This is a genomic window from Streptomyces goshikiensis, assembly GCF_014650555.1.
GTDB classification, from domain to species: domain Bacteria; phylum Actinomycetota; class Actinomycetes; order Streptomycetales; family Streptomycetaceae; genus Streptomyces; species Streptomyces goshikiensis.
This window is the reverse complement of the sequence record NZ_BMVE01000002.1, coordinates 798,698-914,040: the sequence shown is the minus strand read 5'-3', so window position 1 is coordinate 914,040 and position 115,343 is coordinate 798,698. Positions and strand designations below refer to the sequence as shown.

The window sequence follows — 115,343 nt, the reverse complement described above, 5'->3', positions numbered from 1 at the left end:
CAGCGCCTCCGGGAAGCCGTCGGCCGCCCTGACCCGGTCCAGCTCGGCCTGGGCGAAGCGCGCCGCCCCGCCGGGAGCCGGGGGTCCGGCGCGCACCATGCCGAGTTGTACGGCTCGGGCCAGTTCGGCCCGGCGCAGGCCGAGTTCACCGGCCGCCCGGACACCGCCGACCCATACCGGCGGCGCATCCCCTCCCGCATCCGTCTTCCGCGCGTCGAGCTTTCGTACCTCGGCCTTCATCACAGTCCTCCCCCGCGAGTGACGATCACTCTCTGCGAAGACCGTAACTCAGAGTGACGACAGCCCGCGAGGCCTGTGGATAACTCCGGAACGGGGGAGGTCAGCCCCCGGTGATCCGGCGCTCGGTGACGCCCAGGTGTTCCCCCACCCGGTTGACCAGCAGGGTCATCTCGTACCCGATCTGGCCGATGTCGGCCTCGGCGGCGCTCAGTACGCACAGACAGCTGCCCGCGCCCGCCGCCAGAACGAACAGCACGCCCTCGTCGAACTCGACCATGGTCTGCCGCACCTCACCGGCCCGGAAATGCCGCCCCGAGCCCTTCGCCAGGCTCTGCAACCCGGCGGCGACGGCCGCGAGGTGCTCCGCGTCCTCCCGCTCCAGCCCGGCGCTCGCGCCCGTCACCAGGCCGTCGTTGGACAGCACCACCGCATGCCGGACCTGCGGCACCCTGCGCGTCAGATCGTCCAGCAGCCAGTCAAGCTGCTTGTCCAGTGCCATTTTGAGCCCCTCCCCGTTGACCCGGCCCCCGTGGCCGCGCCCCGCCCCGCGTAGTCGTGCGGCCAGCCTTGCCCACCAGGCGGTTTCCGGCAAGGAGGATGTCCCCATGGCGAAGAAGATGACTCAAGAGGAATGGCGCGCCTTCGTGTCGCACGCCACCCGCACCGGAAAGCTCTCCACCGTCCGCGCGGACGGAAGCCCGCACATCGCACCCATCTGGTTCGTCCTGGACGGCGATTCGATCGTTTTCAACACCGGCAAGGACACCGTCAAGGGCCGCAATCTGGCCCGTGACGGCCGGGTCGCCCTGTGCGTGGACGACGACCGGCCGCCCTTCTCCTACGTGGTCCTCCAGGGCCGCGCCGAGATCAGCGAATACGCCGACGACGCCGACGAGATGGTCCGCTGGGCCACCCGGATCGCCGCCCGCTACATGGGCGAGGAGCGCGCCGAGGACTTCGGCCGCCGCAACGGCGTGCCCGGCGAACTCCTCGTCCGCGTCCGGGTCGACACGGTGATCGCCGTGGCGGGCGTGTCCGACTGACCGGCCGCCGCAGCGCTCCTCACACGGGGCCCGCCTGCGGTTCCACCGATTCGAGCAGCCGGGCGGTGTGCACCCGCCCGGCGTACTCGACCAGCCTGATCAGCACTTCCTTCCCCGAGTCCCGGTCCCGCGCGTCGCAGAGCACCACCGGAGTCCCCTGGTCCAGGTCCAGCGCCCGCGACACCTCGTGCGCCCCGTGATGCCGGGCCTCCGTGAAGCAGTTGACGGCCACCACGAAGGGGATCCGCCGGTGCTCGAAGTAGTCCACCGCCGGGAAACAGTCCTCCAGCCGCCGGGTGTCGGCGAGCACCACCGCGCCCAGCGCACCCTGCGACAGCTCGTCCCACATGAACCAGAAGCGGTCCTGCCCCGGCGTGCCGAACAGGTAGAGCGACAGCCCGGACCGGATGGTGATCCGCCCGAAGTCCATGGCCACGGTCGTGGTGGTCTTCTGGTCCACCCCCTCCGTGTCGTCGACCAGTTCGCCCGCCCGGCTGAGCGCCTCCTCCGTCCGCAGCGGCCGGATCTCACTGACCGAGCCGACCAGGGTGGTCTTCCCGACCCCGAAGCCGCCCGCCACCAGGATCTTCAGCGCGAGCGCAGCCAGCTCCTCGTCGTCCCCGTCCGCCCCGGCTCCGGTCCCGGCCACGGGTCCGTCCGTTCCGTTGTCGTGCAGTCCCATCACAGCGCTCGCAATCCTTCGATGACTTCCCGCAGAATCCGCTCGTCCGGCAGCTGCGCGGGCGGCACCGGGCGGCTGACCTTGACGTGCCCCGCCTCCAGCAGGTCCCCCAGCAGGACCCGCACCACCCCCACGGGCAGATCCGCCTCGGCGGCGAGTTCCGCCACCGACTGGGTTTCGGACCGGCACAGCCCGAGCAGCGCCCGGTGCTCCGGCCCCAGCGGCGACCCGGCCGCCCCGACGGCGCCTTCGCCGCCGTCGGGGTCCACGACCACCAGCGCGATCAGGTCGAACCGGACCCCGTGCGGCCCCGGTTTCGTGCGCCCGCCGGTCATGGCGTACGGGCGCACGAGCGGGCCCGCCTCGGCGTCGTACCACTGCCCCTCCATGTGCCGGACCGCCCCGCTCAACCGGCGGCCGGCGGACGCGCCGCGAACCGGGGCGGGGTGTACAGGTGCTCCCCGACCCGCTTGACCAGCCGGGCCATCTCGTAGGCGATCAGACCGATGTCCGCGCTGGCGGCGCTGAGCACGGCCAGGCAGGAGCCGTCCCCGGCGGCCGCGACGAAGAGGAACCCTTCGTCCATCTCCACCATGGTCTGGCGCACGCCCCCGGAGCGGAAATGCCGGCCCACGCCCTTCGCCAGGCTGTGGAAGCCGGAGGCCACGGCGGACAGGTGCTCGGCGTCCTCCCGGCTGAGCGCACTGGAAGCGCCCACGGCCAGCCCGTCGTTGGACAGGACCACGGCGTGCCGGACCTCGCGGACCCGGACCACCAGGTCGTCCAGCAGCCAGTCCAGCTCACCGGACCTGTGGGCTCCGTCGAGGTCGACGCTGTGGTGCTCGATCATCGCTGTTCTCCTTCGCTGCCTGCGTGGGGGGAGGTGTCCTGGGAACCGCGGGCCCAGCCGGCCCGGTAGGCGGTCAGCCGGTCGCGGGCCTGCTCCGGGCTGCGGCCCGACGGGTCCTCGGGTGCGCGCGAGCCGGCCGGCTCCTTGGGGGCGGGTGTCTCGCGCAGTTGCGGCACGAGGCTGGCCTGGCGTACGCGGCGCGGCAGTTCGGTGACGGGGGCGGCGCCGCCGCGCGGCCGGAGCGCGGCCACCGGGGCGGGACGCGGCTCCGGCGGCTCGGCTTTCCGGGCCGGGGCCGGGGCCGGGGCCTGAGCCGGAGCCTGGGCCGGGGCCTCGTCCTGGTCCGGCTCCGACGCAGGGGCCGACGCCGGGGCCCGGGACCCGCGCGCGTCCTCCCGTACGACGCTCACGGCGGGTGACCGCGACGCCTGGGGCCGCGACCGCGGTTCCTGCGGCGGCTGCGCCGTCGGCGGCGTGCGCGGCGGCTCCGCGGAACCGGCCGTGATCGCGCCCTGGAGGAGGGAGTTCGGCAGCAGGACCACGGCGGTGGTGCCGCCGTAGGGCGAGGTGCGCAGGTGCACCCGCACCCCGTGGCGGGCCGAGAGGCGGCTGACCACGAAGAGCCCGAGCCGGTCGCTGTCGAAGAGGTCGAGCGCCTCGGACTGTTCGATGCGGCGGTTGGCATCGCCCAGGGCTTCGCGGCCCATGCCCAGCCCGCGGTCCTCGACTTCCAGGACGTAGCCGGTGCCGACGGGTTCGCCGCTGACGCGGACCCTGGTGTGCGGCGGGGAGAACTGGGTGGCGTTCTCGATGAGCTCGGCGAGCAGATGGGTGAGGTCGGCGACGGCCGCGCCCGCCACGGCGGCCTCGGCGAGCTGGCGTACCTCGACGCGCGGATAGTCCTCGATCTCGGAGACGGCGGCCCGTACGACGTTGGTGAGCGGGATCGGCGTCCGCCAGGCGCGGCCCGGGGCGGCGCCCGAGAGGATGATCAGGCTCTCCGCGTGCCGGCGCATCCGGGTGGTGAGGTGGTCGAGGCGGAAGAGGTCACCGAGTTCGTTGGGGTCGTCGGTGCGCCGCTCCATCGAGTCGAGCAGGGTCAGCTGCTTGTGCACGAGGACCTGGCTGCGGCGGGCGAGGTTGACGAACACGCCGCTGACCCCGCTGGCGAGTTCGGCGCGTTCGACGGCGGCGCCGAGTGCGGCCCGGTGGACGGTGGCCAGGGCCTGTCCGACCTGGGTGACCTCGTCCTCGGCGGGCGGTCCGGGCGGGGTCTCGGCGTTGACGTCGATCTCCTCTCCCGCCCGCAGCCGTTCCATCGCGTCGGGGAGTTTGCGATGGGCGATCGACAGTGCGGTGTTGCGCAGCGAGACCAGCTCGACGACCAGCGTCCGGCCGATGCGGACGGAGATGACGAGCGAGGCGGCGACCGCGGCCAGGCCCAGCAGGACGGCGGCGCCGGCCGGGCTGAGCGCGCCTTCGGAGAAGGGGTCGGTGCGGTCGGCGGCCTCGGCGCGCGCGGCGGCGTCGATCTCGCGCATCGAGGCCGCGATGCCGGTGTACGCGGCGTCCCAGCCGGCCGGAGCGGTCGCCGACTCGCGCCCGGTGCCGGTGGCGAGGGCCCGGTCCTCGGCCCCGGTGAGGTCGGCGTAGGCGGCGCTCTTGGCGACGGACTCCCAGGTGTCGCGCTGGGCGGCGGGGAGGTCACCGCCGGCGGCGGCCGTCATGGCTCGGCGGGCCTCTATGGCGCCGGTCAGCCGGCGAAGCGTTTCGGCGTTGCGCGTGCCGGGGATGGCGAGCAGGGCGTCCTCGCGTGCGAGGAGCTCTCCGGCCCGGGCGAATTCCAGCAGGACCCGGGCGTCGGGGCCGAGTTCGGCGTGTTCGCCGCCGGAGAGGGCGCCGTCGACGGCGAAGGCGTCGTCGACGACCTTGCCGTACGCCTCGTAGGCGGCGGTGGGGCTGATCCGGCGGCCGGTGATGTCCTTGCGCACGGCTTCGAGGGCTTCGACGGCGGCGACGAGGGCGTCGAGGCGGACGACCACCTCGGTGGGGTAGTCGCCGGAGTCGGCCACGGTGTGGGCGTCGCCGAGGCGGAGCCGGTCGACGGCGCCGTCCGTGCGCCGGGCCTGCTGTTCGAGGGCGGCCTGGTCGGCGGCGGGATCGGCCAGCAGCCGGACGGCGGCCCGGCGTTCGGCCTGCAGCTCGGTGACGGCCTCGGCGACGGGGGTGCGGATCTCCCGGTCCACGCGCTGGACGCGGCTGAGGCGGGAGATGTCCTGGGCGGTGCTGACCGTGGCGAAGCCCCAGAGGGCGAGCAGCGAGACCACCGGGACCACGAGCAGCGAGAGGATCTTCGCGCGGACGGTACGCGGCCGCAGCCGGACCCCGCGCCGGGGTCTGAGGGTGCGGTCGGGGGCGGCGGGGGCACCGGCCGGGGCCGGGCGGGCGGCCTCGCGGTCGTCGGCAGGCTCCTCGGCAGGCGGCCCGGCGTGTGCCCGGCGGCCTCGCGCCGGGGGCGCGGGCGGCCGCGGCGCCGCTGCTTCCGGTTTCCTGCGGGGTGTGCGCATGGGCTCCTCGTTCCGGGGAGGTACGGCGGCTCGGCGGTACGTCGATGCGGCGGTGGGCGGGGGCGGGGGGCGGGGGCTACGGGAGGCGCGCGTGCTCTCGTACGGGCCCTCGTGCGGGCTTCGCTCAGTGCTGGGCGGCGGCGGCGCGCCCGCCCAGGTTCCGCACCGACGCCGAGGCGGCCAGTTCCTCGGCGGTCGGCGAGAGCGCGACGAAGGCGGAGGTGATGAACAGGTAGGACCCGAGCCCGACGGCGAGCGGGAAGATGAACTGCATCGCGGTGACCCCGGGCAGCGCGGCGTCCGAGGGGGTGACCCGGACGGCGACGGCCAGCATCCCGGTGTAGTGCATGCTCGTGACGGCGGCGCCCATGACGAGCGAGGCGACCGCGACGGCCACCGGGGCCTTGATGTTCAGGGCCGCCCAGAGCGCGGCGGTCGCCGCGACGACCGCGATGGCGACGGACAGCGCGACCATGAGCGGCTCGTACGAGACCTCGCCGTGCAGCCGCAGGGCCGCCATGCCGAGGTAGTGCATGCTGGCGACGCCCAGGCCGGTGGTCAGCCCGCCGAGGACGAGGGCGCGGCCGCGCCGCTTGCCGTAGCCGACGGCGAAGACACCGGCGCCGACGACGAGCACGGCGACGAGCAGGCTGAGGACGGTCAGCGGCACGTTGAAGTGGATCTCGGTACCGGTGACGCTGAAGCCGAGCATCGCCACGAAGTGCATCGTCCAGATGCCGGATCCGATGGCGGAGGCCGCGGTGATGAGCCAGTTGCGGCGGGCGGAGCCGGTCGCCGCGAGGGCGCGCACGGTGCAGCGCAGTCCGAGGGCGGCGCCTATGGATGCCATCACGTATGACAGCGCGGGTGTCAGCAAGCCGTAAGCGGCGTGGTCCAGGTGTCCCATGGCCACGGGACGGTAGTGGGGGTGAGGGCACGAACAAGGGGAGCATTTCGAAAGCAGCTGGAACTGCTGGAATATGACAGAGCTATGTTGATGTTCGATCACACCGCGTACCACCTTGCGCACGCAACGGAGCGGTGTACCGGTGGGGGATCATGTCCACATGAGCGAAGACCACACGCACGTACAGGATTTCTTCGGGACGCGCGCCGCCGGCTGGGACCTCAAGTTCCCGGACGACGAGCCGGCCTTCGCGACCGCCGTGGCCGAGTTCGGGCTGCGCCCCGGCGACCGGGTGCTCGACGCGGGCTGCGGGACCGGGCGCGCGCTGACCCCGCTGCGGGCGGCCGTGGGACCGGCCGGGACGGTGCTCGGCGCGGACCTCACCCCGCAGATGCTGGCCGCCGCTCGGCAGGCCGGGCGGGCTGCAGACGGCGCACTGCTGCTCACGGACGTGGCCCGGCTGCCGTTGCGCGACGCCGCACTGGACGCGGTCTTCGCCGCCGGGCTCATCGCGCACCTGCCGGATCCGGAGGCGAACCTGCGGGAACTGGCCCAGGTGGTGCGCCCGGGCGGCCGGCTGGCGCTGTTCCACCCGATCGGGCGCGCCGCGCTGGCGGCGCGCCACGGGCGCGAGCTGACCCCGGACGACCTGCGGGCCGAGCACAACCTGGGCCCGCTGCTGTCCGCTTCCGGGTGGGACATGACCTCGTACGCCGACGAGGACGAGCGCTTCCTGGCGCTCGCGGTGCGCCGCGCCTGAGCCGGTCGGCCGGACCGGCCGGGTCGGGTCGGGTCGGGTCGGGTCAGGACGGGGTCAGGTCGGGGGCTGGGCGTCCGCACCGGCCGGGCGGCGCGGGTGCGGCACCGGGCAGCCACCGCGGCCGGGGACCGGGAAGGTACCGAGCTCGCCGACGTCATAGCCGTCCGGGTAGCCCTTGACCTCCGGGTTCTGCCGCGCGTAGTGCGGGGTGGCGCGCGGGGGCAGCAGCCGTACCGCGCGGCCCCGGAGCCACAGGGCGCCGCGGAACAGACCCCGGACCCGAGGGTGCGGGCGCTCGTACCGGAGGGCGGCGAGCAGCGGCTCGTCGAAGAGCGACAGGCCGAGGGCCCGCACGGCGGGAGCGAGCGGGGCGGGGTACCAGGAGGCCATCAGTTCGAGGGTGGAATCGGCGACCTCGCGGCCCCCCTCGTCCCAGCCGAAGTGGGCCTTCTCGTAGCCGTCCAGGGTGGCCTCGAACTCCTCGTAGGTGTCCGGGACGTCCGTGATGCCCATGTGGCGGCCGAGGGTGGCGTAGTAGTTCGCGCAGGCCCGACGCTCGTGGTGGGTCAGCGGGCGCCAGCCGTAGGCGTCGAGCCACCGCGCCGGAACCACCACGAACGTGCACAGGACGTACCGCATGTCTTCGTTGCCGATGTCGTAGCTGCGGTGCATCTGGTTGACGCGGCGGATCGCGGTGCGGGCGGTGTCGCTGTCGAAGCCGTGCTCCAGGACGGCGTCGAGGAGCAGCACCGTGTCGTCGTAGCGCCGCTGCGCGCGGTCGGTGAACTCGGCGGTCTCGGCCAGCAGGCGGCCGATGGCGGGTACGGCGTAGGTCCGGAACAGGGCGAGCTCCTGGGCCCGGGCGAAGTCCCAGGGGAACTCGTAGGTGGCGGTGAGCCGGTGGATGGCGAGGAAGTCGTGGTCGGGATCGAGCCGGAGGATCTCCCTCAGCCGGTCGTAACGCTGCACCGGGTGTCCCTTTCTGTTGCGGGTCCTCAACTCTACGTGCAGGTAGTGGGCTTGGAATTCGACTCCCGCGGGCTCTCGACGCGGCGGTTACCCGCTGGTTAGGGTGCGCCGACGAGAGAGCGACCGGGAGGCTACGTGTCCGACGAGGGTGACGGCGGGTCCCTGTACGTGCTGACCGCCGTACTGATGACCCCCGCGCAGTTCCCCGGGGTACTGGGCGACGATTTCCCGGAGGCCTGCTCACTGCTGGGCGTGCCGGCGGCGCCTGAGGGGTACGGGCTGGTGCTCGGCCAGGACGAGGAGGGCGCGCGCTGGACGGTCGTGGTGGACGACGTCTCGCTCGTGGCCGCGGCCATCGCGTCCTGGGACTGCGGGATGGAGTACGACCTGTCGCCCGACGAGCGGACCATCGTGGTCTCGCTGGCGGGCTGGCCCCTGGACCTCACGGTCTCGACGACGGGGGTCCCGGAGCCGCACGATCCGGAACAGGGCGCGGACGGCACCGGCCGGGTGCCGCTGGCGCCGCCCTCGGCGGAGGCGTGGGGGCCGGTTCAGCGGCGGATGGGCGCGGACCAGATAGCCCGGGAGTGGGGCGACTGGCGCGAGCGGATCGCGACGGACGGCGGGGCGGCGGCAGCCGCGCACCCCGGGCTGGCGCGGGCGCTCAAGGAGGCCCTGGAGTACACGCGGAAGGCTCCGCCGCCCGGCCGGATACGCTCCTCGTTCGCGGGCGAGGACGCGCGGACGCTACGGGTGGACGGGCCGGGCTGGTCGCTGGTGGCCCGGACGGGTGACGCGGCGTTCCTGCTGCTCGACGAGGAGCCGAGCGAGGTGCTGACCGTCCCGCACGGGGCGACGGCGGACCTGCCGGAGCTGCTGGAACTGCTGGCCGCGCTGGACCGCGTCGCGGTACGGCCGGTCTGAGCACGGCCGGTCTGAGGTACGCGGGCTTGCATACGGGTTGGGACACGAGGGGGACATGATGCGGGTGGAGTCCGAAGCGGTGGCGGTGGTCGTGGGCGGCCGCGCGGAGGTCGCCGACGACGACTGGGGGCGGGAGACGGCGGTGATCCGGCTGGACGAGCGGCGGTTCGGGCCGGAGGCCCTGTTCGGCCTGGCGGACTTCTCGCACGTCGAGATCGTCTACCACTTCGACCGGGTCCCGGCGGAGAAGGTCGAGACGGGCGCGCGGCATCCCCGGGGCAACCCGGACTGGCCGCTGGTGGGCATCTTCGCCCAGCGCGGCAAGAACCGGCCGAACCGGCTGGGTGTCTCGCGCTGCCGGGTGCTGAAGGTGGACGGCCTGGACGTTCACGTGGAGGGCCTGGACGCGGTGGAGGGCACCCCGGTGCTCGACATCAAGCCGTACATGACGGAATTCGGGCCGCGCGGCGAGCTCCGCCAGCCGGAGTGGGCGACGACGCTGATGCGCGACTACTACTGACCCTCCCGAGCGCGGCGGTGCGCCGACGGGGCCGGCGACCGCCTGCGGAGCGGGTCAGACCCGGTCGAGCGGTATGTGCGGGGGCGGCGGCAGGGTCACGGCGATCGGGTCACCCGGGTGGACGGTGCCGCCCTGGCGGACCACACCCATGATTCCGGCCTTGCGGACGAGCCGGCCCTCCTCGTCCCGCAGCACGACCTGCTTGAGCAGCCCGTCCTGGAAGTGGTCGATCTGGAGACACGGGTTGCGCAGGCCGGTCACCTCCACCACCGCCTCCTCGCCGAGGCTCAGCAGCGTGCCGGCCGGCAGCGCGAGCAGGTCTATGCCCTCCGTGGTCACGTTCTCCCCGAGCTGCCCCGCCTCGACGCGGAAGCCGGCTCCGGCCACCTCGTCGAACAGCTCGCGGTGGATGAGGTGTATCTGGCGCAGGTTGGGCTGGGTCGGGTCCTGTGCGACGCGGGAGCGGTGCTTGACCGTCACTCCCGCATGCACGTCTCCCTCGACGCCGAGCCCGGCGAGCAGCCTGATGCTCTCGCGGTTGGGCTTGGTGAACGAGTACACGGCGTTGCTGCTGACAGCCGCGACTTGTGCGGTGCCCATAGGACGTCCCCCCACTGCCGCGTCAGCGGCCGATCTGCTTCTTTGACATGCCCCGGACCCGACGCCGCTGAGAGGAGTCCAGCAGCAGGTAGGCCGCTGTCGGCACCCCGATCAGGACCAGGAGCCCCGCCCAGAACCCGACCGCCCAGAACAACACGATGGCTGCCACGACTCCGGCAACCGCGACTTTTCCGCGTGTGGACATCTGCGGACACCTCCTGCTGCGTCGGCCACTACTCCCACAACGCGCCGTCTCGGCCGTGCGTTCCCGGCCATCCGGACGGGTCTCGCAGTGGCCGGTAAGGTTTCGGCGCGCTCTGGCCGGTGTACCGCTTGCCGGGATCCGCACCCCGCACGACGATGGGGGCGCTCCGGGTACCGCGGCGGCACGGGAGGGTGACATGGGCGATCCGTCGTTGGCGCTGCCGGGCGGGGCGGACCCGGCCGAGCGCACGCGCGAACTGCGACGGGCGCACGCGGCGTTCACCGGGGCCGGGCTGGTCGAGGCACCGGTCCGGGCGGTGATCGCGAAGTCCTGGCGGCGGAGTGCCCGGGCCCGGGTCAGCCCGGAGTGCGGGGCCCGGGTGGAGCGGGCGGAGCCTGAGCTGCGGGCGTACCGGGAGGAGCATCCGCTGGCCCGGGTGATGCCGGTGTTCCGCGAGCTGATCGGGGCGTTCGCCGCGAGCGGGGCCCATCTGCTGGCGGTGTGCGACGCCCGGGGCAGCCTGCTGTGGGTGGAGGGCGAACCGGCGACGCTGCGGCGCGCGGAGGGGCTCGGCTTCGTCCCGGGGGCGCGCTGGGCGGAGACGGCGATGGGAACCAACGCGCCCGGTACGGCGGTCGCGCTCGGGCAGCCCGTCCAGGTCTTCGGGGCGGAACACTTCAGCCGCCGGGTGCACCCCTGGACCTGCGCGGCGGCCCCGGTCCGCGATCCCCGGACCGGCGGGGTGCTCGGCGCGGTGGACATCACCGGCGGCGACGGGCTGGCCCACCCCCACTCGCTGGCGTTCGTCCAGGCGGTGGCGCGGGCGGCGGAGGCCCAGCTGGCCCTGCTGAGCCCGCCCCCGGCGGCGGCCCGCGACACCCTGACCGCGCTCGGCCGCGACGAGGCGCTGCTGGTGGCCGGGGGCCGGGAGATCACGCTCGGGCGGCGGCACAGCGAGATCATGGCGCTGCTGGCGCACCATCCGGAGGGCTTGTCGGGCGAGGAGCTGGCGCTCGCCCTGTACGAGGACGAGTCGGTGTGCCCGGTGACCTTGCGGGCGGAGATCTCGCGGCTGCGCGGGCTGCTCGGCCCGGAGCGGCTGCTCTCCCGGCCCTACCGGAGCGCCGCCCCGCTGGAGGCGGACTTCACCGCCGTGACCCGGCACCTGGCGGCGGGCGCCGTCTCGGCCGCGCTGGGCCGCTATCCGGGGCCGCTGCTGCCGGCCTCGACCGCGCCCGGGATCGTCCGGCTGCGGCGGCGGATAGAGGACCAGGCGCGGGCCGCCGTGATCGCCCGGGCGGACCCGGGGCTGCTGAGCGACTGGGTGTGCGGGCCCTGGGGCGCGGACGACCCGGAGGTGTGGCGGGCCCTGGCCGCGGCGCTCCCGCCGGAGGGGCGGCCGGCCGCGCTGGCCCGCGTACGCTCCCTGGACCTCGAACTCGGCGCGCCGCGTGCAACGTCCCCGCAACCTGCCCCCTCGTAGCCTCCTGGCGAGCGCTGTCCGACGGCGGCCGGCGCCCGGCGAGTGGAGGACTCATGGCCCGTTACGCCGCGCCCGGAACCGAGGGCTCGCTCATGTCGTACGCGTCCCGGTACGACCACTTCATCGGCGGTGAGTACGTCGGTCCCGCCCGGGGCGGGTACTTCGCGAACCCCTCCCCCGTCAACGGGCAGACCTTCACCGAGGTCGCTCGGGGCACGGCCGAGGACGTGGAACGGGCCCTGGACGCGGCGCACGCCGCCGCGCCCGCGTGGGGACGCACCCCGGTCGCCGAGCGGTCGTCGGTCCTCCTGCGGATCGCGGACCGGATGGAGCAGCACCTGGAGGCCCTCGCGGTCGCGGAGACCTGGGAGAACGGCAAGCCGGTCCGGGAGACCCTCGCCGCCGACATACCGCTCGCGATCGACCAGTTCCGCTACTTCGCGGGCGCGCTGCGGGCGCAGGAGGGTGCGCTCAGCCAGATCGACGACGACACGGTCGCCTACCACTTCCACGAGCCGCTGGGGGTGGTCGGCCAGATCATCCCGTGGAACTTCCCGATCCTGATGGCGGTGTGGAAGCTGGCGCCGGCGCTCGCGGCGGGCAACACGGTGGTGCTGAAGCCGGCGGAGCAGACGCCGGCGTCGGTGCACTACTGGCTGAGCCTGGTCGCGGACCTGCTGCCGCCGGGGGTGGTGAACATCGTCAACGGCTTCGGCGAGGAGGCCGGCAAGCCGCTGGCGTCCAGCCCGCGCGTGGCGAAGATCGCCTTCACCGGGGAGACCTCGACCGGGCGGCTGATCATGCAGTACGCGGCGGAGCACCTGAAGCCGGTCACCCTGGAGCTGGGCGGCAAGAGCCCGAACCTGTTCTTCGACGACATCTGGACGACCGACGACGAGCTGCGGGACAAGGCCCTGGAGGGCTTCACGATGTTCGCCCTCAATCAGGGCGAGGTGTGCACGAGCCCGTCGCGCGCCCTGATCGAGCGGGGCCGGTACGGGGACTTCCTCGACGCGGCGGTCGCGCGCACGGAACTGATCGTGCCGGGACACCCGCTGGACACGGACACGATGATCGGCGCGCAGGCGTCCGAGGAGCAGCTGCGGAAGGTCCTGTCGTACGTGGAGATCGGCCAGCGGGAGGGCGCGAAGATCCTGACGGGCGGCCAGAAGCAGGACCTGGGCGGCGAGCTGGCGGGCGGTTTCTACGTCCAGCCGACCATCTTCGAGGGCGACAACCGGATGCGGATCTTCCAGGAGGAGATCTTCGGCCCGGTGGTCTCGGTGACGTCGTTCCAGGACTTCGAGGACGCAGTCCGCATCGCCAACGACACGGCGTACGGCCTGGGCGCCGGCGTCTGGACCCGCGACATCAACACGGCCTACCGCGCGGGCCGCGCGATCCAGGCGGGCCGCGTCTGGACGAACTGCTACCACGCCTACCCGGCCCACGCCGCCTTCGGCGGCTACAAGCAGTCGGGGATCGGCCGCGAGACCCACAAGATGATGCTGGAGCACTACCAGCAGACGAAGAACCTCCTGGTCAGCTACTCCCCCAAGAGGCTCGGCTTCTTCTAGTGCCTGAAAGACGGCGCCCGGCCTGGGCTTTTGCCCGTCAGGCGCCGTCGGCGCGAAGACCGACCGCCAGCGTCAGTTCGAGGACCCGGTGTGGCGATGCGAGATCCGGATACAGCTCCCGCAGCTGCGACATCCGGTACCGGACGGTCTGAGGGTGGACGAACAGCGCCGCCGCCGCCTCGTCCCGCCTGCCCTGGTGCAGCAGCCACTCCCGCAACGTCTCCTCCAGTCGCCGTGCCGTCGCGACGGGCAGGGTCCGCAACGGTGCGAGGGCTCGGGCGCGCAGGTCTGCGAACGCGTCCACGTCAGCGCTCAGCACCAGCTCGGGCAGGTGGTCCTCGGTGTCGCGGATATCGGCGGAGAGGGAGCGCGCGCGTACGGCTCGTGCGTACGAGGCAGACGCACGGGTCCACGGCCGGGCCGGGCCGACCACGGCGGTGCGCTCGGCCAGCTGCCGCAAGAGATGTGACCGGTCGGCATCGGGGACGAGCAGCACACCGAGGGCGTCCGGCAGATCGTCGAGGACGAGGGTGCTCGGGTCGAGCGCGCGGTAGGCGGGCCGGGCCTGGGCGGCGGGCAGCAGGACGGCGGTCAGCGAAACCGGAGGCTGCCACCCGGCCCGTTGCACAGAGGCCAGCAGCACCTCCGGGCTCGCGCCGGCGAGGAGGTCGCGGGCCAGGTGTTCCAGGTGGCGCTCGTGGTCCCGGCCCCGGGCAGCCAGTTCGTCGGCGTGGCCCGCGGCGCTCGCGCCGGAGAGCTCGTCGATGTAGGCGAAGGTCAGCTCGGCGAACTTGGCGACCTCGGCGGCGGGCAGACCTGCGGGTACGGCGCCCGCTGCCAGGCATCGCCAGGCCACGCGGGCGCCGACGCGGTAGGCGCTGAGCAGGGCGTCCATCGACCGCCCGTCGCGCACCTCGCCGCGGCCCAGCTCGTAGGCCGCGTCACCGGCGTCGCCGCCCGTGGCGTTCCCGCTCGCGAGGTCCAGGTAGTGCCCCAGGGCAGTGCGGACGGCTCGGCGGATGGTGACGCCCATGCGCCCCGAGAGGGCGTTGGCGTAGGGAGGGACCTCGTCGATGATCGCCTGGACGACCTCGTCGGCGGTGCTCTTCAGCGTGGCCCGAAGTGCGGTGACCGTTGTCGGATCCAGGGCCAGTTCGGTGACCCTCCGGATTGGATGGCTCATGTTTTATTCCCTGGGAACAATTCAGCCGGGCAAATTTACGTCCTGCGGTCAGGACTTTACGCCCTGAGGCGCATCAAGCTGGGGTCATGACGAGTACAGCGCTCCGCAGTAGGGCGTGGAAACTGCTGGAGATGATCACGACGCCGCTGCTGCCGTCGGACTACCTCGACCTGGTCAGCCCGCTGCGTGCGGGCGCTGACCTGCGTGGGCGCATCGAGGCCGTGCACCCCGAGACGGGTGACGCCGCGACCATCGTGATCAGGCCGGGAAGGGGCTGGCGCGGTCACACGGCCGGTCAGTACGTGCGGATCGGGGTCGACGTCGACGGGAGGCGCCTGTGGCGCGCCTACTCCATCACCTCGCCGACGGACCGCAAGGACGGCCGCGTCACGATCACCGTGAAGGCGATCCCGGACGGCAAGGTCAGCAACCACCTGGTCCGCAGGGCGAAACCGGGCACGCTGGTCCAGCTCGACCAGCCGACCGGTGACTTCGTACTGCCGGAGGCCAAGCCCGCCAAGGTGCTCTACCTGACGGCCGGCAGCGGCATCACGCCCGTGATGGGCATGCTGCGTGACATCGAGTTCGACGACGTCGTCATGGTCCACAGCGCGCCACAGCCACAAGACGTGATCTTCCGCAACGAACTGCACGACCTGGTCGCGGAGAAGAAGCTGCGGCTCACCGAGGTGCACACCGACACGGACGGCGTGCTCGACATCGCCCGTCTCGACGAACTGGTACCCGACTGGGCCGAGCGCGAGACCTGGGCTTGCGGGCCCGCGGGCCTGCTCGACGCCGCCGAGGAGTTCTGGAGTGCACACGGCGTCGAAGAGCGCCTGCACACCGAACGCTTCCGCCCCGGCATCGTCGTCGCCGGTGACGGCGGCGAGGTCACCTTCAGCGCCACCCGCAGGACCGTCGACGCGGACGGCGCCACGCCGTTGCTGGACGTCGGCGAGGAGGCCGGCGTGCTCATGCCGTCCGGATGCCGTATGGGCATCTGCTTCGGCTGCGTCACGCCGCTCAAGGCGGGTGCCGTCCGCGACCTGCGCACCGGCGAGATCACCGAGGCCGAGCCGGGCGTCCTCATCCAGACCTGTGTGTCCGCCGCGGCGGGCCCCTGCGACATCGAACGGTAGGAGCACCTTGACCGCCATCGACCCCACCGCCCACCTGACCGCGGAGCAGATCGAGGAGCTCGGCCGCGAGCTGGACGCGATCCGCAATGAGGTGATTGCCAGCCGGGGCGAGAAGGACGCCGCCTACATCCGTAGGGTCATCTCGGCGCAGCGCAAGCTTGAGCTGGTCAGCAGGGGCGTGCTGCTGTTCTCGTTCTTCCCGCCCGCGTGGCTGCTCGGCACCGCCGGTCTGTCCGTGGCGAAGATCATGGACAACATGGAGATCGGTCACAACGTCCTGCACGGCCAGTGGGACTGGATGCGGGACCCGAAGATCCATTCCACCACCTGGGAGTGGGACCACGTCTCGCCGTCCGATCAGTGGAGGCATTCGCACAACGAGCTGCACCACACGTACACCAACGTGATCGGCAAGGACAACGACCTCGGCTACGGCATCATGCGCGTCGACGAGGACCAGAAGTGGCACCCGCTCCACCTCGGCCAGCCGCTGTGGAACTTCATCAACGCCTGCTTCTTCGAGTACGGCATCGCGGCGTACGACCTGGAGCTCGGCAGGAACCTGCACAAGCGCCGCCGCAAGAACCCGGAATTCCGCGCCCGGGCCAAGGCCGTGGGCCGCAAGATCCGCAAGCAGGTGCTCAAGGACTACGTGATCCACCCGCTGCTGTCGGGCCCGTCGTTCCTCACCACCCTCGCCGCCACGTTCACCGCGAACCTGGTCCGCAACGTCTGGTCCCACTCCGTGATCATGTGCGGGCACTTCCCCGAGGGCGTGCAGGTCTTCGAGCGCCGGTCGATCAAGGGCGAGACGCGCGGCCAGTGGTACCTGCGCCAGATGATGGGCTCGGCGAACATCAGCGGCAGCAGGGCCATGCACTTCATGACCGGCAACCTGTCGCACCAGATCGAGCACCACCTGTTCCCGGACCTGCCGAGCAACCGGTACGCCGAGGTCGCGGTGAAGGTGCGCGCGCTGTTCGAGAAGTACGAGCTGGAGTACGTCACCGGGCCGCTGCCCAAGCAGGTGTTCTCCGCGTGGCACAAGGTCTTCCGGCTCTCGCTGCCAAACAAGAAGCCCAAGGTCGATGCGCCGGACCGCGAGCAGGAGCTCGTCGCCGCCTGATTCCCGGTAGCGGTTCCGTTGGTGTCGGTAACCCGCCGGAAAATGGCGCCCGTTCCTGCTGGAGTGGAGATCACGCAACTCTGCATGTGATGTCCGACTCAGGACGGGGTTCATGTCCACAGCGACCACCTTTTCCGCCCGGTCCCCCGCACCGACGGACCGCTCGCCGTCCGTCTCCTGGCTGGCCGTCATTTCGGTGATGCTGGGGATCTTCTCCATCGTCACGACCGAGATCCTTCCGATCGGCCTTCTCACCTCGATCGGATCGAGTTTCACCGTTTCGGACGGAATGGCTGGTCTCATGATGACCATGCCAGGACTCCTCGCCGCGCTCTCGGCCCCCGTGGTCACGGTGGCCACTGGGCGTATCGACCGGCGGGTCATGCTGGGTGTGTTCATCCTGCTGCTGGCGCTGGCCAACTTCCTGGCCGCCGCCGCTTCGAGCTACTGGCTGGTCCTGATCTCCCGCGTCATGGTGGGCATCACCATCGGCGGATTCTGGTCCATCGGCGCCGGACTCGCCGGCCAGCTGGTTCCCGCGAAGTCCGTGGGCCGCGCGACCTCGGTGATCTTCTCCGCCGTACCGCTCGGCTCCGTACTCGGCGTGCCGCTGGGCACCTTCATCGGTGACATCGCAGGCTGGCGGACGGCGTTCCTCGTCATGGGCGGCTTCACGCTGGCCGTCCTCGTGCTGCTGCTCGTGGTCGTACCGCCCCTGCCTTCCGGCCAGGCGACGCGCCTCGACGTCCTCGGTGGCATGCTCCGGAGCGCCAACACCCGCTTCGCCCTGGTCATGACTTTCCTCGTGGTGCTCGCCCACTTCGGCACGTACACCTACGTCACCCCGTTCCTGGAGCAGGTGACCCATGTCAGTTCGGGTCTCGTCACGGTCTACCTGCTCATCTACGGAGCGGCCGGCATCGCCGGCAACTTCCTGGGCGGAGCCACGGTGGGACGCCACCCGCGGTCCACCTTCGCGGCGGCCGCCGCGCTGATCGGCGGCGCGACGCTCCTCCTCCCCGTCCTGGGGCACTCGGACGCCGGCGCGGTGACACTACTGGTCGTCTGGGGCGTCGCCTACGGCGCTGTCCCGGTCTGCTCCCAGACCTGGTTCTCCAAGGCCGCCCCGGACTCCCCCGAGGCGTCCTCGGTCCTCTTCACCGCCTCCTTCCAGGCCACGATCTCCATCGGAGCCTTCGTCGGAGGGGCTGTCCTCGACCGCTCCTCGCCCTCCGCAGTCATGGTCCTGGGCGGACTGGCAGCCGTCCTAACCGTCCTCGTGGCCTGGGCCCACCGGGCCGGAAGGCACGCGTGGCCCAAGGCCTCCTAGCCACACCGCGATCGGGGTGGGCGCCCGCCCCGGCGTGCCGGCCGTCGGAGTCGGAGTCGGTCCCGCGCCGATCGGTCTTCCCGGTCCGCAGCCAGCCAGCCGGCCGATCGTAGGAATCACCAGCTCACACCCGCGGAGTGGCCCCGGAACTGGTGGGACATCCACTCAACTTCCCCGGCGCGGCGGTGTTGACTGCGTCTGACTCTCCATCACACCACCGCAGGTCGACTCCTCCCGTCGGCGTGCCGCGACATCCCCAAGGGGCGGGTACGTTGAACACTTCCACACCACGCAGAGCCGGGCTCGTGCTCGGCTCAGCAGCCGCACTCGTAGCCGGGCTGTGTCTGGCCCCGGCCGCCCAGGCCGCACCGGATCCCACCGTCTCCTTCAGCGGGGCGACCACCGTCCCGCTGCCCGCCGGCTCCGGGAAGGGCACTGCCCCGGCGCTGGGCGACCTGAACGGCGACGGCAAGGCCGACCTCGTCACCCCGGTCAAGGGATCGAACACCCTGGTGGCCGCGCTCGGCGACGGCAAGGGCGGCTTCGGCCCCGGAGTCTCCTTCGGGCTCGACACGGGCACCTTCCCGACGGCGGTCGCACTCGCGGACCTCAACGGTGACGGACGGCTGGACGCGGTCGTCGCCGCGGCCCTGACCAAGCAGCCCACGCAGCACGGTACGGAAAGCATGGGCAGCATCGTCGAGCTGCTCGGCGACGGCAAGGGCGGCTTCGCCCCGGCCACTTCCTACTTCGCGCCGACGCTGGTCAACCCGTCGACGAACGCGATGTTCCCCGTGGACATCACGGTCGCCGACATGAACGGTGACGCCAAGCCCGACGTCCTGACGTCCAACAGCAACGGCGACAACGTCTCGGTGTGGACCAACGACGGCACCGGCGCGCTGGGCACCGCGAGCAACCACTACGTGGGTGGCGGCCGGCCCAGCAGCCACTCCGCCGCGCAGCTGCGCCCTTCCGGCTTGAAGACCGGGGACGTGAACGGCGACGGCAAGCCCGACGTGGTCACCGTGAACGCGGGTACGTCCGACATCTCCGTCCTCCTCGGTGACGGCAAGGGGCGTCTCGGCCCGGCCACCCGCTTCGCCGACGGCGCCTTCCTCGGCCGCGCCATCGCCCTCGGCGACGTGAGCGGCGACAACAGGCAAGACGTGGTCATCGCGCACACCGACCGGACGATCAGCGTCTTCCTCGGCGACGGCGCCGGATCCTTCGGTGCCCCGGTCACCCACCCGGTCGGCGGCAGCGCCCTTGAGGGCGTGGCCATCACCGACGTCAACACGGACGGCAAGCCGGACCTGGTCACCGACAACGGCCCCGACAACCAGCCCACCGTCCTCCTCGGCGACGGCACGGGCACCTTCCGCAACGCCAGCCCGCTCTACGAAGTGAAGGGCGGCGCGAACGGCTCGTACGCCGTCGCAGACCTGAACGGCGACGGCCGGCCCGACTTGGCGGCCTCCTCCGCTGCCGCGGGCGTTGCGGCGCAGGTGCTGCTGAACACCTCGAAGCCGAACCGCACGGCCCAGTCGATGTCGGTACAGGTCGCCAAGGCGCCCGGTGTCCTGTCGATGGAGGTGAACCTGCCGGCCGTCAACTTCGACAGGCTGGCACCCGGCACCGTCAGCACCGCGGCCGGACTCGGCACGTTCAAGTACACCAACACCCTCTCGACCAACGCCCCCTGGTCGGTGACCGTCGCCACCACCGACCTGGTCAGCGGCGCGGACACCATCGGGTGGAGCAACCTGAAGGTCACGACCGGCGGACACCTCAACGGGACGGGCGGCCAGTGGACGGGCATCGCCAAGCCCGGCCCGGGCGGCCACTTCCCCCAGGGCGCCAATCCGCAACCGGGCACCAGCCTCTCCCCGGCCGTGACGATGGCGACCGGCGACGGCGGCACCCGCGGTGCCTTCACCCACGACGGGTCGACGGCGCAGTGGAACATCCCCGCGGAGACGCTCCCCGGCTCCTACAGCGGCACCCTCCAGTACACGATCACCGGCTGATCCCATGAACAGCTGTCTGCGCGCCCGGGGCAGTGCCACCGCCACCCGCCGGGCACGGTTCCCCGCCCTGTGGAGCCTCCTCCTCACGGGCCTCGTGCTCGCCCTGGCGCCGGGCGCGCAGGCAGCGCCGGGCCCCGTACCATCGCCCGCCCCACCGGCATCCGCCGCGGGCGGGCCGTTCGGAGTGCAGGCCGGGCTCTACGGTCTGACGACGCTGACCGGCGGGCACTTCGGGTACGCGCTGAAGGCCGGCGCCCGGATCGAGGACTCCGCCGTCATCCACAACGAGAGCGACGAGGCCCGGACCTTCCACGTCTACGGGGCCGACGTCAGCAACGCGGCCGGCGGCGGCCTGGCCCCCGCGCAGGAAGGCCAGCGGATGCGCGCGGTCGGAGCCTGGCTGAAGCTGGACTCCGAGGCCACCGTCACCGTGCGGCCGAAGAGCAGCGCCACGGTCCGCTTCTCCCTCGCGGTCCCCGACGGCACCCCGCCGGGCAGCTACCTCGGCAGCCTGGTCACCGCGCTGCGCACCCCCGCGGTCAGCGGCCAGGTGAACACCGAAACCCGTATCGCCCGGCTGGTCCAGCTCACCGTCCCCGGCACCGCCGACCTCCAGGTCTCCCTCACAGAACTGGAGCACCGGCCCGCGGGCGGCGACGAGGAGTTCACCGTGACCGTACGCAACACGGGCAACGTCCTGTACACCTTCGCCGGAACGCTGAACGTCACCGGTGGCGGCTCGACGCGTACGGTCCCGCTCACCCCCACGGGGATCTACGTGATCCCCGGCGGCAGCGCCACCATCACCGGCCGCCTCGCCGGCCTCCCCGCTCTCGGCCGCCGCGCGGTCACCGCCTCGGTGACCGCCACCGTTCCCGGCGGCGCGGCGAAGACCGTGGAGAGCAACACGGTCCGGCTGTCCTGCTTCCCCTGGCTCGTCGCCGCTCTCACCGCCGGCGGCCTCCTCGCCCTGGGCCTTGTCCTCATCGTCACGCGCCAGCGGTGGCGTGCCTGGCTGCGGCGTCGCGCGCAGGAACGTACGGCGCTGCGCGCGCTCAAGCGCGAACTGCGGGCCACGCGCTGTCGGCCAGGCTGTGGCTCGGCGGGGGCGAGGTCGCTTCGGTCGAGCGGGCGTACTCGGTGGGGGTCTGGCCGTAACGCTTCTTGAAGGCTCGGGTGAAGTGACTGCCGTCCGCGAACTGCCAGTGCGCGGCGAGTTCCGAGATGGTCAGGCGCCCGGACGGGGCGACGAGGGCGAGCCGGGCCTCGTGCAGTCGGCGGTGGCGGATGTAGGTGGTCACCTGCTCACCCACCGCGGCGAACGCCCGGTGCAGCGTACGGACGGAGACGCTGAGTTCACGCGCAAGCATCGCCGGAGAGAGTTCGGGATCGGCGAGCCGACGGTTCGCGAGGTCCTTGGCCGCCTGGGTGAGGGCGGGCGCCAGCCGGGGTTCCACGTCGTCGAACCGGCCCTTCGCCACCGCCTTGGTCAGCTCGATCAGGGTGCCTTGGGCGGCTACCACACCGGCCGGGCCGAGGTCGGCCACGGTGGTGTGGATCATGTCCGTGAGGGCCGTCAGCAAGCGCATCTCGGCCGAGTCCGCCGGCCCGGTGACGACCCGGGTCCCGAGCAGGGGTTTGAGCTCGCTGGAGGGCAGGACGAGGAACTTCGCCGTGAGGTGCGCCGATGTCTCGAAGGCCGTCAGGCGCCCGAGGTGGCGGACGAGGAACTGCCCGGCCGACACGGTCTGGTCGCCGTGACCGGGCGGGCCGCCCAGGGTCCATGAGCCGCGCCGCACCACGTACATGGCGACCAGATCCTGATCTCCGCCCGGGACGTCGGCGGTCCGGGTCGCCGACGCGGCGTGAAGATCGGCGATCGCCGCGCCGTGCACCTTGGCCACGTTCCCCTTGACCCGGAAGTCACCGATCGTGTCCGGGCTGAAGGCCGGCAGCTGGAAGACGTCGTCGCCGACCTGCGTCTCCCACCCGCGCCGGAATGCGTCGAGTCCCCGCGGTGCGGAGCCCGGGGCGGTCGAGTCCACTTCGAACACCCCGCGCGCGCCGTCGGCCTCCGCGCCAGTACCGTGCATCCGGCTCCGATCCTCTCGTGCTCATCGTGCAACGCCGTCCTGCGGTGATCGTGTTCCGCAGGACGCCGCCATGACTCATGTGGACACCGTGCCAATCTTCCTATAGGTGAATCGCATTGCTGCGGTCGAGGGGCTGAGCTGATGCTTGTGATCTGTGAGACGAGCTGACCGGAAGGTCACCGGCCGGCGCTCGGTTCGCCGCGCGGGCCGATGGCGTCGGCCACGCCCAGGCAGGTGTTGGCCCGGAAGACACCGAGTTCGTAGTGCACGGACCCGGTGTCGACGGAGCGGACCGTGAGCGCGACCTCGTAGTCGCCCGGGTAGGTCACCTCACCGAGGTACTGGATCCGGTACGACCAGGGCGGCAGGTCCGGCACCGGGCCCCCGGCAGTCGTCCCGATCGAGTCCAGGGTGAATGCGGCCACGGCCTCGTCGTACCAGGTGGCCAGCGCGATGAAGTTGACGTGCTGGTTGGAGTCGACGTCACCGATCCGGGAACGCAGCGGGGCCCAGTACGAGTAGTGGGCCCGGTGCAGGCGCTCGGGGTGCGGACGGGGAGCGGCCGGTCCTCCCGCCACCTCTGTCTCCGGTAGCCGCATCCCGTCGAGATCGGCGATCAGCTCGTCTGGAAGCCGGAGCGGCCCGGAGTCGTCGGCCAGTACGACCGTCGCCTCGCCGCTGCCCACACGTCTGTCGCCGGCCATGACCTCCTGTCCGAAGGTGATGGAGGAGCGCCCGACCCGGCGAACGCCGGTGTGCACCCGCACGCGGGTACCGACCGGTCCGGCCGGAGCGAGCCGGCTGACCCGTTGACCGACGAGCAGCATCCGGAACGGGCCGAACTTCCCCTCGCCGACGAGGCGTTCGAAGCGGTGCAGCCGCAGCCGGATCCTGGCGTCCTCCAGCCAGCGGGCCATGCCGATCGTGCTCGCCAGGCCGTCTCGGCCGAGATCGGCCTGTCGCACCGGGACGTCGACCTGGACGCCGGCCTGGACGCCGGTCACCCGCGGCTCGCGCGGCTCGGCGGTCAGCGGGCGATCGAGATCGCGAAGGGGGCGAATCCGGTGGACCTCATGATGTGCGGTACGAACAGGATCGCGGCCTCCGTGGCGCGGGCGGTCCGGATCCCGCCGAGGTCCGTGATCCATTCCTTGTGCCAGCCGAGGTCGACGAGCAGTTCACGGACGGTCTGCTTGGCCAGCGGGTCCTCGCCGGAGAGGAAGGCGGTCGGCGTCTGGGCGAGCGTGGCCGGCGCGGTCATCACCGGGAAGAGCATGGTGTTGAGCGTCTTGACGACGTGCGTTTCGGGGAGTGCTTCCTGAAGCTGCTCGGCGAGGCTCGAACCGGGGTAGATCAGGTCGGCGGGCAGTCCGTCCGGTCCGTCGGTGGTGGCGTTGGAGACGTCGACGAGGATCTTGCCGTGCAGCTCTTCGCGCAGGGCGGCGAGACGTTCCAGGGAGCCTGCGCCCGGGGTGGCGTTGATGACGATCCGGGCCGTCCGGGCGGCGTCGGCGGCGGCCCCCGGCGCGCGGTCGACGACGGTCACCTCGTGCCCGGCCCGGGTGAGGGCGGCGGCCAGGTTGCCGCCGACGCGGCCGTTTCCGAGAACTGCGATCGTGGTCATGATGATGTGGTCCTTGCGTGGGTGCGGATGGAAATGTGGGGGGTGCAGGGCTCAGCGGGAGAGCGTGGCGACGGCCTCGGCGTGGACGCCGGGCGCGGCGGCCAGGAAGCTGTCGCTCTGCGGGGTCCAGGGGCGGCCCTCGGCGTCGGAGATCCGTCCGCCGGCCTCGGTGACGAGCAGCGCGCCGGGCAGCAGGTCCGCCCGGGCGCCGGCGAACTGCCAGAAGGCGTCGATCCGGCCCGCGGCCACGTTCGTCAGGTGCAGGGTCGCGGGTACGGAGGTGCGCACGACGAGCGCGTCGAAGAGCATCGCGGTGATCGAGGAGCCGACGCGCCGTACGACCGTCTCGTCCTCGTCCGGCCGGGCCTGGCTGGTGGCCACGATGCCCAGGCCGAGGTCCGCGGTGCCGGAGACGTGCAGCGGCCGGCCGTCGAGGTGGGCGCCGGCGCCGGTGAGCGCGGTGTAGGTCTCGCCGGTCAACGGCAGGTGGACCACGGTGAGCACCGGCTGGTTCTCCCGTACGAGGGTGGCGGTCACCGCCCACTCGGGCAGGGCGTGCAGGTGGTTGACGTTGCCTTCGGCCGGGTCCACGACCCACCACTCGCCGGGCGGCAGCGCCCCGCCGTCCAGCTCGTCCTCCACCCAACCGGCCTGCGGGCGAAGGCTCGTGAGGCGGGGGCGCAGGATGTCGAGGGCCGCGTCGTCGTTGACGGCGAGCGCCTGCATCAGCTCTTCGCGGGTCTCGTAGCGGACCACGTCGCCGAAGCGCTCGCGCAGCGCCGCACCGGCGGTGCGCACGGCGGCCGCGGTGTGGTCGAGCAGCTCGGCGTCGGAGGCGACGACGTCGGTGGTCTGAAGCGTTTCGGACATGGTGGTGCTCCTGTCTGAGGAGGGGTGGTGAGGCCGGTCGGGGCCGAACTGCGCGTTGCTTCCCGCGCTTTCGTCTCGAAGGTATAGAGGCCCACCATTAACTTCAAATGCATGTGAAGAACGGCAAGGATTACTCACATGCAATTGACTGGGGGGGAAGCGCCGTGGGCGCGGAAGACGGCTCAGCCGAGCAGTTCGGCGGCCCGTTCGGCGATGGCGTAGACGGTCGCGTTGGTGTTGGCCGAGGGGATGGACGGCATCACCGAGGCATCGGCGACCCGCAGTCCGGCGATCCCGTGTACGCGAAGGTTCGCAGGGTCGACGACGGCATCGGCGTCGGTTCCCATGCGGCAGGTGCCGGTGAAGTGGAAGTAGGGGCCGGTGGCCTTGCGGAGGAACTCGTCCACGGATTCGCCGCTCGCCCCCGAGCCCGGCACCGCTTCCTGCTTGCGCCAGTCGGCGAACGCGTCGGCCTCCCCGATGCGGCGTGCCACTGCCAGGCCCCTGCGCATGACCTCCAGGTCACGGTCGTCGCTCAGGTAGCCGGGGTCGACGACGGGAGCGGCGGCGGGATCGGCGTCCGCCAGGCGCACGGTGCCGCTGCTGTGCGGAGCCATCGCGGAGAAGGCGATGGAGTAGCCGCCCGCCGGCGGCGTGCCCCATGCCGACGGGAGCGGTGCGGCGACGACGTAGACCTGAAGGTCCGGCCGGGCCGCGGCGGGGTCGCTGTACAGCAGGCCCATCATTTCGGCCGGCGGGTTGGCGGGAACGAACGGTACGGGCCGGCTGGCCTCGTACACCACTCCCGCCATCGGGTGGTCCTGCAGATGGGAGCCCACTCCCGGCAGGTCGGCGACGACGCCGATGCCGTGCTCGCCGAGGTGTCGTGCCGGGCCGATCCCGGACAGCATCAGCAGGTGCGCGGAACCGATGGCCCCGGCGGTCAGTATGACCTCGGCGCTCCCGGCGGACAGGTGCTCGCCACCCACGGTGTACTCGACGCCGGTGCAGCGGCCCGCGGTGATGCGCAGCCGCTGCACGGTCGCCTCCGTGACGACGTCCAGGTTCGGCCGGTCCAGGAACGGACGGATGTAGGCGTCGGCCGCGCTCTGGCGGGCGCCGCCGGGCAGATTCATGTCGCTCCACCCGAACCCGGTCTCCAGCCCGCCGCCGATGTCATCGGCGCGTGCGAACCCGGCCTGCACCGCGGCGGCGACCCCCGCCGTGGCCAGCGGATGGGGTTCCGGAACCGGTGCGACCACGAGCGGGCCGTCCGTGCCCCGCAGGGAGGCATCACGGCTGAGAGCGCTCTCACTGCGGCGGAAAAAGGGCAGCAGATCGTCGAAACCCCAGCCCGGAGCGCCGAGTCCGGGCCATTCGTCGTATCCGGAGCGGTGCCCCCGCAGGTGGTAGAGGCCGTTGATGCTCGACGATCCGCCGAGCGCCCTTCCGCGCAGCACGTCGGCGGCCCTGCCCGTACCGGCCTGCACGGTCGAGGCGCCCAGCCAGAGGGATGACGGGTCGAACCCCAGGAACCCCCAGGGAGATGCCATCGCCCCGGTCGCGTCCCGGGCTCCCGCCTCCAGCAACAGCACCCTCGCGCCGGGGCGTTCCGAAAGCCGGGAGGCGATCACGCACCCCGCTGTCCCGGCTCCGACAACGACATGGTCATAAGGACTCTGGCCCATCATGTCTCCGCTTCCCACGGCAGCGCTGTCCGGCCACCGGGCTTCGTGAAAGGTTTCCCTTCTGCCGTCGAATCTTAGGAATGCGGGCACGGCCCGTACTTGTACCTCAGCGACGTCCGTTCGGAACCTCAGCGCCATACCGCGCGGGCCGCGGGAGGTGCGCCGCTCACTCTCCGAGGAGGCGGCGGGCTTCCGAGAGCAGGCGGCGGAGTTCGGTGCGCGAAGGGTCGTCGGGGGTGTCCGGGGCGTCCGGGGCCGGCCGGGGCTCGTGGGTGGTCAGGACGTGCAGGGCGACGGCGGCCTGACGGGCGAAGAGGCCCAGCAGGTCGAGCTCCGGCAGGCCGGACCGGGCCTGTGGGGACGGGTCGAGCACCTCCAGCACGCCGAGGACCCGGTCCCTGCGGATGAGCGGGGCGGCCATCAGCGCGTTCGGGACGTAGCCGGTGGACTCGGCGATGTCCCTGTCGAAGGAAGTGCTGTCGTGCAGGTCGTCGACCACCATCGGCTCCCCCGAGGCGGCGACCCACCCCGCGATCCCCCGGCCCGCCGGGAACCGCCGCCCCACCAGGAACTCTTGTCCCTGCCCGGAGACGGCCTCGAAGATGAGCTCGTCCGCCGTGGCGTCCAGGAGCATGATGGAGCTCGCCTGCGCGCCGAAGATGGCGCGCGCGGTGTCAACCACCGTCTGCAGGAGTTCCGCCACGGCCGGATCCGGCCGGGGTGCTGCGGACACGACAGGGGCGATCGTCTGAGCCATGGGGCTTCCCTTCCGGCGCCGGTCGCTACCGGCTTGCGTGGACACGGACGTTGGCTGCGGACAGGTACAGGGCGTTCTTCAGCTGGAACGGCGTCAGCCGGGGGCCGCTCGACAGGATCCGCGCGCACAGCCCCGCGATGAACGGGGTGGCGAAGCTGTTGCCGGAGCTGCGGATCGACGTACCGCCGAGCCAGGCCACCTGGACCCGCTGGCCGGGGGCGAAGAACTCCACCGGGGGCTCGGGGTTGTAGAGGTGCAGGTCCGGGTCGTCCTCCTGGTGGCTGCCGACCGAGATCACCGAGGAGAAGCGCCAGGGAAAGCTCTCCACGCGCGTGTTGTGCGCGGAGGCGACGATCACGGTCTGCTGGAAGTACGCCTCGTCGGCCAGTCGGCGCAACTCGTCCTCGAAGCGGTCGTGGGTGGTGGACAGGCTCAGGTTCACCACGTCGAACCGCTGGCGCACGGCCCACCGGATTCCTTCGAGCAGGACGTCCCCGCTGCCGGAGAACCGGTCGCCGAGCACCCGGATGCTGGACAGCTCGCATTCCGGCGCGGTGCGCCGGATGATCCCGGCGCAGGCGGTGCCGTGACCGCAGGCGTCCCCCTCCTCCGTCTCCTCGACGTGGACCCCGTCGCCGTCCTTGAAGACCCGCCACGACTGGGCGACCGGGCCGACCATGGGGTGGTCCCGTTCGATGCCGGAATCGACCACGCAGACGCGTACGCCGCGCCCGGTGCCTCCGAGGAGTCCCTTCTCGGGCAGGTCCGGCGGACCGTCGGCCTCCACGGGCACGTCCGCGGGGCCCCGCCCCCGCAGGCCCCAGGTGAGTGCGGGCGCCGGTTGCTGTGCGGTGGTCATCGTGGTGCTTCCTTTCCGGCTCCGGTGACTCGTACGACGGCGGGGCCGTGTCCGGGCGAGCGGCTGCGGCAGCGGGAGGCCACCGCCTCCGCCTGCCGTACGGCGGGGAGGTGGCCCTTCACGGCGAAGCGCCCCCGGGCGCGCGCCGCCGCCGCGGCCGCCTCGGCCGGGTGCCCCAGCGCGAGGGCGGTACGGGCGAGGTCGAGGGCGGCGATGCCCTGGACGACGGGCGAGTCGGTGCGGCCGGCGGTGGCGAGCGCCCTCGCGGCCAGCCGGGTGGCCGTCGCGGCCTGCCCCCGCGCGGCGGCGATCCGGGCGCGCAGGCCGTCGAGGTCCGCCGACTCGGCGCGCGGCCGGGCCGGCTGCGCCCCCTCCCCCTCCAGTTCGGCGAGGGTGTCGCGGGCGGTGCGCCAGTCGCCGAGGTCCAGCCGGATGCGGGCGGAGTCCAGCAGGGCGCTGCGCAGCAGCGCCGTGGCGCCCAGGTCCCGCGCGGCGGCGGCGGCCCGCTCCAGGCTCAGGAGCGCCTCCTCCCGGCGGCCGGTCAGGTCGGCGACGGTCGCGGTGAAGATCGGCAGGAAGGCGTCGGCCTCCGCGTAGCCGAGCCTCTTGGCGAGGTGCTCCGCCTCCGCCAGGCAGGCGAGGGCCCCGTCGTGGTCGTCGTGGAGGGCCAGCACCACCGCCAGCGGGCAGTTGAGCGTCAGCCGGACGGCCCGGCGGCCGGCCCCCTGGTCGGCCAGGAGCGCGCGGCAGCGGGCCACCGCGTACGCGACCGGCTGGGGGCCGCGCCAGAGCGAGACCCCCGTCGCTCCGAGGGCCGCGGCCCGCTCGGGCTCGGCGTCGGCGCGTACCGCGTGGTCCAGCGCGCGGGCGAGCAGTCGCTCGGCCGACCGGTGCCGGCCCTGTTCCTGGGCGCGCTGGGCGAGCCGCAGGCAGGCCCTGGCCTGGCCGAGGTCGTCGCCGGCCGCCGCGAAGAGCGACAGGGTGGCGCCGGCGGCCTCCGCCGGTGACTCGCCCGGCTCGTCAGCTCCCGCGGACCGGCCTACCGAGGCCAGGGCGAGGCGGGCGTGCGCGCTCTCCACCGCCTCCCCGCCGCCGGCCAGGGCCTCGGCGAGCACCTCTTCGAGCAGCGCCCTGCCTTCCGCGCCGCGCCCCAGGTCCAGCAGCGTCTGGCCGAGCCGCCGACGCGTCGCCGTGCTTCCCGGCTCGCCCGCCGCGTACCGGGCCGTGGCCCTGGCCAGTACGTCGGCCGCCCACACGGGGTCGGCGTGGGCCAGCGCCAGCCGCCCGGCCTCGGCGAGGGCGTCGGCGGCGCGCCGGCGCAGCCCGTCGGTGTGCGCGTCCTGGGCGCCCAGCTCGACCCGGTAGCGGTACGCCTGTTCCAGATGGCCCCCGACGGCCGCGCTGCCGCGCCGGCGGACCGAGTCCAGGCGGGCCGCCCGTTCGTGCTGGTCGGCCCGGTCCTGCTTGGACTGGCTGGCGTAGACGACCTCCTGGATCAGCCCTCCGGCGAAGCGGAACGCCCCGCCGTCCGGGCTGATCAGGCGGTGCCGGACCAGCCGGTGCAGCACGGGCAGGAGCTCGGACGCGGTCCATGCCGGCGCGGGAGGTGCGGCGAGCGCCGTCAGTTCGTCGGCGGTGAAGTCGCCGCCCAGGACGGATGCGAGGCCCAGGGCCTGGTGCTCGGCCGGGTCGAGCGCGTCGATCCGGGCGCCGATCAGGGCCTGGAGCGGGAGCGGGACGCTGTCCTCGTCGACGGGGATGCCCGCGACCAGCAACTGCTCCAGGTGCAGCGGGTTTCCGCCCACCCGTGCCAGGACCCGGGGGCCGAGCGGCTCCCCGTGCGCCGCGCCCCCGGTCAGCTCGGCCGCGAGGAGCTGTGCCTCGGCGTCGGAGAGCCCGCCGAGCGGCAGGATGCACGGGGCCAGCTCGGGCCGTACGTCGAACAGTTGGGGGCGGGTGAGGAGGACGATCAGGACGGCCGCGTCGGCGAGTGCCCGCAGCAGCCGGTCGAGGAAGTCGAAGAGCGGCTGCGCGGCCCAGTGGCAGTCGTCGATCACCAGCACCACGGGCTCCGCTTCGCAGAGCCCGGCGAGGACCTTGGCGAGCGCGGCGCAGGTGTCCGCCGGTGACGGGTGGGGCGTCCCGCTCAGGAGCAGGCCCTGGTGGAGCAGGTCCAGTTCGGGCGAGGGTACGGCCGCGCCGCCGTTCCTCAGGAGGTCGGCCACGGCGTCGGCGAGCGGTCCGAGGCTGGGCTGTTCGCCGCGGGCCCGGCAGCGCCCGACGCCGTGACGTGGGCCGCCCGCCGTGGCCGTGGCCCGGTGGAGCCACTCCCGTACGAGCCGGGTCTTGCCCTGGCCCGCCTCTCCCCCGATCACCATCCGTTCGGCCCGGCGGGTCCGCACCACACGGTCCAACGTCTCGCCGATCAGGGCGAGTTCGCCGGTCCGGCCGATGAACGCGAGGTCGAAGCGGCGCAGCGCCTCCGGTCCCTCCTCCTCGTCCAGGCCGAGCAGGCGGTGGGCGGCGACCCGGTCGCTCTTGCCCTTGAGCAGCAGCGGGCCGGTCTGCGTCGTGCGGACGCCCGGCCCGGCGGCCGCCAAGGTGTCCGGTCCGATGAGGATCTCCCCGGCGGCGGCGTTCTGTTCCAGGCGCGCGGCGACGTTGACCACCTCGCCGGAGACCATGGCCTGTCGCAGGAGCGCCGAACCGGTGACCGCCTGGCCGGTGTTGAGGCCGATGCGCATCTCCAGGCGTACGCCGACGCCCTGCTCCAGCCGGACGTTGAGCCCGGTCAGCGCCTCCCGCATGGCCAGGGCGGCGGCGACCGCCCGGCGGGCGTCGTCCTCCCGTACGGTCGGCACGCCGAAGACGGCCATCACGGCGTCCCCGATGAACTTCTCCACGGTGCCGCCCTGCTCCTCGATCCGCAGCCTCATCAGGTCGAACCAGCGGAGCGTCACCGAGCGCAGGGTCTCCGCGTCCAGCGCTCCGGAGAGCGCCGTGGAACCCACCAGGTCGCAGAAGAGGACGGTCACCACCTTGCGGCCGGTCGGCTTGGCCGTGACCGGCCCGGGGGCGCACGGGCTGCCGCAGAAGGGGCAGAACCGGGCGGCGGGCGGCAGTGCGCTCCGGCACGAGGTGCACGGCATGGATTCCTCCGGTGGACGCGGGACGGCGGGGCGGCCGGGGGTCAGAAGAGGGCGCCGCCCGCCACGTCGGCATGGGCCTGCACCTCGGGAGCCGCCGCGTCGAGCCGCCCCCTGATGTCGACGAGCAGGGCCAGTTCCTCCGGGGACAGCGCGCGCAGGACCTCGTACTGCTCCTCGCTGAGGGTGTCGAGTTCGAACCCCGCGGCGGCCAGCGCCTCCAGGGTGGGCTCGGAGGGGGAACCGCCGGACGAGGCGTCTTCGTACGGCGTGGTGTCCTCGGTCACGGGTGTCCTCCGGGGTCGGCGGCGAGGGAGAGGAAGAGCCGGGTGAGCAGGTTCGCCGTGTGCAGTGCGCTGACGGAGACGGCGGTCTGCCGGGCCGGGGCCGGGGCGAGTTCGTCGAGCACCCGGTGAAGTTCGTCGAGGTGGCCGCCGTCGAGCTCGGCGTGTTCCCTGACGGTGCGGAACGCGCCCTCAGGGAGCCCGGTGGCCTCGGCGAGGCGGTCGGCGAGCCGGGGCCCGGGGGCGTTGCCCTCCAGGACCGCCATGTACCCGAGCAGTGTGACGGGGTGCTCGTGCTCGATCCGGTAGTACTGCGCCCCGGCGAGTTCGACGACGACGGGGTGCGGCACTGCGGCCGGCCCGGCACCGGCGGCGGCGAGGTCTTCGAGCAGCCAGGTGTCGTGGTCGCGCTCTTCCTCGGCGTGGCGGGTGTAGTACGCGGCGAGGCTCAGCGCGCCCGGGTCGTCCAGCCCGGCGCACCGCTCGGCGGCCCGCTCCAGCAACGGCACCGAGGCCCTTACGAGCGGGTGCATGGCTGCCAGGTAGCGGAGGTACCGCCGGCGTAGCCCTTCCGGTCGCCACAGGGCCGCGGTCGCGGCCCTCAAGACGGTGGTGGTGGGCGTGAGCTTGGTCCTGAGCGCGAGGGACGCGGTGGCGGTCATCGGCCGCTCTTCCCGGCCGCGGGAACCGACTCGACCAGGTGCGCGTAGCGGGCGCAGCCCAGGCGGCTCACCAGGGCGGCGGGTCCGGCGGCGAGCTGCTGCTCCGCGCTGAGCCGGTCGAGGAGTTCGCCGACCCGGCCGCCGGCGTCGCGGGCCGCGCCCGCGAGGACCTCGGGGCGGTCGGCGAGTGCGTGACAGCCGCGGCAGTAGCCGGCCGGGGCGGGCGAGGTCCCGTAGCGGGCGTGCAGCCGCTGGGGGCCGACGGAGCGCAGCATCCGCAGCACCGGGGAGCCGAGGGAGCGCTCGCGGACGGCCGGCCAGTCGTCCTCGGCGATGTGTCCGAGCCGCAGGTGCGGGGGAACGGGGCGGCGGTCCACCGTCCACTGGTTGCAGCAGGCGGCCACGGTCCCGTCGAAGGCGACCACCGGCCAGGCCGCGAGGGTGCAGGGCGTCGCCCGGGAGCCGTCCGGTCCGGCCGGTGTCGCCGGGACGAGGCCCGCGGCGCGGCCGAGCGGCCGGACCTCGTTGACGAGCATGGGCACCCGGCCGGCGAAGACGCGGCGGATGTCCGCGACGGCGTCCGCCAGATACGGGTCGTCGGGCCCGGTACCGGTGAGGTGGACGCTGGCGGGGATCCCGGCGTCGAGGACGGCCCGGAGGGCGCGCAGCACATCGGCGCGTGGCACCTCGCGCTCGTGGTGGACGTCCAGGCTCGCCGAGAAGTGGTCGAGGGCCGTGATCGCTCGCATGATCCGGTCCGGTACGCGTCCGTCACGGGCGAAGAACATTCCGCTGAGCAGCGCCACGCGGGAGCCCGCGGCGCGGGCGAGACCGGCCAGGCGGGCCGCCAGTTCGGGCAGCAGCAGCGGTTCGCCGCCGGTCAGCATGACCACCTCGGGGCGGTCCTCCGCGCCGAACGAACCGATGAAGCGCAGCAGGTGTTCCGGGTCGGGCTCGCCGGAGACCGTCATGGAGGAGTTGGTGGAGCAGTGTGCGCAGCTCAGGGGGCAGCGGCGGGTGAGCGCCACCAGCAGGCCACCACAGGGCACCGGCCGCAGGCCTATGAGCTCAGCCAGCTCCACGTCTCCTCCTCTGTTGCTCGTGCCGCACGCCCGTGCCGCGCGCGGGTCATGGCCCGGATCGTGCCCGCGCGCGGCAGGCTTCCGGTTCACGAACGCCTGGTTGCCGGTTGATCCGCAGGTCGGCGCGGGTGGGCGCCGGGGCGCGGCGGGGCGTACGGAGGGATCCCGGGGGCGTACCGCGCCCGTGAGGTCGGCGTATACCGGCGCCGAACCGGTGGCCAGGCGGTCCCGTACCGGGTCTCCGTAACTTTCTTCTCAGCCGGCGCAGCGACGCCGTCAACCGAAGGAGAACGACATGCCCGAGAACACGAACCCCGAGACCGAGAACGAGGACATCGAGGTCGTCGCCCACCGCGAGGACGAGGAGGCCGAGGCCGGCTGCATCGTCAACAACTCCCACGAGATGTGACATCTCGTCATCGAGTCTGAGCACCGCGCGGGCCCCCGGCTCTCGGCAGATCCTGCCCTGAGCCGGGGGCCCGCGGCCACCCCGGCACCGGAACCGCCACACCGATGGAGCGGCACGTCATGAAGATCCTTCTCTGTCCGCTCAGCGACGGCGGCTACCTCTACCCGGCGATCGCGGCCGGCCGCGAACTACGGCGCCGGGGCCATGACGTCAGTGTGCTGGGCCGGTCCACCGCGGCGCCCGTCGCCGCCGGTGCCGGACTGCCGTTCGCGGCGGCCGAGGACTTCGGGGGCCACCGGGCCTTCTCCGCGACGTGGTGGGGGCCGACCGGAGCGGCACAGTACCGGGCGGTCGTACGCGCGGCCCGGGAGACGGGGGCCGACCTGCTGGTCACCTCCGTGCTCTGCAACGGCGCCCTGCTCGCCGCCGAGGCACTGGACATCCCGGTGGCGGTGGTCGGGCTCTCGGTGCACCTGTGGGACTACCGGTCCGGCGGCGACGACGAGCCGCACCTGGGCCGTACCCGGCAGAGCCGGACCCATGACTGCCTGCGGCTCCACGCCGACCTCCGGGAGCAGGCCGGTCTGGCGGGGCGCGCCTCCCGGTGGGGGGACGAGCCGCTGCTGGGCGACGCGTTGCTCCTGCGCGGGGATCCGGAGCTGGAGTATCCGGGTGCGCGGCTGCCCGAGCGGGTCCATCACGTGGGTCCGCTGTCCTGGGAACCGGCAGCCGACCCGGCGGAGGTCGAGGCGATAGGGGATCACCTGTCGCGGTCCGGCAAGCCCGTCGTCTACGTCCATCTCGGCCGCTTCTTCGAGGGCAGGAGCCTGTGGCCGCGGCTCAACGAGGCCTTCACCGGCGGCAGGTTCCAGGCGGTGGTCGAGCAGGGCCGCTCGACCGACCCGCGGCCCGCCCCGGACGCCGACATCCTGCTGGTCCGCAAACGATGGATGGGACCGCTCGTCGACCGCGCCGGCCTCGTGCTGAGCAGCGGCACCTCCGCACCCGTGCTGGCCGCGCTCCTGCGCGGCCGGCCCCTCGCACTTTCGCCCAACGGCTCGGAGCAGCCCCTGCTCGCCGGTGCCTGTATGCGGGCCGGCGTGGCCGTGCACTTCCCGAACAACCCGTCCGTGGAGGCTTCGCCGCTGCTGGAGTCCGCGTGGCGGGACGACGGTCTGCGGGCTCGCGCTCACGTCCTCGGCGGCAGGCTGGCCGCGATGGACGACGCGGTACGCGCGGCCGACGTCGTCGAGCGGGTGGCCGGGGCGTCCGCCGCTCCCCCGGCCAAGGCGTCCGTTTCCTCAAAGGAGAACCATGAGTACGCGATCAGTAGACCTCGATGAGGCCGTGACCGGCCTGTCGGTGGGCACGCGGCGGTGGATAGGGCTGCACGCCGCCTACCTCGACTCGCCGGCCGCACACGCCGAACTGCCGGTGACCCCGCGGGTGAAGGCCCTGCTGCAGCTCGCGATGCTCCGCCGCTACTGGGAGAAGTGCGCGCCCGCGGACCCCTCCCTGGCCGGCGTGACCGGGGTGGTCGAACACGTCTGGCAGCGTCCCGACTTCCCTCAGCTCCTCACCCTCGAAGTCAGGCACGCCCGGCAGTTCGAGCTCATGTACGCGGCGCTGGCACCGGCCGGGGCCGTCACCGACGCGCCCCGTGCCGTACTGGACCGGCTGGCGGCCGGCAGCTACCTGACGCCGGGCCGGAAGCCGCCGTTCCTGCATCTGGAGGCCAGGTTCTACGCCGACCTCGCGGGCGCCCCGCACGACTTCGCCCCGTACGAGGAGCTGTACGAGGCGAGTTCGCTCCCCCGCGCCGCCACGCTGCCCGTAGCCGACCTGGACGGCTGCCAGGTCGCGCACACCCTCCTCTACCTGAGTGACTTCGGCCTGCGCGATCCCGGCCTTCCCGAAGAGGAGCGGGCGCGGGCGCTGCGCGTGGTGGAACGGCTGACGGACCACTGCGTGGCCCTCGGCGACTGGGACGTCGTGGCCAAGCTGCTGCTCGCCCAGTACTGCCTGGGCGCGGATCCGCTGCGCACCCCCTCCGGGGCGGCCGGTCTGCGGATGCTCTGCGCGGCCCAGGCCTCTGACGGGGCGATCCCCGGGCGCTCCGCCAGCGAGCGGGTCCCGGCGGACGCCACACCCGTGGCGTACTTCCGGAAGTCCTACAAAGTGACCCTCGCCGTGGCGCTGATGACGCTCGTCGTCACCGGCGGCCGGACCGACGAGCTTGCCCTGACAGCGGCAACGGCCAAAAGGGAGGCCCTGTGAGCATCGACCAAGTGGTGAGTATCGGCCTGCCCGTGAACATCAGCCCGCCCCCGGGCTCGGGACCGGCGGTGACGGCCGCTGAGACCCGCGAGCCCCTCCCCTTCGGCGCCCGCCTCCTGAAGGGCGAGCGGAACTGGTGGTTCCTGGGCCCGGGCGGGGTGGCTCGTCTGCGCGACCGGCACGTCACCGCCGACGGGGGCCTGCGCCCCGACGCGGAACAGCGGCTGCACGAGAGCGGCATGTTCACCCCCGGCCGGATCAGCTCCTACTCGCTGACCGTCCTCACCAGCACCCACTGCAACCTGGGCTGCGGGTACTGCTTCCAGAACACCGCCCAGGACCAGGCGGGCGGCAGCCGGCCGCCCCGGATCGCCCAGACCCGCCTCACCTCGAAGACCATCACCGAGATACTCGGCTTCACCGAGCGGCAGATGTCCGAAGCCGGCCTGGACAAGCTCCGGATCCTGCTCTTCGGCGGGGAGCCCCTGCTCAACCCGCGCGGATGTCTCGAACTGCTGGAGCGGGCCGCGGGGATCGCGCCGACCTCCGCCTGGATGATCTCCAACGCCACGCTGCTCACCCCCTCCCTCGCCCGCCGGCTCGCCGACCTGGGGCTGACCTCCGTCCAGGTCACCTTCGACGGCGACCGCGCCGACCACGACCGGATCCGGGTCGGCCGGGCGGACGGCGGCGCCACCTTCGACAAGATCGTCGGCAACATGGCCAAGGCCTCCGAGGACACCGCGCTCCAGTGGACGCTGCGGGTGAACGTCTCCCAGGAGACCTTCCACGGCGTGGACGCCCTGATCGACCGGCTCGCCGGAGCGCTCGACCCCGCCCGGTGCACGCTGTACTTCGCCCGGATCGGCGACGTGGGGGTCGGCTACGCCAACAGCCTGCTGCACACGGGCGAACTCCCCGCCGCCTTCACCCGCTGGCAGCGCCGGGCGCTCGACCTCGGCTTCACCGTGGCCCGCCCCGGTGCCCGCAAGACCTGTGTCACCTGCGGTCACACCGACGGCCGCTACGGCGCGGTGGTCAGCGCGGACGGCACCCTGGCCAGCTGCTGGGAGACCGCGGGCAAGCCCGACTGGGAGGTCGGCACCGCCGCCGACGGCTACCGGCCGGGCGCGGAGACCCGCGACCGCTGGATCGCCTGCCAGGACCTCTACCGCTACGACGAGGACGCCCGGACCCTCGCGCGATTCCGCGACTCCGTCGACACGGCCCTGCTCGACTACCTGCACGAGACGGGGCGCCTGTAGTCATGTCCTCACCCCTGGAGCAGCTCTCCGCCGGCGCGCTCGGCTGGCTGGGCGGGAATCTGGACTTCTTCGACCCGTTCTCGGCGAACGTCCGGTCGGCGCCCCTCGCAAGGGCGAAGGCGGCGCTGGAACTGGCGCTGCTCTGCCACTGCGCGGACCGCCTGGCCGAGCCCCCGCAGGCGCTGGGCGAGGCCGGGGCCCTGGTACGGGGGCTCTGGCAGGACCCTGACCTCCCGCGGCTGTTCGCCGAGGTCCCGAAGTACACGTCCGGCTACGGGTTGATCTACGCCGCACTGGCCCCCGACGCGATCGACGACGCCCAGGTCCGCGCGGTGCTCGCGGGGCTCGACCCCGCCTTCCTCTCGCCGCGGGGGAAGTCCCCCTACCAGCGCGTCGAGGTCCGCCACTACGCGGACAAGGCCGGTGTCCGCCACACCATCGAGCCGTACACGGAGCTCCTGCCACACAGCCCGCTCGTCGCGTTCCGCGCCGCCGGGCCCGGGGAGGCCCCCTCGGGGGACGGCGCGCCGCTCACCCTCCCGCAGGCGTACGCCGTGACGCACACCGCCTTCTATCTCGGCGACTTCGGCCGGACCGCCCCCGGGCTGGGCGGGGACGCCCTGGCGCACGCCCGGGACCTGGTCGACCGCTTGCTGCGCCACAGCGTCGAGCACGACCTGTGGGACCTGGCCGCGGAGCTGGTCCTCACCCAGTTCATCCTGGGGAGCGAGCCGCTGGACACACCCTCGGGAGCCGCGGCCGTGGAGTGCCTGGTGCGGGCCCAGCGGCCCGACGGGGCGCTCCCCGGGCGGTCTGCGGCGAGCGCGGCGGACCCGTCGGCCTCCGGCGGGGAGTTCTTCCGGGCGGCGTACCACACGACCCTGGTCACCGCCCTCATGGCGCTGATCGTCGCGTCGCCGAGGCCGTCATGACGCCGCGGCTGACCCTGATCAACCGCGACTACACCCGGCTCTGGTTCGGCCAGGCCGTCTCGTCCGTCGGGGACGCCGTCTTCAGTACGACGCTGGTGCTGTGGGTGGCCACCGTGCTGGCGAAGGGCGAGTCGTGGGCGCCGTTGGCGGTCAGCGGCATCGTGATGGCTTCGGGCGTCGCCGTGCTGGTCATCGGTCCGCTCGCGGGCGTGTTCGTCGACCGCTGGGACAAGCGCGCCACGATGCTGCGCAGCGAGGTGCTCCGCGGCGTCCTGGTGGCCGTACTGACGGTCATCACCTTCCTGCCGGCCGGCGCCCTCCCGGCCGGTGTCTGGCTCGCCCTGATCTACGTGACCGTGCTCCTGCTCCACGCGGCCGGCCAGTTCTTCTCCCCGGCGCGCTTCGCGGTCCTCGCGGACCTGGTGACCGGGGATGCGGACCGCGCCAGGGCGGCGGGCATCGCGCAGGCGACCGGTGAGACGGCCTGGATCATCGGGCCGCCCCTCGCCGCGCCGCTGCTGTTCACCGTCGGACTGCAGTGGGCCCTGCTCTTCAACGGCCTTTCGTACGCGGTGTCGTACATCGCGATCCGTTCCATCGGCGCACGCGAGCTCGGCACCGGCTCCGCCCGGCCGGCCGCCGAGCGGGGGCCCGTCGAGCGGCAACAGGGCGCGCTGCGCAAGGAGTTCATGGACGGACTGCGCTTCTTCGCGGGCAGCCGGTTCCTGGTGGCGCTGCTCCTGCTCGCCGTCATAGGCCAGTTCGGGGCCGGGGCGCTGGGCACCCTCAACGTCTTCTTCGCCACCGACAACCTCCACGCGGACGCCCACCTCTACGGATACCTCGGCATGGCCATGGGCGCGGGCGGCATCACGGGAGCGCTGTGCGGGGGCCGGATGGTGCAGTGGCTCGGGGCGCGAAGGACCACCTGGATCGGCCTGCTGGTGAGCGGTGTGCTGCTGGTGGCCTACTCCCGGCAGACCGGCTTCCTGGGCGGTGTCGCCCTCCTCTTCGCGTTCGCCGTTCCGCTCACCATGCTGAACACCGCGATGTCACCGCTGCTGCTCGCGGCGGCGCCCCCGGACTACCGGGGCCGGGTGATGGCCGTGTTCTACCCGGTGACGAGGCTGGCGTCGATGCTGTCCGCGGCCCTGTCCGGCTGGCTCGCCGGATCCGTGCTGCGGGACGTCGGGGGCTCGCTCGGCGGGCTCCGGTTCGGCCCCGTCGACACGATCATCGCCGCGTCGGGACTGATCGTCCTCTTGGCCGGCGTCTTCGCGATGGCCGCCCTGCCCGACACGGGCGCCGGGAAGCCCGCCGCGAGAGCGGGCGAGGACACGGCCGCGCCGGCGGACCAGGCGGACCCGGCGGCGAAGGAGAGGCAGGACGCCGAGGTCGTGGCCCACCACGACGACGGGGAACTCTCCGCCCGCGCCACCGACCGGTCCGACGACCCCCGACCCACCGATGGATGAGGGAGCAAAGAGTGAGCCCGCAAACCCGCCGCTATCCGCACGCGGAGCGGCAGGACGTCGTCGAGGAAGCGCACGGTCTGCGCGTCCCCGACCCGTACCGCCCGCTGGAGGACGCCGAGTCCCCCGCGACGCTCCGCTGGAGCGCGGAGCAGCAGACGCTCTACGAGGCGGAGCGGGCGTCCTGGGCGGACCTGGAGCACTGGAAGGCGGAGGTGGCGGCGATCGACGCCGTGGACCGCGCCCGCTCGCCCGAGGTCCGCGGCGGCAGGGTCTTCTGGCTGCGGCAGGACGCCGGCCAGGAGCATCCGGTACTCATGGTGGCGGAGGCGGGAGCTGATCCGACCGGGCGGGTGCTGCTGGACCCCAGTGCCCTCGACCCGTCCGGACGCACCGTGCTCGACGCCTGGGAGCCCTCCGTGGAGGGCGATCTGCTGGCCTTCCAGGTGTCCCGGAACGGCACGGAGGACTCGCTGCTCCAGGTGCTCGACGTGGCCACCGGGAGGATCGTCGACGGGCCGGTGGACCGGGTGCGCAGGTCGTCGATCGGCTGGCTGCCCGGCGGTGAGGCGTTCTACTACGTCAGGAACCTCGACCCTTCGCCGCACCCCGGCGAGGGGCGCTACCACCGCCGGGTGTGCCTGCACCGGGTCGGCACGGACCCCGAGACGGACGCCCTGGTCTTCGGTGAGGGGCGGGACAAGACCCAGTTCTACAGCGTGTCCGTGACCGCGGACGGCCGCTGGCTCGGCGTCACGGCCACGCTCGGCACCGGCCGCGGCACCGATCTCTACCTGGCCGACCTGTCGGCGGGGCCGCTGGAGCGCCCGGAACTGCGGCCCGTCCAGGAGGGCATGGACGCCGCCACCCGCCTGTACGCGGTGCCCGGCACCGGTCCGCGGGACCTGGTGTGGCTGCGCACCGACCGCGACGCCGCTCGCGGACGCGTCGTCGCGTGCCGGCCGGCCGAACTGGCCCTGGGCCCCGCTGCCTGGCGCGAGGTGATCCCCGAACGGCCCGACGCGGTACTGACCCACCTCGTCGTGCTGTCGGGACCGGAGCTCAAACACCCGCTCGGCCTGGCCGCCTGGACCCGCGACACGGTGGCCGAGGTGACCGTGCACGACCTGGTCGAGGGACGGCAGGTCGCCACGGTCCCGCTGCCCGGCACCGGCGCGGTCGGCGACTTCTCGGCCGGGCCGCCCGGGGGTCACGAGGCCTACTTCGCCTACACCGACTTCGTCACTCCGCCCCGGATCCTGCGCTTCGACGCCCGGACGGGCCGCGCCTCGCGTTGGGAGCGCGACGCCCCGGACGCCCCGGGCGTCGGCGGCGCGGTCACCCGCCAGATCGCCTTCCCCTCGCGGGACGGTACGACGGTGCGCATGTTCGTGATCTCCCCCACCGGGCGTCCGGACGTGGCGCGCCCCGCGCTGCTGACCGGCTACGGCGGCTTCGGCCGGACGATGTCGCCGCGGTACCGCGCCCAGGTCCTCGCCTGGGTCAGGGCCGGCGGGGTGTTCGCCTGGGCGGGCCTGCGCGGGGGCGGCGAGGAGGGCGAGGCCTGGCACCGGGCGGGCAGCGGGAGGAACAAGCAGAACACCTTCGACGACTTCGCCGCGGCCGGGGACCACCTGATCGCCGAGGGCTGGACGGAACCGGGCCGCCTCGCGATCATGGGCGGCTCCAACGGCGGGCTGCTGGTGGGCGCCGCCCTCACCCAGCAGCCGGAGAAGTACGCCGCCGTGGTGTGCGTGGCGCCCCTGCTGGACATGGTCCGCTACGAACTGTCCGGCCTCGGGCCCAGCTGGACGCCCGAGTACGGCAGCGCTCAGGATCCCGCCCTGCTGCCGACGCTGCTCGGCTACTCCCCCTATCACCGGGTCACGCCCGGGACCGCCTACCCGGCGGTGCTGCTGGTCGCCGCGGACGGCGACACCCGGACCGATCCGCTGCACGCCCGCAAGATGTGCGCCGCGCTCCAGCACGCCTCTTCGGGTACCGGTCCGGTGCTGCTGCGGCTGGAGCGCGGGGTCGGCCACGGCGACCGTTCCGCGTCCCGCGCGGTGGCCCTGCAGGCCGAGTGCCTCGCCTTCCTGGCGGGGCAGGTGGGGCTCCCGCCCCCGGGACGTACCGCTCCGGCGTCCCCGTGACCCGCCGGTTCCGGCCGCCGACGGGGGGGCGGCCGGAACCGGCGCCTGAGCCCGGGCAGCGCTCGGCCTCAGGTCAGTACGGGGGTGGGGGTACCGAGCCCCGAGCCGCGCGCGTACAGGCGTATCAGGTGGGGCAGTTCGTACTGCGCCGCGTGAGCGGTGACCTCACCGCAGGGCGAAGTCACCATTCCGGCGTCGATGAGCGCCTCCACCACCCTCACGGCGCGCCGCTCGTCGCAGCCGAGGGCCTCGGCCGCCTCGGTCAGGCCGAAGGGCCCCTCCCCGGTGCCCGCGGCCAGCCGTCCCGCGTCCCGGCCCCACTCCTCGGGCAGCGCCTCCCAGCCGTGGGCCAGCCACCGCCGCACGGACACGTCCCCGGAGGTCAGTTCGTCCAGCGCCCCGGCGGGGTCGGTGAGCCGGTCCGCGAACTCCCGCAGCGGCACGTGGCGGAGCACCGCGAGCCGCATCCCGCTCACCCGGACCGCCAGCGGCGACCCGCCGCAGGCGCGCACGATGCGCAGTGCGGCCTCCCGGTCGGCCCGCACCCGTCCCTCGCCGACGAGCCCCGCGAGCAGTTGCACCGACTCTGCGGTGCCGAGCGGCGGTACGCAGACCCGGTCCACGGGCGCCAGACCGCCCAGCTGGCCGCGGGCGGTGAGCAGCACCCTGCCCAGCCCGCCGCACGGGAGCAGCGGCCGTACGGCGCTTTCGTCGGGCACGTCGTCCAGGATCACCAGTACGCGGTGCCGCGCCAGCCACTCCCGCCACGCCTCGGGCCCGGACAGCCCGGCCTGGCCGGTCCGTTCACCGAGCTCCGCGAGCACCGCCGGGAGCGAGCGGGTACGGCCGTCCGCGTCACGCAGGGACACGCAGAGCCGCCCGTCGGCGAACCGGTCCCCGAGCAGGTGGGCGGCCCGCACCGCCAGCGTGGTCTTCCCGGCCCCGGCGGGGCCCGACAGCAGCACGATGCGGCCGGCGCCCTCGTCCTCCAAGCGGTCGGTGAGGTAGCGCAGTTCCTCGCCGTGCCCGGTGAAGTCGGGGAGGTCGGGCGGCGGAGCGGCCGGCGGCCGGGCGGCGGCGCCCGTCCCGGCCCGGTCGTCACCCGCGAGGATCATCCGGTAGCGGGCCGCCATCGCGCCGCCCGGCTCCAGGCCCAGCTCCCGGGCGAGGAGCTGCCGGTAGTCGTCGTACGCCGCGAGGGCCTCGGCCTGCCGGCCGGAGCCGCTCAGCGCGCGCATCCAGGCGGACCGGAGCCGCTCCCGGAGCGGGTGCCGCTCCACCAGGTCCCGCAGCCCCTCGACCACGGCCGGCGCGCCGCCCAGCTCCAGCTCCGCCTCCGCCCAGCCCTCGTAGGCCGTGAGGTGGCGCAGCTCCAGCCGCTCGGCCTCCTCGGCCAGCCGGGGCGACAGCCGGAGGTCGTCTCCCAGCGGCGGTCCCTGCCACAAGTCGAGTGCCTGGCGCAGCAGTCGGGCGGCCGGGCGGGGCCCCTGCCCCTCGGCGGCCCGCACCAGGGAGCGGAACCGCAGGAGGTCGAGCTCGTCCTCCGCCACGCGCAGCATGTATCCGCCGCCCGTGTGGATGAGCCGCGGCCGGTCCAGCTCGTCGTCCGCGAGGAGCGCGCGCAGGGCGCTCACGTACACCTGGAGGTTCTTGCGGGCGGTGCGCGGGGGCTCCTCCTGCCAGACCGCGTCGGTCAGCACGTCGACGGAGACCGGGCTGTTGGCGGAGCCGAGCAGTGTGGCCAGCACGACCCGCTGCTTCAACGGGCCGAGGGGCAGGGCCCGGTCGTCCCGGTGGACCGCGAGCGGGCCGAGGACGCGGTACCTGAGCGGGCTGGGTGACGCTGCGGGCTTCGCGAACGGACGCGGCATCGAGCGAACCTCCGTAGGGTGACGGGGGAGTTGGCCGTACCCCTCGATGGTCCTCCGGCCCGTACCCGTCACACATCGGTGCCGGGCCCGCAGAGTCGCGCCGTCCGTGACCGCGTCATGGGGGACCGCACCCCCATAAAGGCGGGAGCGTCCCCCATCCCGGCCCGCCAGCCCGGCATGATCCGAACGACGGGCCCTAGGAATCCGCGGACTCCGCGGACAGGGCGCACAGCGCCGAGCGGTCCGCGGAGCCGGTCTTGGTCATCAGGCTCGCCATGTGCTTCTCCACCGTTCGGGGCGAGATGCACAGGCTCTGGGCGATCTGCTGGTTGCCGGGCCGCTGCGCGAGCAGCACGAACACCTCGTACTCGCGCGGCGTGACGCCCGCGGTCCGCAGGCCCGCGGGGATCCGCTCCCGGCCGCCCCGGCGCTGCGGGACGCTGACCCCCGCCTGCCGCAGCGCGGCGCGGCAGGCCCCGGCCACCGGCGACACTCCCGCCTCGTGGAAGTACTCCTCGGCGCTGCGCAGCCAGGCGACCGGCTCGCCCCAGGAGTCGGCGAGGGCCGCCTCGGCGGTCAGCCGCAGGGCGAGGTGCCATGCCTGCGGGAACACCGCCGCCGCACGGCCGGCCCGCTCCACGGCGCGCCGCGCGCCGTCCGGGTCGCCGTCCCGGCCGCGCAGCACCGCGTCCGCCATGCCGAGGAACATCCGGTTCCAGGCCAGCTGTCCGCCCGGCGAGGCCAGCGCCTCCCGGTGCGCCTCCCGGCCGCCGTCCTCGCCGTCGAGGATCCGCAAGAGGGGGCCGAGCCCGTAGCGGCCGCTGAGGTAGAAGAAGCTCGGGTGCTCCCGCTCCCACGCCAGCGCCGCGTCGAGCTCGGCCTTCGCCCGCTCCCGGTCCTCTCCCATCAGCGCGCCCACGGCCTGGCACAGTCCGCGCTGCAGGGGCACGAGCATGGACTCCTGGCCGCCCGCCCGGCGGAAGCGGAGCAGGGCGCGTTCCTGCTCGCGGGCCCGCCCCTGGTGGGCGGCGAGCGTGGCGTCGACGAGGAGCAGATAGCGGTGCGTCGACAGGTTCTGGAGGCGGGCGCTGGCCTCCACCGACCGCTCGACGATCCCCCGCGCCCGCTCCCATCGCCCGCCCAGCACGCTCTGCATGGCGAGCAGCCCGTCGACGGACTGGAGCAGGGCCAGCGAACCGAGTTCGTGAGCCGCCGTACGGGCGGTCTCCAGGCGGGTCGCCTCACCGGTCCGCATGAAGGCGTTGGTACCGAGCCGCACCAGCGCCTCGGCCCGGTACACCGCGAGCCGGTGCTCCTCGGCGACCGCCAGCATCCGTTCCAGGCAGGCGTCGGCCTCGTCGAACCCGCGCTCCCGGGACAGCATGGCCAGCAGCTGCCACGCCTGGCAGGCCACGACGGGCCGGCCGCGCTGCTCCGCGGTGAGCGCGGCGCGCCGGGCGGAACGTTCCGCCTCTTCCAGTCGCTCGCGGCCGTCCTCTCCGCCCCAGCCCACCGGACCGCGCCCCTCGCCCCGGCCGTCCTGCTCCGGCAGCAGCGCGAGATGGCCCTCGACCACCGCGAGCGCCGCCTCCTGCTCCGGGCGCGGGTCGGCCCCGAGCAGGGCGCGGGCCGCCCGGATCCGGCGGTGCGCCTGCGCCGGCTGCTCCGCCATGGTGGCGACCCATGCGACCTGCGTGTGCGCCTGGGCCCGTTCCTCGGCGGCACGCGACCCGGCGGGCGCCGGCGGAAGGTCGTCGAGCAGCGCGGCCGCCTCGTCGAGGCGCCCGCACTCGGCCTGGGCGATCGCCAGCTGCACCGTGACCTCGTCCCGGTCCTCGTCGGCCGCGAGCCCCCGGGCACGCTCCAGCAGCATGGCGGCCGAGCCCGAGGCACCGGCGTCCAGCATCTGCCGGCCGACCTCGGCGAACTGTCGCGACGCCGCCGCCTTGTCGCCCGCCGCCAGTCTCAGGGCGGCCACCAACTGCTTCTGGTCACCGCAGAGTTCGACGGCGGATTCCTCGATGGCCGAGGCCGCGCGCCGGGCCAGCGCGGCCTGCTCGGCGGGCGGCAGCGAGGCCCTGAGCGCGTCCGCCGTCAGGGCGTGACGGAAGGTGTAGTGGTCGTGGGCGGCCCCGTCCGGGGCGATGATCCCCACCTCGGAGGCCGTCCGGAGATGGGCGAACAGCGCCCGGTCGTCGAGTCCGGTCACCGCCCTGAGGGCCCCGACGGAGAACCGGCCGCCGAGCGTCGCCGCGACGAGCAGCAGTTCCCGCACCGGTTCGTCGAGCCGGGCCAGCCGGCGCGCCCAGCTGCGGACCGCGCCCGTCGGCACCGTCGCCTCGTCGTGCTCCGCGAGCTGCCACCCGCCCTCGGCCCGGCTCAGCCGTCCGGTGTCCAGCAGGTCGGCCAGGAGCACCTCCACCAGGTACGGGTTCCCGCCCGCCCACTGCGCCAGGTGCCGCCCCGCGGCCGGGGGCACCTCACCCGGTCCGACGTCCAGACAGGCGGCCGCCATGTCCCGTACGGCGGTCTCGTCCAGCGGCCCCAGCTCCCTGAGCGAGGCGGTGTTGCGCAGCTCGGCGGCGAGCGCGAGGTCCAGCGCCGGGCCGGGATCGGGCCGGAGCGTGCCGACCAGGAGGACCGGCAGCTCGGCCACGTTGTCGACGACGTATTCGACGACCGCGATCGTCTCGGTGTCGGAGTCGTGCAGGTCCTCCAGCAGGATCACGCAGCCCCGCTCGCGGCCGAGCACGGCCAGCAGCCGGAGCAGCGCCTCGGCCAGTTCGACCAGCGAGATCGCGTATCCGGGCGCCACCGCCTCGGCCCGCCATTCCGGCACGAGGCCGGCCAACGCGGGCCGGTAGGGCTGCAGTTCCGGGTCGTCCGGGGCACCCGCCGCCCGGAACCGCGAGGACAGCGCCTCGACCAGCGGCCGGAAGGGCACGACGAGCCCGGTGGACGTGGCTCGGCCGCGCAGCACCGGCATGTCCCGGTCGTACGCGCGCAGGGTGGACTCCCCGGCCAGCCGGGACTTGCCGATCCCCGCCTCGCCGACGAGGAACACCGCCCGTCCCGCACCCCTCGTGACGCTCTCCAGTGCCTCGTCCAGCAGCCGGATCTCGGCGTCCCGCCCCACGATGACCGACGACGTCGCTCGCATGCGCGCAGGTTACTTGATCTTTTTCGTGCGCGGCAGAGGGCCGGGGAACCCCCCGGCCTCCGCCCGATCCGTCCGGGGCGCATCCCTGTCACCTCGCGGCGCGACGTGCCCCTCCTCCCCCTCAGAACAGCGTGAGGGATCCGGTGGTCCACGGCGTGTCCACGGTGGCGGCGGCGTCGGAGTCGGCCGTTCGGAGCAGTCGGCTGCGCAGCCCCAGCATGCCGCTCGCCCCGAACGTCACCTCGCCCACCGGGTGGTCGTGGGCCGCGGTCTCCGCGCCGGCGCTGCTGTCGACGTATCTCACCGAGTCGTTGATCTGCGTGGTCATGGTCCGTCCTTCGTATGGGCAGGAGTGGAGGCCGTGCTGAGCCGTGCGGTGGTGCCGGTGGTTCGGTGTGTCGGGTCGTGCGGTCGTGCGGTCGTGAGGTCGTGAGGTCGTGAGGTCGGGGGCCGGGGGCTCCGTGCGGGAGCGCCTCGGACGGCGGCCGTGGGTGGTGCCGGACCGTCCCCTAGCAGGACGTCTGAAGGAGGAGCAGGGAGGGCACGCGCTCCGGGAACCCGGCCCGGAGGAGTCCGTGCCCGATCCCCGCCAGCCCGGTCAGCAGGCCGGGATGCGGGACCCCGTCCGGAGCGCCGCTGCGGGCACCGGTCTCCTCGACGGAGGCGAGAAGGGCTCCGGCCCGGCGGATCCAGTGCGGGCGTGCCTCCGGGACCGCGGTGTGGCCCAGGAGTTCGCACAGTCCGGCCTCGCCGTGGCAGAGGCTGTCGTCGGCGGCGGGCCTGTCCCGGCCCAGCTCTTCGACGGTCCTGCGGGACCAGGCCGCGAGGTACGGGTCCTCCAGGGCGCCCGGCGCGTCCAGCACCGCGAGGGCGATGCCGGCGTGCCCCCCGCACCAGGCCGAGGCCCTGGCCTCGTCCGCGGGCCCGTCGTCCGTAGGGGCTCCCCCGTGGCCCCCCGGACCCCGGCCGCCGTCCGGCTCCCCGTCCACGGCCGCCCGCAGCGCGGACAGGCCCGCGAGTCGATACCGCTCGCTGCCCTCGGCCGCCGCGCCCCCGGGCCCTGCGCTGGCCTCGGCCTCGGCGAACCGCAGCAGGGCCCATCCGAGACCGGCGGCCCCCGTAGTGAAGCCCCGGCCGCCGGCCGTGGGATCCACCGCGGTCAACCGGTCCGCGCAGGCCCGCGCGTCCCGCCAGGTCTCCTGCGCCTCGTCCCCGCCGCCGGCCCGGTGGGCGGCCAGCAGTGCGACGAGCCCGCCCGCGACGCCCGCGCCCACCCCGTACTCCCTCTCGGACAGGGCCGCCGCCCCCGCCAGCCGGTGCGCGGCGGACGCCCAAGAGCCGATCTCCGGATCGTCCAGCAGCCGTGCCGTCTCGGCGAGCGCGTACGCGATGCCGCCGAGGCCGGAGAAGGCCCCCGAGCCCACCGCACCGAGGTCCGCGGGCCGGGCGCGCAGCGCGTCGAGCAGCCCGGGCACCGGCGCCAGGGCCGTACGGGCCACCTCCGCGTAGTGTCCGGCCCCGGTGAGCGCCGCCAACTGGGCCAGGAACAGGGCCGGTCCGGTGTAACCGCCGGCCAGGTCGGCCGGCATCGGGCCGATCCGCCAGTAGCGGTCGTCCAGGAGCTCCAGACCGATCCAGTTGCTGCGCGGGCCTTCGCGGTAGGCGAGGGAGACCAGCCGGTCCCCGACGGACCGGGCCGCCGACAGCAGCCGCTCCGGCTCCGGGGCGCGCTCCGCCGTACGGGTGCGCCGGTCCCCGACGGGCCGGTGCGCGGGAGCGCGGGAGGCCGTCGCCATCGCGGCCCGTACGATCCACTCCTGGTCCTGGCGGTCGACCGCGTCCAGGGCGGCGAGCCTCGCGGCGACCCGGGCGATCCCGGAGAGGTCCGCGCGGCCGGCCAGTGGCCGCTCCGCCGCGCCCCACAGGTGGTCCCGGCCCGGACGGGCGGTGAACAGCGGTACGTCCCCCGCCCAGAGCTGGGCGATCTCCTCGTCCACCAGGTCGGGCGCGAGGACCGTCCCGAGCACGTCGGTCCGCAGGGTCTCCAGGACCCGCTGCCGCTCGCCCGCGTCCTTCAGCAGATCGGGGTGCGTCGACTCGTCGAGCAGCGTGCTGTACACCCAGGTGGGACGTACCACCACCCGCACCTCGTCCTCGGCGAACTCCTTCAACAGGGCCGTCTCGTGCAACAGTTCCTCTCTGGCCGCGCCGATCGCCTTGTACCCGGCGCGGAATCCGGCGCAGAGCGCCTCGATGTGGGCCGCCGGCTCGATGGGCCCGCCGTCGGCGAGGCGTGGCCGGTTGGCGGACTCGCCGAACCTTCCGGCCCTGCGCACCAGGCGCATCCGGTCGGTGCCGGCGTCGGCCCAGTCCGCCCGGACGACGGGCGACACCGCTTCGCGGCCGCCGCCGACCGCGGACACGTCCAGGGCGCTGTGGTCGCCCACCAGCAGTTGGGGCAGCAATCCGACGCGGTACACCGAGTCGTGGAGCGCTCCGGCGGCGGGGTCCTCCGTGGCGGTGCCCGTCAGCGGCGGGTGGAACAGGGTCTCCACGTCGATCAGCACCGGGTCGGCGCCGACGGCGATCAGGTTCTCGTGGTGCAGGTCGGTCCCGTCGATCAGGTGCAGCAGCGCCAGCAGCGCGCCCTGGCGGCGGTAGAACGTCTCGATCTCCGTTGCGGAGGCGCAGGGGGCCGCGCCGACGAACTCCACCCACCCGTAGTCGCCCCGGTCGAGCAGCCGCAGCGTACGGAGGTGCACGGAGTCGGGCAGCTCGTTGAACCAGGCGACGAGGTCGTTGAAGTGGCGGTGCACGGAGAGGGAACGCGGCTTGTACACCAGCCGGGTGCCGTCGGCGAAGCGCAGCAGCATCACGCTCCGGCCGCCCCGGTGCCCGTCGCCGGCCCCCGGCGCGACGGCCACGAGCAGCCCCGGGTCCCCGCCGGACTCCGCGAGGAGACCGGCGGTCAGACGGGCGTGGTCGTCCGCCAGCCGCTCCAGTGCCTCCGCGACGGCGTCCGCCGCGTCGAGCGCCGCCCGCCCCAGGATCCGCGCCAGCACTGGCCGGCCGGCCAGCAGGGCCGTCAGACCGCGCCGGGACGCGACGCGCCCCAGGAAGTCCCGGAACCGGGCCCGCGTGTCCTCCCCGTCGAGCCGCCCGGCGCTCCGCGCCTCGTACAGCTCCAGCACCAGGGTCCGCGCCGCTGTCCGTGCCAGCCTGCCGCCGAGGTACCTCTCCAGGTCGTCCCGTACGGCGGTCATCTCCACGAGCCCGCGGGCCCGCTCCGACAGAACCCGCTCCAGCCGCTCCCCCGCGCAGACCGTGAACGGGCGCAGTACCCACTCGAAACCGCTCAGCCCCGGATGGTCCCCCTCGGGTGCCACGGCCTCCTCGGGCGCGGCGGCCGACGCCTCTTCGGCGAACGCGGCCCAGTCCGGGCGCCCTTCAGCCCCGCCGTCGCCGACGAGCCCGGCCGCCCACCACCGCTCGACCGCCGACAGCGAACCCCCGGCCCGCCCCTGCCCAGCCACCATCACCGCTCCTCGCCCCCGGCCCACCGCTCTGCGCCACGCCCGATCCTGGTACGGGGGGTGCCTCCCCCGCATGGGGAAGAGTCCCCCATGTTTTCCACCCCGCCAGACCGGTCGCATGCCGCCGCCGAACCGTTTCCATACCTGCCGCTCCTAGCGTCTGGCACGAAGACCGTTGTCGCCGCCCACCACCACCCCGCGAGGAGATCCCGTGCTCGAAGGCTTCGGCGAAGCGCTCGCGGACCGGGAGTACTACCTGCCGCTGCCCAGCGTGGCCGACCCCGGGCCGCGCTTCGCCCCCGGCGAGGTGCCGCCGGGCCTGAGCGGCGCCGCCCAGGGCATCTGGACGGTGTGGGGCGGTCCGCGGACCGGGTTCGCCGAGCAGGGCTGGAAGATCCACGTGTCGGCGCGGCTGGACCGGGCGCAGCACGTGCTCGACACGGTCGCCGGGATCTGCTTCTCCGAAGGCGTGCCGTTCAAACACCTGAGCGCCCGGCTCTTCTTCCTGTTCCTCCATCACAAGCACGCCGGGCGGGCCCAGGCGGGCAAGTTCTGCGCCGTCTACCCGCCGGACACGGCGACCGCCCGCCGGCTGCTGGAACGCCTGCGCGACGCGCTGGACGGGGAGGAGGGGCCGTACGTCCTCTCCGACCGGCGCTATCGCGACTCGCGGACGGTCCACTACCGCTACGGCTCCTTCGGTGGCCGCGGCCGGCTGCGGGCCGACGGCACCCGGGAGGGGCTGGTCCGCGACGGCTCCGGCCGCGAGGTCGTGGACCTGCGGCTGCCCGCCTTCCACCTGCCCGCGGGGATCGTCGACCCCTTCGTCGAGCAGGAGGAGCAGCCGCACGCGGGCCCGATCCTGATCCGCGACTACGAGGTGACCCGCGCGGTGCGCCTGAGCAACGCCGGCGGCGCCTACCAGGCCCGGGACCGGCGGACCGGGCGCCCCGTCTTCGTGAAGGAGGCCCGCGCCCACAACGGCCTGGTCTTCGACGGGACCGACGCGCAGCAGCGGCTGCGGCACGAGCACCGCGTGCTGCGCGAACTGCACGCGGCCGCGCCCGGGGTGGGCCCGGAGCCACTGGACCACTTCACGGAGTGGGAGCACGAGTTCCTCGTCACCGAGTACGTCGCGGGGCAGCCTTTGGTGGGCTGGCTGAGCCGGTCCTCCCCGCTGGCCCACGCCGACCGTACGGCCGAGTCCGTCGAGGCGTACTACGAGGCGTGCCGGCGCCTGCTGGCCGAGCTGGACGCCTCGCTTGAGCGGCTGCACGCCGCCGGCTACCGGTTCGGTGACCTCAGCCTGGGCAATGTGGTGGTCACGCCGTCGGGCGGGGTCCGGCTGGTGGACTTCGAGGCGGCCTCGGCGCTGGACGCCGCCCCCTCCGGGATGGGCACCCCGGGGTTCACTCCGCCGCCGGGCCTGCTCCGGACCGACACCGATCCGCTGCTGCGGGACCGGTACGGCATGTCGGCGCTCGCGCTCTCCTTCCTGGCGCCGTTCAACGAGATCGCCGAGCACGCGCCCGCCAACCTCGCACTGCTGCGCCGCGACCTGGCGGACCTGGCTCCGCCGCAGGACCTGTGGCAGCGGGCGACCGCCTTCCATCCGACGCAGGACCAGGCGCGGGACCAGGACGGTCCCGGCCGGCTGCCCTCCCCCGCCGAGCTGGACGCCGATCCGCGCGGCTGCCTCACCCGGCTGGCCGAGGAGGTGGCCGGGGGGCTGCTGGAGACGGCCGACGCCGACCGGCCGGAGTGGGCCTTCCCGCCGTCGCCCGAGGCGTTCCGTACCAACAACGTGTGCCTGGCGTACGGCACGGCCGGGGTGGTGCACGCCCTGCACAGCGCCGGGGCCCGGGTACCTGAGGAGATCCTCGAACGGCTGCGCCGCGACGCGCTGGCGCAGCGCGGCTCGCTGCCCCCCGGGCTGCTCGTCGGCTCGGCCGGCATCGCCCGGGTGCTGGCCGGCCTCGGCCGGCTGGAGGAGGCCGTCGACCTGCTCCGGGACGCCGACGAGCACCCGCTCACCGCCTCCTGCGACACGCTGGCCGGCGGCCGGGCCGGGGTCGGCCTGGCCTGGCTGGCCCTGCACCGGCTGACCGGGGAGAGCGGCCATCTGGAGCGGGCCGCCGCGGCCGGGGAGCACCTGCTGCGCGCCCCCGGCCGGCCGGCCGCCCTCGGCGACCACGACGCCCGCGGCCTGCTGCACGGCCGCTCGGGGGTCGCCCTCTTCCTCCACCGCCTGGCCCGCGAGACCGGCGAGACCCGCTGTCTGGAGGGGGGCCGTCTGCTGCTCCACCAGGAGCTGGACCGGACCTTCCCGCTGGACGACGGCGCCCTGTCCCTCTCCGACGACGCGCGGTTCACCCGCGCCATGCCGTACCTCGCCACGGGCGCGGCCGGTCTCGCGGCGGTGCTCACCCGCTACGTGGCCACCGCGCCGGACGAGCGCTGCGCCGCGGCGCTGCCGAGGCTGGTCGCCGGCATCCGGGTCTCCCGCGCCACGAAGGAGGCGGGCCTGTACCGGGGGCTGGCGGGACTGAGCTGGTTCCTGACCGGGCACGCCGAGCTCACCGGCACGGACGCCGCCCGCGAGGACGCCGTGCGCGCCGCGACCGGCCTGCTGAAGTACGCCGTCCCGTACCGGCGCGGTGTCCGCTTCCTCGGAGCGGGTTCCCAGCGCTTCACCGCCGACCTGTCCAGTGGCGGGGCCGGCGTCCTGCTGGCCCTGCACCGCCTGCTGGCCGGCCCGCTCCTGACGGAGCCCCACGACGCGGGTCTCCGGATCCCGGCCGCCGCCCGGCGGCGCCGGGCGGGCGTCCCGTAAACGCCTGGTCACGGCGGCGATCAGCCCCGTGCCCAGGTACGCAGTGACCGACCGACACCACCCCGAGAAGAAAGTGGAGGGCAGCCATGAGCCAGATCCTCGCGCTCCAGGCACTGGACACCGAGCCGGAGACCTATTTCCCCTGCTTCAGCGTCGCCTGGAGCATCAGCGACATCTTCCCGGAGCCGATGTAACAAGCGGGTACCCCCATGGGTCTCTCACCGTGACGGAGATCTGCCATGCTCCCTTCGCCGTAACGGCAGCAAAGTGGCGTCTGACCTGGACTACCCCCGGGTCGGACGCCATCGGCATTTTGGTCACACGGCGGCTGGATTTGAACTCCCCCCAATCCGGGCGATCTGCGCCGCAGTCAGCACGTGCCCGCCGTCGGCCTACAGCATGGTCGGATCAACCCGCGCGCCTAGGGCGGATGGAGGCGATGCGTGTTCCCCTGCAGCAGTCTCCCTTGGTGGCCCGGGTGCTTTGACGGGCGTCGGCTGCTTCGGTGACTCCGTCGAGCACGAGAACCGCAACCGCGCGCGTCGACCTCTGCGCTACAGCCCCGCCCGTCCGCGTTCCCTTGTCCTCCCGGTCCGTACCTGCGTCATGAGTCGTGGGCAGGCGCCTGACCGGCTACCAGACGGCCATCCCCGCCCTACTCGTCTACCAGCCCGGCTCGCACATCAGGCGCAAGCCGGTCCAGAGAGATGGACAGCATGCTTCCTGGCATACCCTGCAGAACACGCCTCAGAGAGATCCCGATTTCCCTACCCGCGATATCAGAAATTTCCGCGTCGCAGGCGGCCCGCTCGAGCATTTCAAGGGAACGCCTGTCAGCCCAGTAGGCAATATCGACGACCGCTTCACACCTGAGTTCGAAATCAACTGTGTCGTCCGCCAATGCTGCCGCAAGAAAATCTGCACGCCGATCCCACACCAAAGGACATTCAGAGAGTGCGGCCGCACGGAAGATCAGGGGAGGTCGATATCCGTGATCCCTCACGTAGTGGTTGATCAGCGCAGGGGCAGCATACGTGTCGCCGCCGGCACTGTAATAATGAAACTCTCCATTGCCGGAATGAGTGCGGCCAGGCGGACAGAACTCACATTCATGCACACCTAGGGTCACAGCGGAGAGCCACTTCGATGCGCGCTCGAGCGCCTTCGCCTCTACTGGAGTCACCGGGGGCTCAGAACCTCCCTGGATTCCCGCGGAAGTGCCCAGCCATCCCAAATTCTGCATGGGCACGAGCGAGGTCGAGTACACATAGCGAGACAGGTCCACATATTCCATAGGGCCTCGATGGTCGAAGAGCTAGAAGACGGCCGGGGCGGCCCGCCTTGAGCAGGCGAGCCGCCCCGGCAACGTACAGCGGTCAGTTCAGAACAGACATTCTACCGGCGGCAGCTCCGGCACGCGGCCCAGTGAGTACGTCCCATTCCTTCCTTGAGCAGATCGCTCAGCAGTGTGCGCTGCTCCACCACCGTGGCACCGTCACGGAAGGTAAATCCGGGCCCGAGAGGGGCCAGGGTGTAATTCGGAATCACAGCACCTTCATCGAAGACTTCGAGCGGTTGCCTAGCGGGCCCACCAGGACCTGAAACCAGCATGCCCATTTGCCGGGTGATGGTCTTGCCATGGGGACCGTAGAAGGCAATCGAGGTCCCCTTGGGGACGGTGACGGTGCCGTTCGCTTCGGTGTAGCTGCCATGCCCGTGGAACACCGTTTCGTTGTCCCCGCGATATGCCGCATTAGTACGCGTCGCACCGCCCGAGGTGGCAGAACCATCGTCGGCGAGAGTGCTCGCCCTCGCGGGCGTCCCCCCGGCCGCCTTGCCGGAAGCCGCGGATCCGGCGCCGCTCGCAGCCGGCTTGGTCGACAGCAGTTTGCTGGCGATCGCGCCGGCGCCCCGCTCCAGGACCTTGCCGACGCCTAGGCCCACCACGCCGCTTGCCGCGCCGGGGGCCAGGGCCTTGGCCTGGTCCTTGAGGATGCCGAGCGTGCTGTGGTCCGCCTCCGGTGTCAGCGCGTTGTTCACTGAGGCACCGGCCGCCGCGCCCAAGGCGCCGCAGCCCGCCGCGGCGACCAGGGTTGCACCCGCCGTCTCGACAGCACCGGCGATCGCCGCGCCGAAGCACGCACCGCTGACGGTGATTTCGACGACGAAGCTCACGACCTCCTTGTGCTCGCGGAGCCATCCCTTGGTCTTGCACCACCAGTTGCAGTCCTTGGGCGGCTTCCTCACCGTGACCGTCTTGGTCACCGTGACCGACACGGTCTGGGTGGTCGTGCTCGACGTGCTCGGCGGCGGGGTCGGCGCGGGTGTGGTGGTGGACGGCGGGTTGAAGCAGACCGGGCAGCCGCCCTTCGGGTTGGGCATCAGGCCCGAGGGGTCGCTGAGCGTCACCGGGTTGTTGGCGGAGTACGCGTACCCGTTCATCTGCAGCGGGTCGCCGAGATCGATGACCGGGTCGGCCGAGACGAAGCGGCCCGTGGTGGAGTCGTACAGGCGGGCGCCCAGGTGGGTGAGTCCCGTGCTGTTGTCGTCGCCGCCGCCCACGTACCCGCGGTGCGAGCGGAACGCGGCCGAGCTGCTTCGCTCGGTTCCGAACGGCTCCGTTCGCATCCGCTGCACGTTCTGGCCGGATCCCAGGTCCACGCCCGCCACGGGGGTGCCGTGCTGGTCGGAGATGATGGCCGTGAGGCTCGACGCTCCCCAGTTCAGCTCGGAGTTGCGCACCACGGTCGGAGCGCCCGCCTGGCTGTAGTACCGCTGGCAGTACACGAGCATGCCCGTGGTGCTGGTGCGGTACTCCGACTCGGGCAGGTACAGCGTGTTCGTACCGGCCGTGCTCGCGATCAGGCGGCTGCCGTCCGCGTCGTAGACGTACGAGGTGGTGTCCTCGAACTTCCAGGACTGGTTGGCTCCGCCGTTGCAGTTGTAGAGGATGACGTCGGTGCTGTTGGCCTCGTTGCCGCCGGGCACGTCCATGCACAGGCCGGAGGCGACGTGCTTGAGGCCGTCGTTCGCAGCGGTCGTCCACTTCTGGTTGGCCGCTCCGGTGCAGGGCGCGACGGTGATCGTCGTACCCGATCCGGTGCCGCCGCCCGTCGGCATCACACAGTTGTCACGGACCTTCAGCGCGCCGGTCTTGCCACCCGGGGCGGTGCCGTCACCGTCGAGCCTGAACTGCTGCGCCTTGGTGCCGTTGCACTGGAAGAGCTGGATGGGCGAGCCGGTGGTGGGATCGCCGTTGCTCAGGTCCAGGCACTTGCCCGCCAGGCCGTTGACCTGGGTGAAACCGTCCTTGCCGGTACCCGTGACCTTCTCGGGCTTGCCGTCCCAGGTCCAGGTGAGGGTCTGGGCGCCCTCTCCACCGTAGGTGCGGGTGGTCGTGTTGCCGGCGGAGTCATAGCCCATCGAGGCCGTCGTGTCGACGGTCGGGGTGTCCGTGGAGAGTCCGGTCAGCGTGTGCGGCTGCTTGGGGACTCCCGACCCGCTGGGGTCGATTCCGTACGAGTACGACTTCGTGGTGTCCCCGGCGGTGTCGACCTGTCCTGCTGTGACCGTCGGCGTGGCATCGTGCTCGACGAGCTTGGTGCGGTTGCCGATCACGTCGTACGAGTACGAGTGCCAGTAGCCCTCGTTCGCGTCGGTGACGTTGGTCGCCACCACCGCGCCGGTCGCGTCCTTGTACACCGGCTGCCGGGTCGTCTGGCCCGGGGCCTTGCACTCGGTGTGGGGCGAGGTCCAGGCCTCGGTCAGCTGGCCGAGGCCGTCGTAGATGAAGCACTGTCGGTCGGTCGTGACCGTGGCGTTGGCCGCGTCGGAGGACGGGTACTTGTCCGCCGTCAGCGTGATGTTGCCGGCGTTGTCGTAGCGGAAGGCCCGCTCGTTGACCCGGTGCGCATCAGCCGTCTCGCGGTCGGTGACCATCTGGGTGGCCCAGCCGCTGCCCTCGTCGAAGACGTTCGTCGTCCAGACGCGGTACGGCTGCTCACCGGTGACCGCGCGCAGCACCTCGCCGTACGGGCTGTAGGTGGTGTCGGCGGTGTACCAGTCGGTGCCGGACGTGGATACCGGCAAGCCCTCCTGGTTGTACCGGGTGACCACCTTCTCCTGCGGCAGGCTGCCCACCGCCGGGACGGTGGTCGTCTTGCGCAGACCGCTGCGGGTGTAGGTGTACCCGTAGTTGTACGTACCGGCGACGCCCTTGGTGGCGGCCGTGTCCGGGACGGTGATGGACTTGCCGGTCGGCCGGTACTCGGCGTCGTAGCCGGTGATCGTCGAGGTGTAGGCCGCTCCGCCCGTGTACCGGGTCGCGGAGGACGGCTGCCCGACGGCACCCACGACAGCGTCGTAGCCGAATGCCGTCAGCTGCTCGCCGTTCGCGTCGTTCAGACGCTGCCCGGTCACCCGGCCGAGGACGTCGTAGCCCGTCCAGACCTTGATGCCGCGGGAATTCGTGCTCAGGACGGGCTGGTCCAGATCGTCGTACGTCTGGGAGCGGGTCCCGGTGTCCGGGTCCGTCGCCTCGATCTGGCGTCCACGGGCGTCGAACTTCCACGACCACTCGTTGTTCTTGGCGTCCTTCGCCGACACGCGGTTGCCGCGCACGTCGAAGCCGTACCGGGTGGAGGTGAGCCCGCCCGGCGCCGTGGAGTTGTAGTGGTCGACCCGTACGGCGCGGCCGAGCGCGTCGGTCCAGGTACGGGTCTTGGCCGCACCCGTCGGCGGGGTCACCGTGGTGTAGTCCCAGCCGTAGGCGTACGTGGTCTTGCGCGCGGTCTGCGCGACGCCCGCGTACAGCGGGGTGACGGTGAGCGGCTGGCCCTGGCCGTCGTAGGTGGTGACCGTCGAGTTGGGGACCTGGAAGTCGCTCTTCTTCTCGAAGAGCTCGTCCGCCGGCACCTTCTCGGCGAGGTAACCGTTGTCGGTCCGGCGGATCTGGCCCGCTTCGTTGTAGTAGGTGTCGGAGACCATCCAGCCGCCGCCGACGGCGTTCTTACGGGACTGCCGCACGCGGCCGAGGCCGTCGTAGAACGTGGTGCTCTCGGCCCTGGTGTCGTCGTCCCGGAGTACCGAGGTGGTGACGGAGACCGGCTTGCCCACCTTGGTGTAGTAGGAGAAGGACTTCGCCGGCGGGTCGGTCGCCGGGTTCTGGCTGGGCGCCCACATGCCCGTGGCCCGGCCGAGGGCGTCGTAGGCGTAGGCGGTGACCTTGCCGTTGACGTCCTTGACGGTCAGGCCGGTGGAGCGGCCGGGGTCGACGGTGCCGGTCGAGGTCTTGCCCGCGGCGTTGGTGGACGTGGTCGCGTAGACCTGGCCGGTGGGCGGGTCGTAACTGCTGGTGGCGGTCCGTCCGGCCGCGTCCTCGACGGACCTGACCCGACCGTAGGAGTCGTGCGTGAGGACCGAGCTGCGGATCCAGCCGGTACCCGCTGCGTCGTTGGACCACTCGGTGGTGGCCAGGCCGCGCGTCGGCGCGGCGCCGTACGCCCCGCCGTCGTAGGCGGTGCGGCTCGCGGTGACCACGGAGGCCGTGGCCGCCTGCGCGCAGCTGCCGACGGTGGTGCGGACCTGCTTGACCAGGCCGATCAGGTGGGCGGCCGTGTTGTGCAGGTACTCGGAGACGGTGCAGGTCTCATCGCCGGTGACGCCGGTGTCGCCCTGCGACTCGACCTTCTCCGGAAGGCCGTAGACGCTGTCGTACTCGGTGGTGATGGTGGCTGTGCGCGAGGTGCGCTTGTCGTCGCCGGTTCCGCTCGACGGGGTGATCGTCGTGCTCTTGCCGTTCTCGACGCGGTAGGCCGTCAGCGCGTCGAGGCCGTCACCGCGCGCCCGGCTGGCGAGTGGGATCGCCTTCGGGTAGCTGATCGAGCGGGAGGAGACCTCACCTCCGACCGCCTGCGTATAGCTGATCGACTCGGCCGTCATGCCCTGGAAGGCGGGGTGGTCGGCTGCGATCGTGGCGCCCTTGGAGTCCAGGACGGTCTGCCCCGGCATACCGCGGAAGAAGCGGGACGAGGACTTGCTCTGCACCGATCCGTCGGTCGCGTCCGGCCGTCCCTTGAACACGTCGACCTGGGCGTAGCCGTGCCACTGGTCGTAGGTGCGGGTCTTGCGCTTGGAGAACTCGGTGTCGTTCTTCGCCCAAGCCGCGTCTCCGACGTACACGTAGTCGGTGACGAGGTCGGGCACCCCGTCGATGCGGGGGCGCTCCTCGACGGATTCGACGACGTACTTGTTGAACCAGTCGGTGGTCTCCTGGTCCGGGTCCGGACTCCAGAAGACGGGGTAGCACAGGGCCTTGTTGGCCTCGGGAGTCGGCTGTCCGGTGCCCGAGGCGCAGGAGCCGGCGGGTGTGGAGTACTGGACGTCGATCTCGCCGCCGTACTCCGTCATGACGCGGCGGATACGCAGGCGGTCGAAGGCCGGACGGTGGTCGTCCGGCCCCTTCACCACACGGTTGGGCATCGGGGCGTTGTTGTGCGAGAACTCGACCGGGTTGAGGGGCAGCGACTTGCCGTCGGTGCCGTATCCGGTCCGCTTGACGGATTCCAGCCACAGCGGAGGGGAGCCGTCGGTCAGCGTGCGCGGGAACGACTGCGTCAGGTTCCAGGTGTCGACGTTCTGGAGCGCCGTCGAGCCTTTGGTGCGCTGCGCCTGCGTGGTGACGGAGGACAGCTGCTTGCGCGACCAGAAGGTCGGCGAGGGGACCGGGCAGCGCTTGCCCACGGTACCGGAGCAGTACAGGTGCGCCGGGGTGTCGTACCAGATCCGGTACCGCTCGTAGTCGCGCGAGGCGAACGCCGCGTCGGTGCACTTGAGCGCACCTTCCTCGCGGCAGCGCTCGCCGACGCCGAAGCTGACCCGGTCCACGGGAGGCGCGCTGAAGAGGGTGTCGGAGCGCTGGCCGTAGTCGATGTTGAGCAGGTAGCCGCCACGGTCGTACTTGACCGGGGTGGTGTACTTCTCGTTCTTGGAGTAGAAGTTCGTTTCCTTCTTCCACCACAGCGACATGGCGTTGCCGTCGACGTCGACGACGTAGTCGAGGTTCCAGCGCCATGCCTGGTCGCAGAAGGACTTGGAGAAGTCGCTGTTGTAGCAGGGCTCGCCGGGCTGGTTACCGGAGACCGGGACGGTGAGGACGGAGTCGGTGGTGCTCTTGCCGTCGGCCCAGCCGGGCAGGCGGTTCAGGCCGAAGTGGTACTGGGTGCCGTCCCGCGTCGTGACGATCCAGCGCTCGTCGTCGTCGTCGCCGTTCGCCTTGGGCTTGGCACTGTCCTTGATCAGCTGGATCTTGGAGCCGTCACCGTTCTTCGTGACCCACTGGCCGGACGTGTCGTCGCGGACCAGCTCGGTGGTGCTGCCGCCGAGGCTGAGCACGGCGTTCCACGAGCCCCAGCAGAGGTCGCCTGTCTTGTGGGAGGCGTTGTTGGCGCCGCCGGCGGTGTCGTCGCTGCAGCCGCGGTAGGTGCGCTCGATCGAGCCGGGGTTGTACTCCCAGCCGTCGCCCAGCCAGGAGGCCTGGTTGTTGGTGGCCGAGGTACGACCGTCGACGACCTGCGAGTTGTACTGGAAGGCGATGGACGGGGCCGGTCCGGCGGGAGCCGGCGGTGCGGTCAGCTGGTACGTGTAGTTGAACGCACCTGAGTTGCTGCCGGCCGACCAGGTGCCGGCACTGACCAGCGGGGTCGCGGTGTAGTCGCCCTTGGCTCCGGAGCCGGAGTCCACGGTGGCGAACACGCCGCCAGTGGCACCGCCGTCGACGGCCGGCATCAGGGTGCGGAGCGCCTCGGCCTTGCGGGAGGTCCGGTACACGCCGTCCACGATCGAGCCGCCCGTCGTGAACGAGGCGGCGCTCTGCGGTGCCGTGGGCGGCGTGGTGAGGCTGGCGACGTCGACGGTCGTGCTGATCCGGTCGCTGTCGTCGTTGTTGTCCGAGTTCAGCCTGACGGCCTCGTTGCAGGCCTCGTTGTCCGGGCTCTGCAGGAAGCAGCGCGGGTACTGGACGAACTGCAGGCGGTTCGCCCAGTCGGCGCTGTACAGCTCCTTGAACTCGCTGTAGTCCAGGCTGACTTCCACCTCACCACTGGCGCCCGCGGGCGGGGTGACGGTGAGCAGCATGCCGTCCACCTCGGCAGCCGCGGTCTGCTCGGGCTGGGCGAGTGCGACCTGCCAGTTACCTGCGAGCGCGGCGGCCTCGGCCGCGGTGGCGTCCTTGGGCGGGCCGATGAGCACCGGTAGCTGGTCGGCCTTCACGAGCTGACCGGCGGCCGGTGTGGTGAGCGGCGCCGTGCCCTGGCCGCCCGCCGGCGCGTCGATCTTCTCCGGAACGTAGGCGTCGACCGGCTGGGTCGCCTCGCCGGTGAGCTCGTCCAGGGCGCCGGTTCCGGCGTCCCGCGCGACGGGCTCCTTTTGGAGGTCGATCAGGTCGACACCGGCCCGGGAGCCGGACGGCGGTGCGGCGAAAGCCTGACTGGGCACCAGGGTGACCAGTAGTGCGGCGGCCGTGGCCGTACCGACGGCCAGCCGGTTCCGGCGTGCACGACGCCGGCCACTCGTGGTCCGGGGCAAGGAGCCCCTCCCGGACCACGACAACGATGAGAACACGCAGAGCCCCCCAGGCCCGAAAGATCAATTGTCCGCGCATCATTGAGGCGGGGGAATGCGGCCGTCAAATCAATGCATTTCACTGAGATCTCGATCACGAGATATAACGCCCACGGGTATCGGACCTACCGATTCATCGCGAGTGCGCAGCTTCGGGCATTCATCCGGCGAATGCGATAGGTCATATCGCAAGGGATCAAATCCAGCCAGAACAGCATGCCGTTTGTCCGGACTCACCGATTTGATGCGGTTCACCCAACTCATCTCAGCCATCGGTACAGCTCACCAGGAGAGACGCAGGAGGCCCGCCCGGAGTTCCGCGCGCCTCAAATTTCCCACCTACGTCACGTTCCGATCACACTTCGAATTGGAGCGTGCGCGCCCATGCGTCATGATCTGCCCGCGCGGACCGCATGATCCATTACGTGAACAGACCGAATGGACCTGCGGAAGTCCGCCTGGGAGGGAAAGACAGACCGTGAAAAGGCTCCGGCCCGGCCGCAGGCCGAATCGCAAAACGGCGGGACTCGCCGCCCTGGGCATCACCGCCGCGCTGGCGGCCGGGCTGCTGGCGCTGCCCGCTGACGGCCCGTCCCACGATGCCCCGAACCGGGCCCCGCGGGCGAACGGCCTGCTGGACCACGACGAGGCGCAGGACAAGGCCCGGTCTACCGGCAAGCCCGTGGAGGTCACGGAGCTGCGCACCGCGACCAACAGCACCATGGCCATGCCGGACGGCAGCTTCGAGCTGACCGCGCACACCCGCCCGGTACGGGCCAAGGTCGGCGGTGAGTGGAAGGAGATCGACACCACGCTGACCCGCACCGATGACGGCTGGGCGCCGAAGGCCGTCAACAACCCCGCGGTCTTCTCGGCCGGCACGGCCGGGCGCTCTTCCCGGTCCGTCCAGCGGGCCCCTCTCGACGCGGCCGGGGCGGGCACGACCCCGCTCGCCACCCTCGAAACCGGCGGTCACCGGCTGACCCTGTCCTGGCCCGGACCGGTTCCGCTGCCCATCATCGAGGGCCCTCGCGCCCTGTACCCGGAAGTGCTGCCCGGAGTCGACCTGTTGCTGACCGCGCGCGATGCCGGCTTCTCCCACGTCTTGGTGGTCAAGAACGCCGAAGCCGCCGCGAGCCCCGCCCTGGCGAGCCTCTCGTACGGATTGAGCTCGCCCGACCTCGTCTTCAGCCTCGACCCGGTCACCAAGAGCCTGAGCGCCGCGGACCGTCAGGGCAAGGAGGTCGCCTCCTCGCCCACCCCGTTCATGTGGGACTCCGCGGGCAAGGCCGACCCGGCCACGGTCGGCGACGCCGCGACACCCGCCGGCTCCGGCGCCCCCCGGACCCCCGCCGACGTCCTCGCCCTGCCCGGCCTCGGCGGACCGCAGCCGGGTACCCACGACGCACTGGTGCAGCCGGCGTTGAAGGACGGCACGCTCGCGCTGGTTCCGGACGCGAAGCTGCTGAAGGACGCGTCAACGGTCTACCCGGTCTTCATCGATCCTTCGTTCGACGGCGGCACCAACAACTGGACCACCGCGTACCGCACCTACCCGTCGTCCAGCTTCTGGAACGGCACCAACTTCAACGACGGCACCGACACGGCCCGCGTGGGCTACGAGTCGACCACCGGCGGGCTGTCCCGCTCCTTCTACACGATCGCGTGGAACCCCGCCATGCAGGGCGCGAGGGTCTCCGAGGCGTACTTCTACGCCCTGGAGACGTACTCCTGGTCCTGCACGGCCAAGCCCGTCGAGCTCTGGAACACCGGCACCATCAGCAACAAGACCACCTGGAACAACCAGCCCTCCTGGGACACCAAGATCCAGGCGGTGGACGCGGCACACGGGTACAACAGCAGCTGCCCCGATGACTACGTCCGTTTCACCACGACCGCCACGGCTCAGAGGGCCATGGACCACGGCTGGCCCACGATCACGCTGGGCATGCGCGCCACGGACGAGAAGTCGGCCTATTCCTGGAAGAAGTTCAAGGCCGACGGATCCAACTCGCCCTGGATGAAGGTCACGTACAACCGTCCTCCGCGGGTGCCCGAGGCCCTGACCATGTCCCCGGGACCGGACTGCGACACGGACGCTCCGTTCTCCGCGGTCGGCGCCTCCGACCTGGTCTTCGCCGCCACCGGCAAGGACGACGACGGAGACCTGAGCTCCCTGCACTTCGTGGTGTGGGAGTCGGGCAGCAGCAGCAAGCTCTACGACCAGCAGCTGGGCGTCGACGGCTCCGGCCACCAGAGCGTCACGCTCGCCCGGTCCAAGTTCACCGACGGCAAGACGTACCACTGGGCCGTACGCTCCATCGACTCCACCGGAGCGGCTTCCGAGTTCGCCCCGGCCGGCAACGCCGACTGCACCTTCGTGTACGACGCCACGAAGCCGAACTCGCCGGCCATCTCCTCCAGCAACTTCCCTGAGGACGACGGCACGGGCCGCAACTGGAGCACGGTCAAGTTCGGCACGGCCGGACAGTTCACCTTCGGCGCCTCCGACGACTCGTCCACCGTCAAGTACCAGTACGCCTTCAACGGTCCGGGCTTCGACGACGCGCACAGCGTCGCGGTGGCAGCCGGCGCCAACGCCACGGTTGCCCTCAAACCGCCCGTGGCCGGACCCAACATGCTCTACGTGCGGGCCATGGACGGGGCCGGCAACCCCTCGGACTCCACTGGTTACCGCTTCAACGTGTCACCCCGCGACAGCGCGGACGCCCCCGGCGACACCAACGGCGACGCCCAGCCGGACCTGTGGGTCATCACGCCCGAGGGCAACCTCGACATGTACTCCGGTGCCGCGGGAGACCTGCACATGAACATCCCCGGCGCTCACCGCGCCGGTGTCAACCTCACCGCCGACACCGACAAGGACGGCAAGGCCGACCACCCCGGCTACTGGATGGGCTCCGACGGCAAGCCGGCGCTGATCACGCACCACGGCGACTTCGCTCCCGGTGACGGCATCCAGGATCTGATCGCCCGGATGCCCGACGGCAAGCTCTACGTGTACCGCGGCGACGGCTACGGCAGTGTGGACATCGAGCAGCGCACCGAGCTGTGGCTGCCGTCCAACGCGCCCGCCCCGTCCTCGTTCACGCAGATCTTCGCGGCGGGCGACCTCGACAACGACCGCCGCTCCGACCTCCTGGCCACCTCCGGTTCCGACCTGTGGGCGTTCACCGGGTACACCGGAGCGAGCTTCAGCGGAGCGACCAAGCTCGCCTCGGGCTGGGACCCGCTGGACGTGGTCAACGTCGGCGACATCAACAAGGACGGCGCGAAGGACCTGCTCTACCGCAACCCCGGCGACGGCAAGATGTGGCTGCGCAAGGGCAAGAGCGACGGCAAGGGCGGCACGGCGATCGCCTCGCTCGCCTCGGGCGCGGCCTCCCTGGGCGGTGCCGACGTCTCCTACGGCGCGAACTGGACGGCGGCCAACATCCCGATGGTCATGGGCACCCCCGACACCAGCGGTGACGGGATCCCCGACCTCTGGGCACTGACCGGCTCAGGCACCGTGAAGCTCTACCGTTGCACCGAGACGGACACCACCGGGGGCGTGCTCGTCGTGGTCGGCGGCTGGGGCGCCATGAAGGCCTTCGGCTGAGCCCCCACAGGTAGCGGAAGGCCCGGCGGAGGGAAGTGGCGAGCCACTTCCCTCCGCCGGGCCTCGCCGTTCCCCCGGATACCGTTTCCCGTGGGGGTCAGGACGGGAGCCAGGTGCGCCAGGTGGCCTCGTTCTGCTTGACCCAGCGGGCCGCCGCTTCCTGGGGCGACAGCTTCTGGTCCGCGATCATCAGGGAGACGTCGTTCTGCATGTCGGTCGTCCACCGGAACTTCTTCAGGAAGGCGGCGGCGTCGCCCCCGTCGGCCTCGAAGCGGGAGTTGAGGAACTTCTGCAGCGGCGTGTGCGGGTACGCGCAGGCGACCTTCTCGGCGTCGGCGTCACAGCCCTCCTTGTAGTCGGGGAGCTTCACCTCCGTCATCGGGACCTTCTCGAACAGCCACTGGGGCTTGTACCAGTAGGTCAGGAACGGCTTCTTCTCCTTGGCGAACTGTCTGATCTGCGTGATCTGCGCCGCCTCGGATCCCGCGAAGACGACCTGGTAGTCGAGGTCGAGGTTGTTCACGAGCGCCTTGTCGTTCGTCACGTAGGACGGGGAGCCGTCCAGCAACTGGCCCTTGCCGCCGCTCTCCGCGGTGCGGAGCTGGTCGGCGTACTTGTTCAGGTTCTTCCAGTCGGTGACGTCCGGGTGTTCCTCGGCGAAGTACGTCGGCACGAACCAGCCGATGTGGCCGGTCACCCCGAGTTCGCCGCCCCGGGCGATGGTGCCCTTGTCGTCGATGTACCGCTTCTCCTGCTCCGGGTGGCCCCAGTCCTCCAGGATGGCGTCCACCCGGCCCTGGCTGAGGGCGTCCCAGGCGGGCACCTCGTCGATCTGGACGGTGTCCACCCGGTAGCCGAGCTCGTGCTCCAGCAGGTACTGGGCGACGGCCACGTTGGCCTGGGCGCCCACCCACGACTGCACGGACAGCGTCACCGTGCGGGAGCCCTTGGCGTCGGCGTACGGGGAGGACTGGCGGGTCATGTCGGCGGCGCCGCAGCCGGTGAGGGCCGTCACGGTGATGGCGGCCGCGGCCGCGAGGGCGGCGATGCGTGTGCGAGCCATGTCAGGCCCCCTTTCCGGCGAGGTCGCGGCGCTGTGTCGGCTGGGTGACGCGGTCGAGCATCAGGCCGAGGCAGACGATCGCCGCGCCGGCGACCAGACCGGTCGCCAGGTCGCCCTGGGCGAGACCGAAGACCGCGTCGTAGCCGAGCGCTCCGCCGCCCACCAGGCCGCCGATGACGACCACGGCGAGGACCAGGACGACGCCCTGGTTGACGGCCAGCAGCAGCGCGGGCCGGGCCAGCGGCAGCTGCACCTGGAGCAGCTGCTGGCGCCCGGTCGCGCCCAGCGAGCGCGAGGACTCCATGGCGGCGGGGTTCACCGCGCGGACGCCCTGGGCCGTGATCCGCACCACCGCGGGCAGCGCGTAGACCACGGCGGCCGCGACCGCCGGGGCGCGGCCGACGCCGAACAGGGCGACGACGGGGATCAGGTACACGAACTGCGGCATGGTCTGGAAGACGTCGAGGACCGGGCGCAGCGCGCGTCCCAGGCGGTTGCTGCGTGCCGAGGCGACGCCGAGGGCGACGCCGACCAGCAGCGTCACGGCGACGGCGGCCAGCACCTGGGACAGCGTGTCGAGCGCCGGGTCCCAGACTCCGAGGACGCCGATCGCGGCCATCGCCAGGACGGCGGTGACGGCGGTGCGCCAGGTGCCGATGAGCAGGGCGAGTACGCCGATGGTCAGCAGGACCGCCCACCAGGGCAGCCACTGCAGGCCGGAGCGCAGGGGGTTGAGGACCCACGTGGTGAAGTGCCCCGCCCAGTCGGCGGTGCCTCCGACGACGGGCACACCGGAGTAGAGGTGGGCGGTCATCCAGTCGACCGCCCGGTTGACGGGCTCGGCGATGTCCAGCGTCCAGCCGTCGGGCCAGGTGAGGGCGTCGGCCAGCCGGGTCCCGAGGGCGACGGCGGCGGTGGCCGCGGCGGCGATGGCCCAGCCGAGCCGGGACCGGTGGGCCGGGGCCGCGCCGATCCGCTCTCCGGCCGCGGCGGTGACCCGGTCCAGGACGATGGCGAGCAGCACGATCGGCACGCCGGCGGCGAGGGCCGCTCCGACGTCGACGGAGGCCAGCGCCTGGTAGACGCGGTCGCCGAGGCCGCCCGCGCCGATGACGGACGCGATCACGGCCATGCCCAGCGCCATCATGATCGACTGGTTGACGCCGAGCAGCAGTTCCTTGCGGGCGAGCGGCAGCCTGGCCGTCAGCAGTCGCTGCCTGCCGGTGGCGCCGAGGGAGGTGGCGGCCTCCATGACGCCGGCGTCGGCGTCGCGCAGCCCGAGCGCGGTGAGCCGGGCCATGGGCGGGGCGGCGTAGATGACGGTGGCCAGGACGGCCGCGGGCACGCCGATGCCGAAGACGAGGACGACGGGCAGCAGGTACGCGAAGGCCGGCAGCACCTGCATGGTGTCCAGTACGGGCCGCAGGACGCGGTGCATGCGGTCCGAGAGGCCGGCGGCCAGCCCGAGGAGGCCGCCGAGCAGCACGGAGGCGGCGACGGCGACGACCATCAGGGCGAGCGTCTGCATGGTGGGGACCCACATCCCGAGCACTCCGCAGACGGCGAAGGCGGCGAGGGAGGTCAGCGCGAGCCGGACTCCGGCGACGCGCCAGGCCACCAGCGTGGCGGCGGCGGTGACGCCGGCCCAGCCGAGGGCGAGCAGCACCAGGTACACGGCGCGGACGGAGACGACCACGGCGTTGCTGACGTGTCCGAGGAAGTAGAGGAACAGCGGGTGGCCGTCGCGGTTGTCGATGATCCAGTCGCTGGTGCTCTTCAGCGGTCCGGACAGGTCGACGGAGAGCGAGGCCGGCCAGTTCCCGGCGCCCAGGAACACGGCGCCGAGGACGAGGGCCACGGCCGCGCAGGCGACGATGAGCCGGCCGCGGTGGCGCGTGAGCGCGCGCAGCACGCCGGACCCGGTGTCCGTGGCGGCCGCGGAGCCCGTGGTGGCGGGGGTGACGGTGGCGGTCATCGGCCCCACCGCCCGGTGGCGCCCGTCAGCGCGTCGGCGCCGGTCGTGCCGCACGGCGGCGGCCAGGTCGTATGGGAGTACATCAGGCCACCGCCTTGTCCGCCGCTGCCGGTACCCCGGCGACGACACCGAGGAGTCCCGCGTGGTCGACCACGCCGAGGCACCTGCCGCCTTCGACGACGCGGGCGTTCTCGCCGGTACGGGCGACGGCCTCGATGGCCTCGTGGACGGTGGCGCTGGGGGCGAGCGCGGGGCCGGCCTCGCGCTCGTCGCCGAGGGCGGGGCGCATCGCCGAGCGGACGGTCAGGACCTGCTCGCGCGGTACGTCCCGGACGAAGTCCCTGACGTAGTCGTCGGCGGGGGCGCCCACGATCTCCTCCGGGGTGCCGAGCTGGACGATCCGGCCGTCGCGCATCAGCGCGATGCGGTCGCCGAGCTTCAGCGCCTCGCTCAGGTCGTGCGTGATGAAGACCATCGTGCGCCCCTCGTCCTGGTGAAGGCGTACGACCTCCTCCTGCATGTCCCGGCGGATCAGCGGGTCCAGCGCGCTGAACGGCTCGTCGAACAGCAGGACTTCGGGGTCCACGGCGAGCGCGCGGGCCAGGCCGACGCGCTGCTGCTGGCCGCCGGACAGCTGGCTCGGCCGACGGTCTTCCATGCCGTCGAGGCCGACCTGGGTGACGAACTCCGCCGCACGCTCGCGCCGTTCGCCGCGTCCCACGCCCTGGATCTCCAGGCCGTAGGCGACGTTGTCGAGCACCGTCCGGTGCGGCAGCAGACCGAAGTGCTGGAAGACCATGGCGGCCCGGTGCCGGCGCAGCTCGCGGAGCCGGCCGGTGTCCATGGACAGCACGTCCTCGCCGTCGATGGAGACGGTGCCCGAGGTCGGCTCGATGAGCCGGGTCAGGCAGCGTACGAGCGTCGACTTGCCCGAGCCCGAGAGGCCCATGACGACGAAGACCTCGCCCTTGCGGACGTCGAAGGAGACGTCGCGGACGGCGGCGGTGCAGCCGGTGCGCTCGCGCAGTTCGGCGGGGTCGAGCCCCCGGAGCTCCTGGTCGGCGGGCACCCGTTCGGCCTTCGGACCGAAGACCTTCCACAGGTCGCGGACGGAGAAGACGGATTCCGCGGTGGCGGTGGTCTGCGGCGCGGTCGCGGTGTGCGGCGGAGTGTTCATCGAGTGGTTCCTCCCAGCAGGTCGGCACATTTCTCGCCGACCATGAGGACGCCGATCATCGGATTGACGGCGGTCATGGTGGGAAAAACGGACGCGTCGGCGATCCGGATGCCGTCGAGGCCCCGGATCTTCAAATCTGGTGCGACGACGGCGAGTTCGTCGTCGGCGGCCCCCATCCGGCAGGTGCCGGCGGGGTGGTAGACGGTGTGGGCGACCTGGCGCGCGTACGCGCTGAGCTCCTCGTCGGAGGTCACCTCGGGCCCCGGGCACACCTCGCGCTTGAGCCAGCCGGCCAGCGGTTCGCTCGCCGCGATCTGCCGGGCGATGCGGATCCCGTCGACGAGGGTCCGGCCGTCGTAGTCGTCCTCGTCGGTGAAGTACCGGAAGTCGAGGGCGGGCTTGACCTCGGGGTCGGCGCTCGTCAGGTAGAGCCGGCCGCGGCTGCGCGGCTTGGGGATGTTCGGGGTCAGCGACACGCCGTGCGCGGGCCGTTCGTAGCCCAGGCGCTCCGGGTTGTCGGTGAAGGGGATCTGGTAGAAGTGGAACATCAGGTCCGGGCCCTTGGCGTCGGGGTCCCGGCGGACGAACAGTCCGGCGTCGGAGTCCATCGCGGAGTTCTCCGGGATCGGGCCGTGCGTCTCCCACACGATGACCGACTCGGGGTGGTCGAGCAGGTTCTCCCCGACGCCCGGCAGGTCGAGCGCGACGGGGATGCCGAGCTTCTCCAGGTCGGCGCGCGGCCCGATCCCGGAGTGCAGTAGCAGGCGCGGGGTGTCCACGGCCCCGGCGCACACCAGGACCTCGCGCCGGGCGCGTACGACGTGCTCCGCGCCCTCCTTGGTACGGATGTGCACGCCGGTGGCGCGGGTGCCTTCCAGCTCCAGCCGGTACGCCCAGGTCTCCAGGGCGATGTGCAGGTTCGGCCGGTCCAGGAACGGGTGCAGGTACGCGACGGAGGCGGACGACCGCTTGTTGTTCTCGGGGTGGTAGGCGAGGTCGAAGAAGCCGACGCCCTCGTCGAAGGGGCCCCGGTTGAAGCCCTCGACGCGCGGCACGCCGAGCGCGCTCTGCGCGGCGTCGACGAAGTCCCGGGCGATCGCGTTCCGGTCGGCCTCGTCGACGGGGACGATGTTGTTGCGCAGCCGGGCGAAGTAGGGGTCCATGGCCGCCGCGTCCCACCCGTCGGCGCCCGCCTCGGCCCACTCGTCCCAGTCGGAGGGGAGCGGCTTGAACGAGATGAGGGTGTTGTGCGAGGAACAGCCGCCCAGCACCCGCGCACGGCTGTGGCGGATGTGGGAGTTGCCGCGGGGCTGCGCGGTGGTGGGGTAGTCGTAGTCCAGCTCCCCGCCGAGCAGGCCCATCCAGCGGCGCAGGGTCAGGACTTCGTCACGGCCGACGTCGCTGGGGCCGCCCTCGATGACGGCGACGCTGACGTCGGGGTCCTCGGTCAGCCGGGAGGCGATCACGGAACCCGCGGTGCCGCCGCCGACGACGACGTAGTCGTACAGGTGCTGGTCGTTCATGCCCGGTCCTTCGCCGTCGTGCCCGCGAACCAGCGCACGGGGCGCGGAGCGAGGTTCTGGTAGATGTGCTTGGCCTCGCGGTATTCGCCGAGGCCACCAGGGCCCAGTTCGCGGCCGATGCCGGACTTCCCGAAGCCACCCCACTCCGCCTGCGGCAGGTAGGGGTGGAAGTCGTTGATCCAGACGGTGCCGTGGCGCAGCAGGCCGGCGACGCGCCGGGCGCGGTCCGCGTTGGAGGTCCAGACCGCTCCGGCGAGGCCGTACTCGGTGTCGTTGGCGAGGGCGACGGCCTCTTCCTCGGTGCGGAAGGTCTCCACGGTGAGGACGGGGCCGAAGACCTCTTCGCGGATGACGCGCATGCCGCGGTGGCACCGGTCGAGGACCGTGGGCCGGAAGAAGTAGCCGGGGCCGGCCGGCTTCTCGCCGCCCGCGCGCAGGACCGCGCCCTCGGCGAGGGCGGAGGCCACGTACGACTCGGTCCTCGCCAGCTGGGCCGCGGAGACCAGCGGACCGCACTCGACGCCCTCGTCGGTGCCGCGTCCGAGCCGGATCAGTTCGGCCCGGCGGGCGAGTTCGGCGACGAAGCGGTCGCGCAGCGACTCCTCGATGATGAGGCGGGAGCCGGCGGAGCAGACCTGGCCGCTGTGGATGAAGGCGGCGTTGAGCGCCTGGTCGACGGCGGTGTCGAATCCCTCGGCCGTCGAGCAGGAGTCGGCGAAGACCACGTTGGGGTTCTTGCCGCCGAGTTCGAGGGCGACCTTCTTCACGCTGTCGACGGCCGCCCGGGCGACCTTCGTGCCGCTGACGAGACCGCCCGTGAAGGAGACGAGGTCGACGTCGGGGTGCTCGGCGAGCCGGGCGCCGACCGTGTCACCGGGGCCGGTGACGATATTGGCGGCGCCGAGCGGGAGTCCGGCCTCCAGGAGCAGTTCGATCAGCACGACGGTGGTCAGCGGGGTGATCTCGCTGGGCTTGATCACGAACGTGTTGCCGGCGGCGAGCGCGGGGGCGATCTTCCAGCTGGCCTGGAGCAGCGGGTAGTTCCACGGGGTGATCAGGGCGCAGACGCCGACCGGCTCGTGCACGACGACACTGCGGATCTCGTCGGAACCGGCGTCGACGACGCGGCCGCCGTCCTCGTTCGCGACGAGGTCGGCGAAGTAGAGGAAGGCGTCGCGGACGCAGTCGACGTCGACACGGCCCTCTTCCAGCGTCTTGCCCGCGTCCTGGCTCTCCAGGGCGCCGATCCGCTCGCGGTCGCGCTCCAGGAGGGCGGCGACCCGCCGCAGCAGGGCAGCCCGCTCGGCGACCGGTGTGCGCGGCCAGGCACCGTCGTCGAACGCGGCACGTGCCACGGCCACGGCGTCGTCGGTGTCCTGGACGCCGCCTTCGGCCACGACCGCGAAGGCGGTCGCGTCGACGGGGTCGATGATCTCGCGCGTGGCTCCGGACAGGGCTGCGCGCCACTCTCCGCCCACATGGATGCTCTGTTGTGCTGCCGTCACGTTGCGTATGGCCTTTCGTTCCGTGCGTCCCCCTGTCGGTTTGCACCGACACGGTCCGGCCATGTGCCCCGACTCCCGAGATCCATGCGCAATGGTTCGCGGAGAGTGTTCTGCTTCACGTACGAAGAGGGCCGAAACACGGACATACCGCCCGGCTGGGGGCGCTGCGGAAACACAGGGAACATACGGCTGTCACAGGCCGTCACGCAGAGTGAGGGCGGCCGTCGCCGGCGGATCCGGGCCACGGATCCGGCGACGCCCCGGGGCGGAACCCCGGGGCGCGATCAGGGGACGGGCTACTGCCAGTCCTCGTCCCAGGGCGGCGGGTTCTCCTCGTCCAGGTCGAAGGGCGGCTCTTCCGGCTCCGGCTCCGGCTCCGGCTCCGCATGACGTGCCACCGGGGCGGCGGCCGCCCGGGCCGCGGGCGCGGCGGACGCGGGCGCGGCGGGAGCGCCGGCGGCCGTGGGAGCGCCGGATTCGCACTGCGCCAGGGTGTCCAGGACGCCCTCGGCGTACTTGGTGAGCTTGGCCTCGCCCACACCGCCGATGGTGCCCAGTTCCTCCACGGTGGCGGGGAGCCGCGTCGCGATCTCCCGCAGCGTCGCGTCGTGGAAGACGACGTACGCCGGTACGCCCTGCTCCCGCGCCGTCGCGGCCCGCCAGGCCCGCAGGGCCAGGAAGACCGGTTCGGCCGCGGCCGGCAGGTCCACCGGCACCCGGGCGCCCTTCCCGGAGCGCGACCCGGATTCCTTGCGGGGCGAAGCGGCGACCGCCTTCTCCTTCCGCATCTGGACGGTCCGGCGGCCTCCCAGCACCTCTCCGCTGGCGTCCGTCAGGACGAGCGTCCCGTAGTCGCCCTCCACCGCCAGCAGCCGCAGCGCCAGCAGCTGGCGCACGACCCCGCGCCACTCCGCGGTGCTCAGGTCCGACCCGACGCCGAACACCGAGAGCCCGTCGTGGTCGAACTGGATGACCTTCGCCGTCTTCTTGCCCTGGAGGATGTCGATGATCTGGCCGGCGCCGAACTTCTGGCGGCGTTCCTTGGCCAGCCTCCAGACCGTGGAGAGCAGTTTCTGCGCCGCGACCGTCCCGTCCCAGGACTCGGCCGGCGTCAGGCAGGTGTCGCAGTTGCCGCAGGGCTCCCCCGACTGCCCGAAGTACTCCAGCAGCCGGACGCGGCGGCAGTCGACCGTCTCGCACAGCGCCAGCATGGCGTCCAGGTGCATGCCCAGGGACCGGCGGTGCGCCTCGTCGCCCTCGGAGCCCTCGATGAGCTTGCGCTGCTGGACCACGTCCTGCAGGCCGTACGCCAGCCATGCCGTGGCCGGCTCGCCGTCACGGCCGGCGCGGCCGGTCTCCTGGTAGTAGCCCTCGACGGACTTCGGGAGGTCCAGGTGCGCCACGAAGCGGACGTCCGGCTTGTCGATGCCCATGCCGAACGCGATCGTGGCCACCACCACGACCCCCTCGTCCCGCAGGAAGCGCGCCTGGTTCGCCGCGCGCGTACGGGCGTCCATGCCGGCGTGGTAGGCCACGGCGTCGATGCCCTGCTCGGCCAGGAAGGCCGCGGTCTTCTCCACCGAGGACCGCGAGAGGCAGTAGACGACGCCGGCGTCCCCGTCGTGCTCGGTCCGGATCAGTTCCAGGAGCTGCTTGAGCGGGTTGTTCTTCCCCGCGATGCGGTACTGGATGTTCGGCCGGTCGAAGCTGGCGACGAAGTGCCGGGCGTCCTCCAGGCCGAGCCGCGCCACGATCTCGGCGTGGGTGGCCTCGGTGGCCGTCGCGGTCAGCGCGATGCGCGGCACCTTGGGCCAGCGCTCGTGCAGCATGGACAGCGCGAGGTAGTCCGGCCGGAAGTCGTGGCCCCACTGGGCGACGCAGTGCGCCTCGTCGATCGCGAACAGCGAGACCTTGCCCTGGTCGAGCAGCCGCTGGGTGCTCTCGGAGCGCAGTCGCTCGGGAGCCAGGTAGAGCAGGTCCAGCTCGTCGGCGAGGAAGGCCCGCTCGACGGCCTGCCGCTCGTGGGACAGCTGCGTCGAGTTCAGGAAGCCGGCCCGGACCCCGAGGGCGGTGAGCGCGTTCACCTGGTCCTGCATCAGCGCGATGAGGGGAGAGATCACGATGCCCGTGCCCTCTCTGACCAGGGCCGGGATCTGGTAGCAGAGCGACTTGCCGCCGCCGGTCGGCATCAGCACGAGGGCGTCACCGCCGCCGACGAGCTGCTCGATGATCTCCTGCTGCTCGCCGCGGAAGGAGCTGTAACCGAAGACTCGGTGCAGTACCTGCAGAGCGTCGGAGGTCGAGGGGGAAGCGTCCGGAAGGGCCATCCTCGAAGCCTAGCCGCACCCGCCGACACCCCGGCTCCGTCCACCGCAACCCGTGGACGGCGCGCGGGGGCCGCGGGTGGGCCGCCGGCCGGCCCGGGGCGGGTGCCCGGGGCCGGCCGGCTGCCCCGCGTCGGTTACGGGGCCATCTCGTAGGAGCCGGACAGGGCCTCGACGCGGGCCCAGACGCGGGCCGCGCGGGCCTCGTCGACGACCGGGCGGCGGACCGCGCCGAGGGCCCAGGTCTGCTGCGGCTCGGTCGCGGAGTCCTTGCCGTGCAGCTCGACGGCGTGCGCCGAGAAGTCGCGTACGAGGACGGAGAACAGCTCGTCCAGCACGTCCTCGTCGAGGCCGGTCAGGCGGGCCTGCTCCAGGATCAGCTGGCCGTGGACGACCAGCGCGAAGAGCTGGCCGACGGCGAGGAGGAGGTCGAGGTCGCGGCTCTGCCGCTCGTCGGGGGCGGCGGTGGTGACGAACTCGCACAGGGCGTCGGCCTGCTCGCGGAAGCGGGCGACGTTCGGCACGGCGGCGTACGCGTCGAAGGCGGGGCGCCAGTCGTGGAAGCGTACGGAGCCCAGACCCCGGGCCGGGCCCTGCCGGAAGAGGAACGCGTCGTCGGCCGCGTCGAGGCGGGTCGGGACGGGCGCGTACTCGGCGGGGTCCAGCAGGTGGTTGCGCATGAACTTGAGGATCAGCGCGAGGTTGACGTGGACCGTGCCCTCCAGCTTGGGCAGGCCGCGGATCTCGACCGCCGCCTGGGCGAAGTACGTGTCCTTCTCGAAGCCCTTGGCGGCGATGACGTCCCACAGCAGGTCGATGACCTTCTCGCCCTCCGTGGTCACCTTCATCTTCGTCATCGGGTTGAAGAGCAGGTACCGGCGGTCGTCGGGGCCGGCGGTGCGGAAGTAGTCGACGGCGCGGTCGCTGAAGAGCTTCATCCCGACGAGGCGGACGTACGCGTCGGCCAGCTCGCGGCGCACGTGCGGGAAGGCGGTGACGGGACGGCCGTACAGGACGCGGTTCTGCGCGTGGGTGACGGCCTCGTACATCGCGTGCTCGCAGATGCCGATGGAGGCGGTGCAGAGGTTGAACTTGCCGACGTTGACGGTGTTGAGGGCGGCGTCGAAGGCAGCGCGGCCGGTGTGCAGGACGTCGTCCGCGGAGACCGGGTAGTCCTCCAGACGGAACTCGCTGACGTACTTGGAGGAGTCGACGACGTTCTTGACCAGGCGGTACGCCGGGTGGCGGCTGTCGGCGGCGAAGAAGACGTACCCGTCCGGGCCCTCGATGTCGGTGCGGCGGCCGAAGACGGAGACGAGACCGGCGGCGTTGCCGTTGCCGATGTAGTACTTGGAGCCGGTGGCGCGGAATCCGCCGGAACCGTCGGTGGCCGGCTCCAGCAGCATGTCGGTGGAGTAGATGTCGGCGCCGTGGGTCTTCTCGGACAGGCCGAAGGCGAACACCTCGCCCTGGGAGAGGAGTTCGGCGGCGCGGGCGCGGGCGGCGGCGTTGTCGCTCTGCCAGACGGGACCGAGGCCGAGGATGGTCACCTGCCAGGCGTACCAGTAGTCGAGGCCGTAGAACCCGAAGATCTCGTTGAGGGCGGCGATCCGGGCGGTGTCCCAGCGCCGGTCCGGCCGGCCGTCGGCGGCGGAGGCGGGGGTGAGGAAGGTGGCGAACAGGCCTTCCTTGGCCGAGAAGGCGATGAAGTCCCCGAGCCAGGCGCGGGTGCGGTAGTCCTCGATCAGCTTCCGCTTGCCGCGCTCCTCGAACCAGTCGACGGTGGCGCGCAGCAGCCTGCGGGTCTCGGGGTCGAAGTGCTGCGGGTCGTAGGTGCGCGGGTTGAACAGCAGGGAGTCGGCCATGGAGGTTCGCCTTCCGGGGGTTGCGGGGTGAAGGGTGGACGAAGACGTGGGGGGGCGGGGCGGCTCAGGCGGGCGGGCGGGGCGCGCCGAGCCGGCGGACGGTGGCGAGCACGTCGTCTAGCCAGGCGATCGTCATGCGCTCGTAGGCGATGCCCCCGCGCAGGACGACGTGCTGGAGTTCCTGGCCGGCGTCGGGCGGCGCGGGGGCCTCGGGCCCGGTGAAGTCGCGCAGTTCGCCGGCGAGGTAGTGCGCGAGCCGGTCGCCGTGGACCCGGCGGTGCCGTTCGACCTCGCGGACCAGCGCGGCCGGGTCGTCGAAGGCCGCGCCGCGGATCTTCACGGCGAGGTCGTGCCGCAGGCTCTCGGGCTCGATCGGCTCGTGCAGCCACTGGGAGAGGGCGGCCCGGCCGGGGGCGGCGACGGAGTATTCCTTCTTGTCCGGCCGGCCCTGCTGGGCGACCACGCGGACGGCGAGCAGTCCGGCGCTCTCCATGCGCGCGAGCACGCGGTAGATCTGCTGGTGGGTGGCGGTCCAGAAGTAGCCGATGGACCGGTCGAACCGCCGGGCGAGCTCATAGCCCGAGCCCGGCTTCTCCAGCAGCGAGACGAGGATCGCGTGTTCGAGCGCCATACCGCGATCCTTCTATGCAACTGGTTGCATAGACAAGCGGCTGCGCCCGGGTGAGACGCGGCTCACCCCGGCATCGGCCGCGTCAGGCGGGGCGCGGGTAGACGCGGGACTGCTTCACACTGCCGAACGCGAAGCTGGACTCGATCGAGGCGATGCCGGGAATGGCGTGGATCCGGTGGCGCACCAGCGCCTCGTACGCCTCCAGGCTCTCGATGACGACCCGGAGCAGGTAGTCGCTGCTTCCGGCCATCAGGTAGCAGTCCTGGATGTGCTCGATGACGGCGACGTGCGCCTCGAAGACCCGGACCGCCTCGCCGGTGTGGCGTTCCAGCCGTATCCGGACGAACACGGTGATCGGGAGCCCGAAGCCGACTTGGTCGACCATCGCCGTGTAGCCGCGGATCAGGCCCATCTCCTCCAGCCTGCGGACCCGGCGCAGACAGGGTGACGGGGACAGCCGGACCCGGTCGGCGAGGTCCTGGTTGGACAGCCGGCCATCGGCCTGCAACTCACGGATGATCTGCAGATCGACTGCGTCCATCACCACTCCTTGGCAGATTCTGCCCCAAAGCTATGCGTAGGAGGCAGAACTGGCAATCGGCTGCCCCGGGCAAAGTTCTAGCGTTGCCCCATGGCCGAAAGCGGCCCCCTGAGGCTGGAGGAGCCGTCTTGGCCATACCCGACACCCTGCCCGCTCCTGCCCTCCCGGACGCCCGGGAAACGGGCCGCGCGTGGCCGTCCCCGCACGCGCGCGGCATGCTGGCGCTGCTGGTGACCGTGACCATCTGGGCCGCGTTCGCGCTCAGCGCCCGCGCCCTGAGCAGCTCCTCCCTGCTGCCCGCCGACGCCGCCCTGCTCCGCTTCGGCGTGCCGGTCCTCGTCCTGGCCCCCGCGCTCTGGCGGCGCCGCCGGCGGATCGCGGCGGTGCGCCCGGCCGCCGCCGCGAAGATCATCTGCGGGGCCGGGGTGCCGTTCTTCCTGGCCGCGATGTACGGCGGCTCGCTGACCTCCGCCGCGTTCGTCGGCTCGATCGTCCCCGGCATGGTGCCGCTGTTCGTCTCCGCGCTGATGGTCGCCGGTGGCCGCGCCGCGCCCCGGGGCACCCAGGTGGCCGGGCTCGCGCTGATCGCCGCCGGTGTGATCGCCCTCGTCTGGCGCTACGTCGCCCCGCCGGACACCGGGGTGCTGGCCGGCGCCGGGGTGCTGCTCGTCGCCAGCGGGCTGTGGGCGCTGTACACCGTCGGGCTGAAGGAGGTGGACCTCGATCCGGTGGGCTCGATCGGGCTGCTGTGCCTGCCCTCGTTCACCGTGATGGTCCTCCTGGTCGCCACCGGCGTGCTCCCCACCGGCATCGCCTCCGCCGCGCCCGGCGACGTCCTGCTGTTCCTGGTGGTGCAGGGGCTCGGCGTCGGTCTGTGCGCCGGTCTGCTGTACGCGTTCGCCATCCGCCGGCTCGGCGCGGAGCGCAGCTCGGTCGTGGGCAGCCTCAGCCCGGTCGCCGTCGTGCTGCTCGCCGTCCCGCTGCTGCACGAGTCGCCGACGCTCGCCGTGCTCATCGGCGTCCCCCTGATCACCGCGGGGGTCGTCCTCGCCAACCGGCGCCCCCGGCCCCGGTCCCTCACCCACCCCCGAGCCGAGGTTCCCGCAGATGCTTGAGCTCCTCCTTCCGCCGCCCGTCGATCCGCTGTGGGACCTGACCGAGGCGTTCGGCGCCGACGCGCGGCCCGAGCGGCTGAACCTGGTGCTCGGCGTGTACCGCGACCACACGGGCGGCACGCCGGTCATGGCGGCCGTGCGCGAGGCCGAGATACGGCTGGCGCAGCGTTCCGTCTCCAAGGAGTACCGCGGGCTCTCCGGCAACACCGCCTTCAACCGGGCGATGCTGTCGATGGTCCTGGGCGACGGCGGGGCCTCCGAGCGGGCCGTGGCCGTCCAGACCGTCGCGGGCAGCGGCGCGCTGCGGCTGCTGGCCGATCTGATCTGCCGGACCCGCCCGGGCACGACCGTGTGGATCAGCGACCCCGCCTACGTCAACCACCGGCCGATCCTGGAGGCCGCCGGGCTGAAGGTGCGTACGTACGGCTGGCTCGACTCCGAGGGCCGTTCCGACGCGGAGGGCATGCTGCGCGACCTCACGGGCGCCCGCCGCGACGACGTCGTCCTGCTCCAGGGCTGCTGCCACAACCCCAGCGGGGTGGACCCGGACGCACGGACCTGGGAGGCACTGGCCTCCCTCGCCGCCCTGGAGGGCTGGGTTCCGTTCGTCGACCTCGCCTACCACGGGCTCGGCGACGGCCTCGAAGCGGACCTGGCGGCCACCCGGATGCTCGCGGAGCGGGTGCCGGAGATGCTCATCGCCATCAGCTGCTCGAAGAACTTCGGCCTCTACAGCGACCGCACCGGGTGCGCGGTCGTGCTCGGCGCGTCCCGCCAGTCGCTGCGGCACGTCGAGACGGCGCTGCAGAACGCCGCCCGGACGCTGTACTCGATGCCTCCGGAGCACGGCGCCGCCGTGGTGACGGCCATTTTGGAGGACGACGGGCTGCGGACCGCCTGGCGGACCGAACTCGACGCCATGCGGGGGCGGATCGAGGCCAACCGGGCCGGCCTGGCCGCGCGCCTGGGCGCCCTCGGCTGGGACATCCAGGCGGCGTCGCTGGCACGCCAGAAGGGCATGTTCTCGATGCTGCCGCTCTCCGCGGAGCAGATGGTCCGGCTGCGCGGCGAGTTCGCCATCTACGGCACGACCGCGGGCCGGATCAACATCGCGGGCCTGCCGGCGGACCGGATCACCTGCCTGGCGCGGGGCATCGCGGGAGTCCTCGAACGGACCTGCTGACGGCGGCCGCCGTCAGTACACGTCGCGGACGTAGCGCTTGTCGGCGGCGAGCTGTTTGACGAACACGGCGGCCTCGGCCTCGGTCAGGCCGCCGTGGACGCGCGCGATCTCGCGCAGCGCCCCGTCGACGTCCTTGGCCATCCGGGAGGCGTCCCCACAGACGTAGAAGTGGGCCCCGTCGCGGAGCCAGGACCACAGCAGCGGTCCGTGCTCGCGCATCCGGTCCTGGACGTAGACCTTGACGCGCTGGTCGCGGGAGAAGGCGGTGTCGAGGCGGGTGAGGGTGCCGTCCGCGCGCAGGGCGGTCAGCTCCTCCTCGTAGTAGAACTCGGTCGCGCGGTGCTGCTCCCCGAAGAACAGCCAGTTGGGGGCGCGGTGGCCGCGCGCGCGGCGTTCTTCGAGGAAGCCCAGGAACGGGGCCACCCCGGTACCGGGCCCGACCATGATCATGGGGGTGGCCGGGTCGGCCGGCGGCCGGAAGGCCGGGGAGCGCCGGACGAAGACGGGGACGGAGGCTCCTTCCTCGGCGTCGGCGAGGAAGGGCGAGCAGACGCCCTGGCGGGGGCGGCCGGAGAGGTTCTCGTACCGCACGACGGAGACGGTCAGGGAGACCTGGTGCGGATCGGTGAGCGGGCTGGACGAGATGGAGTACAGGCGCGGTTGGAGCCGCCCGAGCACCTCGGCCCACTCGTGAGCCGCGGCGCGTACGGGGAACTCGGCCACCGCGTCCACGGCCTGGCGGCCCCAGCACCACTGGGCGAGGCAGTCCTTGTTGTCCGTGCGCAGCAGCCGGCGCAGTCCGTGGTCGCCGCCGCGTTCGGCGAGGAAGCGGATCAGACCGGGGGTGATCTTCGTGATGTCGAGGTGGTGGCGCAGCGCCTCGGCCCAGGTCACCGCGCCGGGACCGGTTCCGCCGGTCCCGCCGGTTCCGCCGGCGCCGGTCCGGCCGCCGGGGTGCACCTCGGCGGCCGGATCGGTTCCGGTGACCGCGAGCCATTCGGCGACGAGGCCGGGCGCGTTGACGGGGTGGATGCCGAGCGCGTCCCCCGCCTCGTAGCGGAGCGGGCTCTCGCCGTCACCGATGTCGAAGGTGAACCGGCGGACCTCCTTGGCGGAGCCGGGCAGGCTGAGCAGCCGGTTGCCGACGAGGCGGGCGGTGACGGGCGCCGGCCCGCGCGGCCCGGGCCCGGCAGCGGGCCCCGCAGCGGCCCCGGCCGCCCCGGCCGCCCGGGGAGCCGGTGTCCCGGCCCGGCCCGGCGCCGCCCCGGCCACGCCCCGCAGGGAGGCCAGCACCTGCTCCAGCCACGCGGCCGCCGAGGCCTCGTAGTCGGGTTCGCAGTCCGTACGGGGGGCCAGGCGGACGCCGCCCAGCTCGCCGAGGCGTTCGTCCAGGCGCCGGCCGTGTCCGCAGAAGTCGCTGTACGAGGAGTCCCCGAAGGCGAGCACGGCGTAGTGGCGGCCATCCAGGCGGGGTGAGTCGGCGGCGGCCAGCGCGTCCCAGAAGGCGGCGCCGTTGTCGGGGGCGTCACCGTCGCCGAAGGTGCTGGTGATGACGAGGAGGTCGGCGGAGTCGGGGAGGGCGCCGGGATGGGTGGCGTCCATGTCGAGGAGCGCGGCCCGGTGCCCGGCGGCGGTGAGCTCCCGGACGGCGGCGGCGGCGAACTCCTCGGCGTTGCCGGTCTGCGAGGCCCACAGCACCGCGACCTCGCGCCCGGTACCGGTCTCGGCGGCGGCGCGCTCCCCCGCGGCGGGCTGCGCGGCCCGCGAGTACAACCCGGCGAGCACGCCGTTGACCCAGCGGGCGTGCTCCTCGCGCAGCGGCGCGCCGGACGGCAGTACGGGAACGCCCGGCAGGCCCGATTCCAGTCCGGCGAGGAAGCCGGTCAGGTACTGGCGTTCGTGCGCGGCGAGGACCGGCGGCGGCCCGGTCTCGATGCCGAGCGCGGCCGCCGCGGCGACGGCGCCGGACGGCGGGCCCGCGGCCGCACCGGCGCCCACGGCGCCCAGGGCGCCCGCCGCCGCGACCCCCACGGCCGGCGCGCGGTCCGCCGTGACCCCGGTGGCGACCTTCGTCAGCGTCACCGCGCAGACCTTGAACTCGGGCTGGAAGGACAGCGGATCGACGGCGTCGCTGGTCACGGCGTTGATGCTCAGGTACTCGCCGAAGAGGTCGTTCCAGTGGAACGGCGCGAAGCAGCACCCCGGCCGCACCCGGTCGGTGACCAGCGCGGGCAGCACGGCCCGGCCGCGCCGGGAGGCCACCTCCACGGCGTCGCCGTCATCGACGCCCAGGGCCCGCGCGTCCTGCGGGTGGAGCTCCACGAACGGTTCGGGGTTGAGCTTGTTGAGCTTGGCGACCTTCCCCGTCTTGGTCAGGGTGTGCCACTGGTGCGGCAGCCGCCCGGTGTTGAGGACGTACGGGAACTCGTCGTCCGGCATCTCGGCGGGCGGGATGTGCGGGCGGGCGAAGAAGACGGCGCGGCCGCTCGCCGTCGGGAACACCGGCCCGGCGGCTTCGTCGTCCACGTAGCGGATCGGGTTGCGGTCCGGGCCGTCGCCGGTGGCGGCCGGCCACTGGACGGGGGTGGCGCGCAGCCGCTCGTAGGAGACTCCGCGCAGGTCGTAGCCGGTCTTGGGGTTGGCGGCGCCCTTGAGCTCCTCGAAGACCTGCTCGGCGCTGTCGTAGGTGAAGGCGTCGGCGTAGCCCATCGCGCAGGCGACGCGGGCGATGATGCGCCAGTCGGCCAGGGCCTCGCCGGGCGGGTCGGCGGCGGCCCTGGCGAGGGTGAGGCTGCGCTCGCTGTTGACCATGACGCCCTCGGTCTCGGTCCACAGGGCGGCCGGCAGGACGACGTCGGCGTAGGCGTTGGTCTCGGTCTCGGCGAAGGCGTCCTGGGTGATGACGAACTCGGCGGCCTCCAGGCCCTCGATCACGGTCTTGCGGTTGGCGACCGAGGCGACGGGGTTGGTGCAGATGATCCAGCAGGCCTTGATCTCGCCGTCCGCGAGCCGCCGGAACATCTCGACGGTGCCCTGCCCGGAGCCGTCGGCGCGCAGGGCCCCCGGCTCCAGTCCCCACAGCTCCTCGGTGAACGCGCGGTCCCCGTCGACCAGTACCGAGCGCTGCCCCGGCAGGCCGGGGCCCATGTAGCCCATCTCGCGGCCGCCCATGGCGTTGGGCTGTCCGGTGAGGGAGAAGGGGCCGCTGCCGGGCCGGCAGATCGCGCCCGTCGCCAGGTGGAGGTTGATCAGCGCGTTGGTGTTCCAGGTGCCGTGGGTGGACTGGTTGAGCCCCATCGTCCAGCAGCTCGTCCACTCCCCCGCCCGCCCGATCCACTCGGCCGCCGTGCGCAGGTCGGCCTCGGGTATCCCGGTGGTCTCGGCGACGGCGGCGGGCGGGTAGTCGGCGAGGAAGGCGGGCATCTCCTCCCAGCCCTCGGTGTGCGCGGCGATGAAGGCGGGGTCGGTGTGCCCGTTCTCGACGAGCAGGTGGAGCAGTCCGTTGAGCAGCGCGAGGTCGGTTCCGGGGCGGACCGGCAGGAAGAGGTCGGCCTTGTCTGCGGTGGCAGTGCGGCGCGGGTCGACGACGATCAGCTTCGCGCCCGCCCGGACCCGTTCCATCATGCGCAGGAAGAGGACGGGGTGGCAGTCGGCCATGTTGGAGCCGATGACCAGGAAGACGTCCGCCCGGTCGAGGTCCTCGTACGAGCCGGGCGGCCCGTCGGCGCCGAGCGACAGCTTGTAGCCGGTGCCGGCGCTGGCCATGCACAGCCGCGAATTTGACTCGATCTGGTTGGTGCGGACGAACCCCTTGGCCAGTTTGTTGGCGAGGTACTGCGCCTCCAGGCTCATCTGCCCGGACACGTAGAAGGCGATCGCGTCGGGCCCGTGCTCGTCCACGACGGCCCGCAGGCGCCGGGCCGTCTCGGCGATCGCGTCGTCCGCGGAGACCGGGCGCGGCTCCTCGTCCCGCTCGGCGCGCAGCAGTGCGGTGGTCAGGCGTCCGGGCGCCGCGAGCATGTCGGCGGTGGTGGCGCCCTTGGTGCACAGCCGGCCGTGGTTGGCGGGGTGGGCCTTGTCCCCGGTCGCCCGCAGGACCGTGCGCCTGCCGTCGGCGCCCCTCGCGACGTCCAGGAGCATGCCGCATCCGACGCCGCAGTACGAGCAGACGGTCCGCACCTGTGCGGTGCCGGCCAAGGAATCCGGTAGGGCCACGGGGCGGGTTCCTCTCATGATCGGATCGCGCTCGCCGACCGTAGCAACCGTTCCTTACGCCCATGTCACATCGCGCTCACGCCGGGTGTCCGGGCCGTGTTGTCCAGGAGTCTTCAGGTCATCTGTCCCGGACTATTGACTCTGCACGCGACAGTCGAGATTCTCCTCGACCATGACCCCTCACCCGCACGGCAGGCGCCGACCACTCGCGCTCCTGGTCTTACTCCTCGGCATGGTGGCGATGGCGCTCGGCCCCGCGCCCGGTGCCTCGGCGGCCGATCCCGGCTGGTGGAACCCGGCCGCCCGGCCCGCCCCCGACTCCCAGATCAATGTGACGGGCGAGCCCTTCAAGGGCACCGACTCCCAGGGACAGGTACGCGGCTTCGTCGACGCCCACGACCACATCATGTCCAACGAGGGCTTCGGCGGCCGGCTCATCTGCGGCAAGGCCTTCTCCGAGCTCGGGGTGGCGGACGCCCTCAAGGACTGTCCGGAGCACTACCCCGACGGCTCCCTCGCGGTCTTCGACTTCATCACCAAGGGCGGGGACGGCAAGCACGACCCCGACGGCTGGCCGACCTTCAAGGACTGGCCCGCCCATGACTCCCTGACCCACCAGCAGAACTACTACGCCTGGATCGAGCGGGCCTGGCGCGGCGGTCAGCGCGTGCTCGTCAACGACCTCGTCACCAACGGGGTGATCTGCTCGGTCTACTTCTTCAAGGACCGCTCCTGCGACGAGATGACCTCCATCCGGCTCCAGGCGCAGAAGACGTACGACATGCAGGCGTACGTCGACAAGATGTACGGCGGCACGGGCAAGGGCTGGTTCCGGATCGTCACCGACTCCGCGCAGGCCCGCGAGGTCATCGCGCAGGGCAAGCTGGCGGTGATCCTGGGCGTCGAGACCTCCGAGCCGTTCGGCTGCAAGATGATCCTGGACGTCTCGCAGTGTTCCAAGGCCGACATCGACCGGGGGCTCGACGAGCTGCACCGGCTCGGCGTCCGCAGCATGTTCCTGTGCCACAAGTTCGACAACGCCCTGTGCGGGGTCCGCTTCGACGGAGGCGCCCTCGGTACGGCGATCAACGTGGGCCAGTTCCTGTCGACCGGCACCTTCTGGCAGACGGAGCAGTGCAAGGGCCCGCAGCACGACAACCCCATCGGCCTCGCGGCGGCGCCCGCGGCGCAGAAGGAGCTTCCGGCGGGGGTCGCGGTGCCCCAGTACGCCTCGGGCGCCCAGTGCAACACCCGCGGTCTGACCGACCTCGGTGAGTACGCGGTGCGCGGCATGATGAAACGCAAGATGATGCTGGAAGTCGACCACATGAGCGTCAAGGCCGCGGGCCGGGCCTTCGACATCCTGGAGTCCGAGTCGTACCCGGGTGTGATCTCCTCGCACAGCTGGATGGACATGGACTGGCTGGAGCGGCTGTACAAGCTCGGCGGGTTCGCCGCCCAGTACATGAACGGTTCCGAGGCGTTCAGCGCGGAGGCCAAGCGCACGGACGCGCTGCGCGACAAGTACGGCGTCGGGTACGGCTACGGCACCGACATGAACGGCGTCGGCGGCTGGCCGGGCCCGCGTGGGGCGACCGCCCCGAACGCGGTGCAGTACCCCTTCCGCAGCGTCGACGGCGGTTCCGTCATCGACAAGCAGACCACTGGCCAGCGCACCTGGGACTTCAACACCGACGGCGCCTCGCACTACGGCATGGTGCCGGACTGGATCGAGGACATCCGCCTCGTCGGCGGGCAGGGCGTCGTGGACGACCTGTTCCGGGGCGCGGAGTCCTACCTCCGCACCTGGGGGGCCTCGGAGAAGCACAAGGCCGGGGTGAACCTGGCGGCGGGCGCGGCCGCCTCCGCCAGCTCCTCGGAGTGGAACCCGTTCACGAGTTACGCCCCGGGCAGGGCGGTGGACGGCAACACGGGCTCCCGCTGGGCCAGCAACTGGAGCGACGACCAGTGGCTCCAGATCGACCTCGGATCCGCGAACCTGGTCTCGCGCGTCACCCTGGACTGGGAGGCCGCGTACGGGAAGGCGTACCGTATCGAGGTCTCGACCGACGGCACTAACTGGCAGACCGCGTGGTCCACGACCACGGGTGACGGCGGCCTGGACACGGCACGGTTCACCGGCATCACGGCCCGTCACGTACGGATCCACGGGGTGCAGCGCGGCACCAAGTGGGGCTACTCCCTGCACGAGGTCGGCGTCTACAGCAGCTGACGGCGGCGGGGCGGGCGGCCGGGGACGGCCGCCCGCCCCGCACGCGGACCGAAGGGAACACGTATGGCACGGATGCCGTCGGCCGAGCGGCGCCGGCAGTTGACCGAGGCGGCGATCCGGGCGATGACCCGCGACGGCGTCGCCAGGACGACCACCCGGTCGATCGCCGCCGAGGCGGGCGTGTCGCTGAGCGTCTTCCACTACTGCTTCGACTCCAAGCAGGCCCTGCTGGAGTCGGTCATCACCACGATCGCCGACCACTCCGTGTCACTGGCCAAGGAGGCGATCCGGCCGCGGGCGACCCTGCGGGAGACGGTCCGGGCCGGTTTCCAGGCGTACTGGGACCATGTGGTGGCCCACCCCGAAGAGCACATGCTCACCTACGAGCTCACCCAGTACGCGCTGCGCCAGCCGGGGTTCGAGCACCTGGCGCGCCGGCAGTACGAGCTGTACTCCACGACCTACGCCGAGCTCATCGAGCAGCTGCGGCGCGGCGGGAACTTCGAGCTCCGCGTGCCCGTTCCGGTGCTGGCCCGCTATCTGGCCGCGATGACGGACGGGCTGACCCTGAACTTCCTCGTCCTCGGGGACGGGACGGCGGCGGCGGCCGTCCTCGACGTGGTCACCGACCACGTGGCCGGCCTGATCCTCGACGACACGCCGGTCGCGCTCGCTCCGTAGCGCCCGCCCGGCCGGTGGTCAGTCCAGCCGCGGGTGCGCCTCCGGGTGGGCGTCCCACCAGGCGCGGTGGAACGGGTTGTTGTCGACGTTGGCGAGGTACGCCCCGGCGGCCGCCCGGTACAGGAGCTCAGCCTGCGGCGCGGAGACCGCCGAGCGGTTCCAGGCGAGGCGGATGCGGCCCGTGATGGGGGTACCCAGCAGCGGGCGCATCACGGTGCCCTCCACCCCCGGGGCGGTGGGCTGGGTGAGCGAGATCGCGCGGCCCGCCGCGACCAGGTCGTGGCGCATCTTGCGGTCGGTGATCCGGTAGCGCAGCGAGGGCACGAACCCGGCCTTCGCGCAGGCCTCGACCAGGGCCTCGGGGCCGCCGTCGTCGTCCTCGACGAGGGTCATCCACTGCTCGTCGGCCAGATCGGCGAGGTCGAGGACCTCCCGGCCCGCGAGGGGGTGGCGGGTGGACATCCGGATGCAGAACGGCTCCTTGGGGACCAGGGTCCGGGCCTGGGCTCCCTGGGGCACCGCGACCTCGTGGTCGTTGACCTCCCCGTACACGACGACGTCGTACCGGCCCGCGCCGAGCATCCGTACCAGCGAGGTCACCGAATGCTCGACGTCCACGGTGATCTCCCGCCCGGAGAGGGTGAGGTCGGTCCGCGCGACCAGGTCGTCGATCAGCACGAGCAGGATGCAGCCGAGCCGCAGCGGGGCGGCGTCGGTCGCCATGGCGCGGGTCTCCGCCCCGAGGGCGTCCATCTCGCTGAGCACCCGGCGCGCCTTGGCGAGGACGAACTGGCCCAGCGGGGTGGGCTCCACCCCGTGCCGGCCGCGGACGAACAGCTCGCCTCCCGTGACCCGTTCGATCCGGCGCAGCTGGGCGGAGAGCGCGGGCTGGGAGACCCCCAGGCGCCGTGCCGCGCCGCCCAGACTGCCGACTTCCGCTATCTGGCAGACGGCTTGCAGATGTCTCAACTCCAGCTGCATCCGGGCAGCTTACGCAGCGTGACCCGAGCACACCATAACGCGGACCTTATGTGCACAGGGATGTCCCAATCTCGCCATGCACACGCCCATACTCGGCGGCGAACAGCCAGACCATCCCCGTCACCACCCCCCCCACACGATCGGAGTGGACTCTTGCAGCCCACCAGATGGATGGCCTCCGTGGCAGCCATGGCGCTGACCGCGAGCCTCGCCGGAGCCCTGGCAGGAACCGCGTCGGCCGCGCAGCCGGCCCGGGAGCGCTCACAGCCCGCGCCCACCTCAGCCGAGCGCGCGGTCGCCGCCGCGGACGCGGCGGTCCGCAGCGGCCTCGACACCCTCGTCAACTCCCCCCGGCAGCAGTACGAACGGCGCCTGGTCACCCCCTGGGTGCAGGACCTCTACTCGGTCGCCTACGAGCGCAGCTACCGCGGCCTGCCCGTCGTCGGCGGCGACGCGGTGGTGCTCGCGGACGGCGAGGGCAAGGTCCGCGCCGTGCAGTCGGCATCCGCCCGGGTGATCGACGTGGCGACCACGCCGACCGTCACCGCCAAGGCGGCGGAGGCCACGTCGCGGAGCGAGCTGGCGAAGGTCGACAAGGTCCTCGACAGCCGCCTCGTCGTCCGGCTCAAGGACGACAAGCAGGTCCTGGCCTGGGAGACCGTCCTGTCCGGCCGCACGAAGACGGCGCCCAGCAAGCTGCACGTCTTCGTGGACGCCCGCACCGGCAAGGTCGTCGACCGCCACGACGAGGTGGTCGCGGGCAGCGGCACCAGCAAGTGGAACGGCCCGAACCCGCTGACCATCGACACCACCGCCGCGAGCGGTACGTACTCGCTGCGCGACCCGAACCGGCCGGGCCTCAGCTGCGCCGACTACAGCACCGGCAGCGTCTTCTCGAAGTCGTCGGACTCCTGGGGCACCGGCAACGCCACCTCCAAGGAGACCGGCTGTACGGACCTGATGTTCGCGGCGCAGAAGCAGTGGAACATGCTGAGCCAGTGGCTCGGCCGCAACGGCGTCGACGGCAACGGCCGCAGCTTCCCCGGCAAGGTCGGCCTCAGCGACCTGAACGCGTACTGGGACGGCAGCTCGGTCACCATCGGCCGCAACAGCGCGAACGAGTGGATCGCCGGCATCGACGTGGTGGGCCACGAGTACGGGCACGCCATCGACTCCAACACCCCCGGCGGCACCAGCGGCCAGGAGTCCGGGCTGGGCGAGGGCACCGGCGACATCTTCGGCGCGCTGACGGAGGCGTACGCCAACGAGCCGGCACCGTACGACGTCCCGGACTACACCGTCGGCGAGATGATCAACCTCCAGGGCCGCGGACCGATCCGGAACATGTACAACCCGCCGGCCGTCAACAACGACCCGGCCTGCTACAGCTCCGCTATACCCGGCACCGAGGTGCACGCCGCCGCCGGACCCCTGAACCACTGGTTCTACCTGCTGGCCGAGGGCACCAGCCCGGGCGGCGGCAAGCCGAGCAGCCCCACCTGCAACTCCAGCACGCTGACCGGCGTGGGCGTCCAGAGCGCCGGCAAGATCTTCTACGGCGGCATGCTGCTCAAGACCAGCGGCATGTCCTACAAGAAGTACCGGACGGCGACCCTCAGCTCCGCGAAGTCGCTCGACCCCACCACCTGCAACCTGTTCAACAAGACCAAGGCCGCCTGGGACGCCATCAGCGTGCCCGCCCAGTCCGGTGACCCCACCTGCACCCCGAGCGGGCAGAACGACGACTTCTCGATGGCGCTGAACCCGGCCTCGGGCACCGTCCAGCAGGGCGCCTCCGTCACCACCACCGTGGCCACCAGCACCACCACCGGCTCGGCCCAGCAGGTGACGCTCACCGCCACCGGCCTGCCGGCCGGGGTGAGCGCCTCCTTCAGCCCGGCCACGGTCCAGTCCGGCCAGTCCTCGACGCTGACGCTGTCCGCGAGCTCCAGCGCGGCTCCCGGGCCGTCCACCGTCACCGTCAAGGGCCAGGGTCCGAGCCTCGCGCACACCGTCGACTACGCGCTCAGCGTCGGCGGCACCACGACGCCCACCGACCCGCCGGACGTCAGCGTCGCCAACGTCCAGGCGCACCTGACCCAGCTGAACACGATCGCCTCCCAGAACGGCGGCAACCGCCGGGCGGGCAGCGCCGGTTACACCCAGTCGCTGGCGTACGTGAAGGGCAAGCTGCAGGCCGCCGGTTACACCGTGACCGAGCAGAACTGCACCTCCTGCACCTACCCGTCGAACAACCTGATCGCCGACTGGCCCGGCGGCCCGGCCGACCAGGTCGTCATGTTCGGAGCCCACCTCGACAGCGTCTCGGCCGGCCCCGGCATCAACGACAACGGCTCGGGCTCCGCGACCCTGCTGGAGAACGCGCTCGTCCTCGCCCAGAAGAACCCCACCCTGACCAAGCACGTGCGCTTCGCCTGGTGGACCGACGAGGAGCAGGGCCTCAACGGCTCCAAGTTCTACGTGGGCCGGCTCAGCAGCGCCGAGAAGAGCGCCATCAAGGGCTACTACAACTTCGACATGGTCGGCTCGACCAACGGCGGCTACTTCATCAACAACGTCAACTCCGCCACCGCCGCGCCGCTGAAGGCGTACTGGACCTCGCTGAACCTCGCCCCCGAGGAGAACACCGAGGGCCAGGGCCGCAGTGACGACTACTCCTTCCAGCAGGGCGGCATCCCCACCTCCGGTTACGCGGCCGGCGCCAGCGCCCGCAAGACCTCGGCGCAGGCCGCCAAGTGGGGCGGCACCGCGAACGCGGCGTACGACGCCTGCTACCACAGCTCCTGCGACACGACCGCCAACATCAGCGCGACCGTCCTCGACCGCAGCGCCGACGGCGTCGCCTACGCGATCTGGAAGCAGGCCGTCGGCGGCGACACCCCGGCTCAGGACTTCTCGATCAGCGCCTCCCCCGCCGCCGGCTCCGCGGGCCCGGGCGGCAGCGTCACCTCCACGGTGAACACCGCCACCGTGAGCGGCGCCGCCCAGACCGTCGCCCTGTCGGTCTCCGGCGCGCCCGCCGGCGTCACCGCGACGCTCAGCCCGTCCTCCGTGCAGTCCGGCAGCTCCTCGACGCTCACCGTCCAGGTCGGCGCGGGCGCCGCGCAGGGCACGTACACCCTGACCGTCACCGGCAGCGGCACCACGAGCCACACCACCACCTACACTCTGACCGTCGGGGGCGGCGGCGGTACCTGCACCCCGCGCCAGCTCGTCGTCAACGGCGGCTTCGAGAACGGCAGCGCCCCCTGGACCGCCACCGCCGGGGTCATCACCAACCAGTCCGGCGAGGCCCCGCACGCCGGCTCGTACATGGCGTGGCTGAACGGCTGGGGCTCCTCCCGCACGGACAGCGCCTCGCAGTCGCTGGCGGTCCCGTCCGGGTGCTCCTCGTACCAGCTCGCCTTCTACCTGCACATCGACACCGACGAGGACGAGAACGTGGTCTACGACCGGTTCACCGTCTCCGTCGGCGGCCAGACCCTGGAGACCCTGTCCAACGTGGACGCGGGCTCCGGCTACGCGCTGAAGACCTACGACGTCTCCCGCTTCGCGGGCCAGACCGTCACCCTTCAGTTCAAGGGCGTGGAGGACCAGTCCCTCCAGACGTCCTTCGTGGTGGACGACGTCACCCTCCAGGTGAGCTGACGCCCTCCGATTCGCACCCAGCGGCACGTCCCCGGCCCCGCGGCCGGGGGCGTGCCGCCCGGCCGTCGCGGCAGGTCCCGCCCGGCCCGGGCTGATCTACCCTGACGGGCATGTCTCCAAAGCAGCAACGGGGCGAGGCCACGGTCGACCTGGTCCTGACGACCGCCCTGCGCGTGTACGCCGCGCACGGCCAGCAGGGGTTCACGGTGGGCAGCGTCACCGCCGCCAGCGGAGTCAGCCTCGGCAGTCTGTACCACCACTTCGGCAGCTTCGACGGGCTCGCCGCCGCCCTGTACACCCGGTGCATGGGCGAGCTGTTCGACGCGATGACCGCCGCCGTGACCCGGACCCGGACCGCCCGGACCGGCGTCCACGCACTCGTACGGTCCTACCTGGAGTTCACCCGCGAGCACCGGGACGCCGCGCTGTTCCTCCACGCCTCCGCCTACTCCGGCTACCTGGCGGCGCACGCCGAGGAGATCAGCGCCGCCAAGGAGGCCAAGCTGGCGGCCATCGGCGCCTGGACGCGGCGGCAGGTGCTGAAGGGGGAGATCGTCCCCCTCCCCGGGCCGCTGGTCGAGGTCCTGGTCATGGGCCCGGTCGGCGAGGCCGCCCGCCGCTGGCTCTCCAGCACCTACGCGTTCGACCTCGACGAGGCGGAACGGCTGCTCCCCGACGCCGTCTGGCGCACCCTGCGGCCCGGCCCGGACGCCTAGGGCCTGGGCCCCCGGGCCGCGGCGCGCGGCCCGGGGAACGTCCGGGGACGTGTGGGGAGGTACGGGGACGTGCGGGGCTAGTCCCCGGTCCGGCCCAGGAGGGCGCTGAGGACCTCGTACAGGACCGGCTCCGGATCGGCCTCGCCCTTCGGGGAGCGCCAGGCGACGAACCCGTCGGGGCGGACCAGGATCGCGCCCTCCGGGGTCGTGCCGTGGACCTCGGCCCAGTCTCCCCCGTCCTCCTCGGGGAGCAGGCCCGCGTCCGGGCCGGTGCCGACCTCGTACGCCTCCAGCCGCATGTCCAGGCGCGCGGCGGCCCGCCGCGCGGCGCGGCCCCACCGGGTGCCCTCGGCGCTGAGCAGGACGAACGACCGCTCGTAGAGGTCCAGGGTGGAGATCCGCTCGCCGGCCCGGCGCAGCCACATGTGGGGGGCCCGGGAACCCGGATCGCCCGTCAGCCGCATCTGCTCGGGGACGACGGGCTGCTCCGCGTCGCCGCCCACGACGGCGCCCGCGGTGTAGCGGTACCCCATGGCCACGGAGAGGACCCCGCCCTGCCGGCCGCCGGCCGCGCCGGCCGCGCCGGGAGCCGGGGCGTACCCGGGGTGGCTGTGCTCCGCCGAGCGGGCCGAGGCGCGCTCGCTCGTCGCCCGGGCCACCGGCAGGCGCTCGGCCTCGTACGTCAGGAGCAGCCGCGGGTGCGCCGCGCCCTCCAGGACGGCGGCCAGCTTCCAGGCGAGGTTGTGCGCGTCCTGGATGCCGGTGTTGGAGCCGAACGCCCCGGTGGGGGACATCTCGTGCGCGGAGTCCCCGACGAGGAAGACCCGGCCGACGGCGTAGTGCCGCGCCACCCGTTCGGCGGCGTGCCACTGGGCCTTGCCGGTGATCTCGACGTCCAGGTCGGGGGCGCCGATCGCCCGCCGGATGTGGTCCGCGCAGCGCTGGTCGGTGAACTCCTCCAGGGTCTCGCCCTGGTCGGGGTGCCAGGGCGCGTGGAAGACCCACTTCTCCTCGTTGTCCACCGGCAGCAGCGCCCCGTCGGCACCCGGCTTGGTCAGGTAGCAGACGATGAAGCGGCGGTCGCCCACGACCTCCGCGAGCCCGCGCGAGCGGAAGGTGATGCTCACGTTGTGGAACAGGTCTCCGGGGCCGCTCTGACCGATGCGGAGCTGTTCCCGGACGGGACTGCGCGGCCCGTCGGCCGCGACGAGGTAGTCCGCCCGCACCCTGCTGTGCTCGCCGGTCTCGCGGTTCTTCACGAGCGCGGTCACCCCGGTGTCGTCCTGCTCGAACGACAGGAGTTCGGTGGAGAAGCGCAGGTCGGCGCCGAGGGTGGGGGTGACGGCCATCAGGACCGGCTCGATGTCGTTCTGGCTGCACAGGCACCACGTCGACGGGCTGAAGCGCGCGATCGCGCCGCCCGCGTCGATCTCCTTGAACAGCCACTCCTGGTCGTCGCCGGTCAGGGACCCGCCCTGGAGGATCCCGTGGTTGTCCGCCAGGACCGAGGCGGCCTGCCGGATCGCCTCCTCCACGCCGGCGACCCGGAACACCTCCATCGTCCGTACGTTGATGCCGCGTCCGCGCGGGTGCTTCGAAGTGCCCGAGTGCTTCTCGACCAGCATGTGCCTGATGCCGTGACGGCCCAGGAACAGCGAGGTGCACAGGCCCACGAGCGAGCCGCCCACGATGAGGACCGGCACGCGGTGGTCGACGTCTTCTTCCATCAGTTGCTCCAGCTCCTGCCGCCCGAGGGGGAATGCTCTTTTCATGCCCTTTTCCGGGACATTCGCCCCGCTCCTTCACCCGCATGGTTCTCCCGTCTCGCGCCGCTGGCCGTACCGGACGACGATCGGTTTCGGCAGTGCCACCCGTAACCGGGTGTTGACAGACCGCATCCGCAGGTGGTCACCCACGCGAATTCCACGAGCGACCGGTGACATGCCACGGGACGTGGTGACCGGGTCTCGAAGGAGTGTGAAAGATGACAACCGTGTCGGAACGGATATCCCAGTCCGCCTTCGACGGCTCAAGACTTCGGGTCGTGCTGCTGCTTGACCTGTACGACGGTGCCCAGAAGGAGTTCCTGGAGGTCTACGAACGCCTGCGCAGCCAGGTGTCGTCCGTCCCCGGGCACATCAGCGACGAGTTGTGCCAGTCGATCGAGAACCCCTCCCAATGGCTCATCACCAGCGAATGGGAGAGCGCGTCCCCCTTCCTGGCCTGGGTGAGCAGCGAGGAACACGTGAAGACGGTGCAGCCGCTGCACGGCTGCGTACGGGACACCCGCTCGCTCCGCTTCAGCGTGCTGCAGGAGACCGCCGGCCAGGGCGCCAAGAGCCCGGCCACCGGTGTTCCGGACACGATCGGCGGCGGCCTGCGGGCCGCGCCCCGGCGCGGGGACGGCGTGGTCCGCCACGCCCTCACCTTCACCGTCAAACCGGGCAGCGAGGCCGCCGTCGCGAAGCTGCTGGCCGGGTACACCTCCCCGCGGGCTCGGGTCGACGAGAACACCCTCTTGCGGCGCAGCTCCGTCTTCATGCACGGGAACCGTGTGGTCCGGGCGATGGAGGTGGAGGGCGACCTGGTGGCGGCGCTGCGCCATGTGGCGCTGCAGCCGGAGGTCAGGGCCCTCGAAGAGGCCATCAACCCGTACCTGGAGCAGGACCGGGACCTCGCCGACCCCGATTCGGCGCGGGTGTTCTTCACCCGGGCGGCCCTGCCCGTGGTGCACCGGGTGGCGGCGGGCGGCGACGAGCCGGAGGGGCTGGGGCGGCACGCACTGTTCTATCCCGCGAAGAAGGGGTGCGGGACCGCGCTCGCCAGGCTCCTCGCGGGCCAGGACGAGGCGGCCGCCGACGACCCGGCGAACCCCATCGCGGGCAGCACCATCTTCCAGCGCGACGACATCGTCGTCCGGCTCCTGGACATGCGCGGCCCGATCGACGCCCGGCCCGCGCTCGCGCTCGGGATCGAGGGCGGCCACAAGGCGGCGGTGCTGGCCCGGCTGCTGGACGAGGCCAAGGACGGTGTCCTCTCCTCCGACGAGGAGGTCGCGCGCTGCCTGGACCGCTCCGCCATGCGACTGATCACCGACCGGCGGACGCCGGACGCCTCCTGACCCGCCCCGACCGGCCGGTGCACCCCGGCCGGTCCTGAGACGGGCGGCCCCGAGACGATCGCCCCGAGCCCAGCCGCCAGGCCGGACTCGGGGCGATGTCGTGTGCCGGGGAGGTCCCCGCCGGTGTCAGCCGGACAGCGGCACGGTGCATTCGAACGCGTGCAGGTACGGGTTGACCGGCCGGATGTCACCGAGCACCAGGCCGGCCGCGGTCATGCGGTTGACCAGGCTCTCCTTGGTGTGCTTGGCGCCGCCCACGTTGAGCAGCAGCATCAGGTCCATGGCCGTGGTGAACTTCATCGACGGGGTGTCGTCGACGAGGTTCTCGATGATCACGACCCGGGCTCCCGGGCGGGCGGCCTCGATGACGTTGCGCAGGGTCCTGCGGGTGCTGTCGTCGTCCCACTCCAGGATGTTCTTGATGATGTACAGGTCGGCCTCGACCGGGATGCCCTCGCGGCAGTCCCCGGCGACGATGCTGGCGCGCGCGGACAGGGCGCCGCCCTCGCGGAGCCGCGGATCCGCCCGCTCCACCACGCCGGGCAGGTCGAGCAGGGTTCCCCGTACCTCGGGGTGCTTCTCCAGCAGGCTCGCCAGTACGTGGCCCTGGCCGCCGCCGATGTCCGCCACCACCGAGATCCCGGTGAGGTCGAGGAGCTCGGCGACGTCGAGGGCGGACTGGGCGCTGGAGGTGGTCATGGCCCGGTTGAAGACGTGGGCCGACTCGTGCGCGTCCTCGTGCAGGTAGTCGAAGAACCCCTTGCCGAACAGCTCGTGGAAGACGCTGCCGCCGGAGCGCACCGCGTCGTCGAGGCGCGGCCAGGCCTGCCAGGTCCAGGGCTCGGTGCACCACAGGGAGATGTAGCGCAGGCTGTTGGGGTCGTCCTCGCGCAGCAGCCGGGACATCTCGGTGTGGGCGAACCTCCCGTCCTCCGTCTCCGTGAAGATCCCGTAGCAGGTCAGCGCGCGGAGCAGGCGCCGCAGGGGCTGCGGCTCGCAGTTCAGGGCGGTCGCCAGCTCCGCGGCGGTGGCGGGCGACTGGCCGAGCGCGTCGGCGACGCCGAGGCGGGCGGCCGCCCGTACGGCGGCGGCGCAGGCCGCCCCGAAGACGAGCTCGCGCAGGCGCATGCCGGGCTGCGGGGAGGCGGGGGCGTCCGTGGTGAGGGGGGCGACGGTCGGGGCGATGGTGGGGGTGGCGAGCGTGGTGGGGTTGGAACTTACCGTGGTCATGCGGCCTCGATTCTCCTGAGGGTGACGGGGGACACCGGTCAGCACATTCCGGCGGGCTCGGAGAGCGCACAGTTGTTGTCGGTGAACGTGTTGCCGGTCCCGGTGCCCCGGTCGGCCACGTCCGCCGGCTTGTTGCCCGTCACCGCGTTGTCCCTGATGACGTTGTTGGTGTTCGCGGCGCCCACGAAGCTCTGGAACAGCACGATTCCGCCCGAGAGCGGCGAGGCGCCGACGTTGCCCGTGATGGTGTTCGAGCGCACGACGGTGTCCTCGGCGCCCGTGAGGACGATGCCGCTGCCCTGGATGGCCGGGAGGCGGGAGGTGGCGGGGCACAGCTTGTTGTTCGCGGTGACCCGGTTGCCGCGGACGGTCATGGCCCCGGCGCGGGGCGTGCCCTCGTCCCCGACGACGAACACGCCGCCGCAGTTGGCGGTCACGGTGTTGCCGCTGACGGTGAGGTTCCTGACCCTGCGCACGGTGATGCCGATCCGGTTGCCGCTCGCCGTGTTGTCGCGGATCGCGGCGCCGAGGGTGTCGGTGGCCCCGCCCTCGTGTTCGACGGTGTTGGCGATGAAGAAGCCGGACTCCCCGTTGTCACGGGCGGTGTTGTCGCGGAACACCCCGCGGGTGGACATCTGCTGGGCGATGCCCCAGACCTTGTTGTTCTCGGCGGTCACGTGCTCGACCCGCAGCCGGTCGGTGCCGCTGGCCCAGATCCCCGACTTGCCGAACCCGGACACGGCGAGCCCCTTGATGGTCACCCGGTCGACGCTCTTCTCCGCGGCTCCTATGACGCAGATGCCGTTGCCCGCCTGCACACAGGCGTTGCCGGCGCCGGCGGCGGGGGCCGTCGTGGGCGGCATGATCACGGTGCGGCGCGGACCCGCTCCCCGCAGGGTCAGCCGCTTCGTGATGAGCACGCTCTCGTGGTAGGTGCCGGGGCGTACGAGGATCGTGTCTCCCGGGCGGGCGGCGTCCACCGCTGCCTGGATCGATTGGCCCGCGCTCACCCTGTGGATGGCCGCCCCGGAGGAGGGCGCCGCGGCGCCGATACCGGTGGCCATGACGACCGAGATGGTTGCGAGGCACTTGAGCTGCCGATTCGTCATGAACCCGAAGTTATGGGCGATCTTCGCGGTTCGCCACACAGGGTAAGCGGATGGATACATCCGGCGCGCAAATGGCTTCATTCCGTGGCGGGAGGGTGAGGCGCGCGGCCCCTGACGGTGCGTCCGCCGCCGTGGACCGCGTGCGCCCCGGGGCGGCGGACGCACCCGCGGGGGACGCGCGGTGTATGCAGGAGTCATGGACCACCGGCCGCCGCACCCCCGATCCCGCCGGCCGTCGCAGCCGCGCCTGGCGCTGCTGGCGGTTCCCTTCGCGCTGATCGCGATCGTCACGGTGGTCGACATCCTGGCGCCGCCCGATGTGCACCTGGGCCCCTTCCTGGTCGCCGCCCCGGCCCTGACGGCCTCGTTCGCGGGGCCCAGGATGACGGGATTCGTCGGCGCGGTGGCGGTGCTGGCGCAGGCGACGGTCGCGATCTGGCGCACCACTCTCACCGACCTCAACCACACCTTCCAGATCATCGCGCTGGTGCTGATCTCGGCGTTCGTGACCTTCTTCGCGCATCTGCGCGAGGTCCACGAGGAGCAGCTCACCCAGCTCCGCTCGGTGGCCGAGGCCGCTCAGCGGGTGGTGCTGCGACCGCTGCCCGACCGGATGGGACCGCTCCGGGTGGCCGCCGTGTACCTGGCGGCCGAGGCCGAGGCGCAGATCGGCGGCGACCTCTACGCCGCCGCCCGGACCCCGCACGGCACCCGGCTGATCATCGGGGACGTGCGCGGGAAGGGGCTGGAGGCGGTCGGGGAGGCGGCCATCGTCCTCGGCGCCTTCCGGGCCGCCGCGCACCAGGAGGACGACCTGCCGGGCCTGGTCGCCCATCTGGAGGCGGCCGTCGCCGCCGACCCCGACGGAGGGGAGGGCTCCGGCGAGGACTCCGCGCCGCCGGGCGAGGGGTTCACCACCGCCGCCGTCATCGACATCCCCGACGGCCCGCCGACCTTGCAGGTCATCAGCTGCGGGCACCCGCCGCCGCTGCTGCTGCGGGGCGGGCAGGTCATCGCGCTGGAGGTGGAGCACCCGGCGCCGCCGCTCGGTCTCACCCAGTTCGTGGAGAGCGGCTTCGCCGCGCAGACCTTCGCCTTCGAGCCGGGGGACGTCGTCCTGCTCTACACCGACGGGGTCATCGAGGCCCGTGACGGGGCCGGCACCTTCTACCCGCTGCCGGAGCGGGCCGGCGACTGGCCCGGCGACGGGCCGGACGCGCTGCTGCGCCACCTGTGCGCGGATCTCCTCCGCCACTCGCCGGGCGGCCGGCTGGGGGACGACGCCGCGATGGTGGCGATCGAACGGGTGCGCGGGGGTGCCCGAACACCGCCGGCACCGCCGCCCCGCCCTGTACGGGGGTAGTAACATCCCACGAACTCGCGCCGGATGAGGGACAGTTGACCCACGGGCGGATGGGGAGGGTGGGGCAGCCATGAGCACCGGTGCGCACACGGTCGGGGTACCGCCGGACGGCGACGGAGCCGGCGCCGACCTCGCCGTGACGCCCTCCGCCGACGAGGGCTCCCCCGACGCCGCCCTGGCCTCGGCCGTCGTCCGCATCGCCGGTACGGACGGCACGGTCGGCGGCGTCGGCTTCCTCATCGCCCCCGACCTGGTGATCACCTGCGCCCACGTCGTCCGCAACGCGCTCGGGCCGCCCCGCGAGCACACCGGGGCCCCGGCCGGGGAGCTCACCCTGGACCGCCCGCTGGCCGGCCCCGGCCGGGCCGCGGCCGAGGTGGCGCACTGGGCACCGCCGAGCCCGGACCGCACCGGGGACATCGCCGTCCTCAGGCTCCGGGAACCCCTCCCCGGCGCCGTACCCCTCGCGATGGCCGAGGCGGGGAGCCTGTGGGGCCACCCCGTACGGGTCCTCGGCCTGACCCGCGCGTTCCCGGACGGCGTCTGGCAGGCGGGACGGCTGCGCGGCGAGAGCGCCGAGAACCGGGTGCTGCTCTCGGCCGCCGACCGCCAGGGCGGGCCCCTGGAGCACGGCTTCAGCGGCGGCCCCGTCTGGGACGAGCAGGCCGGCGCGGTCGTCGCCATGGTGGTCGTCGCCGAGTTCTCCGGGGCCCGGCAGAGCTTCGCGATCCCCACCGAGAGCCTGGTCTCCGAGATCCCGGCGCTGGCCGGTGTGCTCCGCCCCGCCTCCCCCTTCCGCGGCCTGGACACCTTCCGGGAACCGGACGCCGACGGGTACTTCGGGCGGGACGCCGAGGCCGAGGACATCGCCGGCCTGCTCCTGCGGGGCGACCTCCCCGGCGTCACGCTGATCGGCCCCTCGGGCTGCGGCAAGTCTTCGCTGGCGCTCGCCGGGGTGGCGCCCAGGCTGCGCGCCGAGGGGTACGAGGTGCTGGTGCTGCGGGCCGACGGCGACACCCCGCCGCGCACGGCCCTGGCCGCCGAACTCCTGCGGCTGGCCGGCCCGGGACCGCACGCAGGAGACCGCTCCGCCGCCCTGCGCGGCCTGGAGGAGGAACTGACCCGGCACGGCCTGGTCGGCGCAGCCCGCCGCGCACTCGGCGACCCCGCCGGACGCTACCTCCTCGTACTCGACCAGGCGGAGCAGCTGCCGGCCCGGCCGGAGGCTGCGGGGCTGCTCTTCCCCGACCCGCACCCCGAGGCCCTGCGGACACTGCTCACGCTCCGCGCCGACTTCCTGGAGGCGGCGCCCTCCCATCCGCTGCTCGGCCCGGCACTGGGCCGGGCCACCGTGCGGCCGCTGCTCCCGATGACCCGCGCACAGCTGTCCGAGGTGCTCCTCCGCCCCCTCGACCGCACCCCCGCCGTGTCCTACGACCCCGGTCTCGTCCCCCGCGTACTGGACGACGCCGGGGCCGAACCGGGCACGCTGCCGCGGCTGGGCTTCGTACTGGAGCGGCTCTGGGAGGAACGGGCCGCCGGGCGGCTCCGGTTCACCTCGTACGAGGAACTCGGCGGCGTCAGCGGCGCGCTCGGCCGCCACGCGGAGGCGGCGTGGCGCGCGTGCGCGGGCCCCGCCGACCGGGAGGAGGCGCTGCGCCTGCTCTCCGGTCTCGTCCGGCTGCCGCCGGGAGGCGGGGCACCGCTGCGCACCACCTTGACCAGGGCCGAGGCCGGGGAGACCCGGTGGCGGATCGCCCGGGCGCTCGCCGAGCGGCGGATCCTGGCCCTCGGCGGCGATCCGGAGCGCGGCCCGACGGTGGAGCTGGCGCACGAGGCCCTGATCGACGCCTGGCCCGCCCTCGCCCATCAGGCCGCCGCCCTCCGGGAGTCACCCGGCCGCGGCGATGACCCCACGCGCGAGCGCCGGCTGCGCCGGCGCGCCCTCGCCGTCCTCGGAGCCCTGCTCGTGATCGCCGCCGTGGCCTCCTCGCTCCTCTACCTCGCCAACACCGACCCCGCCCACGAACCACAAGGCACGACCCCAACCCCCCGCGCCGCCCCTGCGGCAGCGCCGGTCGGCGCCACCGATGCCGGGGTGGAGCGAAGGCACCCGTAGGGCAGTTGCCCGTCGGGTGCCTTCGGGTCAGCGTCGGATGTGCGCCTTCCACGCCGAGGCCAGCACCGGCTCCATCGCGAGCCCCTTCCGGCCGACGTCCACGACCACGTTCATGCGCCGCAGAGCACTCAGCAGGAGCTTGATGTCCGGATGCTCGGGTTGCAGCAGTTCGACGAGGTCCTCCCAGGGCAGCGGCTCGTCGAAGTCGGCGAGCTGCTGCACCAGTGCGTGCAGGGGCGCAGCGCCGGACAGCCCCGAGTCCTTCAGCAGTCGGGCCCCTTCGGCGTCCCGAAGATCCTCGGCGAGCCGGACGAGCGCCTTCTGCGGAGAGTGGCCGCGAAGGGCGAGACCGAGGACGTGGTTCAGGAGCATCGGCCATCCCCCGGTGGCCTGCAGCAGCGCCACTCGCTGGGCGGGGTCGGAGAACGGCGCCATCGGGTCCTCCTCCGAGGTCCAGCTGCGCAATCCGTCCGCCGTGGCCAGCCTCAGGAAGACCATGTTCTCCTCGTCGGCCTCGGTGAGCTCGCGGAGGTGGTCCACGTTGGAGGGATCGACGAGAGCGACGACGCAGCGGCTGACGCCTTCCGGCGGCTGCAGCGTGATCGCCTGTTCCAGAGCCAGCCTGAGCGACCCGAACTTCCTCATGTCGCTCACGATCACGCGATGGCTGCGCCCCGGGGTCCCGGCTGTGAGCTGCTTCTTGTAATCGCTGGGCTTCGTCGGGGTGATGAGGGGAGCGACTCGCCCGGGGACCCGCTCCCGCTGGCTCGTAAGGGCGGCGAACACGTCGTCGAGCCCCGCGGCAGAGGTTCCGATCACGATCCTCAGACCGTTGCGCCGGGCGGTGAGGTCGGCGATCTGCGCTTCCGTCAGCGGACTGATGCGATGGCCGGGCAGCGGCCGCCGGGCATGTGTCGCCGACAGGGCCGTGACCGCGTCGTTCTCCTGCGAAGAGAGCTCCTCCTCGATCCCGGCAGGTGTCCCCAGCAGGCGCAGGACGTTGGAGGAGCGCAGCCTCCATCCCGTGTCGTCGGCCGCCAGGACGCCCAGGCCGACCATTTCCTCCAGGAGGGCTCGGTACTCGTCCGGAGTGGTGGCGGACAGCGCGTTGGGCCACCATTCGCCGCACTCGGCCCTGAGCTCCCGGCCCGCGACCGGCTGGTCCACTCCGTGCCGATAGGCGTAGAGGGCCAGAACGAGGGCGATCAGCTTGTACCGGGGGTCAAGGTGCAGGGTCAGCCGCACCGTGTCCCGGATGCTCTTCGCGAGAGCAGCCGACCCGATGACCCTTTCGAGCATGTCCTCATCAATGGTCCACGGCGGCTCACTGTCCGGAGTACGGCAGTTGTGGGTCTCGTTGACGAGCGCGAGGCCGATGTGCTGAATGATCTTCGGGTGGTAGTTGGCGTAGGCCAGTGCCCGGTGGATCAGCATGTCGCTCTGGAAGCTGATGCCCAGGGCCCGCATGGGGTCGTGCAACAGCCGGTAGGCGGCGCCCGGGCTCAGAGGGCCGATCACCAGCGGCTCACCGAAATGGGCACCGGCCAGCGGCTGATTGGGCAGGGCGGCGAAACGCTGCACCTGGTGCAGTCCCGCGAAGACGGGCTTGAAGCGCCTCCCGCTCGAACTCATCAGATTCCGCAGGGCGGTGGTGTGGACGAACCCTTCCCGGGCGTCCCCGTCGAAGAACTCGTCGCACTCGTCGAAGAGGATCAGCAGCTTGCGCGCCTTGTCACGGCTGAGCCAGCCGTTGATGTCCTCCTCCACCTGACGCATCGTGTTGGCCCGGTGCTTGCGCCTCTGGGCGATGCCCGACTGTTCCAGACTGCTCGCGAGCAGGTCCCACAGCACATACGGCGTCAGGCCCATGCCGGAGGGCAGCGGGATGTAGAGGCTCTCATGGTGCTTGGTGCTCCGGTAGCGGGCCGCGGCCGCCTTGAGGAGCGCGGACTTCCCGAGGCGCCGACCGCCGTAGAGGATGCTCGACCCCTGGGGGTCGAGCACGGCGGAGAGCTCTTCGGTGCGGCCGTAGAACATTTCCGCGGGCAGCGTGTCACTGGCCTCGGGGAAGTACGGAGTGACGGCGCTGAAGGGCGCCAGGATGCGTTCCGTCGTGGCGAACAGGCCGGTTCCCCGGGCTGCGAGGAACGCCAGGGCGCAGGCGTCCAGGATCATGATCGGCTTGTCGCGCCGTGACACGCACTCCGCCGCCAGGGCTCGCCGTTGCGCGGCACTCAGCGCTCCCGCGATGACCACGAGCACGGGCAGCTGGCTGACGTCCTGTTCGATCCAGCCGAGCAGGGTCCTGGCATTGGGCACGGCCCTCGTGGTCATGACGCGCAGACGCCCATTGGCTCCGGACCCGAACTGCGGAAGCCGGGCCGGCCCGACCAGCTTGACGTCGGTGATGTCGAACCAGCGTCGGTTCGGGGGGTTCGTCAGACCGGCCTCGTGTTCCTGGTCGTACTCGATCCCGGCCAGCCGCAGGGCCAGCCGCAGGTGGCGGGTCCTGGAGCGCAGCGCGTTCCACTGGTTGTACAGCTGGCTCAGCGAGGTGAGGGCCTCCGCCGCCTGAGAACACTGGGCGGGGGTCAGGCCGGAGAAGTCCAGGCCGTGGTGGTGCGCCCCGTTCGCAGCGCTCTTGATCAGCTCGGGAGTCACCCCCGCGCTCAGAGCCTCGCAGACCCCCGGGAAGAAGGCTTCGAAATCCGTCACGGGATCGACCGTGGGCGGCTCGCCACCCGCACGCGCGGCGATGAGGAACTCCTCGGCCGTGGCGAGATCACCGCGACCGATCAGCGCCCGGATCTCATCGGCCAGCGACGCCGATGCGTTCGATTCGTTCAGCTGCTGTGCCGCTGCGGCCCGGAACGTGTTCTTCGCCTGCTCGGACAGGACGGCCAGCTGGTGGATGATCTCGCCGCACTCACGGCGGATGGTTCCCAGGTTGTCCCCGCCGAACTCGCCACCGATGGCCTCCAGCTGCGCGGTGACCAGGGAGCGACCCGGTTCCGGTAGCTGTCCGAGCCTGGCTGCGGTCTCCACCCTGAGCCGGACCTCCCGGTGGAGGGCGGATACCTCCTGACGGCTGACCGCCCGCAGGCGGTGGTGTTCCTCACTCAGCTGGCTGACCACCTCGCTGCGGCCACCGTTCAGCTCGAACATCTCCAGCGCCGTCCGCGCGGTGGCGTAGTTCTCGGCTGCGGCGTGCTCGCGGGCAGCCGTCTCCCAGTCGGTCTCCCGGGCCCGGCGTACGTCGTCGAGGGTGACGGGCCGGGCCGGGAGCAGCTCCGGGTCGAACTCCAGGCTGGTGCAGCGCAGTAGATCGGCGTTGAGCGCGGAGACGGGCGCGGGTTCCACTCCCGAGAGCCGGCCCGTACCGAGGAGTGCCACGCCCGCCCGCATCGCGGTCAGACTCCGGGAGGCGGTGGCGGCCACGAGCGGCTGGGCCGCCGAGCACAGCTCCGTGAGCTCCGCCTCCATCTCCGGCCCGCACTGTTCGATCCGCTCCGCCAGATGGGAGAACACGGCCGGCGGCCGGAACGACGCGAGGTTCTGTACGGATGTGAGCCAGTCGTGCACGAGGTCGAGGGACTCGTGGGCGTACTGGAGGATCCTGCGCCTGGCCGCACCCTGCAGGCGGGCCTTCTTGTGCCGTTTCTGGTTGTCGGTGGCGGTCAGCCGCTGATCCAGGGCTTCCGGCTTGCGCAGAGCCAGCAGCTCCGCCCGGACGAAGTCCAGCCGGGCCCTGTCGTCGCGCGCCACGGCGTGCAGGACGCTTCCCACGGGTCCGATTTCGCTCCACCATTCACGGACGATCTCGTTGGCCCGGGGGAAGTGCAGGCTCCGCGGCTCGACGAGGCTCTCCTTCGCGAGGGCGCAGACGGAACTGACGTCGACGTCGGTGTCCGCACTCCCGTCGCCGGTGGAGGCCGCGGGACTGAGCTCGTACGCACTCAGCTGCCCGCGGGCACACGCCTCGGCGGCGACGGTGAGCGTGGCCCGGAGCCCCGGCAGCTCGTACAGGGATTCGGCGAGGGGGCGGAGCAGTTCGCCGGCCGCCGGGTCCGCCGACACCAGGCACGCTCGGAAGAGAGCCGCAGCGCGCAGGAGCCGATCGGGCAGCCCCTGCACCGGATCCCCGCCCACGTCGGCGAGACCTCCGCGCAGAGACTCCGCGCAGGCTCCGGTGGTGGTGCGCATCGACTCCGCCAGCACGAACAGTTTGAGGCTGGCGGCGAGCTCGACGCGGTCCGCGGCGAGCGCGGCGTGGTACGCGAGGGCGGATTCCCCGTGCCGCAGGACATCGGCGATCATCTCGTCCGCCGGATCCGGCTGTCCGTCGACCGACGGCGAAGGGGCCGTCCGGCCCGCTTGAGAGGGCTCGGGCACAGGGCGGGTTTCGTCGGGCCCGCCCGCGTCCTGGCGGGATGTGTGGTCTTCCGCGGCCCCTCGGCCGTCTCCCTCCTGCCCGCTCTGCGCCTGACCGTCTCCCCCACGACTGCCGGCGTCGTCTCCCGGCGGAGCGTGTTCGACGGCCGCGAGCGGCGTCTCGACGACAAGCGGTGGCGTCACCACGACGAGGGTCTGCTCCCGGTCACCCGACTCGTCCACCCGCGTGACCGTCTCCGCCGTGGCCACGTGCGGTTCAACCGCCGGCTCTTCCTCGGCCACGGCCTCGCCCTCGGCCACCACGGGGTCGCCCGATGTCCCCGCGACCGGCTCGGCGGTCACGTTCCGCGCTGCGGGGAAGGCCGCCTTCCCGCGCAGGATCAGGAGCACCACCGGTCGGACGGCCTCGGGCAACGCCGTCCGCAGCCTCGCGTCGAGCTGCTCGATCCCTGCCTCGTCGTCCTGCTCCACGGCGTCGCCCAGCGCGACCACGTCGGCGACGAGTTCGGCGAGGCCGATGTCCTCGTCATCCCAGGATTCCGGCCGGCACAGACGTACGGCCTGGGCTCGCAGCTCCACGATCGCGGTGTGCGGCTGAGCCGATACGGCCGCGGCCGCCCTCTCCAGCGCCGGAACGAGCTGTCCACGGCTGTCGAGCCGGCGGGCCCGCGCCCGCAACAGGGCCGTCACCTCCTGCCTGCGCGCGGGCACGATCCCCGGAGGCAAGGCTCCGGCCGAGGCGAGTCCCACTTGCAGAGCGGTGAGGTGATGCGACAGAGCTACCGCCGGATCCCAGGCGTCAGCCGCCGGGACCCTGCCTTCATGGAGCAGGTCGGCCGCCCGTCGCACGGACGTCTCGGCCTCTTCGAACAGCCGCTCAAGACCGACCGCGACCTGTTCGCACCCCTCGGCGTCATCGAGTGGGAAGTCCTGACCGCCGGTGACCGGGTCGATGCCCTCCTCGGCGGGCGCGGCCGGCAGCACGGGCGCGGGCGCGGGCGCGCCACGATGTTCCGCCCACTCGGAGGCCAGGCGGTCGCAAGCGTCCGCGATCGCCGTCACCTGACCGGCGGGCCAGGACGGCAGCGCCCTGTTCCGCAACGCCCACGCGAGGACGCGCGCCTGCCCCGGATCTCTGTTCCAGAAGGCGAATGCGGTCAGCAGGAGTTCCGCCCGCGGGGCCTGCTCCAGACTCTCTTCCAGTACTCCGCTCCCCGTGCCCGCCACCCATTCGGCCCTGGCCTGGGAAAGCCCCTCGTAGAGGGGGCGGCCCAGTATCTGGGCGTCGAAGAGCCTCTGGCCGGAGGGGCGCTGCGCCCTCAGCTGTGACAGCGCGTGTCCGCAGATCGTCGGCGTCAGTTTCCCCATGGCGGGTACGCGCAGCCGCTGGAGCAGCCGGGTCCGCTGTGTCTTGCCGACACGGTTGAGCAGGTCGTTCAACTCGCTGTGGTCCAGCACGGCAAGCACGTCACCAAGAGGATCCCCGAGCAGAACGAGCCCGTCCGCCACCTCGTCCCTGGGCGCCACCGGGGCTTCCACATCCTTGCTGCGCGTCTTCGCCGTCATCTTGGCCTTTGTCATCCGTTCCTGGATCGCCTTTCCTGGTGCTGCGGAACATGCCGGTGCCACGGCTTGTCCTTGCCGTTTCCTCGCAAGTGGCCGTGTACGAAAGTCGTGCCGGCGGGCAGTTCCGTATCCGCGTCGAGTCCTTCCACTTCCATGCGCCAGCGCGCATAGTCCGACTTGGACTGAGGTGAGGCCTGCTGGCCGGACGGCAGGCGCCGCTCCCGCGGCCGGACCCAGTGCCGGCTCATCGGGTCTCCGGGTGTATCGCCGTCACCCCAGATGCCGGCCTCGCGTGCGTCCTGTGCCTCGGGCGTGTCCGGCCACCAGGTGAAGACGTCCGGACCGCCCCGTGGCGCGGCGGCCCGCGTCAGCATGCCGAGCACCGCCATGTCCTCGCAGGTGTGGATGACCGTCCACAGCAGGGCCGGGGACCGGGTGTCGGGCCCGAACAACGCGGCGGTGAGGCGGCGGCCGTCGAGCGCCCGGCTTCCCGCCGGCCCGTCGTCACCGTCCCGCTTCAGGGACTCGACGATCAGGTGCTCAAGGGACGCAACCGCGGGGCGCCAGGCGCTCCGGGCCACGGACGGTTGCCATCGTCCCTGCTCAGCGGGGCTCAGCTGGAAGGCGTCAGCCAGGGTCGTCCCCTCGGCGAAGAGCTCCCAGTCACACTCCCACCGGACCGGACCGAAACCGTCGACGATCACCGGGTCGGGGTACCGGATGCTCGTGGCGACCAGCCTGCGCCCGGCCCGGGCAGCCGCGACGGTGAGGCGGATCCCCGGATACATGCTGGGTGGCCAGCTGACCCCCGCGACACCGGACCAACCCGGATGCACGGGCTGGACCCCCGCCCCGGCTTCGAGGTCGTCGCCGTCGTGATGAAGACGCAGCACCAACGACCCGGTGGGAAGAAGCTTTTTGACCGGTCCGGTCAGCTCAAGTCGGCCCGCCGAGAGGTCGGCCTTGCTCAAGGCGACCGTCAGCACGACCAATTCGTCATCGATGTGCTCCACATGGACCCGACCGGCATCGCTTCGTACGCCGTCGTCCGCGTTCACGCCCTTCGCCGCTTCAGCGCCCGCGACCTCCGCGAATCCGATCCCCGCCGGAACAAGAGGGTCCAGTCCGTCCAGCAACGAGGTCGTCGGGACGGACTGCGCCCGCCAGATCCCGCCTTGTTGCCACTGGTCGTCGACGCGCAGGTCGATGCCGTCCCCTTGCCGGCCGTCCGACACGATGTCCGCGAGTACGAGGTTGGCATCGACCACCGCTGCAGCACCGGCGACACCGGCCAGGGCGTCGAGGCCGTCCCGGCCTCGCGTGGTGAGGGTGTGGAGCAGGGGCCACAGCGCGGAATACCGAGCCCCGCCGCCCGGCGCCGGTCGGACCACGGCGGCGCGCACCTCTTCCGCCTGGTCAGTGGCGGCGAATGTCTTCGCGCCCCGGGCCGAACGGCCGTACAGGCCCCAGCCTCGGATCGATCCGGCCGAGCGCATGATGTCGGCGACGCACGTCACGGCCGCCCGGACGGCCCGCTCCACCACCGCGGCGTCGGCGTCCTGCTCCAGCCACCGCGGGAGCGGTCCCAGATCCAGCAGCGGTCGGCCGGAGCCGGCGAGGAACTGGGCGAAGGCACCGATCTGGTCCCGGGCCGACACCTCGCCCGACAGGGCGGGAACCCCGCCGACCAGGTGCCCCCCTTCGAATCCGCCTCCGGGGCGCAACCACCGCCCCTGTTCCACCGCCTCGTCCACGCTCAACGGGCCGAACACCTGGGTGTCGATGACGACACGCTGTTCGTCGAGGAGGTCCCCGGCCGGCGCTCCGGACAGTGAAGCGGCGGTCCATCCGTCCGGCTCCACGGCGGCCCGGCTTCCGAAGACGGCAGCCACCTCGCCCCACACCTCCCGTGCACCACGGGTGAGGCGGACGAACGCGCCCGAGGGAAGGACGGGCAGGCTGCCCCCGATCGCCACTTCGACGAAGGCGTCCGGATCGGGTTCGGCTCGATAGCGGCGCGCGGCCGGGTCGTAGTCGAAGTACAGGACGTTGAAGGCGTTGTTGGCGTGCAGCAGCCCGCCTCGGGCTTCCAGGGCACTCGCCAGATGGCGTTGGATCCTGTCCCTCCGGGATGGTGGGACCGCGTCGATTCCGAGGAGGACCTCCCGGCACAGCAACGGCTCGTGCTCATCGGAACGCCACATGGCGGCTCCCTCCCCAGCCGGTCGCCCACCGGCGCTACCGCTGCCCGCTCAGCAGTAGATGAACGCTATTCGTACCTCATGGGGTGGATCGCGCACAGGGATATCGCAAAGTCGACCTGCCAGGTCAGGACCGGCCGGTGGTGGGGCGCCGGCCGGTCCGGTGGGGGTCAGCCGGTGTCGCGGACGGCGACGATGCCGTTGAAGACGCCGACGTAGGCGGTGCCGTCGGGGCCCAGGGTGATGGGGGCCCAGTTGTTGTCGTAGAGGGGGCCCGTGCCGGTGAGGCGGCGCCAGCGGCGCTCGCCGGTGCGGAAGTCCACCGCGGTGAGGTACCAGGCGTCGATGCCCCAGGCGTTGGGCTCCTTCTCGTAGAAGTAGAGCAGCCCGTTCGCGGTGGAGAGCTTCGGCACGGTGGAGGGTGAGCGGATCCCGCTCTGCCACACCGTGTCGCAGCCGCTGCCGTCGGCGCGGACGTCGATGCGGCTGACGCCGCCGACGACCGACTTGCCGAGGACCAGCGTGGTGGGGTTCTCGTAGCCGTAGTTGTTCTCGACGACGATGCTGTTGCCCCAGGTGATCAGGGAGTTGTCGGTGGTGGAGGCGCCGGATCCGAAGACCGGGACCTTGCAGACGAGCCGCTCGCCGGCGGGGACGTCCGCGCCCCGCTTGTAGACCAGGACGTTCATCCGGTCGTCGGCGTTGTCGGTGATGGCGACGTAGCCGTCGCCGAAGAGGTCCGGGGTGGTGCCCGAACCCTGGTTCACGGAGCCGGGTTTGGTTCCCGTGCCGCGGTCGTACGTCTGGCGCCACTGGGCCTCGGGGGTGCCGTCGGCGGAGGCGCGGAAGCTGTAGAGGGCGTGGTCGGTGACGATGGAGACGCCGTCCTCGGCGACCGAGAAGGAGTTCTGGATCTCTTCCCCGGCGAGCCGGACGGAGCGGATCCGGGCGGTCCGCGGGTCCACGGTCCCGACGCGGCCCTGGCGGGTGACCCACCAGATCAGGCCGTCCCAGTCGGGCATCACGGAGGTGACGGGGTCGCAGGTGCCGCTGGGCCACAGGTTGGTCCAGCTGACGCAGTCGTGCGGGACCTGGCCGGTGAGGTCCCAGTCGTCGTCGACCGTGAACTTCCAGCTCCCGTCCGGGTCCTGGGAGTGGGAGAGGCGCAGGACGTGCTGGCGGGAGTCGGCCAGTACGGCGCGGTCCTGGTTGTCCAGGTAGAAGTAGGCCCCGCCGGAGGTGTCCTTGAAGATCTTCGCGAAGTCGAGCGAGGTGATCGCCTCGACCGTCGAAGAGCGCTGCGGGAGCTGGTGTTCCGCGAGCGTGGCGAGGGTACGGGGGTCGAGGAGCTTGACCTTGAAGCCGGAGAAGGTGCCGCACACCGTGACCAGGCGGCCGCCCGAGTCGAAGGTGGCGGTGGCGCATTCGCCGCCGAGCGCGGCGATCTTCTCACTGGTGACCTGCGGGTTGCGGCCCAGCGGTCCGGACCAGGGGGAGGTGGCGCTGCCGGCCGCGTCCGAGTGCATGCCGCTGCGGCCGTTGGGCGCGAGGTACGGGTGCTGCGGCGGCTGTTCGCCGGGCAGCGGGACGGCGGTCGCGGGACTGCCGTCGTAGTGGCTGACCAGGCGGTGCCCGGGGGCCTTGGGTATCTCCTCGGCCTGGGCGGGACTGATCCCGTACATCGCCGTGAAGGCGACGAGGGCCGGGACCACAGCGCAGTTCAGCGTTCTTCGGAACATCCGGACTTCCTCCCATCTCTTCGGTGTTGTTGACATCGGGTCTGACATCGCGCCGCCGCCAGACGCTAAGTCGCACGGTCCGAGGAGTCCATGGAGGAGCCGGATGATTCACGAAGGCGCAACAGTCGATCAAGCGGGGCGGCTAGGGCCTGAGGCTGGAGAGCGCGGTCGCGGTGGCCGCGACGCCGTCGTGGATGCTCGCGGCCATGCTGCTGTTCGCGAGGTAGAAGCCGAGCAGGACGCAGACGAGGGCGTGCGAGAACTTCAGGCCGCCGCCGCGCAGGAAGATCCACGCGAGAACGAAGAGCAGGACGATCACGGAGAGGGAAATCACCATCGAAAACCTCCTTACGCGGCGCCATGGTGGCGCAGGAAGGGGCGCTTTCGGGCGAAAGTCGTGTCCGCCGAACGGGTGTTGACCGTCCGTGACGGCCGTTCGGTTCTTGACGGTCTCGCTCCAGCGGATCGCGCGGCCGCAGGGGTCTTGCCCGGCCGCCGCCGCCCGTGCCATAAATGTCTAGACCTTTACCAGGAAGCCGAGGAAGGCTCCCCGTGCGACGCACCGCCCTGGCCGCGACCGCCCTGATCTCCCTGATCTCCCTGATCTCCCTGATTCCCCTGGCCGCCTGCACCCCCGCCGACACCCAGGCCCCGCCGCCCCCCGCCGGCCTCACCGCCCAGGCCGGCAGCGCCGGCTCCGTACACGTCATGTGGCGCGCCGCCGCCGCGGCCGACGGCGTGACCGGCTACCAGGTGTTCCAGGCGGACCGGCTCGTGCGCGAACTCCCCGCGGAGAAGACGATGGTGGACGTCACGGACCTCACCCCGCGGACGGCGTACTCCTTCACCGTCCGGGCCAAGGACGCCGCCGGAAACCTCTCCGGGCCCAGCGCGGCGGCCGAGGTCACCACCCCGGCCGCCAAGGCCGACGACCGGCAGGCCCCCACCGCGCCGACGGCCACCACCGGCCGCCCGGAGGGGCCCCGTGCCGCCCGTCTGACCTGGGGCGCCGCCACCGATGACACGGGCGTGACCGCTTATGACGTCTACCAGGGCGGTGTCCGGATCCACACCGCCGGCCCCGGCGAGAGCGCCACCACCGTCACCGGACTCCGGCCGGACACCGTGTACACCTTCACCGTCCGGGCCCGGGACGGCGCCGACAACTCCTCCCCCGACGGCCCCGCCGTGGACGTGACGACCCCGCCCGCCGACGGAGACGGACCGGGCACCGCGCCCGCCGAGTTCGCCGCGGCCGCTGCCCCCGGCGAGGTCACCCTGTCCTGGACCGCCCCGGACACCGGCCGCCCGACGGCCGAGTACCAGCTCTACGTCAACGAACGGCCCACCACCGTCATCCAATTCGGTGCCGGCGCGGCCGTTCCGCCCCCGGGCGGGCGGGTGGAACACCGGCTCACCGTGACCGAGCCGGCCGGCACCGTCTGGGCCGTGAAAGTGCGGGCCCGCCTGCCCGACGGCAACTGGGGGGCGTTCTCCGCGGAGCGGCGGATCACCCTCGGCGGATAGCCGTGCCGGGCGGGCTGTCCGGAAGACCTGACGAGGTAATGGCCGGAACGGCCCTGCCGGTAAAGAAGATCACGCACAATACAACCGTGTTCGGTGCGTACTCGGTCAACAACAATCAGTCGGATTCCACGGCGGGCGATCCTCGGCCAGACTCTGACTCCGTGCTGGGGAACCTGCCGCCGGAATCGGCGAGCTTCGTGGGCCGGGAAGGCGAACTCGCCCACCTCGACGATCTGTTGCGCGACCGAAGACTGATCACCCTGACCGGCGTGGGCGGTGTCGGCAAGACACGGCTCGCCCTGCGCGCCGTCACCTCAGGCCGCCAGGCCCGGCGGGACGGCGTCTGGTGGGTGGAGCTCTCGCCGCTGCGCGACCCCGGCCTGCTCGTGGCGACCGTCGCCCACGCCGTGGGTCTCGCCGACCACTCCGCGCGGTCCCTGGACGAGGAACTGTGCGCGTGGATGGCCGACAAGGAGCTCCTCCTCGTCCTCGACACCTGTGAGCACCTGATCTCCGCCTGCCGCCACCTGGTCGGCGAACTCCTGCAGTCCGCGCCCGGGCTGACCGTGCTGATCACCTCGCGGGAGCCGCTCGACTCCCCCCGCGAGCAGGTGGTCGAGGTCCGGCCACTGCCCTGCGACGGCCCCGACAGCGATGCCCTCGCCCTCTTCCGCGAGCGGGCCGTCGCCGCCACCCCGCGGCTCGCGGACGTCTTCGGCGACCCCGGGCGCGCCGCCGTCGCCACCGACGTGTGCCGCCGGCTGGACGGCATCCCGCTCGCCCTGGAGCTGGCGGGGGCCCGGCTGCGGCTGTGGACCCTGGAACAGACCGCCCAGCGGCTCGGCGCCCGCTTCGACGTGCTCACCGACCTGCGCACCCCGCTGCTGCCCCGGCACCAGACGATGCGGACGGCCGTCGGCTGGAGCCACGAGCTGTGCGAACCGCTGGAACGGCTGCTGTGGGCCCGGCTGTCGGTGTTCGCCGGGGACTTCGACGTGGCCGCCGCGCGCGCGGTGTGCTCCGGCGGGCCGCTGCCCGCGTCCCGGGTGGAGCGGGTGCTGGCGGGCCTCGTCGCGAAGTCGGTGGTCCGGCGCAGCGAGGAGCGGGGCGCGGGAGCCCGGTACGCGATGCTCGACACCATCCGCGAGTTCGGCCACGACTGGCTGACGGAGCTCGGCGAGGTACGGACCGTCGCCGACCGGCACGCCCACTGGTACGCCGCGCTGTCCCAGGCCGCCGACCGGAGCTGGCTGGGCCCCGCCCAGGTGGACTGGTACCGCAGGATGACCGCCGAGCACGCCCAGCTGCGCACCGCCCTGGAGCACCTGCTCGGCGCGGATCCGACGGCGGCGCTGGAGATGGCCGGGGCCCTGTGGTTCCTCTGGTTCTCGTGCGGGCACGTCCACGAGGGCCGGGCCTTCCTGGAGCGCGCGATGGTGGCGGCCCCGCGCACGGGCGCCGCGTACACCCAGGCGCTCTGGGCGCTCGGCCTGACCGCGCTGCTCCAGGGGGACATGGAGGCCGCCCGGCTGCTCGGCGAGGAGTGCACCCACGAGGCGGACCGGCTGGCGGACCCGGAGCGGGAGCTGCGCGCGGCCTATCTGCACGCGGTGGCGCTGATGATGCCGGGCGACGCCACCCGGGCGCTCGCGCTGGCGGGCCCCCGGGCGCGGGCCGGCCACGGCGGCCGGACCAGTGGCCCGGGCTGGCTGCTCTGCCGGCTGGCCACCGGGTACGCGCTGTGCGACCTCGGGCGCTTCGAGGAGGCCGCGCAGGAGGCGCAGGGCCTGCGCGAGGCGTGCGCCGAGCTGGGCGAGCGCTGGCTGCGGGCGTACGCGGACTACATCCTGGCCGTGTCCGCGCTGGGGCTCGGCGAGCACCACGAAGCGGCCCGGCACGTGCGGGCGATGCTGTCCGGCAAGCGGCTGCTCGGCGACCGCTTCGGCATCGCGCTCGGCCTGGACGTGCTCGCGGCGGCCGTGGCCGCGCTGGGCGACGGTGAACTGGCGGCACGCCTGCTGGGCACCGGGCACGCCTGGTGGCGCACCGTGGGCAGCCCGCACATGGGCGGCTCGCCCTCCCTGACCGCCCTGCGCGACCAGGGCGAACGGCAGGCCCGCGCGGCCATCGGCGACGCGGCGTACGAGACCGCCTTCCGGGGCGGCGCGGCAGCCTCCACCGGCTGAACTCCAGCCGGTGGACGACGTAATTCCTGGGCTCCCGTCAGTAC

The 115,343-nt window shown here is 72.5% G+C and carries 76 protein-coding genes (1 of these 76 cut by a window edge); 30 read left to right on the top strand and 46 right to left on the bottom strand.

The window, feature by feature from the left end; translation table 11 throughout:
* Positions 1-240 carry the 5' portion of a DUF6397 family protein gene (locus IE248_RS09260; RefSeq protein WP_190030371.1) on the bottom strand. It extends 582 nt beyond the left edge of the window, so the window shows 240 of its 822 coding nt (coding positions 1-240); its start codon is at positions 238-240; its stop codon lies beyond the left edge, outside the window.
* A 100-nt stretch (positions 241-340) separates the two neighbouring features.
* Positions 341-739 (bottom strand): roadblock/LC7 domain-containing protein, encoded by a 399-nt coding sequence (locus tag IE248_RS09255; protein WP_037798633.1) that lies wholly within the window; start codon positions 737-739, stop codon positions 341-343.
* A gap of 106 nt (positions 740-845) precedes the next feature.
* Here IE248_RS09255 and IE248_RS09250 point away from each other — a divergent pair, with 106 nt between their 5' ends.
* Complete coding sequence (locus tag IE248_RS09250) at positions 846-1,283, top strand: PPOX class F420-dependent oxidoreductase (RefSeq protein ID WP_008742571.1); 438 nt, start codon at positions 846-848, stop codon at positions 1,281-1,283.
* A 19-nt stretch (positions 1,284-1,302) separates the two neighbouring features.
* On the opposite strand, the gene IE248_RS09245 is transcribed toward IE248_RS09250, so the two are convergent.
* From IE248_RS09245 to IE248_RS09225, 5 genes are all read right to left on the bottom strand, one after another.
* The gene (locus tag IE248_RS09245) at positions 1,303-1,965 is read right to left on the bottom strand and encodes a GTP-binding protein (RefSeq protein ID WP_229895195.1); all 663 of its coding nucleotides are present in this window, start codon (positions 1,963-1,965) and stop codon (positions 1,303-1,305) included.
* On the bottom strand, positions 1,965-2,354 hold the full coding sequence (locus IE248_RS09240; protein WP_037794201.1) for a DUF742 domain-containing protein: 390 nt from the start codon (positions 2,352-2,354) through the stop codon (positions 1,965-1,967). The genes IE248_RS09245 and IE248_RS09240 overlap by 1 nt, the downstream gene beginning before the upstream one ends.
* A 17-nt stretch (positions 2,355-2,371) precedes the next feature.
* A complete protein-coding gene (locus IE248_RS09235) occupies positions 2,372-2,815 on the bottom strand; it encodes a roadblock/LC7 domain-containing protein (protein ID WP_073796714.1) in 444 nt (147 codons plus the stop codon).
* The gene (locus IE248_RS09230; protein WP_190030370.1) at positions 2,812-5,382 is read right to left on the bottom strand and encodes a sensor histidine kinase; all 2,571 of its coding nucleotides are present in this window, start codon (positions 5,380-5,382) and stop codon (positions 2,812-2,814) included. The genes IE248_RS09235 and IE248_RS09230 overlap by 4 nt, the downstream gene beginning before the upstream one ends.
* 124 nt (positions 5,383-5,506) lie before the next feature.
* On the bottom strand, positions 5,507-6,289 hold the full coding sequence (locus IE248_RS09225; protein WP_073796716.1) for an MHYT domain-containing protein: 783 nt from the start codon (positions 6,287-6,289) through the stop codon (positions 5,507-5,509).
* A 160-nt stretch (positions 6,290-6,449) separates the two neighbouring features.
* On the opposite strand from IE248_RS09225, the gene IE248_RS09220 reads away from it, so the two are divergent.
* Positions 6,450-7,049 (top strand): class I SAM-dependent methyltransferase, encoded by a 600-nt coding sequence (locus IE248_RS09220; protein ID WP_190030369.1) that lies wholly within the window; start codon positions 6,450-6,452, stop codon positions 7,047-7,049.
* A gap of 54 nt (positions 7,050-7,103) precedes the next feature.
* Here the strand turns inward: IE248_RS09220 and IE248_RS09215 are convergent, their stop codons facing one another.
* The gene (locus IE248_RS09215) at positions 7,104-8,018 is read right to left on the bottom strand and encodes an oxygenase MpaB family protein (protein WP_037798626.1); all 915 of its coding nucleotides are present in this window, start codon (positions 8,016-8,018) and stop codon (positions 7,104-7,106) included.
* A 135-nt stretch (positions 8,019-8,153) separates the two neighbouring features.
* On the opposite strand from IE248_RS09215, the gene IE248_RS09210 reads away from it, so the two are divergent.
* Both IE248_RS09210 and IE248_RS09205 read left to right on the top strand, forming a co-directional pair.
* Complete coding sequence (locus tag IE248_RS09210; protein WP_008742564.1) at positions 8,154-8,942, top strand: hypothetical protein; 789 nt, start codon at positions 8,154-8,156, stop codon at positions 8,940-8,942.
* Between the two features lie 55 nt (positions 8,943-8,997).
* Positions 8,998-9,462, top strand: coding sequence for an SAM-dependent methyltransferase (locus IE248_RS09205; RefSeq protein WP_198944780.1), 465 nt, complete (start codon positions 8,998-9,000; stop codon positions 9,460-9,462).
* A gap of 54 nt (positions 9,463-9,516) precedes the next feature.
* Here IE248_RS09205 and IE248_RS09200 read toward each other — a convergent pair whose 3' ends face one another.
* Together IE248_RS09200 and IE248_RS09195 are read right to left on the bottom strand one after the other, a co-directional pair.
* On the bottom strand, positions 9,517-10,062 hold the full coding sequence (locus IE248_RS09200) for an MOSC domain-containing protein (protein WP_073796718.1): 546 nt from the start codon (positions 10,060-10,062) through the stop codon (positions 9,517-9,519).
* A gap of 22 nt (positions 10,063-10,084) precedes the next feature.
* Positions 10,085-10,267, bottom strand: coding sequence for a tail-anchor membrane protein (locus tag IE248_RS09195; protein WP_073772697.1), 183 nt, complete (start codon positions 10,265-10,267; stop codon positions 10,085-10,087).
* A 196-nt stretch (positions 10,268-10,463) separates the two neighbouring features.
* Here IE248_RS09195 and IE248_RS09190 point away from each other — a divergent pair, with 196 nt between their 5' ends.
* Entirely contained in the window at positions 10,464-11,750 is a 1,287-nt protein-coding gene (locus IE248_RS09190; protein WP_073796719.1) for a GAF domain-containing protein, read from the top strand.
* A gap of 53 nt (positions 11,751-11,803) precedes the next feature.
* A complete protein-coding gene (exaC, locus tag IE248_RS09185) occupies positions 11,804-13,327 on the top strand; it encodes an acetaldehyde dehydrogenase ExaC (protein WP_008742558.1) in 1,524 nt (507 codons plus the stop codon).
* 37 nt (positions 13,328-13,364) lie between these two features.
* On the opposite strand, the gene IE248_RS09180 is transcribed toward exaC, so the two are convergent.
* A complete protein-coding gene (locus tag IE248_RS09180) occupies positions 13,365-14,510 on the bottom strand; it encodes a PucR family transcriptional regulator (protein WP_190030368.1) in 1,146 nt (381 codons plus the stop codon).
* An 86-nt stretch (positions 14,511-14,596) separates the two neighbouring features.
* On the opposite strand from IE248_RS09180, the gene IE248_RS09175 reads away from it, so the two are divergent.
* From IE248_RS09175 to IE248_RS09155, 5 genes are all read left to right on the top strand, one after another.
* Positions 14,597-15,652, top strand: coding sequence for a ferredoxin reductase (locus IE248_RS09175; protein ID WP_190030367.1), 1,056 nt, complete (start codon positions 14,597-14,599; stop codon positions 15,650-15,652).
* 7 nt (positions 15,653-15,659) lie between these two features.
* Entirely contained in the window at positions 15,660-16,778 is a 1,119-nt protein-coding gene (locus tag IE248_RS09170) for a fatty acid desaturase family protein (protein WP_190030366.1), read from the top strand.
* Between the two features lie 112 nt (positions 16,779-16,890).
* The gene (locus IE248_RS09165) at positions 16,891-18,108 is read left to right on the top strand and encodes an MFS transporter (RefSeq protein WP_190030365.1); all 1,218 of its coding nucleotides are present in this window, start codon (positions 16,891-16,893) and stop codon (positions 18,106-18,108) included.
* A 305-nt stretch (positions 18,109-18,413) separates the two neighbouring features.
* Positions 18,414-20,138, top strand: coding sequence for an FG-GAP repeat domain-containing protein (locus tag IE248_RS09160; RefSeq protein WP_190030364.1), 1,725 nt, complete (start codon positions 18,414-18,416; stop codon positions 20,136-20,138).
* A 4-nt stretch (positions 20,139-20,142) separates the two neighbouring features.
* Entirely contained in the window at positions 20,143-21,306 is a 1,164-nt protein-coding gene (locus tag IE248_RS09155; protein ID WP_190030363.1) for a COG1470 family protein, read from the top strand.
* Here the strand turns inward: IE248_RS09155 and IE248_RS09150 are convergent.
* The 11 genes from IE248_RS09150 to IE248_RS09100 form a co-directional block, all read right to left on the bottom strand.
* On the bottom strand, positions 21,194-22,231 hold the full coding sequence (locus tag IE248_RS09150; RefSeq protein WP_229895194.1) for a helix-turn-helix domain-containing protein: 1,038 nt from the start codon (positions 22,229-22,231) through the stop codon (positions 21,194-21,196). The genes IE248_RS09155 and IE248_RS09150 overlap by 113 nt on opposite strands.
* A gap of 176 nt (positions 22,232-22,407) precedes the next feature.
* A complete protein-coding gene (locus IE248_RS09145) occupies positions 22,408-23,235 on the bottom strand; it encodes an acyl-CoA thioesterase (RefSeq protein WP_229895193.1) in 828 nt (275 codons plus the stop codon).
* 23 nt (positions 23,236-23,258) lie between these two features.
* Complete coding sequence (locus IE248_RS09140; RefSeq protein WP_073796727.1) at positions 23,259-23,855, bottom strand: NADPH-dependent F420 reductase; 597 nt, start codon at positions 23,853-23,855, stop codon at positions 23,259-23,261.
* Between the two features lie 51 nt (positions 23,856-23,906).
* Positions 23,907-24,725 carry an inositol monophosphatase family protein gene (locus tag IE248_RS09135; protein WP_190030362.1) on the bottom strand — a complete coding sequence of 273 codons (819 nt, stop codon included), beginning with the start codon at positions 24,723-24,725 and terminating at the stop codon, positions 23,907-23,909.
* Between the two features lie 182 nt (positions 24,726-24,907).
* A complete protein-coding gene (locus IE248_RS09130) occupies positions 24,908-26,413 on the bottom strand; it encodes a GMC family oxidoreductase (RefSeq protein ID WP_190030506.1) in 1,506 nt (501 codons plus the stop codon).
* Between the two features lie 166 nt (positions 26,414-26,579).
* A complete protein-coding gene (locus IE248_RS09125) occupies positions 26,580-27,170 on the bottom strand; it encodes a GAF domain-containing protein (protein ID WP_073796730.1) in 591 nt (196 codons plus the stop codon).
* 25 nt (positions 27,171-27,195) lie between these two features.
* Positions 27,196-28,029: a S8 family peptidase gene (locus tag IE248_RS09120; protein ID WP_073796731.1), complete on the bottom strand. Its 834-nt coding sequence runs from the start codon at positions 28,027-28,029 to the stop codon at positions 27,196-27,198.
* Positions 28,026-31,178 carry an adenylate/guanylate cyclase domain-containing protein gene (locus IE248_RS09115; protein ID WP_190030361.1) on the bottom strand — a complete coding sequence of 1,051 codons (3,153 nt, stop codon included), beginning with the start codon at positions 31,176-31,178 and terminating at the stop codon, positions 28,026-28,028. Before IE248_RS09115 ends, IE248_RS09120 begins: the two co-directional genes overlap by 4 nt.
* 41 nt (positions 31,179-31,219) lie before the next feature.
* Entirely contained in the window at positions 31,220-31,462 is a 243-nt protein-coding gene (locus tag IE248_RS09110; RefSeq protein ID WP_008742540.1) for an aroma-sacti cluster domain-containing protein, read from the bottom strand.
* Positions 31,459-32,121, bottom strand: a complete 663-nt coding sequence (locus IE248_RS09105) for an iron-containing redox enzyme family protein (protein WP_100580231.1) — start codon at positions 32,119-32,121, stop codon at positions 31,459-31,461. Before IE248_RS09105 ends, IE248_RS09110 begins: the two co-directional genes overlap by 4 nt.
* Entirely contained in the window at positions 32,118-33,203 is a 1,086-nt protein-coding gene (locus IE248_RS09100; RefSeq protein ID WP_073796734.1) for a radical SAM protein, read from the bottom strand. The genes IE248_RS09105 and IE248_RS09100 overlap by 4 nt, the downstream gene beginning before the upstream one ends.
* Before the next feature lie 528 nt (positions 33,204-33,731).
* Here IE248_RS09100 and IE248_RS09095 point away from each other — a divergent pair.
* Genes IE248_RS09095 through IE248_RS09070 form a run of 6 tightly spaced genes read left to right on the top strand, consistent with a single transcriptional unit; the run spans position 33,732 to position 41,711 of the window.
* A complete protein-coding gene (locus IE248_RS09095; protein WP_100580541.1) occupies positions 33,732-34,955 on the top strand; it encodes a glycosyltransferase in 1,224 nt (407 codons plus the stop codon).
* A complete protein-coding gene (locus IE248_RS09090) occupies positions 34,927-35,889 on the top strand; it encodes a DUF6895 family protein (protein WP_100580233.1) in 963 nt (320 codons plus the stop codon). Before IE248_RS09095 ends, IE248_RS09090 begins: the two co-directional genes overlap by 29 nt.
* Positions 35,890-35,927: 38 nt before the next feature.
* Positions 35,928-37,154: a radical SAM protein gene (locus IE248_RS09085; RefSeq protein WP_190030505.1), complete on the top strand. Its 1,227-nt coding sequence runs from the start codon at positions 35,928-35,930 to the stop codon at positions 37,152-37,154.
* Positions 37,155-37,156: 2 nt separating this feature from the next.
* Positions 37,157-38,086: a DUF6895 family protein gene (locus IE248_RS09080; protein WP_073796736.1), complete on the top strand. Its 930-nt coding sequence runs from the start codon at positions 37,157-37,159 to the stop codon at positions 38,084-38,086.
* A complete protein-coding gene (locus IE248_RS09075) occupies positions 38,083-39,561 on the top strand; it encodes an MFS transporter (protein WP_190030360.1) in 1,479 nt (492 codons plus the stop codon). Before IE248_RS09080 ends, IE248_RS09075 begins: the two co-directional genes overlap by 4 nt.
* Positions 39,562-39,572: 11 nt before the next feature.
* Positions 39,573-41,711: a prolyl oligopeptidase family serine peptidase gene (locus IE248_RS09070; protein ID WP_229895191.1), complete on the top strand. Its 2,139-nt coding sequence runs from the start codon at positions 39,573-39,575 to the stop codon at positions 41,709-41,711.
* A 68-nt stretch (positions 41,712-41,779) separates the two neighbouring features.
* Here IE248_RS09070 and IE248_RS09065 read toward each other — a convergent pair whose 3' ends face one another.
* The 4 genes from IE248_RS09065 to IE248_RS09050 form a co-directional block, all read right to left on the bottom strand.
* A complete protein-coding gene (locus IE248_RS09065) occupies positions 41,780-43,582 on the bottom strand; it encodes an AfsR/SARP family transcriptional regulator (RefSeq protein WP_190030358.1) in 1,803 nt (600 codons plus the stop codon).
* Positions 43,583-43,778: 196 nt separating this feature from the next.
* Complete coding sequence (locus IE248_RS09060; protein WP_190030357.1) at positions 43,779-46,742, bottom strand: helix-turn-helix transcriptional regulator; 2,964 nt, start codon at positions 46,740-46,742, stop codon at positions 43,779-43,781.
* Between the two features lie 121 nt (positions 46,743-46,863).
* Positions 46,864-47,070, bottom strand: a complete 207-nt coding sequence (locus IE248_RS09055; RefSeq protein WP_190030356.1) for a hypothetical protein — start codon at positions 47,068-47,070, stop codon at positions 46,864-46,866.
* Between the two features lie 181 nt (positions 47,071-47,251).
* Complete coding sequence (locus IE248_RS09050; RefSeq protein ID WP_434093863.1) at positions 47,252-50,350, bottom strand: type 2 lanthipeptide synthetase LanM family protein; 3,099 nt, start codon at positions 50,348-50,350, stop codon at positions 47,252-47,254.
* A gap of 136 nt (positions 50,351-50,486) precedes the next feature.
* Here IE248_RS09050 and lanKC point away from each other — a divergent pair, with 136 nt between their 5' ends.
* A complete protein-coding gene (gene lanKC, locus IE248_RS09045) occupies positions 50,487-53,108 on the top strand; it encodes a class III lanthionine synthetase LanKC (protein ID WP_190030355.1) in 2,622 nt (873 codons plus the stop codon).
* Between the two features lie 655 nt (positions 53,109-53,763).
* On the opposite strand, the gene IE248_RS09040 is transcribed toward lanKC, so the two are convergent.
* Positions 53,764-54,402, bottom strand: coding sequence for a DUF7919 family protein (locus IE248_RS09040; protein WP_190030354.1), 639 nt, complete (start codon positions 54,400-54,402; stop codon positions 53,764-53,766).
* 101 nt (positions 54,403-54,503) lie between these two features.
* Positions 54,504-61,601: a ricin-type beta-trefoil lectin domain protein gene (locus tag IE248_RS09035; protein ID WP_190030353.1), complete on the bottom strand. Its 7,098-nt coding sequence runs from the start codon at positions 61,599-61,601 to the stop codon at positions 54,504-54,506.
* 604 nt (positions 61,602-62,205) lie between these two features.
* Between IE248_RS09035 and IE248_RS09030 the strand changes: the two genes are divergently transcribed.
* Complete coding sequence (locus IE248_RS09030; protein ID WP_190030352.1) at positions 62,206-65,349, top strand: FG-GAP-like repeat-containing protein; 3,144 nt, start codon at positions 62,206-62,208, stop codon at positions 65,347-65,349.
* Positions 65,350-65,446: 97 nt separating this feature from the next.
* On the opposite strand, the gene IE248_RS09025 is transcribed toward IE248_RS09030, so the two are convergent.
* The 9 genes from IE248_RS09025 to IE248_RS08985 form a co-directional block, all read right to left on the bottom strand.
* Positions 65,447-66,412, bottom strand: a complete 966-nt coding sequence (locus tag IE248_RS09025; RefSeq protein WP_073796741.1) for an ABC transporter substrate-binding protein — start codon at positions 66,410-66,412, stop codon at positions 65,447-65,449.
* Between the two features lies 1 nt (position 66,413).
* The gene (locus IE248_RS09020) at positions 66,414-68,387 is read right to left on the bottom strand and encodes an ABC transporter permease subunit (protein WP_100580240.1); all 1,974 of its coding nucleotides are present in this window, start codon (positions 68,385-68,387) and stop codon (positions 66,414-66,416) included.
* An 82-nt stretch (positions 68,388-68,469) separates the two neighbouring features.
* Positions 68,470-69,564 carry a quaternary amine ABC transporter ATP-binding protein gene (locus tag IE248_RS09015; protein ID WP_190030351.1) on the bottom strand — a complete coding sequence of 365 codons (1,095 nt, stop codon included), beginning with the start codon at positions 69,562-69,564 and terminating at the stop codon, positions 68,470-68,472.
* On the bottom strand, positions 69,561-71,087 hold the full coding sequence (locus IE248_RS09010; RefSeq protein WP_190030350.1) for a GMC family oxidoreductase: 1,527 nt from the start codon (positions 71,085-71,087) through the stop codon (positions 69,561-69,563). Before IE248_RS09010 ends, IE248_RS09015 begins: the two co-directional genes overlap by 4 nt.
* The gene (locus tag IE248_RS09005) at positions 71,084-72,592 is read right to left on the bottom strand and encodes an aldehyde dehydrogenase family protein (protein WP_190030349.1); all 1,509 of its coding nucleotides are present in this window, start codon (positions 72,590-72,592) and stop codon (positions 71,084-71,086) included. The genes IE248_RS09010 and IE248_RS09005 overlap by 4 nt, the downstream gene beginning before the upstream one ends.
* A 296-nt stretch (positions 72,593-72,888) precedes the next feature.
* The gene (gene recQ / locus IE248_RS09000) at positions 72,889-74,919 is read right to left on the bottom strand and encodes a DNA helicase RecQ (RefSeq protein ID WP_190030348.1); all 2,031 of its coding nucleotides are present in this window, start codon (positions 74,917-74,919) and stop codon (positions 72,889-72,891) included.
* Between the two features lie 134 nt (positions 74,920-75,053).
* Complete coding sequence (locus tag IE248_RS08995; RefSeq protein ID WP_008741205.1) at positions 75,054-76,781, bottom strand: acyl-CoA dehydrogenase family protein; 1,728 nt, start codon at positions 76,779-76,781, stop codon at positions 75,054-75,056.
* Positions 76,782-76,845: 64 nt separating this feature from the next.
* Positions 76,846-77,412 carry a PadR family transcriptional regulator gene (locus tag IE248_RS08990; protein WP_008741204.1) on the bottom strand — a complete coding sequence of 189 codons (567 nt, stop codon included), beginning with the start codon at positions 77,410-77,412 and terminating at the stop codon, positions 76,846-76,848.
* Positions 77,413-77,494: 82 nt separating this feature from the next.
* Positions 77,495-77,953 (bottom strand): Lrp/AsnC family transcriptional regulator, encoded by a 459-nt coding sequence (locus IE248_RS08985; protein WP_037792957.1) that lies wholly within the window; start codon positions 77,951-77,953, stop codon positions 77,495-77,497.
* A 128-nt stretch (positions 77,954-78,081) separates the two neighbouring features.
* Between IE248_RS08985 and IE248_RS08980 the strand changes: the two genes are divergently transcribed.
* Both IE248_RS08980 and IE248_RS08975 read left to right on the top strand, forming a co-directional pair.
* The gene (locus tag IE248_RS08980; protein ID WP_079196099.1) at positions 78,082-79,068 is read left to right on the top strand and encodes a DMT family transporter; all 987 of its coding nucleotides are present in this window, start codon (positions 78,082-78,084) and stop codon (positions 79,066-79,068) included.
* On the top strand, positions 79,061-80,251 hold the full coding sequence (locus tag IE248_RS08975) for an amino acid aminotransferase (RefSeq protein ID WP_190030347.1): 1,191 nt from the start codon (positions 79,061-79,063) through the stop codon (positions 80,249-80,251). The genes IE248_RS08980 and IE248_RS08975 overlap by 8 nt, the downstream gene beginning before the upstream one ends.
* Before the next feature lie 12 nt (positions 80,252-80,263).
* On the opposite strand, the gene IE248_RS08970 is transcribed toward IE248_RS08975, so the two are convergent.
* Complete coding sequence (locus IE248_RS08970) at positions 80,264-84,484, bottom strand: bifunctional nitrate reductase/sulfite reductase flavoprotein subunit alpha (RefSeq protein WP_190030346.1); 4,221 nt, start codon at positions 84,482-84,484, stop codon at positions 80,264-80,266.
* A gap of 154 nt (positions 84,485-84,638) precedes the next feature.
* Here IE248_RS08970 and IE248_RS08965 point away from each other — a divergent pair, with 154 nt between their 5' ends.
* Both IE248_RS08965 and IE248_RS08960 read left to right on the top strand, forming a co-directional pair.
* The gene (locus IE248_RS08965; protein ID WP_190030345.1) at positions 84,639-86,699 is read left to right on the top strand and encodes a galactose-binding domain-containing protein; all 2,061 of its coding nucleotides are present in this window, start codon (positions 84,639-84,641) and stop codon (positions 86,697-86,699) included.
* Between the two features lie 63 nt (positions 86,700-86,762).
* Positions 86,763-87,380, top strand: coding sequence for a TetR/AcrR family transcriptional regulator (locus IE248_RS08960; RefSeq protein ID WP_073772656.1), 618 nt, complete (start codon positions 86,763-86,765; stop codon positions 87,378-87,380).
* Positions 87,381-87,398: 18 nt separating this feature from the next.
* On the opposite strand, the gene IE248_RS08955 is transcribed toward IE248_RS08960, so the two are convergent.
* A complete protein-coding gene (locus IE248_RS08955) occupies positions 87,399-88,361 on the bottom strand; it encodes a LysR family transcriptional regulator (protein WP_008741195.1) in 963 nt (320 codons plus the stop codon).
* Positions 88,362-88,532: 171 nt separating this feature from the next.
* Between IE248_RS08955 and IE248_RS08950 the strand changes: the two genes are divergently transcribed.
* Together IE248_RS08950 and IE248_RS08945 are read left to right on the top strand one after the other, a co-directional pair.
* Positions 88,533-92,030 carry a M28 family peptidase gene (locus IE248_RS08950; protein ID WP_037792952.1) on the top strand — a complete coding sequence of 1,166 codons (3,498 nt, stop codon included), beginning with the start codon at positions 88,533-88,535 and terminating at the stop codon, positions 92,028-92,030.
* 110 nt (positions 92,031-92,140) lie between these two features.
* Positions 92,141-92,746, top strand: a complete 606-nt coding sequence (locus IE248_RS08945; protein ID WP_037792951.1) for a TetR/AcrR family transcriptional regulator — start codon at positions 92,141-92,143, stop codon at positions 92,744-92,746.
* A gap of 77 nt (positions 92,747-92,823) precedes the next feature.
* Here IE248_RS08945 and IE248_RS08940 read toward each other — a convergent pair whose 3' ends face one another.
* On the bottom strand, positions 92,824-94,473 hold the full coding sequence (locus tag IE248_RS08940) for an FAD-dependent oxidoreductase (protein ID WP_037798610.1): 1,650 nt from the start codon (positions 94,471-94,473) through the stop codon (positions 92,824-92,826).
* Positions 94,474-94,730: 257 nt separating this feature from the next.
* On the opposite strand from IE248_RS08940, the gene IE248_RS08935 reads away from it, so the two are divergent.
* Positions 94,731-95,867 (top strand): SchA/CurD-like domain-containing protein, encoded by a 1,137-nt coding sequence (locus tag IE248_RS08935; RefSeq protein ID WP_008741191.1) that lies wholly within the window; start codon positions 94,731-94,733, stop codon positions 95,865-95,867.
* Between the two features lie 126 nt (positions 95,868-95,993).
* Here IE248_RS08935 and IE248_RS08930 read toward each other — a convergent pair whose 3' ends face one another.
* Both IE248_RS08930 and IE248_RS08925 read right to left on the bottom strand, forming a co-directional pair.
* On the bottom strand, positions 95,994-97,097 hold the full coding sequence (locus tag IE248_RS08930) for a methyltransferase (protein WP_190030344.1): 1,104 nt from the start codon (positions 97,095-97,097) through the stop codon (positions 95,994-95,996).
* A gap of 38 nt (positions 97,098-97,135) precedes the next feature.
* Positions 97,136-98,206 carry a right-handed parallel beta-helix repeat-containing protein gene (locus IE248_RS08925; RefSeq protein ID WP_100580545.1) on the bottom strand — a complete coding sequence of 357 codons (1,071 nt, stop codon included), beginning with the start codon at positions 98,204-98,206 and terminating at the stop codon, positions 97,136-97,138.
* Positions 98,207-98,402: 196 nt separating this feature from the next.
* Between IE248_RS08925 and IE248_RS08920 the strand changes: the two genes are divergently transcribed.
* Positions 98,403-99,569, top strand: coding sequence for a PP2C family protein-serine/threonine phosphatase (locus IE248_RS08920; protein ID WP_190030343.1), 1,167 nt, complete (start codon positions 98,403-98,405; stop codon positions 99,567-99,569).
* Between the two features lie 70 nt (positions 99,570-99,639).
* Entirely contained in the window at positions 99,640-101,688 is a 2,049-nt protein-coding gene (locus IE248_RS08915; protein ID WP_190030342.1) for a S1 family peptidase, read from the top strand.
* A 27-nt stretch (positions 101,689-101,715) separates the two neighbouring features.
* On the opposite strand, the gene IE248_RS08910 is transcribed toward IE248_RS08915, so the two are convergent.
* The 4 genes from IE248_RS08910 to IE248_RS08895 all read right to left on the bottom strand — a co-directional run bounded on the left by IE248_RS08910 (position 101,716) and on the right by IE248_RS08895 (position 111,923).
* On the bottom strand, positions 101,716-107,661 hold the full coding sequence (locus IE248_RS08910) for a hypothetical protein (RefSeq protein WP_190030341.1): 5,946 nt from the start codon (positions 107,659-107,661) through the stop codon (positions 101,716-101,718).
* Entirely contained in the window at positions 107,658-109,850 is a 2,193-nt protein-coding gene (locus IE248_RS08905; protein ID WP_190030340.1) for a hypothetical protein, read from the bottom strand. Before IE248_RS08905 ends, IE248_RS08910 begins: the two co-directional genes overlap by 4 nt.
* A 167-nt stretch (positions 109,851-110,017) precedes the next feature.
* Positions 110,018-111,529 (bottom strand): hypothetical protein, encoded by a 1,512-nt coding sequence (locus IE248_RS08900; protein ID WP_229895229.1) that lies wholly within the window; start codon positions 111,527-111,529, stop codon positions 110,018-110,020.
* A gap of 199 nt (positions 111,530-111,728) precedes the next feature.
* Complete coding sequence (locus IE248_RS08895; protein WP_008741185.1) at positions 111,729-111,923, bottom strand: hypothetical protein; 195 nt, start codon at positions 111,921-111,923, stop codon at positions 111,729-111,731.
* A 215-nt stretch (positions 111,924-112,138) separates the two neighbouring features.
* On the opposite strand from IE248_RS08895, the gene IE248_RS08890 reads away from it, so the two are divergent.
* A complete protein-coding gene (locus tag IE248_RS08890) occupies positions 112,139-113,113 on the top strand; it encodes a fibronectin type III domain-containing protein (RefSeq protein ID WP_229895189.1) in 975 nt (324 codons plus the stop codon).
* A gap of 161 nt (positions 113,114-113,274) precedes the next feature.
* Positions 113,275-115,299, top strand: coding sequence for an ATP-binding protein (locus IE248_RS08885; RefSeq protein WP_190030338.1), 2,025 nt, complete (start codon positions 113,275-113,277; stop codon positions 115,297-115,299).
* Positions 115,300-115,343: the final 44 nt, after the last annotated feature.

Excerpts from the sequence above, each read along its gene's own strand:
- IE248_RS09255 (WP_037798633.1), bottom strand. The coding sequence starts at position 739 with ATGGCACTGGACAAGCAGCTTGACTGGCTGCTGGACGATCTGACGCGC.
- IE248_RS09250 (WP_008742571.1), top strand. The coding sequence starts at position 846 with ATGGCGAAGAAGATGACTCAAGAGGAATGGCGCGCCTTCGTGTCGCAC.
- IE248_RS09245 (WP_229895195.1), bottom strand. The coding sequence starts at position 1,965 with ATGGGACTGCACGACAACGGAACGGACGGACCCGTGGCCGGGACCGGA.
- IE248_RS09240 (WP_037794201.1), bottom strand. The coding sequence starts at position 2,354 with ATGGAGGGGCAGTGGTACGACGCCGAGGCGGGCCCGCTCGTGCGCCCG.
- IE248_RS09235 (WP_073796714.1), bottom strand. The coding sequence starts at position 2,815 with ATGATCGAGCACCACAGCGTCGACCTCGACGGAGCCCACAGGTCCGGT.
- IE248_RS09230 (WP_190030370.1), bottom strand. The coding sequence starts at position 5,382 with ATGCGCACACCCCGCAGGAAACCGGAAGCAGCGGCGCCGCGGCCGCCC.
- IE248_RS09225 (WP_073796716.1), bottom strand. The coding sequence starts at position 6,289 with ATGGGACACCTGGACCACGCCGCTTACGGCTTGCTGACACCCGCGCTG.
- IE248_RS09220 (WP_190030369.1), top strand. The coding sequence starts at position 6,450 with ATGAGCGAAGACCACACGCACGTACAGGATTTCTTCGGGACGCGCGCC.
- IE248_RS09205 (WP_198944780.1), top strand. The coding sequence starts at position 8,998 with ATGATGCGGGTGGAGTCCGAAGCGGTGGCGGTGGTCGTGGGCGGCCGC.
- IE248_RS09200 (WP_073796718.1), bottom strand. The coding sequence starts at position 10,062 with ATGGGCACCGCACAAGTCGCGGCTGTCAGCAGCAACGCCGTGTACTCG.
- IE248_RS09195 (WP_073772697.1), bottom strand. The coding sequence starts at position 10,267 with ATGTCCACACGCGGAAAAGTCGCGGTTGCCGGAGTCGTGGCAGCCATC.
- IE248_RS09190 (WP_073796719.1), top strand. The coding sequence starts at position 10,464 with ATGGGCGATCCGTCGTTGGCGCTGCCGGGCGGGGCGGACCCGGCCGAG.
- exaC (WP_008742558.1), top strand. The coding sequence starts at position 11,804 with ATGGCCCGTTACGCCGCGCCCGGAACCGAGGGCTCGCTCATGTCGTAC.
- IE248_RS09180 (WP_190030368.1), bottom strand. The coding sequence starts at position 14,510 with ATGAGCCATCCAATCCGGAGGGTCACCGAACTGGCCCTGGATCCGACA.
- IE248_RS09175 (WP_190030367.1), top strand. The coding sequence starts at position 14,597 with ATGACGAGTACAGCGCTCCGCAGTAGGGCGTGGAAACTGCTGGAGATG.
- IE248_RS09165 (WP_190030365.1), top strand. The coding sequence starts at position 16,891 with ATGTCCACAGCGACCACCTTTTCCGCCCGGTCCCCCGCACCGACGGAC.
- IE248_RS09155 (WP_190030363.1), top strand. The coding sequence starts at position 20,143 with ATGAACAGCTGTCTGCGCGCCCGGGGCAGTGCCACCGCCACCCGCCGG.
- IE248_RS09150 (WP_229895194.1), bottom strand. The coding sequence starts at position 22,231 with ATGCACGGTACTGGCGCGGAGGCCGACGGCGCGCGCGGGGTGTTCGAA.
- IE248_RS09140 (WP_073796727.1), bottom strand. The coding sequence starts at position 23,855 with ATGACCACGATCGCAGTTCTCGGAAACGGCCGCGTCGGCGGCAACCTG.
- IE248_RS09135 (WP_190030362.1), bottom strand. The coding sequence starts at position 24,725 with ATGTCCGAAACGCTTCAGACCACCGACGTCGTCGCCTCCGACGCCGAG.
- IE248_RS09130 (WP_190030506.1), bottom strand. The coding sequence starts at position 26,413 with ATGGGCCAGAGTCCTTATGACCATGTCGTTGTCGGAGCCGGGACAGCG.
- IE248_RS09125 (WP_073796730.1), bottom strand. The coding sequence starts at position 27,170 with ATGGCTCAGACGATCGCCCCTGTCGTGTCCGCAGCACCCCGGCCGGAT.
- IE248_RS09120 (WP_073796731.1), bottom strand. The coding sequence starts at position 28,029 with ATGACCACCGCACAGCAACCGGCGCCCGCACTCACCTGGGGCCTGCGG.
- IE248_RS09115 (WP_190030361.1), bottom strand. The coding sequence starts at position 31,178 with ATGCCGTGCACCTCGTGCCGGAGCGCACTGCCGCCCGCCGCCCGGTTC.
- IE248_RS09105 (WP_100580231.1), bottom strand. The coding sequence starts at position 32,121 with ATGACCGCCACCGCGTCCCTCGCGCTCAGGACCAAGCTCACGCCCACC.
- IE248_RS09095 (WP_100580541.1), top strand. The coding sequence starts at position 33,732 with ATGAAGATCCTTCTCTGTCCGCTCAGCGACGGCGGCTACCTCTACCCG.
- IE248_RS09090 (WP_100580233.1), top strand. The coding sequence starts at position 34,927 with ATGAGTACGCGATCAGTAGACCTCGATGAGGCCGTGACCGGCCTGTCG.
- IE248_RS09080 (WP_073796736.1), top strand. The coding sequence starts at position 37,157 with ATGTCCTCACCCCTGGAGCAGCTCTCCGCCGGCGCGCTCGGCTGGCTG.
- IE248_RS09075 (WP_190030360.1), top strand. The coding sequence starts at position 38,083 with ATGACGCCGCGGCTGACCCTGATCAACCGCGACTACACCCGGCTCTGG.
- IE248_RS09065 (WP_190030358.1), bottom strand. The coding sequence starts at position 43,582 with ATGCCGCGTCCGTTCGCGAAGCCCGCAGCGTCACCCAGCCCGCTCAGG.
- IE248_RS09060 (WP_190030357.1), bottom strand. The coding sequence starts at position 46,742 with ATGCGAGCGACGTCGTCGGTCATCGTGGGGCGGGACGCCGAGATCCGG.
- IE248_RS09055 (WP_190030356.1), bottom strand. The coding sequence starts at position 47,070 with ATGACCACGCAGATCAACGACTCGGTGAGATACGTCGACAGCAGCGCC.
- IE248_RS09050 (WP_434093863.1), bottom strand. The coding sequence starts at position 50,350 with ATGCGGGGGAGGCACCCCCCGTACCAGGATCGGGCGTGGCGCAGAGCG.
- IE248_RS09040 (WP_190030354.1), bottom strand. The coding sequence starts at position 54,402 with ATGGAATATGTGGACCTGTCTCGCTATGTGTACTCGACCTCGCTCGTG.
- IE248_RS09025 (WP_073796741.1), bottom strand. The coding sequence starts at position 66,412 with ATGGCTCGCACACGCATCGCCGCCCTCGCGGCCGCGGCCGCCATCACC.
- IE248_RS09020 (WP_100580240.1), bottom strand. The coding sequence starts at position 68,387 with ATGACCGCCACCGTCACCCCCGCCACCACGGGCTCCGCGGCCGCCACG.
- IE248_RS09015 (WP_190030351.1), bottom strand. The coding sequence starts at position 69,564 with ATGAACACTCCGCCGCACACCGCGACCGCGCCGCAGACCACCGCCACC.
- IE248_RS09010 (WP_190030350.1), bottom strand. The coding sequence starts at position 71,087 with ATGAACGACCAGCACCTGTACGACTACGTCGTCGTCGGCGGCGGCACC.
- recQ (WP_190030348.1), bottom strand. The coding sequence starts at position 74,919 with ATGGCCCTTCCGGACGCTTCCCCCTCGACCTCCGACGCTCTGCAGGTA.
- IE248_RS08995 (WP_008741205.1), bottom strand. The coding sequence starts at position 76,781 with ATGGCCGACTCCCTGCTGTTCAACCCGCGCACCTACGACCCGCAGCAC.
- IE248_RS08990 (WP_008741204.1), bottom strand. The coding sequence starts at position 77,412 with ATGGCGCTCGAACACGCGATCCTCGTCTCGCTGCTGGAGAAGCCGGGC.
- IE248_RS08985 (WP_037792957.1), bottom strand. The coding sequence starts at position 77,953 with ATGGACGCAGTCGATCTGCAGATCATCCGTGAGTTGCAGGCCGATGGC.
- IE248_RS08975 (WP_190030347.1), top strand. The coding sequence starts at position 79,061 with ATGCTTGAGCTCCTCCTTCCGCCGCCCGTCGATCCGCTGTGGGACCTG.
- IE248_RS08970 (WP_190030346.1), bottom strand. The coding sequence starts at position 84,484 with ATGAGAGGAACCCGCCCCGTGGCCCTACCGGATTCCTTGGCCGGCACC.
- IE248_RS08965 (WP_190030345.1), top strand. The coding sequence starts at position 84,639 with ATGACCCCTCACCCGCACGGCAGGCGCCGACCACTCGCGCTCCTGGTC.
- IE248_RS08960 (WP_073772656.1), top strand. The coding sequence starts at position 86,763 with ATGGCACGGATGCCGTCGGCCGAGCGGCGCCGGCAGTTGACCGAGGCG.
- IE248_RS08955 (WP_008741195.1), bottom strand. The coding sequence starts at position 88,361 with ATGCAGCTGGAGTTGAGACATCTGCAAGCCGTCTGCCAGATAGCGGAA.
- IE248_RS08950 (WP_037792952.1), top strand. The coding sequence starts at position 88,533 with ATGGCCTCCGTGGCAGCCATGGCGCTGACCGCGAGCCTCGCCGGAGCC.
- IE248_RS08945 (WP_037792951.1), top strand. The coding sequence starts at position 92,141 with ATGTCTCCAAAGCAGCAACGGGGCGAGGCCACGGTCGACCTGGTCCTG.
- IE248_RS08940 (WP_037798610.1), bottom strand. The coding sequence starts at position 94,473 with ATGGAAGAAGACGTCGACCACCGCGTGCCGGTCCTCATCGTGGGCGGC.
- IE248_RS08935 (WP_008741191.1), top strand. The coding sequence starts at position 94,731 with ATGACAACCGTGTCGGAACGGATATCCCAGTCCGCCTTCGACGGCTCA.
- IE248_RS08930 (WP_190030344.1), bottom strand. The coding sequence starts at position 97,097 with ATGACCACGGTAAGTTCCAACCCCACCACGCTCGCCACCCCCACCATC.
- IE248_RS08925 (WP_100580545.1), bottom strand. The coding sequence starts at position 98,206 with ATGACGAATCGGCAGCTCAAGTGCCTCGCAACCATCTCGGTCGTCATG.
- IE248_RS08920 (WP_190030343.1), top strand. The coding sequence starts at position 98,403 with ATGGACCACCGGCCGCCGCACCCCCGATCCCGCCGGCCGTCGCAGCCG.
- IE248_RS08915 (WP_190030342.1), top strand. The coding sequence starts at position 99,640 with ATGAGCACCGGTGCGCACACGGTCGGGGTACCGCCGGACGGCGACGGA.
- IE248_RS08910 (WP_190030341.1), bottom strand. The coding sequence starts at position 107,661 with ATGACAAAGGCCAAGATGACGGCGAAGACGCGCAGCAAGGATGTGGAA.
- IE248_RS08905 (WP_190030340.1), bottom strand. The coding sequence starts at position 109,850 with ATGTGGCGTTCCGATGAGCACGAGCCGTTGCTGTGCCGGGAGGTCCTC.
- IE248_RS08900 (WP_229895229.1), bottom strand. The coding sequence starts at position 111,529 with ATGTACGGGATCAGTCCCGCCCAGGCCGAGGAGATACCCAAGGCCCCC.
- IE248_RS08895 (WP_008741185.1), bottom strand. The coding sequence starts at position 111,923 with ATGGTGATTTCCCTCTCCGTGATCGTCCTGCTCTTCGTTCTCGCGTGG.